We start from the raw sequence: 115,343 nt of genomic DNA on the forward strand, positions 1-115,343 counted from the left end.
TCGGTTGCAAATCGCCAAAAAATGGTTGCGGGAAACGGATATGACGATCAAGGAAATCGCCGCTAACCTTCAATATACTAACTCTCAAAACTTCATCCGCTTTTTCAAAAAGAAAGAACAGATGACGCCCGGAGAGTATCGCAAACGTTCCAAAGAATAAAAGAAAAACGCGCTTTTTGATTAACGATCAAAAAGCGCGTTTTTCTTGGCTGCCTGTTGGTTACCCTTTGACGGAACCAACCATTGCCCCTTTCACGAAATACTTCTGAACAAATGGATAGGCGATCAACATTGGCAGCGTCGCAACGACGATCACGGCCATTTTTACGGATTGTGCTGGGGGGACAACATCGACACTCGCGGCATCGGCGTTCATCCCGCTGGAGACGATCACGATTTGTCGAAGGAGCACTTGGATCGGCCATTTCGCTGAATCATTGATGTACAAAATTGCTGATTGATAAGTATTCCAATAACTAACAGCGTAGAACAAAGAGATCGTCGCAATCGATGGTAAGGAAAGGGGTAAGATGATACGGAAAAAGACGCCCCAATCAGAGCAACCATCCATTTTTGCTGATTCTTCTAAACTATCAGGAATTCCTTGGAAAAAGTTTCTCATAATGATCATATTATATGCACTGATCGCACTCGGTAAGATCAGTGCCCAGAGAGAATCGATCAAGCCGAGGCTTTGTACCAAAATAAAACTTGGGATCATCCCACCGCTAAACAACATGGTAAATACGACAATAAAGTTGAAGATGCCGCGTCCATGCAAATATTTTCTTGAAAGAGCATAGGCCATAAAAGAGGTCAAGATCATTGAAAGAACTGTTCCGACGATGGTCACAAAAAGGGAAACACCAATACTGGTAAAAATCGTGGGTGTCGAGAGAATATACCGGTAAGCATTTAAGCTAAATTCACGAGGGATAATGATAAATGTTCGTGTTGCGATCTCAGAAGAAGAAGCAAAGGAGCTTCCGAGAATGTTTAGAAAAGGTAAGAGACACGTTAAGGTGAAGAGTAGTAGAAAGCCAATAATAAATCCTTGAACGACCCGTTCACTTTTCGGGCGGTTCGTTTTTTTCAGGGTTTGTTGCATAGAAAAAACCTCCATCTTTTTTTACTTAAATAGGTACTTCCAACGTATCATGAGGCGGGGACAACGTATATAATCACTTTTACATGTTAAAAAAATCACAATCATGACAAACGTTGATAAATAAAGGATTATCCAATTCGACTGCGAGATAATCCTAAAAAATGTATGCCTTTTCAAAGCTGAGAAAATGATTATATACGTTATCTTTTTTTCACGCTACCATGGGACTATCAAATCAAAAAAATTCGGAGGAACAAGTATGGAAACAAAAGTTGATAATTACTTCTCACCACTAAATGAAGAAGAACAGCGGCTGCGGCTGAAAAAGAAAAAATGGGCGCAAATCAGAAAAAATCGTGCCCTCTATATTATGGTATTGCCGGGGATTTTATATTTTCTTATTTTCCGTTACATACCGATGGGCGGGTTAGTCATCGCTTTTCAAGACTACCAACCATTCTTGGGGATCCTAGGAAGCCCCTTTGTTGGCTTCACCCATTTTATTCGGCTCTTTACCGAAGATACCTTCGTGATGTTGATGCGCAATACATTGATCATGTTCTTCTTAAATATCACGATTTCCTTCCCTTTTCCTATAGTATTGGCACTTATGCTAAATGAAGTAAACAATCGCCGTTTGAAAAAAGGGATTCAAACCATCATTTATTTGCCTCATTTTATGTCGTGGGTCATCGTTGTTTCCATCTTCTATGTTTTATTAACGACAGAAGGTGGTGTGATCAATAACATGATCGAAAGTCTTGGTGGCGAACGTATCCCGTTTCTAACAAGTCGCACGTGGTTGCGTCCAATGTACATTTTCCAAGATCTTTGGAAAGGTGCCGGTTGGGGGACGATCGTTTATCTAGCCGCTATTACCAATGTTGATGAACAGCTTTATGAAGCGGCGGATATGGATGGGGCTGGCAAGCTACGAAAAATGTGGCATATCACATTGCCTTGTATTCGTCCGACGATCGTAACCTTATTGATTTTAAAGATCGGTTCGATCTTAGATATGGGATTTGAGCATATGTTCTTGTTGATGAACTCAATGAACCGTGAGGTTGCCCAAATCTTTGATACCTTTGTCTATACCGCCGGGATTCAAAATGGTCAATTGAGTTACTCGACAGCTGTTGGGCTGTTTAAAGGACTTGTTGGCTTGATTCTTGTCATCTTTGCCAATCGTTTGGCGAAAAAAATTGGCGAAGATGGGATTTATTAAGAAAGAAGGGATCACATGACGATCGAAAAGATCACGAAAATCAACGAAGGATTACTCGCATTTTTGACGCTGATCGCCCTTCACTTTCTTTGGCTAAGTGTGACTCTCCTGGGAGGCATCCTCTTTGGTATTGGCCCTGCGTCGTATGCCATGATGAAATATTATGATCGCTGGCTTCGTCTTCATGAACGACCGCCTTTGATCAAAAGTTTTTTCTACTATAGTAAAGAACGGTTCCGGCAATCGGTGCTAATCAGTTGGTTGTTTTTGATTATCGCAGCAATCGTGATCACCAATATATTTGCGACCTTTCCATGGTTTATCCAAGTGGCGAATGTCCTCTTTTTGATTGCGTTCCTCTTTCTATTCATGCACGTGTATACCGTCATGGCGGCTACCAACTTTGCGACCGTGCTTGAGATCCTGCGGGGGAGTGCCTTGTTAGGTTTAGGCTATCTGCATTATTCGATCATTAGTTGGACGATTTTGATCCTTGGCTATTTAGTCCTTGGCAGTTATTTCTTGATCGGTCTCTTTTTGATGGGGAGTAGCTTAGTTGGTGGTGTTTTTGCCCTTGCTGGCAAAAAAATTCTTCAAGATATCCACCCAATTGAAACAGATCAGGTGGTTTCAAAAGCGGCATCGACTACGGAGCAAACCGTTGCCAGTAAAGGAGATGAGGTCATTATCTAAAGAAAACGGCTCAAAGACTTTTACTGGTTCGTGAACAAAACGGTCACTAGAGAACACCTGGAAATAGCAAAACAAGCTGAACCCTCATGAAATACAGCCAGTAAAACAGATTCATTGAAACAGCTCTATGAATTGAGGAGACTACAATAAAAGGAAGTATCGTACATGAAGAACTATTCGGAAATTGCTTTGAACACGTTATTTGAGCGCTATGACTACTTATGCAAAGAAAAAATTTATCACGGAAAATGGTCCTATGACATCGGGGTTGTTTTACAAGGCGTGAAAGAAGCCTATGAACAGACTGGTGACAAACGTTATTTCGACTATATCCAAAACACGATGGATTTTTATATTGACGAAGACGGTCGTATCAAAAATTATCAGATGGACGCGATGAATATCGATTACATCAATAATGGCAAATGTTTATTCTTACTATACAAAGAAACAGGTGTTTCAAAATACAAGATCGCCTTGGACACGCTGTATCAACAATTACAGCAGATGCCAAGAACAAGCGAAGGCGGGTTCTGGCATAAAAAAATCTATCCATATCAAATGTGGTTAGATGGCTTATATATGGGGGCCCCATTTCTAACAGAATACGCACTGAAATTTGAGAAAGCAGAAGCATTGGAAGATGTCATCAAGCAATTCACCTTATGCTTTACGCATACCCTAGATCCAAAAACGGGTCTTTTGTATCACGCGTGGGATGAACAAAAAGTCCAGCCGTGGGCAGATCCTGAGACTGGTTGTTCAAAAAATTTCTGGGGACGGTCAATGGGATGGTTCATGATGGCACTCGCAGATACGATGGTGCTATTAGGGGAATCAGAGCAGAAGAATTCGTTAGAAAACATGTTTGTCTCCTGTCTAGAAGCTCTTGCTAAAGTAAGAGATCCCCAGAAAAAAGTGTGGTATCAAGTCTTAGATAAAGGCAGTGAGCGTGGGAATTATTTAGAAGCATCCGCTTCTTCAATGATTTGTTACGCAACAGCGAAAGCAGTCAAAGCAGGGATCATCGATCAAAAATGGCAAGTGTTTGCCCAAGAGACCTATCAAGGATTGCTGGATGAGTTTGTCTTTTTAACAAAAGAAGGCTGGTTGAATCTGATCAGAAACTGTGAAGTTGCTGGTCTTGGTGGACCAGATAATCGGGATGGTACGTTTGTTTACTATATCAGTGAACCCGTTATCACGAATGATTTCAAAGGATACGGTGCCTTTTTACAAGCGAGTTTACTGCTGCAACCACTAACGGAGGAAGGAAGCAAGAAATGAATATCCAATTAACTACAGCTGATTTACAAGGAAAAGAAGGTCTGTTGACAGAAGCGATTCAAGAAAAAATTGATGAATTGCATCAACAAGGAGGAGGCAGAATCACTTTTTCTGCAGGACGCTATCCGACAGGTGCGCTATTTTTAAAAAGTAACATTGAACTGCACCTACTATTGGGGGCGACCTTAGTATTTTCTGATGATCCCAAAGACTATCCCGTCGTCGTGTCTCGCTGGGAAGGGGTCAAACGGGAAGTTTATGCCTCTTGTTTATATGCCGAGAATGCTGAAAATATCGCTGTCACAGGATTAGGAATGCTTGATGGACAAGGGCAAAGATGGTGGAAGACCTTTCGGCAAAACCGTGAAGAGCTTGCTTATCCACGACCAAAATTAATCAGTTTTGACTCTTGCCAGCAAATTACGTTGAAAGATATCCGTCTTGTCAATTCACCAAGTTGGACCGTCAATCCGATTCTTTGCCAAGATCTAACGATCGATAATCTTCGCATCAAAAATCCAGCGGATTCGCCAAATACGGATGGGATCGATCCTGAATCTTGTAAAAATGTCCGCATCAGTAACTGTCATATCGATGTTGGCGATGATTGCATCGCCATCAAATCAGGAACGGAGGACACTAAAGAACGGGTCGCTTGTGAGAATATCACGATCGTAAATTGCCATATGCTTCATGGGCATGGGGCAGTCGTTCTAGGGAGTGAGATGAGCGGCGATATTCGTAATGTCACCATCAGTAATTGTATTTTTCAAGATACCGATCGTGGGATTCGTTTGAAATCCCGTCGTGGACGTGGCGGAACGATCGAAGATATTCGAGTGAATAACATTGTGATGGATAATGTCATCTGTCCATTCACTTTAAATCTTTACTATTTCTGTGGACCGAAAGGCAAAGAGAAGTATGTTTGGGATAAAAATCCGTACCCAATCACCGAGGAAACCCCTCATTTCCGGAGAATCCATTTTGCAAATATCTCGGCTCGGAATGTCCATGCGGCCGCTGGGTTTGTTTATGGCTTGGCTGAACAATTTATTTCAGATATCACTTTCCAAGATATTGCCATCTCTATGGCTGAACATCCAATTCCAGGAAAGCCTGCAATGATGACAGGTATCGAAGAGATGACAAAACAAGGCTTTTATATTGGCTGTGGACGGAATATTCAGTTTGATCGTATCAATTTGGAAGGCGTAACTGAAGCGTTCCATATCGAGAATAGTCGGGAAATCACCGTCACACAGTCATTTGAGAATCGTCAGCCTCTGGCATTTCAAGGAGATTTTTTGTGAGGGATCCTCAGTTACTTCAGCTGCTAGGTCCTGATATGAAAGTTGCACCACAAGTGGTTCAGCAAACAAAAGAGCAGGTGCAAAATTATACCTTGGAACATTTACTTCTACGATTAAATCAAGAAGAAGATGTCCCTGCTTACTTTGCTTATCCTAGCTCTCAGCAACCTGTTCCACTCGTTTTGTTCAATCATTCTCATGGCGGTGACTTCACGATAGGGAAAGAAGAACTTCGGCAAAGTCCGCCTTATATGCAAAAGGAAAGCCTATTCGCTGCATTTATGAAGCTGGGCGTCGCTGTTGGGGTGATCGACATGTGGGGCTTTGGCGAACGAAAAAATGGTGAAAATGATAGCTACAAGCGATTTCTCTTGCAAGGCAAAACGTTATGGGGGCAGCGAATCTATGACAATCAACAGTTTTTGACCTATCTTGCTTCCCGCAAAGAAGTGAAACATTCCGCTATCGCCACATTGGGACTTTCCATGGGCGGCTTGATGAGTTGGTGGTTGGCAGCGCTTGATGAACGGATATCAGTGGTGGTGGACATGGCAGCACAAGTGGACTATCAAGCATTGATCGAAGAGGACCGTCTAAGCAAACATGGGTTTTACTATTATGTTCCTAATGTGTTGAAAGACTTTACGACTGCGGCGATCCAAAAACAGATTGTACCACGCCCGCGTTTGAGTTTGGTTGGCAAAAAAGATCGTGGATGCCCCTCAAGCGGCGTCGCTCGTTTGGATCAACAGGTCGGGCAGCATTATGAAGCAATGGGCTACAAGGAGCATTGGCAGGCGCGCAGCTTGCCAGGTGGTCATGAAGAAACCAAGGAGATGAGAGCGCAGTGGATCGAATTTCTAAAACAGCACCTCCTATCAAGCTAAAGGTTAGTAAAGACCCGCAAAAGGGTGATTTTACGAGTATCCAAGCAGCTGTGATGGCTGCTGAAGCCTTAAACGCACCTTGTGAGATCACGATCGCCTCTGGCGTGTACCAAGAACAGGTGAAAATCTATAAAAACCAGCTTACGTTGATCGCAGAACCCAACACGTTCTTATGCTACCACTTGGCTGCCGAGCAAACCGATGAGAATGGGCAAAAAAGAGGAACCTTTCAAACAGCGACGCTCTTTATCAATGGCCGAGAAGTCTTTGTAAAAAACCTGACCATCATCAATGACGCAGGGTATGGGCAAGCAGTCGGGCAAGCAGTTGCTGTCTATATCGAAGGGGATGACATTCGCTTCGAACACTGTCATCTCGATGCTTTTCAAGATACCTTGTGCCTGGGACCATTGCCAAAATATACCAAAGAGGGCGAACCGATGAACAGTCCTTGGCGAAAAACAATCTTTGACCAACAACAGAGTTGGTTTTTGCATTGCAGGATCAGTGGAACAGTCGATTTTATTTTTGGCGGTGGTTCCGCCATCTTTGAAGAGTGTCGCTTGCATTGTAAAAATACACTACAAACGAACTACATTACTGCTGCCTCAACTAGCAAACAAGCAAGCGGGTTAACCTTCGATCGGTGTCGGGTGACAGGGGACAAAGTCTATTATTTAGGTCGCCCTTGGCGTAATGACGCCAAAGTAACCTTTTTATCCTGCTGCTTTGATCAACAGCTCGTCCCTTGCGGCTGGTCTGATTGGGGAAAAGCAGCAAGCCACCAAACGGTCGCGTTCACGGAGCGAATGTGTTGTTACCAAAGAAGTCCCCAACGTCCTGAATGGGTGACTATCGAAGGAGTGATAGAAAAATGAGCAAGGCAAAATGGTCTGGCTGGATCGGGATGGTTCTCGCTCTGGTGTTTATGGGCGGCTTTTCCTTGGTGATCAATCAAATGACTGTCCAGCAGTTCGAAGAGATCTTTCAAAGTGCGTTTCCTACTGTACTGAAGCAAATGACAACAGAAGCAGCATTGGCGCAATTTCAAACACTCGGTGCTTGGTTTGGCTTCACGCTGTTGGCACTCCTGATATTGGTTTCAGTGGCGACGATGCTTGTTCGCTATCGTAATTATCGAAAACAAGCGTGTGTTCTTTATTTTTTGACTGGTGTCGTGACATTGATTGGTAGTCAAATGATCGCTTTTCCGATTGCCTTTTGTTTCTTTTTAGCGGCGGGTTTTTGTTTTCTCCATCGTGATGACCGACACAAGAAAAAAACCACGGACACAGTCAGCAAACAAGGAGGGGTTGCATGAAGGCAATGATCAATAATCCGATTTTAAGAGGGTTTCATCCTGATCCGAGTATTTTTAAAGTCGAGGATACTTATTATTTAGCGGTTTCTTCCTTTGAATGGTTGCCAGGAATTCGGGTCTACTGTTCTCAAGATCTAGTCAATTGGTCCCATGAAACAGATATTCTGACGAATCAAGTGGATTTATTAGGCAACGCAGCAAATGGCAGCATTTGGGCACCGCAAATCAGTTACGCAAACGGACAATACTATTGTGTCTATACAAATGTTCGCAACACGACACGTCCCTTCAAAGACTGTCGAAACTATCTCATCACGGCTCCTACGATTCATGGGCCATGGAGTGAGCCCATTTACTTAAATGGTAGTGGCTTTGATCCGTCCTTGTTTCATGATCAAGAGGGGCGTATCTGGTTATTGAATGCGCTTTGGGATTATCGTAAGGATACGCCAAATAAATCGGTGGGGATCGTGCTTCAAGAATACTCTGAAGCACAAGGCCGCTTGATCGGTGACAGAGTGCCAATTTTCTCTGGAACCCAGCTGGCGAAGACCGAAGCACCGCATCTTTATTACCACAATGAGTGTTATTACTTACTGACGGCAGAAGGAGGAACGGGTGCAGGTCATGCGGTAACGGTTTGTCGTAGTAAGACCATCACTGGACCTTATGAAGTAGATCCGCATTTTCCCATGATGCGTGCCTATCAGCGCGAAGATTCCCCTTTTCAATGTACAGGTCATGGCAGTTTGACGATTGCGCCATCAGGAGAATGGGTCATGAGCTATTTGATGACTCGGCCAGTAGCAGGGGCAGCGATCCTTGGACGAGAGACGGCACTCCAAACCGTCTATTGGGATCACGAAGGATGGCTGCGTCTTAGCAATGATGATACGATCCCAGATCAAACCATCAGGCTCGCTAGCGAGGCTCAGAAGCAAGAGACATCACCTGCTGTTTTTGTTGATGATTTTCAAGGATCGTTGCAAAAAGCATGGAACGGTAGACGATTGCTGCCCAATGAACAGTGGTGCAATCTGACTGAGCGACCAGGGTATTTGCGATTGATCGGTGGAGAATCGATGCAATCGAACTTTCATAAGCACTTATTAGCGATTCGCCAACAAGACTTTTGTTTTGAAGCTGAAACAGTGATGGAATACCACCCCCAAACGTTTAACCAGATGGCTGGATTGTCGCTTTTCTTAAACGAAGAAAACTATTTGTTTTTCTATGTGACCTACGATGAAGAAGCAGGCAAGGTCCTTCGGTTGCTGCGCTGTTGTGAAGGAGAATTTCACTTGTTCCCAGATAAATTGCCCCTCGCTGCTGCAAGTGAGCCGATCGGATTAAAAGTAGTCGGTTCTTATCTAGAAGCCCAATGGTTTTATCGGCAATCACAAACGTGGCATCCCTTTAAAAAGCAAAACATTCAGTTCTTGTCTGGTGGTTTTACGGGTAATTTCATAGGAATCAGTGCCCATGATTTAGATCACTTTGCCGGAAGCTATGCCGATTTTGAATATTTTACGTATCAAGGGAAAGATCAGCGCGATGATGGCTCCCTAAAAATAGAGAAAGAAGGTTAACAAATGAAAAAGTTGAAAGTTGCAAGTTTATTATTATGTGCCGGACTGTTTTTAGCAGGCTGCGGCGATGGCGGAGGTTCATCTGAAGGTACAGAAGGTGAAACAAAATCAAGCATTTCTTGGATGGCGATGTTGCATACCGCTTCGCCTCCGTCTGGGGATGTGACGCAAAAATTAGAAGAATATACAGGGATCGAAATCGATTTCACTTGGGTGCCGGACGCATCAAAAACAGAACGCTTGAATGCAGCATTAGCATCAAATTCTTTAGCAGATATCGTTAGTCTGACAGAAATCAATAACACGACCGTCCGGAGCTCGCTAGCGTCCGGGATGTTCTGGGATGTGGAACCGTATTTAGAAGAGTTTCCAAATTTGGCAGAAATTTCTGAGGATCGCTTAGAGTCCTCGCGGATCGATGGTCATATCTATGGTGTTCCGTTTTTAAAACCGATCGCTCGTTATGGCGTCCTTGTCAGAAAAGATTGGTTGGATAATTTAGGCTTGGACGTGCCATCGACATTAGAAGAATTAGCGGCTGTCGCTCAGGCCTTTACGGAAGGTGATCCAGATGGCAACGGTGCAGATGATACGGTTGGTTTCGTAGAGCGTGATGAGTCCTTTAACGTTGGTTTCCGTTCACTTTCTGGTTACTTTGGCGCAGACAATTGGTTTACGATCACGGATGATGATGAAGTGATGCCATCCTTTATGCAACCTGAGTACAAAGAAGCGATGGAATGGTTCCGTAATATCTATGATAACGGCTGGATGAATTCTGATTTTGCGGTAATGGCGAAAAATGACCAGAAGAACTATATCGTTCAAGGTCGTGGTGGGATCGTATTGAGTGGTTTGCAAGAAGTACGTAACTACATTGATGATGCTGCTGGAACTGCCGAAGAGCATATGGAATGGGTCTTGATTAATGATATGGTCTATGGCGACGTGGAACGGCGCATCCTTTCTGATACCAATGGCGGTATGGGTGGCTGGTTAGCCATTCCGAAAAACAATGTTGAAACCGAAGAAGACTTGCGGGTTGTTTTGAAATTTATCAATGATTTGATGGACGAAGAGCCGTTTACCTTGATGACACAAGGGATCGAAGGGGTCCATTATGAAATTGATGATGAGGGTGTTTATGTCCGTTTAGATGATACGAAGTGGCAACAAGAAGTACAACCATTTTCTTCGTCTCGTCCATCAGAATTAGTAACAGTTTTCCCTTCAAGTAATCCCTATGTCAACTTAGCCAATGAAAAGATTCAGGAAAACGAAGAGTTTGCGGTGATCAATCCTGCGCAATCGCTGACCTCTGAAACCTATGATCGTTCATGGTCAAGCTTGATTGAAGGAATCTCAGACGCTTACTACCAATATATGACTGGGGAAATCGAGATCGATGGGTTTGATACAGCAATCGAAACCTTCTTAAGAAATGGTGGACAGCAAATCATTGACGAGTTCACGGAAGACTATCGTTCACAACAATAAAGGTCACAAAAGGTTCTGATCATCTATTGAGAAGAAATAGATGAAGTGAGGAGCCGCTACTGCTGAATGATTTGAAGACCAAGACCAGTTGAAGTGATTCGCTGCTTGGTCTTCTTTTTGCTTCAAAAGCAGTGAAGAAAGGAGAAGCTATGTTTCAACTAACTGTTCGGGGGCATGATTTAAAGAATTATGGGTCCCCAGAAGAATTAGCGCAAAGAATTGCCGCCCAAAACATTCATAACATTCAATTTGCATTAAATAAATCCTTCCCGCAATGGGCAGAGCCAGAGCAATTAAGCCCTGGTTTAGGCCGCTTTTTCAAACGAGTTTTTGGTCAATCTCACGTTCAGGTCGCTTTATTAAGTTGTTATTGTAATCTGATCCATCCTGATCTGGAAAAACGGGAAGCGATTTTATCCAGATTCGAGACCTATCTCGCACATGCCAAATATTTTGATGCAGCTATGGTCGCAAGTGAAACTGGTTCGGTTTTGCCAAATATGGGGTATACCGAGGAAAATTTTAGTGACGTCGTTTTCGATGATTTGGTTCAGGTGATCAAGCGTTTGGTCCAAGTGGCTAAGAGACATCAAGTGATGCTAGGAATTGAAGCGGGCTTGAATCATCCACTCTCATCGATCGACCGAATCGAAGAATTGCAGGAACGGGTACCCTCTGACTATTTAGGGATCATCTTTGATCCAACCAATCTGATTACTGCGAAGAACTATCAAGAGCAAGTCGCTTTGACAAGGGAAGCTTTTTCCCGCTTTGGCGATGCCATCGTTTGCTTGCACTTGAAAGATTATCAAGTAATCGATGGTAAAATCAAGGTAGTCCCATTGGGAGAAGGAAGGATTGATTATCAACAACTATTGGCCATCACCGCTGAATACAAGCCGTATTGTTATGTTGTGTTAGAAGGGACGACCGAAGAAGCGATGCAGCCGGCCATTTCCTTGATTGAAACAATGCAAAACTAATTGGTTCTTCATTGCTTGCGACTGTTGAAGACACGATTTATGAAGCAACGAGCAGTCGATTGCTCCGGCGCTAAACAAGCAGATTTGTTTACTTACTAAAAGTTAGTGTTATACTTAAAGTAACAAGTGAACGTAACTGTTTAGAAAAGAGGAAATAGCGATGACCATGAGTCAATCAACTTATCAAATCGATGCAACTGCCGCAATTGGCAAAGTCGTTTTAAAAGTAGCAAACATAGAAAAAATGAGCCAGTTTTATTCGGACGTGATCGGTCTGACTTTATTGGAGCAAAGTGTAGATCATGCGCGATTAGGCGTGGGATCGCAAGAGCTTTTAGTTCTAGAGAAGGTAAGTGCTCCGTTGCCTTTGACACGGAAAACAGGCCTTTTCCATACGGCATTTCTTTTGCCTAGCCGTAAAGACCTAGGAAATATGCTGATTCATTATTTGGAGGCCAAAGCCCCCCTCGATGGTGCCAGCGACCATGGGTATAGTGAAGCGTTATACCTGACTGATCCAGAAGGAAACGGGATCGAAGTGTATCGTGACAAACCAAAGAGTGAATGGGATATTCGAGCAGACGGTGAGATCGTAGGCGTTACTGTCGAAATGGACGCACAAGGCGTGCTGGGAGCCGCTGACCGATCTCAAACGACCTTTCCAGTTGGCACCACGGTAGGGCATGTCCATTTGAAAGTGGCGGACTTGGCAAAAACAGAAGAATTCTACACAGAAGTTTTAGGCATGCGTTTGACTTCAGATTTTGGTAGCCAAGCAAAGTTTTTTGCTGCTGGTGCGTATCATCACCATATCGGATCGAATATTTGGATGGGAAGAAATGTTCCAGCTATGGAAGAAAAGGATCTAGGCTTAGCGTACTTTACGATCGTTTTGCCAGCTTTGGCTTTTTCTACATTACGAAGTCATCTCAAGGCAAGTGGCGTTTCTTATGGGTTAGAAACAGAAAGCCGCTTGCATTTGACTGATCCGAATGGGATCAATCTGATCATCGAAAGAAAGAATCAGCCTTAAGATGGAGGTTTTTTCATTCATGAAATGAGAGAATAACCTATAATCAAGTAAAAGGAGAGCAAGCATGAAAAAAAACGGGGCGGGACAATCACTATTTCTAGCATTATTGATCAGCATGGGCTTATTTTTCTTTGTCCAAGGGAAACAATTAATAGAAAGTGGGGCGTCTCCTGTGATTTTTATTGCTTTTTCGGCTTTTGCAGGAATTATCGGAGTTGGGGTCTATGGTCTTCAAGCAATAATGAAGCAGCATCGGCGCAAAACCATGGTACCAATCAAAACCAAAAAATAAAGAAACCGGCCAATCTTAAACAGGAAGATTGGTCGGTTTTTGTTTACGCTAAGACAAAATGGAGAATTGGGATTCGTCCACTACATACTAATTGTCCATGTTTTTGATCGCAAATTCGATCTCATCAGGTAAGAAGCCGTTCCCTTCAAGATGAGCAGCCATATTTCTTTGGCGGATCCCTAACACCCGACGGGATTGATTGGCGCGTCCTAAAGCATGACGATACCAGTCTACATCGAGGGTTTCTAGTGCCCATTGTGTTTCCTCCGCAGTAAAACCTTCTGTTTCTAACAGTTCTGCCATCTCTTGTTTTGAATAAAAGCGACGATTTCCTTGCGCTCTAACGAGGAAAAAGGCTTCACGTTCTCGTTCTGTCGCATTGTTTTCGCGCTCATAGCGTGCTGCTACAGTCGGGGCGCGATGAAACCCTGCTAAAATCGTTTCCTCGGTCACTTCGTTATCAAACACGTAGGTTCTGAAGTGAAAACGATTGTCGTTCTCCAGTTCAAGCCATAGTGATTCAACCAGAAATAGATAGCCAGATGGAATCGTTTCATAAACAGCAGCGGCTATTTCGTTAAAATAAGCGGAAACGGCTTCGTATGGAGTCCTTATCTCGGGAACGATTTCCGTCGTTTGGCCATTAAACAAAGTGATTGCGGAAGGATAGGTCTCGCCAGCATTCGTAAATGTGAGAATCTCCACTGGCTCATGTTTTGTTGAAAAGACATTCATGGTCACACCGTTCGCCAAATCAATAGCGGTCTGCCACTCGATTTCTTGGTCTTCGCTTTGTTGGTGTAAGTGTTCAAGTGTATCAGGCGTCAAACCAAGCTTTTCTCGTGAATCTTCATTGATCGCTTCTTCATCGGCAAGTGGATTGTTTGCCCCAACTGTCACTAGTGCCAAATCCTCTTCGTATTCGTTGAATAATTCTTGCAATTTTGCTCGTCTACTGACGATGATCGGGCTTTCCTCATGGAGGGCAAGTAAGGCTTCGATCCGGCCATTCCGAGCGGTAACCCAACGCGGCATATCCAGATAGCGAGCTTCGATCGCTTCTTGAGCGAGTGCGATCATTGTTTCCGTGTTTTCAATGAATGCTGCCTTGTGTTTTGAGTTGCTATTGACCTGGTCTAGAAAGGCCAATTCTGCTTCTTTGCCTCGAATCATCAGTTCGAGATTTTCAATACTTAACTCATAAGTAAGAGTTTCTGCATGATAGGTATGTTCCCAACCGGCATCTAAAGCGGCACCGATGCGCTCAGAAAGTTCCTCAGGACTTGCTGAATTTCTCGTCCCACATCCTGAAATCAGGCATAATAGCAGCAATAAGGGCAGCAAAACTTGTTTTTTCATTTTTCTCCTCCTCGTGAGTCTCTGGTAAACTTCACTTTTTTGTTCGAATGAACGCATCAAATCGAGACTTTTCTTGGGTATAAAAAATAGCAACAATATAAGGGGCAACATAAGGGCATCGCGATGCTCCTTTTTTTGTTAGTTTGTAATTATCCATGGTTGTCATCGCAGAGTCGATTTGTTCTGCTGAAAAGACTTCTGAAGCCAATAAACGACGGATATTGGCATGAGGTAGATTCATCCTGAGACGGTAGCTGTTTGCTTTTTGCAACGCTTGTTCGTTCCAGTCGATAGTGAGGTGGTCCACTGCCCATTGCGCATCATCATGGGAAAGGCCCTCAAATTCTAGTTGTCGTATCATGCGAGTACGGGAAAAGTCATCCGTCTAGTATAGGCTTTGGCACGGGCTATCCCTCGTCTTTGTTCTGAAGATTTCTTACTCTCGGTCTGAGTTTGTTCATCATTGTTTTGCTGGCTTTGCGTTTGGCGCTAGCTTATTGAAGCTGCTGATAAACGGTAGCGACCATGTCTTGGTCAATGTCATGATCAAAGCCATAGGTCATCACCGCCAACTGATGTTCATCAGAAGATTGATCGGATCGATTCATAAACATCAAGGATTCACGAGGAATATTTATGACCAGCGCTCGTAAAATCGTTTCATAGAAGGCAGCTTTTTGCTCGTCGGCAGTTTCCCGATTAAGAACAGTAAAGCCAGATGCGTACTCCTCATCGGACTTCGCAAAAACCAAGACGTCAACATTCGTTTCACTTGTGTGGTAAACAGTGGCAGTGAGTCCATCGTCAAGTTCGATTGTGTGATGAAGAGTAAGCGTATCTTCTGTGAGCTGTTGAAGCTGTTCGATATCGTCTGCTAAAAGCCCCAGCTTTTCCCGTGGGTCGGCTTCAGGAATCGTTTCGTTTGCTACCTCCAGTAGACTGTTGAGGTTGTCTTGATTACTGAGAATGATAGGGCTCCGTTCATGAATCGCAGCCAGAGCCTGGCTATAACCAATGCGGGCAGCAAACCAAGCAGGGACATCGATCCGACGCTCCACTAGCGCTCGTTCAGCGGTTGCCATCAAATCACTCGTGTGGCTGATCAATTGCTGAAGATCTTCGTCGGAAGAATCAAGTTCTTCCAAAATAGCCAATTCGGCTTGGCTGCCGGCAATCAACAACTCTAAGGTTGCTGGTTGATAATAGCTCCAGCCCGTTCCAGACTGATTTGTATATTCCAGTCGTGCCTCGATGCCAAGTGCAACGGTCTCTGACAGTTCTTCATCTGCCTTACCGCAGCCGATAAGCAGAATAACGAATGACAATAGGGCGATCAGTATTCTTTTTTTCATTAGGCTCCTTCTTTCTATCGAAAGTAACTGAGAAAACGGTCGGAAGAGGTTTGTTGTTTGGTCATCGGGGGGAAGGAAGAAGTCAGGTGAATGGAATAAATGCTGAAAAGATTTTCCATCACTCGTTCATTCAAGAAACTGTTTCTGATACGCTAATAAGAAATGACGGAACATCGAACTAGTTTTCATCAATAATCGTTATATTGTTCATTTTATATGGAAAATATCTATGAATGCAATGAAAAAAGAATTTTTATTGGACTTTTTGTGTTTGGGGAAAGGAGGGTTACTATTAACTTTTTAGGAGTAGGTGCTCAAGATCAAGCGATCGAGAGAATTCATTGAAGGATCGCCAGGGGGGAATTTTTTGTGTAAACAAAAAAACAGCTTCCCCAAAGGGGAAACTGTACTGATGCGGAAAATGGGATTTGAACCCACACGAGCGATTGCTCACAAGACCCTCAATCTTGCACGTCTGCCATTCCGTCATTTCCGCAGATACTATAGAAGGTAACGCAGGCTGAAGTAGTTCTGTCACACCGCGTCTAAAAAATATCTTACCTGATTTTTGACAGGTTTGTCAATAACTTTTCCTAGAGCTATTTAAAAGAATATTCAGACAATGGATTGCAATTTTTGTCATAAACGGTATGCTTAAAGAATGAATGATTTTTTGAGAGGAGAGCAAATGAATTACTTTAGAAACCAATTAGCCAAATCTGCGAAACAAAGAATATTTATCTTCCTACTCATGGGTGCCTTTAGTTTAGGCTGCTGTTTTTCCGTTTATTTGAAACTAATGGAACCCATCAACTTGCCCGCTACGATCACTGCAGAAAAAGCCGAAGCCTCAAGGCTTGTTGATCGCTACCAAGCCAATCAGTCGGGCTCGCCTGATGAGCAAGAGGTGTATCAACTTTTGCTTGAAAATAATACACTGACCTCACGGCAGTTATCCAACTTGATTATGGAGGAATACGAACGATTTAATCAAACGAGTATTCAAATTGCAGAACTAAAAAAGCAGATTTGGGTGTCTGAAGTTGATGACAAAGCCTTTTTACCGCCTATGTGGACGATCGAACAAGAGCGAACGGTCTATCAAGCCTTAGCCGAGCAAGAAAAAGAGCCGGTCCTCACGGCTGCCAATACCCAGACCGCTGTCGCTTTGGCAATAACGCTTTTGCTGAATTTTGGGTTCTTCTTTTGGGCTTTTTTTGCCAGTGACAATTTGATAGAAGAAAGAGAACACTTCTCTTTGATTCGCTCGTACCCACAGATTTTTCCGATTCGGATGTTAAGTAAAATTGTGGTCAAAGGGATTACAAATTTAGGCGTTTTGGTTGTGTTTTTCTTAGGTGTCTTTCTTTCAATGAGCCTTTTGGGGGAGTTCGGGGATTGGCAGTATCCAGTAGCCGTCTATCTCAGTGGGGATTGGGTCGCCGTACCTTTTTGGCAAAGCGTTTTATATAGTATGGTTTCTTTTGCCTTGCTGATTGGTTTGATCGAATGCTTAGGTTTTGTTATGAATATGATCGCAGCCAATCGATATGTCTCTTTCTTTTTGCTAGTGCTTTTTTATGGGTTAGGCTTGATTCCGATGCTGCAAAAGATCCCACTGTTACCAGTTCATCTAGCTGCTATGGATAAATTTTATTCGGGCGCCTTTGCTTTGGGTTCTGGTACTTCTTGGGGAGTCTATGCTAGTTGGCTTCTCACGGTGGTGTGGATCTTCCTTTGTTTAAGCATCATGCTCGTTGCGGATAAACAGAATCGCTTGTTGAAAGGAGGCAAAGGATGAAAGACTATTTTTTCTTTGAATTACGTCAACTCTTAAAGAGCAAGAAAACCATTGGTCTTTTTTGCTTGCTTCTTATCTACAGCGGCGTTTACAGTTTTTGGCAAAGAGACTTTCGCCCGATTGAACGAGTAGATGAAACGGAAATGCAACAACGCTATACTGTGCGACAAGATTTTCTTGATCAACAAGCAGCCAATCCTTCTGACCATTGGTCGGCAAGCTTAGCAGTTGAAATGTTTACCCCATGGAACGAAGCGGAAAAACAACGATTAGATGCACTAGCTGGTGAAGACTGGCAAGCTTATGCACAAGGAACAAGTACGTGGTACCAATTGGCGTTGCAGTTTACCGATGAACGAAATGTTTTTTATACACCGGATTATTATACGTTTCAAAATTACTACGCTGCCTATGACGGTCGCTTTGGTTATGCTTCAACCGCTAAGCTTATGGAAGCCTTCAGCCAGTTGCCGAATAAGAAACTCTCTCAAGCAGTCATGGAGCAAAAAACGGGGATACAGGCATTGCAGCGAAGTTTTACTGGATATTTACCGATTCTATTGCTTGCTGTTTCTTTATTTTTGGCGATTGATTGTTTACCAAAAGAACGAAGACATAAATCCCTGTTTCTTTCACTGCCATTATCGGCAGAAGAGATTCTTTGGAGCAAAACGGCAGTATTGATGGTCGGTTCTGCAATTTCAACACTTGGGACTATGTTCTTTCTCTGGTTGGGTTCTGGTATACAATTCGGCTTTGGTTCCCTGGAACTGCCGGTCACGATTTTATCATCGACCTTTGATGCCCGCTACCCGATCACCGATTTCAACGCTTTTGAAACACAAGCCATCGGTCTTTTTATAGGCCAATGTTTTCTTGCGACGCTTTTCTTGCAGTTTATTTATTGTCGCGGCATCTTGTTGTTCAGTGCCCTGTTTCGCTCAGAACTGGTTAATTTGCTTGTGGCTGGTTTTTGCTTGCTTTCACCCTATATTTTCCAAAGACGTTGGTTCAGTGCTTACCTTGATAAAACGCTGTATGTCTATCTGTATCAAAATGTGGGACAAGTCCTTTCAGGCTGGACACGTTTTTATTTTGGTTCTGCAGGGTTTACGATGGAAAAAGGGTTGCTTTTATTAGGAGGCGTTTGGCTTCTGATCGAAATATGTTTCTTCGTGACGATCCAACGCAAAAAATTTCATTTGGCATAGGAGGAACGATATGTTAGAACTGAAAAATGTGACGGTCACGTATACGAGAAATGTATTGGATCAACTTTCCATCGCCTTTTCTCCCGGTGAGATCGTCGGATTAGTCGCCCCAAACGGTACTGGGAAATCCACGCTATTAAATGTGGCGATGAATTTCATCCAGCCGAATGAAGGCGCAGTATTTTTGAATGGCAGTCAAGTATATGTGACCAAAAAATCAGAAGTGGCAGCGCATCAACAAATTTCGTTTTTTCCTGACCAAAATGATTTGTACAATGATTTGAGTGGTTTCGAGCATCTCAAGCTGTATCAGCGAATGTGGCGTTCAGAGGAACACTTAGTGGACGAAACGATTGAGCGCTTGCGGATGAGTGACTATATCAAACGCCCCGTGGGCACCTATTCACTTGGGATGCGGCAACGTCTTTGTTTTGCGATGCAGATCGTGACGGATACGCCATATATGCTGATGGATGAAGTCATGAATGGCTTGGATCCAACCAATGTCGAATTGATCTCCAACGTGTTGAAAGCCTTGCGAGCGCAAAAGAAAGCGATCGTGATTGCTTCGCATATTTTGACGAATTTGGATTCCTACGCGGATCGGGTCTTGTTTTTAAAAGACGGCAAGATCATTCACGAATACTTTGGGCGCAAGTCGTTAGTCAATGAACCGTTATACTTAAAAACGGACTCAGCGGATTTCTTGGTGGCTTTTCCAGAATTAACGACGGTGACCATCGATCTGCAAGGACGGATCTATCTGGTAGAAATTAGCGATCCTCAGCTACCGCAACGGTTTATTGCTGCAGGGATCACTGATTTTTCTGTGGGGCACTTGGCACTAAATGAATTGTATTTGACGTATTTTCCTGAAAATCACTGACTGTCGCACTATTTACGAGATGAGAGTGGGACAAGCACAGATGAAGGAGAAGCAAAAAAATTTCGCCATAGGTAAAAGTTTTTTGCTATAATAGGTTCAATCTGAAAAGAGATCAACGACGAGAACCAATAACCTGACGTTGACCTATGGTTAAAGGAGAAATGGAATATGAAGAAATTTTCGAAGTCGTCAAAACTTGAAGGGGTCAGTTATGATGTACGCGGCCCAGTTTTAGAAGAAGCCGATCGGATGCAAGAAGAAGGCATCAGTATCTTGAAATTAAATACGGGGAATCCAGCGCCTTTCGGGTTCGAAGCCCCAAATGAGATCGTTAGAGACCTGATTATGAACGTGCGAGAATCGGAAGGCTATTCTGATTCGAAAGGGATTTTTTCTGCCCGTAAAGCGATCGAACAATATTATCAATTACAGAAATTTCCTGATGTGACCATCAATGATATTTATACCGGTAACGGCGTTTCTGAGCTGATCACGATGTGCATGCAAGGTCTTTGCAACAATGGGGATGAAGTGTTAGTGCCGATGCCTGACTATCCCTTATGGACAGCGTCGATCTCGTTAGCTGGCGGAAAGCCCGTCCATTATATTTGTGATGAGCAAGCAGATTGGAATCCTGATATCGAGGACATCAAAGCTAAGGTCACCAGCAAAACCAAGGCGATCGTTATTATTAATCCAAATAATCCCACCGGCGCCGTTTATCCAAAAGAAGTTTTGCAACAAATCGTCGAGGTTGCCCGTGAGCATGACTTGATCATTTTTTCTGATGAGATCTACGACCGTTTAGTCATGGATGATTATGTCCATGTGCCGATTGCTACATTAGCGCCAGATCGATTCGTTGTGACGTTAGGTGGCTTGTCTAAGTCTCATCGAGTGGCAGGTTTCCGTGTGGGCTGGATGGTCCTCAGTGGCGACAAGTCCAATGTGAAAGACTATATCGAAGGCTTGAATATGTTGTCTTCAATGCGGCTGTGTTCCAATGTTTTATCGCAACAAATCGTCCAGACCGCACTTGGCGGCTATCAAAGCTCCGATGAGTTGCTACTACCAGGTGGTCGAATCTATGAACAAAGAGAGTTTATCTACAAGGCAATCAATGACATTCCGGGATTGTCAGCGGTGAAACCGAAAGCCGCCTTTTATATTTTCCCTAAAATTGATATTCAACGCTTTAATATCACCAATGATGAACAATTTGTTTTAGACTTTTTACACGAGCACCACATCTTGCTGGTTCACGGCGGTGGGTTCAACTGGCAACAGCCAGATCATTTCCGAATCGTTTATCTTCCTAATATGGAAGACTTAAAAACGACTGCTGAAAAAATGACAGAATTTTTGGCGTCCTATCGTCAGAAATAAAAATATAAAAAAGCACCGCTCCTTCAACAACCGTGAGGGAGCGGTGCTTATGTTTTTATTCGGCAACTGGTTGACAAATTTTTTTGCTGACAATCATTCGATTGGTAAACTTATCCAGCATTTCAGCACTAGGATCGGTGACTTGAACGAGGACCGAATTTTCATATTCCCGTTCGATGATCCCTTGGTATTTTTTGCCTTCCCATGTAAAAAAGATCGTACTGTCGATCGTCATCTTAACACCTCATTTGAAATTGTGGAAAAATAACAAGACATTCTTGAAATTGCTTTCCTTTTTGTCATTATGTGCTAAAATAAAGAAAATTAAAAATGCGAATTCGCATTTTTGACAAGAAACGTTCGGTTCTTATAAGAATTTCCCATGGAGGACGATCATGAAGAAAAAAGAAGAATCTTTTGGTCAAATCATCCGTACTATTCGTCTAAAACGAAAGATGACACAGAAGATGTTAGCGGAAGATATTTGTTCGCAAAGTGTTTTAAGCCGTATTGAAAACAATGAAGAGCTGCCCAATGTCTGGGTGATGTATCAAATCTGTCAACGTTTAGGTGTCACCTTGGATCAAGTGATGATGCTTCATTCGGAAGAGATCAACAAAACCAATCAAATTTTTGCGGAAATCGAATCGCATTTTGTCCATAAACAGTTTCGAGAAATGCGGGAAAAAATGGAAGACAAGGCAATCAAAGAGTATCTGTATTTAGATTCGGATATGCAAATGTATTACTACTACTTAGGAAGTTGCGATTATTTTCTCGATCAAAACTATGATACCGCCCTCGAGGCATTAAAAAAAGGATTGGCCTATTCCTATCAACAGGATAAAACCAATGTTTCCGTGATGGAAATTCGCATTCTTAGCTGCATGGGGCGCGTCTACAGTGACTTGCTGCAATTGGGTGAAGCACGCTTTTATCTAGAAAAAGCTTATGATGCCATGCATGCTTTGCCACCGGAACGTCTTTCTACGGCGTTGACCAAAATTTATTACAATTATGCGGTCTTTCTGAAGGAACAACAGGAAGACTGTCTCGCACTAAAAGTAACCAACGAAGGCATTGCCCTAGCGAGAGAGAAAAATAGCTTGTATTTTCTAGAAGAATTGTTTGAACTAAAAGGACAATTGCTTCAAAGACTAAAAGAAGAAAAAGCAGCTGAAAAAAGTTTTCAACTGTATCGTGCCGTCATGGATATTCGCCAATCTGACAAAGTGGTGTAGACCTTTCTTGACTTCTCCCGCAAATAAGAGTACTTTTAAGGAAGAAAAGAAATAGAGGAGCGATCAAGATGAATAAATATATTTACGCAGACAAATTCTTTCTGAAATCAGCGGTTCATGGCCCTGGTTACTTGGAGGTCAAGGAGGGAAAATTCGGCGCAATCGTTGATGAAGTCCCTGCTGGTGCAGACGTAGAAGATTATTCAGGCAAATGGCTAGCACCGGGTCTTGTGGATACTCATATCCACGGGTTTATGAACCATGATGTAATGGACAACGATGCAGAGGGCATCAAAGCCATGTCAGAAGGTCTCTTGTCTTGCGGTGTGACATCTTTCTTACCAACAACCTTAACATCAAGCAAAGAACGGTTGCGTGATGTAGCAGAAACCGTTGGGAAAGTCAAAGACGAAGTTACAGGAGCAAAAATCCAAGGAATCTATTTTGAAGGCCCATTCTTTACTGAGGAACACAAAGGTGCACAAAATCCGATTTATTTTGGTGATCCTGATATCGATACCTTCCATGAATGGCAAGAAGCTTCTGGTGGAATTATCAAGAAAATCGCCTTGGCTCCTGAGCGCGAAGGTGTGAAGGAATTTGTTTCGCAAGTGACGGAAGAAGGCGTAGTGGTTGCTCTAGGCCATAGTAACGGTACATTACAAGAAGCGCAAACAGCAGTTGAAGCGGGGGCTAGCGTTTTTGTTCATGCCTTCAACGGAATGCGCGGATTAAACCATCGCGAGCCTGGAATGGTTGGTGCCCTACTTTCATTAAAAGAAGTTTTTTCAGAGTTGATTTGTGATGGCCACCATGTGCATCCTCAAGCAGCTGAGATTTTGATGGAAAAAGCTGGTCACGACCATGTTGCCTTGATCACTGACTGTATGATGGCTGGCGGCATGCCAGACGGTGATTACATTTTAGGTGAATTTCCAGTAGTGGTGAAAGATGGAACGGCTCGGATGGAAACTGGCAATCTTGCCGGCAGCATTTTGAAACTAAAAGAAGCTGTGAAAAATGTAGTAGACTGGGGAATCGCTACCCCTCAAGAAGCGGTTATGATGGCCAGCTTGATTCCAGCAATTAGTTGCAAAATTGACCATGCTTGCGGCATGATCAAAGAAGGTCGCCCAGCTGACTTTATCGTTTTGGATCAAGAAATGAATGTAACAGCCACCTATTTAGATGGTGTCTGCCGCTACCAAGCGTAAAATGAAACAATCTGCTTAAAGAAACAAGAAGAGAGCTTCTCTTGATCTGTTTTTTAAGCAGATTTTTTTGTTTTCAGTTATGATGAAAGAAAACGACATCCTATGAAGGAGATGATTGGGATTTGAAGACGATTTTAGTAACCGGCGCCAATGCCGGCATGGGCTTTGCAACAGCCAAACAGTTAGCAAAAGCAGGGATGCATGTGATTTTGTATTGCCGTTCTGCCGAACGAGGACGGGCAGCACAGCAACGTTTGAAGGAAGAGACAGGAAATTCAGCGATCGATCTAGTGATTGGTGATCTGGGGTCACTGGCTAGTGTGCGCAAGTCAGCCGCCGAAATCAACGCCCGCTTTAAGAAATTGGATGTACTGATCAATAATGCAGGCATCGTGAACCTAAAAAAAGAACAAACGACCGATGGATTCGAGCAAATGCTGGGAGTGAATTACGTGGGTCACTTTGAACTGACCCGCCAGTTACTACCTCTATTGAAGCGTGCCGATGCCGGCAGGATCGTCAATGTGGCATCCGGTGCCTACAAATTTGTAAAGAAAAAGGATCAGCGCTTTTTCGATGTACCGGATTTTTTCCCTTGGCGGGAATATGGCCGCTCAAAAAAAGCCCTGATTTTATTTACAGATGCGCTTGCGTTTCAGCTACGCAACACGACCGTTACTGCCAATGCCTTGCATCCGGGAGCTGTGGCGACGAGCTTAGGGGTCAGCCGACAAACAGGATTTGGTCAATCTATTTATAAAATGTTGACGCCTTTTTTTAAAACAGCCGAAGAAGGGGCAGATACAGCGATTTACTTAGCGCTAAGTCCAGACGTTGCGGGGATCAGTGGCCACTACTTTGTTGATCGTCAAGCAGTCCCAACCGAGATCCCGAAGGAGCAGCAACAAGCACAGAAACTTTGGCAAGAAACGCAACAAAGAATTGCGGACCACACAAAATGATTTGTTTTGCTTTTGCCAATCTGGATCACTTTGAATAAATGACTTGTTTTTAGCAGCACGACCTTGTGCTGCTTTTTTGCGGTTTCTTTCAAGGGAAAAAATGTGATACACTGATAAGCGAGAAAGCGCATGCGGCGCTGGAATTCTTGGAGGAATAAAATGAGTTATATTGATGTAGTGAAAGAAGTGAAGAAATACACAATGGGCGATACGGTGATTGCTGCCAATGATGGCGTTTCTTTTTCCGTAGAGAAAGGCGAGATCGCGCTGATCCTTGGACCTAGTGGTGCCGGTAAATCCACCGTATTGAACATACTAGGCGGGATGGATCAATGCGACAGCGGCCAAGTGATTGTCGATGGAACCGATATTGCTAGCTTTGATGCTAAACAACTAACGACCTATCGTCGCAAAGACGTCGGATTTGTCTTTCAATTTTATAATTTGGTGCCGAATTTGACGGCTAGAGAAAATGTGGAACTATCGGCACAAATCGTACCCGAAGCACTTGATGCAGCTGAGATTTTGACCCAAGTTGGATTAGGTGATCGCTTGGATCACTTTCCTGCACAATTGTCTGGCGGTGAACAGCAAAGGGTCACGATCGCTCGTGCCATAGCCAAGAAGCCCAAACTGCTGCTTTGTGATGAACCAACTGGGGCACTTGACTATGAAACAGGAAAACAGATTTTGGCTATTTTAGAAAAAACAGCTCGCGAGACCGGGACGACCGTTTTGATCATTACACATAACAGTGCATTGGCTCCCATGGCGGATCGCGTGATCCATATCAATGACGCAAAGGTTCGCAAGATGGAAAAAAATACTCATCCGATTCCAATTGCCTCTATTTCTTGGTAAATGCCTATGAAAAAAACATTATTACGTTCCAGTTTACGTGAAATTAGACAAGCACCCGGGCGGTTTCTGTCCATTTTAGGCATTATCTTTTTAGGAGTCGCTTTTTTTGTCGGGATCAGCGCCACCGGCCCTAATATGAAACAAGCTGCTGAAGATTACTTTTCTCGCCAACAATTAGCCGACCTCACGATTGCTTCAACTTTGGGGTTGTCGGATACGGATCGCCAAATCATTGAGGAAATGCCTGGTGTTAAGGCGGTTGAGGCGGAGCAGATCGCCGATATCAATTCCGAAAATCATCGCGCTGTGATTCGTGTCTTCTCTCTTTCAACTGAACGACCTGTCAATCAATATGAGGTGACTTCTGGTCGATTGCCACAAAAATCAGGGGAAATCGCCTTAGATCAAGCGGCGCAAAATAGTGGTAGTTTCGAATTAGATGAATCCTTTGAGTTACCAGAAAGTGGCGAAAATCAATTAAAAACCCATACCTTCACGATCGTGGGCTTTGTCAATAGTCCTGAATATATTGAGAACTTTCATCGGGGGAACAGTACCGTTGGTAATGGAACCGTGGATTACTTTGCGGTGATTCCTGAGGAGGATTTTAAAGAAAGTGCGTACGCCCGATTTTTAGTTCGCTTTGATGACTTATCTCAAATGGAAAGCTATTCAGTAGCGTATCAGACGAAAAGAGATCAAATAAGTGATGAAGTTGAGAAAAAGTTGGCTCCTCGGGCGCAAGGACGCAGGCAAGAGCTGATCGATGAAGCGCAACCAGCCATTGACGAAGCCAAAGAACAGATCCGCGACGGAGAAAAGGCTCTGCAAGAAGCACAAAGGGAACTCGACGACGCACAAGAAAAACTAGCACAGGCGCACCGGGAACTGACGGAACAAGAAGCAGCCTTCCAGGAAAAAATTCAAGCTGCCCAAGAGCAGTTGACTAGTGAAGCACAAAAAATAGCTGAGGGCAAGCAAGCATTGGCGGAAAACCAACGACTGCTGGATCAAAGCGAACAAGCGTTGCTTCAGCAAGAAGCCCAAATAAAATCGGCCCAAGACCAATTAGCGCCTATTTCGGCACAAAAAACCGAACTACAAAATGGCGTCCAACAAGTGGAGGAGCAACTTGCTCTGGCATACCAAGGTATGGATCAAATCAAAAGTGTGGGTCAACTTTCTGCAGAGGAGCAAATGGCCCAGCTGCCTACCGTCTATGCACAAGTAACGGCCGCTCTGGCACAGTTGAACCTGCCGACAGATGTCATTGGTCCGATTCCTGATCTGGAGGAAATCGATGAAACGATGATTGCTACTATGCTGACGGCAGCTGAAGATGTATTAAATCCACTCATTACCGAAGGTGAGCAACAACGTGCCCAATTACTCGGGCAATTGGCTACAATCAATGACCAAGAAGCGCAACTTCAGCAGGCACAGCAGCAAGTCAACGCTGGTTGGGGCCAAATCAGTGCCGGACGCCAAGAATTGGCACAGGCACAGACCCAGATCACACAAGGAGAATCGCAGCTGAGTGTTGCTCGTGAGACTTTAGCTTCTGAGCAAGCCAATGGTCGGTCTTTGCTAGACAAGGGCTGGCTGGAATACCAAGAAAACGAAGCAACCCTTCAAGAAAAGCTTGCTGAATTTAAAGAAAGAGCGCCCAAAGAACGCGAAAAACTTGAAGATGCCAAAAAAGAAGTTGCGGAAAAAGAGCAAGAATTGTTGGAGCTAAAACCGGCAGTTTATCGTGTAGCAAATCGGGATGCCAATCCTGGTTATTCAGAGTATCAAGACAATGCGGAACGCGTTTCGTCTTTAGCCACGATTTTTCCTGTCATTTTCTTTTTGATCGCAGCCTTAGTGAGTCTAACCACTATGACGCGGATGATCGATGAAAAACGCAGTGAGATCGGAACGTTGAAAGCACTAGGCTATCGTAACTGGGAAATTGGCCAGAAGTTCTTACTATATTCCTCTGCAGCAGGCATCACAGGTGCTGTATTGGGTCTAGCAGTAGGCTTTTCCTTTTTTCCAGCAATCATCATTCAAGCTTATGGACCGCTATACAATCTCACGGAGTATGACACCCCATGGTATTTGCGGCTTTCATTGATTGCTGTGGGAGTCAGCTTGCTTTGTACCATCGGTATCGCGCTACTGGTTTTACGTTTTGATTTAAGACAGTCATCGGCATCCTTGCTAAGACCAAAGGCGCCAAAAACAGGGAAACGAATTCTCTTAGAAAGAATCACCGTTATATGGCGTCACTTAAGTTTTATTCAAAAAGTTACAATGCGAAACTTGTTTCGCTACAAGTCAAGAATGCTCATGACCATCTTAGGGATCGCCGGATGTACGTCCATGATCTTGACTGGATTTGGCTTAAGAGATTCCATCAGCAATATCATTCCTTTACAGTTTGAGAAGATCTGGCAATATCAGGCAGTGATCACCTTTGATGACGAGGACTCCCAGGCAATGAATGAAACAAAAGCTGCTGCAGAAGAAATCGACGGTTTTGACGAAGGATTGTTCTTGCATACCGAAAGCCTGACGTTGGCTCAACCGGGGGTGACGCAGCAAGAAGTGACCGTAACCGTGCCAGAAGATCCTGCGGCTCTATCGAGATTTGTCCACTTGAATGATCGGGTTTCAGGAGAAGCTTACGAACTAGGAAAAGATGGTGCGATCATCAATGAAAAACTTGCTAAGTTGTTTGGTTTATCAGTGGGGGACACCCTGACGTTAACGAATGAAAGCGGCGAAGAATTTCAACTAGAGGTAGCTGCCATTGCAGAAAACTACACGGGGCATTTTGCTTATTTGACACCTGAAATGTACGAAAAAGTTTTTCAGGAAACGCCTTCTTACAACAGTGAATTATTGAAATTCAATCAGCACTTAAGTAAAACGGAAGAAGAAGCGATCGCAGCTGACCTGATGGCACAAGACAATATCATCAATGTTTCCTTCCTTTCAGCTTCAGCAGATGCCTTGGATGACACGACAGCAACCTTGAACATCGTTATTTGGATCTTGATCTCGTCAGCAGGAGCATTAGCCTTTATCGTATTGTACAACTTAAACAATATCAATATAGCGGAACGCATTCGAGAGTTGTCGACCATCAAAGTGTTAGGCTTCTATGATCGGGAAGTGACGATGTACGTCTTTCGAGAAAATATCTTCTTAACGATCTTCGGTATTGGATTTGGCTTGTTGTTAGGGGTGCTTCAGCATCAATTTGTCCTACAGACCATTGAAGTCGATATCGCCATGTTTTCACCGACAGTCGAACCAATGAGCTATGTGTATGCAGCTGGATTGACCAGCTTGTTTTCAGGCGTGGTAGGGATCGCGATGTATTTCAAGTTGAAACATGTCAATATGATTGATGCCTTGAAAGCCAATGAGTAACAAAAACAGCCTTTTTTCAGAAGCATTCTGGAAAAAGGCTGTTTTTATTTGTCTTGTTTTTCTTGTTCAGAGATTTCCCCTTGGACTTCTTCTAGCATGGCTTTTAGTTCAAGTTCTTTTTGCCTTAGAACGACCAGATCTTCTTGGATCTCATCCTTTTTCTCTTCCTCAGGCGGTCGAATAACGAAATTGATCGACAAGGCTACTAAGGTGCCAATAAAAGTATCAAGTACACGGTCCAATGCAAAGATGATCGATTCCCCTTGAGGGACACTGGAAGTGATCAAAAGCATCGTTGCAATGGCAGAGATAATGCCAGAATTGTTATTGATGCCATCTGAAAAAACGATAACAAAGATGACCAGTGCGGGCAGGACAAACAATTCAATCAGAAAGTCATTTTGAAAATATTGCTTGGTTAAAAAATAAAAAATAGCTGTACCGCCACCGATCGTATTTCCTAACACCCGTGATTTCCCAAAAGAGATCGTTGTGGTCAGGTCTTGCCGCAATGAAAAGACAGCAGATAAGGCAGCAATCAAAGGCTGGCCGCGATCAAGGAAATGAAAGAGCAGGATACAAAGCATGACAGCGATGGCTGTTTTTATCGTTCGCATACCTAAGCGAAAACGCCCCAGTTTCATGGTAGAATGCCCCCTTTACTTAATCATACCCAAAGCGGTTGAGAAATTCTAGTCTTATTCCTCACAATTTAGTATACTTTTCAAAGGAGGTGACAAAAATGAAAATTGGATTGAGAACAGTCAAGACGGCAATTGCTGCGGGTTTGTCCATGTTTCTGGCACAGCAGATCGGTCTATTGTATGCACCAGCAGCAGGAATCATCGCAATTTTGAGTGTAGGGAATACAAAGAAAACCTCGCTCTTTACAGGGATCGGTCGTTTGGTCTCCTTGGCGATCGCGACGCTCTTAGCTTTTGTCAGCTTCCATCTTTTAGGCTTTGGTCCGCTGGGCTTTGTTCTTTTTCTCTTCCTATTTATTCCGACGGCAGTCTCTTTCAAATTAACCGATGGGATCGTGGTCAATTCGGTCTTGGTGACCCATTATATGATGGAACGTTCTTTTGCTTGGCCACTGATTGGAAATGCTTTTTTGTTGATGAGTATTGGCATCGGCTTTGCACTTTTATTTAATTTGTATATGCCAGACGGCGAACGGGCATTGAAAGAAAAACAGCAGTTGGTGGAAGAAACGTTTAAAAGTCTTTTAAAAGACATGTCGATCGCGTTAACAGAAAAAGAGAAAGCGACGCTTCCCCATGTCTGTCAAGCACTGTTAGGAGAGATCAAACAGGGCAAGCAGCAAGCAATGGTTCATAGCGAAAATCAATGGCGAGGAGAAGGCTCCTATTATGAAGAGTACTTTACTATGCGGCAAAGCCAAGCCCGCTTACTCTTGGAAATGGTTGATCTTTTACAATTATTTTGGGTAGAAGAAGCCTATACAAATGCGTTTCAAGAGCTACTATCTTTTACTGCTGAGTCCTTTCATGAAAACAACAATGGCAAAGAAATCTTGGCAAAAATCGCTGCGCTTTATGAAGATTATCGACAAAAGCCATTGCCCCAAACAAGAGCAGAATTTGAAAATCGCGCCCAGCTGTTTCAGTTTCTGCAAACTTTTAAAAGTTTTATTGAAATCAAAGCCGACTTTTCTGAACAGATTGAAACTATGGAACGTTAAAAAAGACTCCCGCAAAGGAGTCTTTTCATTTTTACTGCTGTTCCCAAAAAGCTTGCATTTGATCCAAAACATCAATGACATCGGTGGTCAAGTGGATCGATCCTTTGATTTCGCCGTCGATGGCTTTGATCATATTCGCAATTTCATAATTAAGGGCTTGACTGCTGTCGCCCGCTTCAATCACTTCATTTGTTCCATCGCGGAAATGAATCACGGCTTTGTCCGCACGAGGGTATTCATCTACGGTAATGTATCCTTCTTCGAAAGCGACGATACCGGTTTTAGGCATTTTCGCTTGGAAAGTCAGCGTGACACTAGCCATTTCATCGGCTGGATTTTGTAGGATCGTGACTGATTGTTCATCCACCCCTGTAGAGAAGGGTTTCATGCTGCTAAACGTCACTTCTGGTGTATCCGTCATGAAAAAGCGGGCAAATGAAACAGCATACGTACCAATATCCAACAAAGCACCGCCGCCTAAATCTGGATTAAAGAAACGATTGCTTGGGTCTGGATCTTTGTAGCTGCCAAATGGCGCTTGGATCATTTTTAATTTTCCTAAGCGTCCGGCATCGATCTCTTCTTTCAACCGGGCGTAAACCGGCATATTGAAAATCGTCATTGCTTCTTCTAAGACTAGATTTTTTTCTTTGGCTAAGGCTAGTTCTTCCGCCAGCTCATCGGCACTGGTGGTGATGGCTTTTTCGCAGAGGACATGTTTTCCTGCCATTAGAGCTTTCATAATAAATTCATGATGAAGATCATTAGGTACAGCAATATAAACAATGTCGATCTGTGGATCTTCCAACATAGCATCTGTGCTTTCATAAGCATGGGGAATAGCATATTTTTCGGCAAAGGCTTGGACTTTAGCGAGACTGCGGGCACTGACCCCATACAGTTCACTTGCTTCATTAGAAAAGCCAGCAGCAAATTGCGTTGCGATATCTCCAAGGCCAATCATTCCCCAACGGTATTTTTTCATCATTGATCATCTCCTTCGTATTTAGTATAACAAAAGAAATCAATTCTTTAAAATAATCAAAAACAATCGCAAAAAGTTTCCATTATGACAGACTTTCAGTAAAATATAGAAGAGGAGGGATAACATATGCATAATGTATCAATTGCCATTATTTTAAATACGATCATTGAGCAATACACATCAGAAAAACAGTTTTATGAGACGCATTTAGGTATTACTGAGGAACAGTGGGAAGCATGGAAAAACGGCACAATGAGTCTGTCACCTGCTGAAAATCAGAAAGTAAAGCTGTTGTTTTCGGATTATGAATGGATGCTGATCCAAAAAATCATTCGACAGACTGTGATTTATCCAGAAAAACGCAATCAAGCGGTCGTCGAGTTCAAAAAAATGAAGACGCAAATCGCCAGAACGTGGTTAGCTAGTGATTTAGCGAAAGTCGAATTGTTAACAGAATCTGAAGAAACAGCCCAATACCTTGATTTGAGAGTCAGTATTACGTATGATGAATGGGGTTATGATGATATATTAAACTTCCGTTTGCCAGCTATTGTTCAACAGCAAATTCGCAATGAAAAAATCGAACTGTTAGAGTGGGTCAAAGAGAATTTGGAAGAAACTTATAATTAAAGGTAGGGGTTTTTTGAAAAAGTATTATGGAATGGCTGCGGCGGCGGGCTTCTTGTTCTTGGTTCTTTTAACCATTCAAGTGAACCGGGTGACCGCAGTCACCCCAACTAAGAATGGAAACATCGCTCGTTCTACCGATCAAACGGTGACGAGCGCAACAACAGAATCCAGCAGTCAAGCTTCTATGGGAAGCGCAGAAGATGCCCAAGAGCAGGCAGCTGTTAGTGATGAAGTGAACGAAGAGAATTTCCCAACCGTTTCATTGGATGATTGGTCATTGGTTTTGGTAGGACCAAACAATAAAATCGAAAAGGAAATTGCCCAAAAAGATTTGGGGAAGTTGTCGAATGGCTATCTCGTCGATCAACGCATCGTATCAGCATATGAAAAGCTGGCAGACGCTGCAAAAGCTGCAGGACATCCTTTGGCGATGGTCTCTGCCTACCGTTCAGTAGCGTATCAAGAGGAGATATTCAATGCCAATGTCCACACCCTTATGAGTCAAGGTCATACAAAAGAAGAAGCAATTCGTATCACGAAACTGACCTTTACTGAACCCGGGTATAGCGAACACCATACTGGGCTTGCTGTTGATGTTGTCGATCAGGACTGGTATCAAAATCATACAGGTGAACTGCTCAATGAGGGGTTCGGTGATACTGATGGGGGAAAATGGTTACAAGCTCATGCAAGGGAGTATGGGTTTATCATCCGTTATCCGAAAGGAAAACATGGTATAACCCAAATCGATTATGAGCCATGGCATCTAAGATATGTAGGAGTCGAAGTGGCGACATACATTGAGGAACATGCGTTGACCTTTGAAGAGTTTCTCGAAGAAGCAAAAGAACACATCGCTAAAAAAGAAGCAGAACTGTCATACTATGAATTGGAAAATCCTTTGGAAGAAAACTGGATCTATGAGGATTCTCTTGCTAAAAGCCAGAAAAGTAGTGATCGTCCACAAGATGAGTTGTTGATGAATGGAGGCAATTTATTCGCCAAGAATGCGTTTAGTCAGACAAAGGAAGTGAAAAAATGAGTGCAAGACGAAAAAAACAGAAGACCCGCTTCCCGCTAGTTTTTCTAGGGCTATTCTTAATTGGGATTGCCTTTATTTTTTCCTTGAATAGTTTGGCAGACCCTCTTCCAAAAGAGGAGGAAACAAACACGGAAGCACTGTCTCACGAAGAATTTATTGATCGCATCGCTCCTTACGCACAAGAATTGCAAAAGGGCTATGGGATTTTACCGAGTATCATAATCGGGCAGGCGATCCTTGAATCAGATTGGGGTCAGAGTTCTCTAGCCAGCGAATACAATAATTTATTTGGCATCAAGTCGTTTGGTCATTCAAAAAAGGTGACATTAGATACCCAAGAGTTTTATAATGGAGAATGGGTCACGATTCAGGGAGATTTTCGTGTCTATGACACTTGGGAAGAATCAATGGATGATCATACGATGTTATTTGTAAATGGTGTGGATTGGAATCCTGCACTTTATGTAAATGTCTTGACAGCAAACGACTACCGCAGTGCCGCACAAGCCTTACAAGATGCAGGGTATGCAACGGATCCAGATTATGCCAGCAAAATCATTCAAGTCATTGAAACCTACCAATTGAATCGATTTGATCAATAAGAAAAGAGAGTTGGCTGCTTATGGAAGAAAAATATATGCCAAAAATCACCACTGATTTACGCAAAGATATCGTGAAAGTGCCTAAAGTTATTCGAGAGGCTAGCGGTATTCAAATATTTGGCAAACAAATCCGCTCCATTATTTTCACTACGGATATTGCGATCATCCGTAATACAAATGCGGATGCTGTGATTGCGGTCTATCCCTTTACACCACACCCAGCAATTACGAAAGCAATCATCGAAGCAGCAGACATTCCAGTGTTTTCTGGTGTCGGCGGCGGCTTGACCCAAGGATTTCGCTCGTCTTATATGAGCATGTTTGCTGAAGCCCAAGGATCGATCGGGGTCGTTTTAAACGGACCGACGCCACTGAAAACTGTGGAGCAAGTCTGTAAAGTTGTAGATATTCCCGTTATCAGTACCGTAACGAGTAAGTATACCGAAATTGATGCCAAGCTTGAAGCTGGTGTGAAGGTCATCAATATCAGTGCTGGCAAGGACACAGCAGATACCGTGGCTTTCTTCCGTAAAAAATATCCGAAGCTGCCGATTATTGCAACCGGCGGACCAACCGATGAAAGCATCGTAGAAACGATTGAAGCAGGCGCAAATGCCATCACCTACACGCCACCTTCCAATGGGGAGCTTTTCAGTAAAAAGATGGAGCACTATCGTGACATGGAGAAACCAGAGTAGGAAATGATCCACAAATGAGAATATTTTTATTTATAAAGGGCATTCCATGCTTGTGTTTTTAATCAAAGACAGGCATAATCGAATCTATCATTTAAAAATTACTTGTATATCGTCGAAATATGGTCGACAGTCTCTACCCGATACCGTAAATATCGGACTATAAGTAAAAATCGTGCCTGTTAGACACTTTTTTTGCTTTGGCAAAAAGAGTGTCTTTTTTTTCAGGATGGAATAGAAAGGAACGAGGAGAGCTAGGATGGAAAAATTAGTTGAGCGTATCAAAACACACGGAAATGTGCTGGGCGAAGGGGTTCTTAAAGTGGACCAATTTTTGACCCACCAAGTGGATTATGAGTTGATGAAAGAAATCGGTACAGTCTTTGCGCAACGATTTCAAGGAAGTGGCATCACAAAAGTAGTGACCATCGAAGCTTCAGGGATCGCACCAGCACTCTATACTGCAGAACAGTTACAAGTACCAATGATCTTTGCCCGTAAAGCAAAGAGTCTGACGATGGATGAAGAGCTACTGACTGCATCTGTCTATTCCTTTACCAAGCAAGTGACCAGCCAAGTGTCGATTTCAAAGAAATTCTTATCTTCAGATGATACGGTCTTGATTATTGATGATTTTTTAGCAAACGGACAAGCAGCAAAAGGGTTGATTGAACTGTGTCAACAAGCAGGAGCGAACGTCGTCGGTATCGGTATCGTGATTGAAAAATCATTCCAAAGTGGTCGACAATTACTTGAAGAAATGGGGATTCCTGTTGTTTCACTAGCACGGATCGCCTCATTGTCTGAGGGACAAGTCAGCTTTTTGGAAGGAGATGCCTAATGAAAGAAACGAATAGCCGTTCAGCAGTTTTAGGCTTGCAGCATTTGCTAGCGATGTATGCAGGAGCTGTTGCCGTTCCTTTGTTGATTGGAACGGGTCTGGGCTTCAATGAAGAACAAATGACGTATTTGATCTCGATCGATATTTTCATGTGCGGAATCGCTACGCTTTTGCAACTAGTCGTTACCCGCTTTTTCGGGATCGGCCTACCAGTCGTTTTAGGCTGTGCCATCCAAGCTGTCTCCCCATTGATTTTGATCGGCACCAAATCGGGGATCAGTGCGATTTACGGAGCGATCATTGCCGCTGGGATTTTCATTGTTCTAATCGCTGGCATTTTTTCGAAAATCAAAGTCTTGTTTCCCCCATTGGTGACGGGAACGGTGATTACCGTCATTGGCTTGACCTTGATTCCAGTCGCCATCACTAAAATCGGTGGAGGGGATGCCGCAGCTGTTAACTTTGGTGATCCCACGAATTTATTGTTAGGTTTTGTGACGATTGCCTTGATCATTGGCGTGCAGGTGTTTGGCAAAGGCTTTATTCGCTCGATTGCCGTTTTGATCGGTTTGATCGGTGGGACTATTCTAGCAGCGCTCTTAGGATTAGTGGATCTTTCTGCCATTGCCCATGCGCCTGTCTTTCATTTGCCTCAGCCTTTTTATTTCGGTTTACCAACCTTTGATCTGTGGTCGATCGTCTTGATGATCATTATTTCTATCGTTAGCTTGGTAGAATCAACCGGCGTTTATTTTGCATTGGGAGATATTACTGAAAAACCGATTACAGGCAATGACTTAAAGCGCGGCTATCGTGCGGAAGGCTTGGCAGTGATTCTTGGTGGGATTTTCAATACGTTTCCTTATACTGGGTTTTCACAAAACGTAGGGTTGGTTCAACTTTCTGGTATTAAGACGCGACGCCCGATTTTCTTTTCAGCAATCTTTTTGATCGTATTAGGGTTATTTCCAAAAGTCGGTGCCATTGCGCAAATCATTCCAGAAGCAGTACTGGGGGGCGGCATGTTAGTGATGTTTGGCATGGTCGCTGTCCAAGGGATGCGAATGCTGAGCAAAGTTGATTTTATGAATGACAAGAACTTGTTAGTGATTGCAGTATCGATCGGTTTTGGTTTAGGGTTCAATATGATGCCCACTTTATTCAGTCAGATGCCTGAAACCGTCCAAATGTTTACAGGCAATGGGATCGTCATGAGTAGTTTGACTGCCATTGTTTTGAATCTGTTCTTCAATGGATTGCCGAAAGAAACAGACGAAGTGACGGAATTGAGCTTGCAACAGTAAGTTGATTTGATCCAGACGAGGATTCGTCTGGATTTTTTGCATTGTTCCTTTATTTTTCTTATTATCGGTTATCTGACTTGATGAATACGGATCATTGAGAAAAAAACGAACAATGGGAAGTAAATTTCGTTGATAGTTCGAAAATATTTTGACAATGCACGGGCTACTCGTTACTATTTAGAGGTGAAAGTGATTGTTAGCAGAGCCGTGTGGCTTCGGGATATCTCAGACGCAGCGACAAAAGGTTGCTAACAAAAGGATTTTCGTAAAAATACTTCTGAGGTTTATTCAGAAGAAAATAGTAAAAAATCGTTGGAGGGAAAATCGAATGAAACCAGCAGTTGCAGTGATTATGGGGAGCCAATCAGATTGGGAAACAATGAAGGAGTGCTGCTTGATTTTAGATGAGTTAGCGATACCTTATCAGAAAAAAGTCGTTTCGGCACATCGTACACCAGATTTGATGTTCGAATTTGCCGAAACAGCCCGTGCAGAAGGAATCAAAGTCATTGTTGCAGGAGCAGGGGGAGCAGCCCATTTGCCGGGAATGGTGGCAGCTAAAACAACATTGCCGGTCATTGGTGTACCCGTGCAATCCCGCGCGTTAAATGGTTTGGATTCCCTTTTATCGATCGTGCAAATGCCAGGTGGTGTACCAGTAGCGACAACGGCGATCGGAAAAGCTGGCGCAACTAACGCAGGACTACTTGCAGCCCAGATGCTTTCCATGTATGATTTAGAGATAGCGGAGAAATTAGACGCACGAAGAAATACATTAAAAGAAATCGTATTGGAAAGTAGTGATCAACTTGATTAAACCTTTAATGCCCAACGCAACGATCGGAATCGTTGGCGGAGGACAGCTAGGTCGTATGATGGCAATGAGTGCCAAAGAAATGGGCTTTCGGGTTGGCGTTTTAGACCCTACTGCCAATTGTCCAACAGCCCAAGTCGCTGATTGGCATATTGTTGCTGCGTATGATGATGTGTTTGCTTTAGAAGAAATGGCTCGACGTGCCGATGTAATCACCTATGAATTCGAAAATGTCAGCGTTGAAGCATTGAACTCTATTTTGCCTTACTCCCATATCCCTCAAGGCACCGATCTGTTAGCAATCACCCAAGATCGTTTATTAGAGAAGTCCTTTTTAGAGGCAAACAATATCGTGATTGCACCTTATGCCACCATCATCAGCCCGACAGACATCCAAGATGCCATCGACAGCATTGGTTACCCTTGTGTATTAAAAACCACCAGAGGCGGCTATGACGGAAAAGGACAGCACGTGCTTTACAGTACGGCTGATTTGGCGCCTTCCATGAATTTGCTTCGCGAAGGAACTTGCGAATTAGAAGCATGGATTCCTTTTGAAAAAGAATTATCGATTTTAGTTGCCGGTAATGGAGAAACCTTTACCACTTTCCCAGTGGTAGAAAACATCCATCGCAACAATATTTTGCATCAAACGATCGCTCCTGCGCACATTGATCCAGAAGTCGCGGAAGAAGCCAAACGGATCGCTCACATTATTGCAAAAGCTTTGGATCTACAAGGCGTTTTAGCCATCGAAATGTTCCTAACCAAAAGCGGCGGCTTGTATGTCAATGAATTGGCGCCACGCCCGCACAATTCGGGTCACTATTCGATCGAAGCTTGTTCCATGAGTCAGTTTGACGCTCATATCCGCGGTATCTGTGGCTGGCCGTTGCCGGAAGTTTCTTTGCTTTCACCTGCAGTCATGGTCAATGTCTTAGGCGATGAATTGACAGAAACCTATGAGTTGATTGCCACAAAACCAGCTTGGCAATTTCATTACTATGGCAAAGAAGAAGCAAAAACCGGTCGCAAAATGGGACATATCACTATTTTGACGGAAGACATTGCAGAAACCACTGAAGAAATCTATCAAACCAATATTTGGGATTAAAGGAGATAAAAACATGTTAGAGCGTTATACAAGACCAGAAATGGGTGCTATTTGGACCGATCAAAATCGCTACCAAGCGTGGCTAGAAGTCGAGATTTTAGCTGACGAAGCTTGGGCGGAATTAGGAGAGATACCGAAAGAGGATGTTGCATTGATTCGTGAAAAAGCATCCTTTGATATCGACCGTATCTTAGAGATCGAAGCGCAAACGCGACATGATGTGGTTGCTTTTACCCGAGCAGTCTCTGAATCTTTGGGTGATGAAAGTAAGTGGGTCCACTACGGCTTGACGTCGACGGATGTTGTTGATACGGCGTATGGCTACTTGATGAAACAAGCCAACGATTTGATTCGGGAAGATTTGAACCGTTTCGTGACGATCATTGGTGAAAAAGCCAAAGAATACAAGCATACCGTGATGATGGGACGTACCCATGGTGTTCATGCGGAACCAACGACCTTCGGCTTGAAATTAGCCTTGTGGTATTCAGAAATGAAACGCAATGTCGAACGTTTTGAGTGTGCTGCAAAAGGGGTCGAAGCGGGCAAGATCAGTGGTGCCGTTGGAACCTTTGCAAATATCCCTCCGTTTGTCGAAGAGTATGTCTGTGAAAAACTAGGGATTCGTGCGCAAGATATTTCCACGCAAGTATTACCTCGTGACCTACATGCAGAATATTTTTCAGCAATGGCATTGATCGCAACCAGCATTGAGAAATTTGCCACCGAGATCCGTGGACTACAAAAATCAGAAACGCGGGAAGTCGAAGAATTCTTCGCCAAAGGACAAAAAGGTTCTTCTGCTATGCCCCATAAGCGTAATCCAATCGGTTCTGAAAATATGGCCGGACTTGCAAGAGTCGTTCGCGGTCATATGGTGACGGCTTATGAAAATGTCTCCCTTTGGCATGAACGGGATATCTCACATTCATCGGCAGAACGGATCATTATTCCGGATACGACGATTTTGATCGATTACATGCTGAATCGCTTTGGCAATATCGTCAAAAATCTGACCGTTTTCCCAGAGAATATGAAGCGCAATATGAATGCGACCTTTGGATTGATCTACAGCCAACGAGTGATGTTGAAATTGATCGATCACGGAATGACAAGAGAGCAAGCCTATGACTTGGTTCAGCCAAAAACAGCGCAAGCTTGGGATGAACAAATGGATTTCCGTCCATTGTTAGAAGCTGATCCAGCAATCACGGATGTTTTGACCAAAGCCGACTTGGACGATGCGTTTGATTACAACCATCATTTAAAACAAGTTGACACGATTTTTGAACGTGTCGGTTTAGCCGAATAAAAAAAGCCGCAACCTTGAGACATACGTCTTAAGGTTGCGGCTTTTTTTTTAATAATGTTCAGCTAAATAGGTCAATAGATCAGGGGCTAAACCAGTTGCTGATTGGTTATCCTGGCGATCTTCTAACATGGAAACCATCAGAAATCCTTGATCTTGCGAATCGAAGGCGAATAAGAAGCTGTTTTCTTGGCCTTTTTCATCTTGCTTTTCTTTGATTTCAGCAGTTCCTGTTTTGGCAGCTAGTGGAATGTTCAGCGCTGCCAAAGAGTGTGCCGTTCCGTTGGCATCTGAGACAACCGCCGTCAAATCTTGATTGATTTGCTCAATCGTCTCTGCTTTAAAGACTTCTTTGTCCTTTTGTTCTGTCTCTTTCAATAAACGAGGATAAACCAGTTTTCCTTGATTGGCAAAGACCGAATAAGCAGCAGCTTGCTGAATGGGATTCAGTAACAGTTCTCCTTGTCCATAGCCGGTATCTGCCAGTAAAATCTCTGAGTTGAAGGAGTCTTCATTGGAAATTTGAGCAGGATTCATCGCAATCGGTAAATCCAACGTTTCACCAAAAATCAATTTCGACAAACCGTTACGAAAAGCATCTTCACCCATAGCTAAGGTTTGTTGTGCCATATAGATGTTATCAGAGTAAACCAGTGCATCTTTTAGATTGACAGAAGCTACGTCGCTGACTCTGGTGACAAAATAGTCCCCCCATGAGCTGTCTTTTTGCCACTTCAATCCATCGATCGCAATACTTTGGGTAGGGTCGATCGTACCGTTTTCTAAGCCAATCGCTGCCGTGATGGTCTTAAAGGTCGAACCTGGCGCATAGGCCGTAGCAAAGCGGCTGATGAAAGGCAAGTCTTCGTTTTGTTCATACGCATCGTAGTCTTCTTGGGAGATCCCTTGGGTCATTTTATTGGGATCATAACTCGGTGAGCTGGCTAATACCAGCAGATCACCGGTTTTTGGTTCTGTGACGACCGTGGACCCCGCCTGATTTTGTAAGGCGTCAAAAGCTGTCTTTTGGGCTTGTGCGTCAATGGTCAGTTGGATATCTTTACCATCTGCGCGTTCTTTTTCTAAAAGAACCGATTTTTCAGCACCGTCTTCATCTGTGATGGCGATTTTTCCGCCATTTTCGCCCCGCAACTCTTTGTCAAAGGCAGCTTCCAGACCACTACGACCAATTTGTCCGTTGCTTGCTAGCGTTTCATCCTTTTCGATATCTTCTGCAGTCACGTTCCCTAGATAACCAATCAACTGGGCAGCGGCTTCTCCAAGAGGATAAGTCCGTCCCGTCGTTTCTTTTAAGCTTGTTCCAGTTGGCATTTCATCGGTTGGTTCGATAATCTTTAAGGGAACGAACAACTCATCTTGGACCCACGATTGAGCCAATGCTTGATCGATCGCATCTTCTGTTAGGTCAAAACGCTCCGCGATTGCTTTGATATTGGCGGTTTTTTCGTCTCCCGTACCCAGCTGCCCCGGAATGACGCCTAGTTGATAGAGCGTGCCATTTTCTGCTAGCGGTTCATTATTTCGGTCGAGGATTTCTCCGCGTGTGGCATTATCTACCGAGATACTGATTTTGTCTTGTCCTTCCATTCCCGGAAAAATCAATTGAGGCGACCAATCGATCTTGGCTTGATCATCATTCAGAGTAATCGTGCCACTATAAGACAGCTCTGTTAATTCACCTAAGGAGGTGGTTAAGGAACCGTTGTATTGGAAATTGAATTGATCGGAATCCTTATCATCGGGCGTTACCTCAATTCCTGAAGCTTTAAATGATTCGGCACCGATACCAGTGAAAATCGCTTCGTATTTTGCTGAGACTTCGTCTGCGGTAAAGCCGTTTGATTCCAAACTTTCTTCGGTCAGTAAAGCAGATAGATCGCTGTACTTCTGATCAGATATAGCATCGATAAAGGAATTGAGGACTTTTTTTGCTGCTGCTTCTTCTTGTCGATTTTGATAGACTGTATAGCCATAATAACCGCCACCAAGTACTAATAAGGCGGCAGGGAGTGCCAGCCAGACGAAACGCTTAGGTTTTTTCGCTGGTTTTTCGTTGCGAGAGCGCCGGTTTTCTGACATATTATTGTTCCTCCTTTAGTGCCGACAAACGGGCGTGATAAAGCGGCAACAGCGTTTGATAAACTGCTAAAATATCCGCCATATCAACGTCTTCGATCATTTCTTTTGGAAAGATCTTACCAATCTGAAGTTCACTTTTTTTGACTTTCTGTAATCGTTCTAAGTAGGTTGGCCACATAGCGATAGGGAAGTGATCGTATTTGGTATGATCAGGAGATAGCGTAAAGTCTGCTGGCAATTGATCAAATAACTCTTTTTGAGCCAGCCAAGATTCCGCGATCGTTGCTTGATTTTTCGGTTGATCGATCACACTGAGCCAAACAAAGACATACGCTTGATTGATCCCAATTTGAAAGTGGGCATCCATTTTATAACCACGCTTGTTAGGGCCGATCCCCGCCCACGTTTCGGCAGGAGGGTAGACGGTTCTACGCCGATGCTGAGCAATATGCAAATAAAAAGGTTCGTGACAGCTTTCTTCAAATAATGGGATCGCTGCCTCGCCGATGGTTTGGAAAATTGGCTGGATCTCTGAACGGATTTTTTTCATTCTTTCTTCTAATGTTTCTAAAGCAAAAACATCAAATGACTGTTTTGTAAATAGCATAATCGTGTCCTTTCTTTTGTCTGAAAACAGTATAACAAAAAAAGCCCGTAAAATTTCGGGCTTTTGTTTTTTTTATCTTTTTTTTATTTAGTGATCACTAGCTAATTCGCAGCGGGACTTAAGTTAAAGGTAGGGGCTAGGCTTTGTTCCTTCAAAAGATGCAGAAGATCATCCAAGAAAGAAAAATCCATTTCTTCTAAGTTAAAATAAATACGGAAAGAATACGTATGTTTAAATAAGCTTTGACGATGAATCTGGTGAATGATCAATTCGTCATTGCGGCCATTTTGAAATTGTAAGACTCTTTTTTGTTCTTCCGCATAGTGAGGACGTGCCCCTTTTTTGAAGGGACTGAATACATAGAAACTTGTTTGTTGGTTGATGGAAAGGATTTGCTGCACGGCCAATAATTCGTTATGGAGCTGTTGTTTTTCTTTGTCTGATAAATGAGCTAAAAAAAGTTCAGCACGATTCTTTAGCGACCACATATAGTACTCCTCCTTGAATGTAGCTACAATACGACCTAAATATAGCATGAAAAAAGAATATTGTAAACGCTTTATAAAATCCTTCGCCAGTCAAACGGGAGAGGTAAACTTGTTTGACGGGATAAAAAACGAACATTCGTGTTTATTGATGTGTAAATGTACAGATAATCGTTGACCTGCTTTTTCAGCGTTGTTAGAATAATAAGCAAATAAAGATGTGTGTCATCGCTATGTGAAAAATAATACTTAACTGAGGTGGAATATGGAATCAGAAGTGCTTCTTTATGAAGGAAAAGCCAAGAAATTGTTTAAAACCAACGAAGAAGATGTGTTGAGAGTCCTTTATCTGGACCAAGCAACTGCGCTGAACGGTTTAAAGAAAGATGCCGTTGTAGGAAAGGGTGCCTTGAACAATCAGATCACTGCGCATCTTTTTCAGCGCTTAGCGGATAAAAATGTCCCAAGTCACTTTCTTCAATTAGTGTCTAAACACGAACAATTAATTCGAGCTGTCACCATGATTCCTTTAGAAGTCGTTGTTCGCAATACGGCTGCTGGTAGTTTTTCAAAGCGCTTGGGCATCGAAGAAGGAACCAAACTGCCAAAGCCGATCGTGGAGTTTTACTACAAAGAGGATCGCTTAGATGATCCGTTTATCAATGATGATCATGTGTTCTATCTGGGTCTTGCCACAAAAGAGGAACTGGACCAGATCAAAAAACTGGCGATACAAGTCAACGCTGCGTTACTGGAAATCTTTGCAAGTATCAACATTCGATTGATCGATTTTAAAATCGAGATCGGCAAAACCAAGAAGGGCGAGTTGCTCCTGGCTGATGAGATTTCACCAGATACTTGCCGCTTATGGGATATGGGTACAAATGAACATCTTGATAAAGATGTCTATCGTCGTGATTTAGGGGATATCGTTCCTGTTTATGAAGAAGTTTTAAATCGTTTAGAAAAGGAGAATTCAACATGTATTTAGTCAAAGTTTACGTCACTTATAAGGAATCTGTTTTGGACCCTCAAGGAGAAGCCGTTAAAGGAGCTGTTCATCGCTTAGGGTATCAAGATGTCAGTGATATTCGCATCGGGAAATACTTTGAAATCAAAGTGACACCTTCCAACAATCAAACACAAGCAGCAGTAGCAGAGGAGATTGAAGCGATCTGTGACAAACTTTTAGCAAACGTCAATATGGAAACCTACCGTTATGAAATGGTTCAAATGGAGGAAGCAGCCCTATGAAATTTGCAGTGATCGTCTTTCCTGGATCAAATTGTGATGTTGATTTGATGTGGGCAATCAAAGATATTATGGGTGCAGAAGCAGAATATGTGCGCCATGATGCAGAAAGCTTAGCCGGTTTTGACGGTGTTTTGCTCCCAGGAGGATTTTCCTATGGTGACTATTTGAGATGCGGTGCAATCGCTCGTTTTTCAGCGATCATGTCAGAAGTCATTCGTTTAGCAAATGAAGGCAAACCTGTCTTTGGTACCTGCAATGGGTTCCAAATTTTAACGGAAGCGGGCTTGTTACCGGGAGTTTTACAAAGAAATGAATCATTGCATTTTATTTGCAAGCCGGTCCGTCTACAAGTGAATAATCAAACAGCTTTTACTTCTGAATATGAAACAGATCAAGTCATTACGCTTCCTGTCGCTCATGGTGAGGGCAATTATTATTGTGATGAAACGACTTATCAAGAATTGGTTGCCAACAATCAAATCGTTTTCCGTTATGAAGATAACGTCAACGGCAGTCTACACAGTATCGCTGGTATCTGCAACAAAGCAGGCAATGTTCTAGGCATGATGCCTCATCCAGAACGAGCGATGGAAAGTTTATTAGGCTCAGAAGATGGCAAGAAGTTTTTTGCTTCATTATTGAAAAATTTTGGGAAGGTGCCGGTAAATGGATAAAATGATCGTAAAAGAACCTACACCACAAGAAATCAAAGACACGAAATTATACGAGCAATGGGGATTGACCCAAGAAGAATATCGGATGATCTCAGAAGATATTTTGGGACGTTTACCAAACTATACCGAAACTGGACTCTTTTCAGTGATGTGGAGTGAACATTGTTCTTACAAAAATTCCAAACCTGTTTTGCGGAAATTCCCGACAGAAGGGCCGCAAGTGCTGCAAGGACCAGGAGAAGGTGCGGGTATCGTGGATATCGGCGATGATCTAGCCGTCGTTTTCAAAGCGGAAAGCCATAATCATCCTTCTGCGGTGGAACCTTATGAAGGAGCAGCAACTGGTGTTGGTGGGATCATCCGTGACATCTTCAGTATGGGAGCAAGACCGATTGCTGTTTTAGACTCCTTACGATTTGGTGAGTTAGACAATCCAAGAACGAAATATCTTTTGGAAGAAGTCGTTGCTGGGATCAGTGGCTATGGCAACTGTATCGGGATTCCGACCGTCGGTGGTGAAGTGGCATTTGATCCTTGTTATGAAGGCAATCCATTAGTCAATGCCATGTGTGTAGGGATCATTGCCCACAAGGATATTCAAAAAGGGCAAGCCAAAGGTGTTGGGAACACCATCATGTATGTCGGCGCAAAAACAGGACGCGACGGGATACATGGGGCGACTTTTGCATCGGAAGAATTTGTCGAAGGAGAAGAACAACAACGTTCCGCCGTACAAGTCGGTGATCCTTTTATGGAAAAACTCTTGTTGGAAGCTTGTTTGGAATTGATCGTGGATCATTCGGACATTTTAGTCGGGATTCAAGATATGGGCGCTGCTGGATTGGTTTCTTCGAGTGCCGAGATGGCATCAAAAGCCGGATCAGGTTTGCGCTTAACGTTAGATGATGTCCCACAGCGAGAAACCAATATGACGCCTTATGAAATGATGTTGTCAGAATCCCAAGAGCGGATGCTGATCTGTGTCAAAAAAGGGCATGAAGCTGAAGTGGAAGCCCTCTTTAAGAAATACGATCTAGAAGCAGTCGTGATTGGTAAAGTGACGGATGATGGCAACTATCGTTTGTTCCATCATGGACAGGAAGTCGCTAATTTACCAGTGGATGCTTTAGCTGAAGATGCACCGACTTACTACAAAGAGATGGCAGAACCAGCACGGATCAAAGTGTTTAAGGAAACACCGGACTTTGTTCCAGTGATTCATTCAGCAACGTCTGTATTTGCGGATTTGCTGCAGCAGCCGACGATCGCTTCGAAACGCTCGATTTTTGAAACCTACGATTCGCAAGTTCGTACCAATACCGTGGTAGGCCCCGGCAGTGATGCCGCTGTTTTACGAATCAAGGGAACCAATAAAGCCTTGGCGATGACGACTGACTGTAATGCTCGTTACCTCTACTTAGATCCAGAAGTCGGCGGACAGATCGCAGTTGCAGAAGCAGCTCGAAATATCGTCGCTTCCGGTGGGCGTCCATTGGCGATCACTGACTGCCTTAACTTCGGCTCGCCAGATAAACCAGAAGGATTCTGGGAGTTATCTACGGCTGCTGACGGGATCTCAGAAGCTTGTCGTGTGTTAGAGACGCCAGTCATTTCCGGAAACGTCTCGTTATACAACGAAACAGACGGACAATCGGTCTATCCAACGCCTGTTATTGGGATGGTCGGATTGATCGAAGAGCTGGCGCATATCACGACGCAGCATTTCCAAGCAGCAGGGGATGTGATCTATGTCCTAGGGGAAACCCATGCTGATTTCAATGGGTCTGAATTGCAAAAACTGCAGACAGGAAAAATCGCTGGGCGTTTAATGTCCTTTGATCTTGAAACAGAAAAAACGAACCAACATTTGGTTACCGCAGCGATCCAAGCAGGTCTTGTTCAAAGTGCCCATGACTGTGCCGAAGGTGGTTTAGCGATCGCTTTAGCCGAATCCGCCTTTGACAAGGGCTTTGGTCTAAATGTGACCGTATCATTGCCAGCGGCACAATTGTTTTCAGAAACCCAATCCCGTTTTGTGCTTTCAGTCGCACCTGATAAGCAAGCGGATTTTGAAGCGCTGGTAGGCGCTGCGGCAACAGCGATCGGCGAAGTGACTGCTGATGGCCAGATTCGCATGCAGGCACAAGATGATGCGATCGAGATGCCCCTTGCTGAGGCGAAATTGAAATGGGAGGAAGCCATTCCATGTTTAATGAAGTAAAGAGCCTCAACGAGGAATGTGGGGTTTTTGGTGTTTGGGGTCATCCAGATGCCGCTCGTGTCACCTACTTCGGACTACACAGTTTGCAACATCGCGGCCAAGAAGGTGCAGGGATCGTCACGAATGATGCCGGGAAACTCAATGGCCACCGTGATTTAGGGTTACTAGCGGAAGTGTTTTCGGATGAACGTGTCCTCCAGCGTCTGACAGGAGATGCTGCCATTGGTCATGTTCGCTACGCAACTGCTGGTAATGGTAGCGTTGATAATATTCAACCATTTTTATTCAAATTTTTTGATCAGCAGATTGGCTTAGCTCATAACGGCAACTTGACGAATGCGAAAAGTCTACGGAAATCCTTAGAAAAGGCTGGTGCGATTTTCCACTCGAATTCCGATACAGAGATTCTCATGCACTTGATCCGCCGCAGTGAAGAACCGCTTTTTATGGATCGGGTCAAGGAGGCATTGAATCAAGTTAAAGGTGGATTTGCGTACCTTTTACTGACCGAAAATGCCATGATCGCAGCACTAGACCCCAATGGCTTTCGGCCATTGTCAATCGGGAAAATGGTCAATGGTGCCTATGTGGTAGCTTCAGAAACCTGTGCGTTGGAAGTCATCGGTGCGGAATTTATTCGTGATGTCCGACCGGGCGAAGTCGTGATCATTGATGATGCAGGCATTCAAATCGAGCAGTATACCCAAGAAGTACAGCCGGCGATTTGCTCGATGGAGTTTATTTATTTTGCCCGTCCTGATTCCAACATCGCTGGCGTCAATGTCCATCGTGCCCGTAAAAATATGGGCCGTCGCTTAGCACAAGAGGCGCCGATCGAAGCGGATATGGTCATTGGTGTACCGAATTCATCCTTATCTGCTGCCAGCGGCTATGCCGAAGCTTCAGGTATTCCTTATGAATTGGGCTTAGTAAAAAATCAATACATTGCACGAACGTTTATTCAACCGACGCAGGAGTTAAGGGAACAAGGCGTGCGGATGAAGCTCTCAGCTGTTCGTGGCGTAGTCGAAGGCAAACGAGTGATTCTAGTCGACGATTCGATCGTCCGAGGAACCACCAGCCGCCGTATCGTCCAGCTGCTAAAAGAGGCAGGTGCCAAAGAAGTTCATGTGCGTATCGGTTCGCCGCCTTTGCGCTATCCATGTTTTTACGGGATCGACATTCAAACGAGAAAAGAATTGATCGCAGCCAAATATACGGAAGCTGAGATTTGTAAAAAAATCGAAGCAGATTCTTTGGCCTTTTTAAGTGAAGACGGGTTGATCGAAGCGATCGGTTTAGATTTTGACGCACCTTACTCAGGCTTGTGTATGGCCTATTTCAATGGCGATTATCCAACCCCTTTGTATGATTATGAAGAAAACTATCTCGCGTCTTTAGCTGAATAAAAAGTAGGCAAGAATGGTTTTTCAAGCGAAGCATTGAAGGACTGATGGTTTGCTTACGTTAACGACGAGTGAGCTGATGAAGAAAAGCGGATGAATGATTGAGGAGGAACGAACGTGGCAAATGCATATGCAAAAGCCGGTGTCGATGTCGAAGCCGGTTATGAAGTAGTCGAACGGATCAAAAAGCATGTGAAACGAACAGAACGACTAGGCGTGATGGGGGCAATCGGGGGCTTTGGTGGCTGTTTTGACTTATCATCGTACCAATTAAAAGAACCGGTACTTGTTTCTGGGACTGATGGTGTAGGAACCAAGCTTTTGTTGGCGATCCAACAAGAACAGCACGCAACGATCGGCATTGATTGCGTCGCGATGTGCGTGAATGATATCGTCGCTCAAGGGGCAGAACCTATCTACTTCCTTGACTATGTTGCAGTTGGTAAAAACGATCCGGCAAAGATCGAACAAATCATTGCTGGTGTCGCAGAGGGCTGTGTGCAAGCGGGTGCTGCTCTGATTGGTGGGGAAACCGCTGAGATGCCGGGGATGTATCAGCCAGAAGAATATGATCTTGCTGGTTTTGCCGTAGGGATCGTCGAAAAAAGTCGCTTGATCACTGGAGAAACCATCAAAGAAGGCGATGAGCTGATTGGTTTGCCTTCATCAGGCATTCACTCCAATGGGTACTCTTTAGTCAGAAAAGTCTTTTTTGAAAAGCATGGCTATACAGGAGCAGAAACGTTTGCGGAACTTGGCAACCAAACACTTGCAGAAAGTTTATTGACGCCAACGAGAATTTACGTTGATGCACTGAAACCTTTATTGACAGAAGGATTGCTCGCTGGAATTTCTCATATCACTGGTGGCGGCTTTGTTGAAAATATCCCACGGATGCTGCCGGAAGGTCTGGCGGCAGAAATCGCCTTAGGCACTTGGCCGCAGTTGCCGATATTTGATCTGATCGCTGCTCATGGCGCGATTCCTCACCAAGAAATGTTCGAGATTTTCAATATGGGTATCGGTATGGTCTTAGCCGTTGCGCCAGAAAATGTTGCGGCAGTGATGGCACTTCTATCCGCCAATGAAGAACAAGCATACCGGATCGGGAAAGTGACCAAACGTAACAACGAAGCCGTTTGCTTCAAAGAGGCAGTCCGATGAGGATCGCCGTCTTTGCTTCTGGAACGGGCAGCAATTTTACCGCGATCGCCGATGCGATCCAAGCAAATAAAATCAAAGGAGCGCAGATCGGGTTGGTCTTTTCCGATAAACCTACAGCGCCAGTAATAGAAAAAGCCCGCGCGAGAGACTATGAAACGCTTGTCTTGGAGCCAGCGGCATTTGCGTCAAAAGCAGCTTTTGAAAGTAAATTGATCGAAGAATTGCAAGATCATGCCATCGATTTTATTGTTTTAGCAGGGTACATGCGGATCATCGGCAACACCCTATTATCCGCTTATGAAGGCAGAGTCATCAATATCCATCCCTCCTTGTTGCCAAGCTTCCCAGGTAAGTCTGGGATTGCCGATGCCTTCGCTTATGGCGTGAAAGTGACGGGGGTGACGGTTCATTATGTCGATGCTGGCATTGACACAGGGCCAATCATTGCCCAAGAAATCGTTCGGATCGACATCGACGATACATTAACAAGTGTGACAGAGAAAATTCATCAAGTGGAACACCAAATCTATCCAGCTGTTTTAGCTGAAATTGTGGAAAAGGGGCTATCAAATCGTGAATAAACGTGCATTAATCAGTGTGTCTGACAAAGAAGGACTGGTACCATTTGTCCAAGAATTGACCAATTTAGGATTTGAGATCATTTCAACTGGCGGGACCAAAACTGTCTTAGAGAAAGCAGGGCTTCAACCGATCGGCATCGAAGCGATCACAGAATTTCCTGAAATGATGGACGGTAGGGTCAAGACGCTACATCCGCGGGTGCATGGGGGTCTGTTAGGGCGACGTGATCTGCCTTCTCATATGGAGGCAATGGCTGAGCACGGTATTTTACCAATCGACCTCGTTGTCGTCAATCTTTATCCATTTAAAGAAACCATCAGCAAGCCTGATGTCACTGAAGCCGACGCAATCGAAAATATCGACATCGGCGGACCAAGCATGCTGCGTTCTGCGGCGAAAAACCATGCCTCAGTAACTGTTGTCGTTGATCCCAAGGATTACGACTGGGTATTAGCTGAGCTGAAGGAAGGCAATACGACGTTGGCATCAAGAAAGAAATTAGCTGCCAAAGTCTTCCGCCATACCGCAGCCTACGATGCCTTGATTGGTGAATACTTGACCAAAGCGGTGGCTGAAACAGAAACGGAGACCTTGACGAAAACCTATGTTTTGAAACAAACATTGCGTTATGGTGAAAATAGCCATCAGAAAGCTTCCTTCTATCAAGACGCACTACCCGTGCCATATTCGATTGCCAGCGCAAAACAAATCCACGGCAAAGAATTGTCTTATAACAACATTAAAGATGCTGATGCTGCCTTGCGGATCGCAGAAGAATTTACAGAGCCAACTGCGGTAGCCCTCAAGCACATGAATCCATGTGGGATTGGAAGTGGAGAAACGATTGCTGAAGCTTTCCAAGAAGCTTACGAAGCAGACCCAGTGTCGATTTTTGGCGGGATCATCGTCTTGAATCGTCCAGTTGATGTGGCAACTGCGGAGCAACTGCAGCGGATTTTTCTTGAGATCATTATTGCACCTGCATTTGAAGAAGAAGCACAAGAAATTTTAACGAAGAAAAAAAATCTGCGCCTGCTGGTTGTTGATTTCCAGAAAGCAGCCAAACAGCCAGAAGTTGTCTCTGTCCTTGGGGGCTTATTGGTGCAAGAACCAGATGATCAAATAGAAACACCAGAAGATTGGACCGTGGTGACCAAAAGAAAGCCGACACCAGAAGAAATCGCAGCTTTGGCATTTGCTTGGAAAGCGGTGAAACACGTGAAGTCTAATGCTATCGTTTTAGCCAATCAACAGCAAACCGTTGGGATCGGCGCTGGTCAAATGAACCGCGTGGGTTCAGTGAAAATCGCTGTGGAACAAGCCCGTGAAAACAATAAATTGGCTGGTTCAGTGCTGGCAAGCGACGCCTTTTTCCCAATGGATGACAGTGTTGAATATGCAGCGAAACAAGGAATCAAAGCGATTATTCAACCTGGTGGCAGTATCAAAGATCAAGAGTCGATCGACATGGCAGATAAATACGGTGTGGCGATGGTCTTTACTGGTGTTCGTCATTTTAAACACTAAGAAATAGGAGAAGACGATGAAAATACTTGTTATTGGTAGTGGCGGTAGAGAACATGCCGTCGCAAAAAAGTTTCTGCAGGATCCTCAAGTGGAAACAGTCTTTTGTGCGAAGGGTAATCCCGGTATGCGAAAAGACGGGATCCTGACAGTCGCAATTGAAGAGTCCGATCATGAAAGCCTAATTGCTTTTGCTCAAGAGCAGGAGGTTGATTGGACCTTCGTTGGTCCGGAAGTTCCGTTACTAAATGGCATCGTAGATGATTTTCAGGCGGCGGGCTTGGCAATTTTTGGCCCTAATCGACAAGCAGCGATGATTGAAGGATCAAAAGAGTTTGCCAAAGAATTGATGCGGGACAATCAGATTCCGACAGCAGACTACCAAAGTTTTACAGATAGTGCGCAAGCAAAAGCATATATCCAGCTTAAAGGTGCACCAATCGTTATCAAAGCGGATGGCTTAGCGGCGGGCAAAGGCGTAGTCGTCGCTGAAACCGTTGATGAGGCGAATGCGGCTGTCGAAGCGATGCTAGAGCAAAATGCTTTCGGTGAAAGTGGTGCAAAAGTGGTGATCGAAGAGTTTTTGGCTGGCGAAGAGTTTTCGCTCTTGGCGTTTGTTAAGGACGAAGCCGTCTATCCAATGGTCATTGCTCAAGACCATAAACGTGCCTTTGATGGCGATTTAGGGCCGAATACAGGAGGTATGGGGGCATACACACCGGTACCGCAGATTCCGCAAGAAATGGTCGATCAAGCAGTAGCAGAAGTTTTACTTCCTGCAGCAAAAGGGATGATTCGTAATAAGACACCGTTTACGGGGATTCTCTATGCAGGTCTGATTGCTACCAATGATGGACCGAAAGTCATCGAATTCAATGCGCGTTTCGGCGATCCAGAAACACAAGTCGTGTTAAGTCGTTTAGATAGCAGTTTAGCCCAAATCATTGATGATCTATTGCAGGATCGAGTGCCCGCGATCCGATGGAATCAAGCGGCTTCGATCGGTGTCGTGATTGCATCGCAAGGATATCCAGGCAAGTATCAGCAAGGAATGCCTGTCCCAAGCCCTCAAGGAGAAGGAACGCAATTCTTTTATGCAGGAGTGGAGGAAGCTGCCGACCAAGATGGTTTGACGGCAGCTGGTGGGCGCGTTTTTCTTGTGGAAGCATCAGCTGAGGATTTAGCTACTGCACAGAAGAACGTCTATGAAGCAATCAGCAAGTTGTCGTTATCTGGCTTGTATTATCGAAACGATATCGGCGATAAAGCCTTGCAATATAGCAACTCATCAAAGGCGATGAAGTAAAGAACCTTTCTGTGTGTAACGCAAACTGTAATGATAGGAGGACTGCCAGTAGAACCGATCGGTTGTGCTGGTGGTTTTCGTTTTATGGGAGGTTTTTTTGACGTTGGTATAGCGTTTTCATCTTGTTGTGCTAAAATAGGAGTGTAGTTTAAATAAGGAGGAACTTTACGTGAAAAATATTAAATTCGGTCCTACTGATTTAGAAGTATCTAGTGTGATTTTAGGCTTGATGCGAATCAACAATGCCAAAGATCCTGTGAAGGTCTTGACGACTGCGATTGAAAATGACATTACCTTCTTTGACCATGCGGATATTTATGGTCGCGGGGAGTGTGAAACGATTTTTGCGGAAGCGTTAGCAAAAACGGATGCCAAAAGAGAAGATTTGTTCATTCAATCAAAATGTGGCATCGTTCCAGGTGAAATGTTTGATTTTTCGAAAGAGCATATCATTTCTTCTGTGGAAGGTAGTTTGCAACGATTGAAAACCGATCATTTGGATGCGCTATTGCTGCATCGTCCTGATACTTTGTTTGAACCAGAAGAAGTGGCAGCTGCCTTTGATCAATTAGAAAAAGACGGCAAAGTGAAATACTTCGGTGTCAGCAATCAAAAACCTGGTCAAATCGAGCTATTGAAAAAATATGTTTCCCAACCTTTAGTAGCGAATCAACTGCAATTCGGGATCATGCATACAGGGATGATCGATCAAGGGATTCATGTCAACATGACGGATGCTGGTAGTGTCGATCATGATGGAGAAATTCTTGAATATTCTCGCTTGCATGAGATGACGATCCAAGCTTGGTCTCCGTATCAGTATGGTTTCTTCGAAGGGGTCTTTATCGGTAACGAGAAATTCCCCGAGTTAAACGAAAAATTGACGGAACTAGCGGACAAGTATCAAACGACACCGACAGGTATTGCCTCTGCGTGGATCTTACGTCATCCAGCAAATATGCAAGTGATTGCCGGAACAATGACCCCGCATCGAATCGAAGAAATCGCGCAAGCTTCTTCAATCGTATTGACCCGCCATGAATGGTATGAAGTGTATAAAGCAGCAGGGAACATCTTGCCTTAATTTATCCGTAAACTCCGTTTTATTCAGTAGTTATAAGGATGAATGTTCGTCAAAGACGAACATTCATCCTTTTTTTTGGAAAAGTATTTCTAAAAAGCTTGTATTTCATTTCCAGGTGGTTTAAATTGTTGTGGGCGTTAAAAATAGGCTGATGCCATTTGATGCTTGCTTCACTCTTAGTAAGATTTGGAGGATATTTTTATGTTTGACATGAAAGTTTTTGATTACGAAGATATACAACTGATTCCTAATAAGTGTATCGTGAACAGCCGTTCAGAATGTGATACCACGGTGACATTAGGCGGACACTCGTTTAAAATGCCTGTTGTTCCTGCAAATATGCAAACAATTATTGATGATTCAATCGCAGAATTTTTAGCTGAAAATGGCTATTTTTATATTATGCACCGCTTTGATGAAGAAGCACGGATTCCATTTATCAAAAAAATGAAAAGCCGCGGCTTGATTGCTTCTATCAGTGTGGGTGTCAAAGAAAATGAATATGCCTTTGTGGAAGAACTAGCTGACAAAGAGCTTGTTCCTGATTTTATTACGATCGATATTGCTCATGGCCACTCAAACGCCGTGATCAATATGATTCAACACATCAAGAAGCATTTGCCAGCAACGTTTGTGATCGCTGGAAATGTTGGAACGCCAGAAGCAGTTCGTGAATTGGAAAACGCTGGTGCAGATGCAACGAAAGTCGGCATTGGACCTGGGAAAGTTTGTATCACAAAAATCAAAACTGGTTTCGGAACTGGCGGATGGCAATTGGCAGCATTACGCTGGTGTGCCAAAGCTGCTCGCAAACCAATCATTGCAGATGGTGGCATTCGGACACACGGCGATATCGCTAAATCTGTCCGCTTTGGTGCAACCATGGTCATGATCGGTTCATTGTTTGCTGGGCATGAAGAATCACCAGGAGAAACCAAGGTAGAAAATGGTGTTGTGATGAAAGAATACTTTGGTTCTGCATCAGAATTTCAAAAAGGTGAAAAGAAAAACGTAGAAGGAAAGAAAATTTGGATTCAATACAAAGGTTCTTTAAAAGATACGTTAGTTGAAATGCAGCAAGACTTGCAGTCATCGATCTCTTATGCAGGTGGAAAAGATTTAGAATCGATTCGTAAAGTGGATTACGTAATCGTGAAGAATTCGATTTTCAATGGAGATACTATTTAAGCTGGATACTGAAGAAACGGCCTTTTAGCGGTCGTTTCTTTTTTTGTTGGAAGAACCATTTTGTTTTTCTGTTTTCTTCGTTATAATAGAAGCAATGAAGAGTAGAGGAGCGGGTGACCAAATGACAATCAAAGTGATGTCAGTGTTCGGTACCAGACCGGAAGCCATCAAAATGGCGCCACTAGTAAAGGAATTGGAAAACGACCCGCGTTTTGAATCGATCGTTGTGGTGACGGCGCAGCATCGAGAAATGTTGGATCAAGTTTTAACGGTTTTTGAAATCATACCAGATTATGATCTGGATATTATGACTTTAGGGCAAACTTTGACAGGAATCACCACCAAAGTTTTGCTGGATCTGGAACCAATCTTGCAAAAAGAAACCCCTGATATCGTACTCGTTCACGGGGATACAACCACAGCATACGCCGCCGCGACGGCTGCCTTCTATCAGCAGATTCCTGTGGGGCATGTGGAAGCCGGTTTGCGTACATGGAACAAAAAATCTCCTTATCCGGAGGAAGCCAATCGTCAGCTGATCGATGTTTTAGCCGATTTTTATTTTGCGCCAACTGCCCAAAGTAAAGAAAATTTATTAGCGGAAAATCGCAATAAAGATGCAATTTTTGTAACGGGGAATACCGCCATTGATGCGATGCGTTATACGATCTCGGAGGATTATCAGCATCCAGAACTTTCTGCAGCAGATCAAACCATAATTCTTCTGACAATGCACCGTCGAGAAAACTTAGGTGTTCCGATGCAGCAAGTCTTCCGCGCTTTAGCGAAAATCGCTAAGGAGAAACCAACCATCAAAGTGGTTTTTCCTATGCACAAGAATCCTCAAGTCCGAGGGATTGCTATGGAGATACTTGGGGAACTAGAAAATGTCACGCTGATTGAGCCTTTAGACGTCATTGATTTTCACAATGTTGCCAATCAAAGTACCTTGATTTTAACGGATTCTGGCGGTGTCCAAGAAGAAGCACCGTCGTTAGGCGTTCCTGTTTTGGTCCTGAGAGATACAACAGAGCGTCCGGAAGGAATTGCTGCAGGTACGTTAAAACTGATCGGTACGTCTGAAGCTGCAGTTTATCAAGAAACGAAGCGACTACTAGAGGATCCAGAAGCTTACAATTCCATGGCACATGCAGAAAATCCCTATGGCGATGGGAAAGCAAGCCAGCGAATCCTGCAGATTTTAGTTGAACATTTTTCGTGAGAGTTAGAAAGAACAATCTCTCAGTATGAAAAACAATAGATGATTAGACAGCTATTTGATAAATGGCTGTCTATTTTTTTGTGCAAGTTTAAGGAATGTACTGTATTATCTTTTTCATTTTTTCGTTCAAGGGGATAGACGAACGGCTTGTTGTGCTATGGCTTTTGTTAGGAGAAACTTTCTATCTATTCATGAAAAAAGTTTTATCACGTATAAAATCACAGCAGTTCTTTAACGTTGTTATTTTATTGTAAGACCTTTCATTTAAAAACGAACGAAAATCTAAGAAAAAAGGGTGCTTTTTTCCATTGTTGCGGTTGACATTGGCTAGGATAGCAGTTATTATGTGGGTAGTTGGAAGGAAGACTTCCGACGAACTGACATTTTATACAAATAATTGTTAGGTGAGGCTCCTATATGGACACAAGCTGCTGCCGCAAAAGTATCGAGAGATACTTAGTTGGTAGGACAGGTCTAATCGTGAAGGTTAAACCCAAAGTAGCTGATAGCAGATTTGCTATCTACGCCCTATAGTGCTAAAGCTCTACAATGATCATGAGTTTTTTACGCATGCTTATTGGGAGCGTGCGTTTTTTTGTGTCTTTTACGCGCGTTCCACAGTGACTTACCTAATAAAAAGAAAGGAAGATTCACATGGAATACCCCAGTCCCCAGATGAAACAGCGGAGTAATTATCGAATCGCTAGGGGTGGCGTAAGCAACTCCTAAGTGCTAGGAGGAAAAAAAGATGTTAAAAAAACTATCGAAAGATCAAGAATTAAAATTACTGGCAAAATTGACCGAAAGAGAATTGCTGATGGAAATGCGGACATCTTTCCAAGGGTTATCGGAAGAAGATGCTGCAGAACGTTTGGCAGAGTATGGTCCAAACAAAGTGGATGCGCAAAAACCAACACCTGCTTGGTTGATGATCCTAGGTGCTTTCAAAGATCCTTTTGTGTTAGTTTTGGCATTATTAATGGTTATTTCTTTTGTAACAGGCGATATTGAAGCAGTGATCGTGATGGGAATCATGATTTTGGCAAGTGTCATGATTACTTTCGTCCAAGAATACCGTTCCCAAAAAGCAAGCTTAGCGTTAAAAGAACTTATTGAAAATACTTGTTCCGTCACTCGAGATGGTATCACGAGAGAAATTCCAATGGATGAAGTCGTTCCAGGAGACATCGTCACCTTAGCAACCGGCGATATGATCCCTGCTGATGCCATCTTGATTTGGACCAAAGATTTATTTATCAATCAATCATCATTAACTGGCGAGTCAATGCCAGTTGAAAAATTTGTGGATGCTGGGATCAAAGAAAGTGATGAACAAATTTCTGCACTAGATATGCAAGATCTTGTTTTCATGGGTACCGATGTCTTAAGTGGTCAAGGAAAAGCCATTATATTGAAAACCGGTCAAAGTACATTCTTTGGCGATATAGCTAAAAATGCGACCACGAAACGCGGCAAAACAACTTTTGAAGATGGCTTAACGAAAGTCAGCAAACTATTGTTGCGAATGGTCATGGTTCTTTTCCCAATCGTTTTACTGATCAATGGTTTGACCAAGGGCGATTGGGGCGAAGCGTTGTTCTTCGCGATTGCAGTAGCAGTTGGTTTGACGCCAGAAATGCTACCAATGATCGTCACCAGTAACTTAGCCAAAGGGGCGATCTCTTTATCAAAAGAAAAAGTGATCGTCAAAGAGTTGCCTTCTATACAAAACTTAGGCGCAATGGATGTTTTATGTACCGATAAAACGGGTACGATCACCGAAGATCGTGTTGTACTGGTACAGCATTTAAACCCATTTGGCGTAGAAGATAAACAAGTCCTTGATATGACGTATTTAAATTCTTACTATCAAACAGGGTGGAAAAACCTGATGGATATTGCTGTCTTAAACTACTATGAAGAAGAAGGCTTGTCAGCGCCATTTAACGATGTGACAAAAATCGATGAGATTCCGTTTGACTTCTCACGTCGCCGCTTGACGGTTGTGGTCAATGCAGATGGTCATCAACTGATGGTCACTAAAGGGGCAGCCGAGGAAATGGAACAAGTCTGCAAGTATGTAGAAGTTGATGGCAAAGTGATGGAATTGACTCCTCAATTGAGAGAACAATTGCGTCAAGTGAATTTGCGCTTGAACAAACAAGGAATGCGCGTGTTGACTGTTGCTGTAAAACGTGATGCTCACGCAGATGCCGTTTATTCTGTAGAAGATGAACAAGACATGATCATGATTGGCTTTATGGGCTTCTTAGATCCAGCAAAAGAAACAGCAAAAACAGCGATTGCTTCTTTACACGGTCATGGCATCAATGTCAAAGTGTTGACGGGAGATAATGCGATCGTTGCGCAAAAAGTTTGTCGAGATGTTGGGATCGATGCTGATGAATACTTATTAGGAACCGATATAGATCATCTGTCAGATGAAGAGTTAGCAGAGAAAGCTGCAAAAACCAATCTGTTTGCAAAATTAAATCCAATGCAAAAATCCCGAATCATTGAAACCATTCAAGCGGCAGGCCATACGGTCGGCTTTATGGGAGATGGCATTAACGATGCGCCTGCTTTACGCACGGCAGATGTAGGTATCTCGGTTGATACCGCAGCAGATATCACCAAAGATGCCAGCTCGATCATTTTATTAGAAAAAAGTTTGAATGTCCTTGATAAAGGGGTCATCGAAGGCCGCAAAGTATTTACCAATATGATGAAGTACATCAAAATGACTTTGAGTTCGAATTTCGGGAATGTGTTCTCGATTTTAGTTGCTAGTGCCTTTTTACCTTTCTTACCAATGTTGTCCATTCAACTGTTGGTTCAAAACTTGGTGTACGATATGGCTCAATTGACGATTCCATGGGACAACGTAGATAAAGAAGAGTTAGAAAAACCAGTTAAATGGCAAGTGGGTGGACTATTGAAGTTTACCGTCGGCATTGGACCTGTTAGCAGCATCTTCGATATTTTGACCTTCTTTATGATGTGGCATGTCTTTAGTGCAAATACCATCCAAGAGCAAGCCTTGTTCCAAGCAGGATGGTTTATGATTGGCTTAACGACACAAACCTTAGTCGTTCACATGATCAGAACGAGAAAATTACCATTTATCAAAAGTATGGCATCACCTGCAGTTTTGATTTCAAGTGTTCTAGCGATTGCAGTTGGCTTCTTGGTCATCTTGACGCCATTGCATACCGTCTTTGATTTTGCAGCACTGCCATCAAGTTACTGGCCATGGTATGTCGGTATCAATCTAGCTTATTTAGTAACAGTTGAGTTTGCGAAACGCATTTACATTCATGTCACGAGAGAATGGATTTAAAAAAACAGGTCGGCGTTCTTCCTAACAAGGGGAGAACGGCCGATCTGTTTCTTTTTATCCGTTCTCTGTATTATTTTTTTCTCATATTAAGAAATTTCTCTTAGATCCAAGTCGAATCTTTCACAAGTGATAATAAAAGGATTATGCTTAATCTGTTTTGTATAATGATGATTGCTGTACTATTCTTAAATAAAAAAAAGAATCTGAAAAGAAAAAATCGAAGAAAGCGATTGCTTTAATGTGATTAATTTCACTAATGTTTTCTTAAGAGTTGCTACAGTGGGAATTCTTTTATTAAAAAAAATACCCTTTTCACTTGTCATTTTCGAAGTTAAATGATAATTTATAAGAGTAAATGAAATTTCGATAGTACAGATTTAAACCCTGTTACATACGAAAGTGAATTTTTATATCAGAGAGGAAAGTGTGTCAAGATGGCAAAAAAACAAAAAGCACTTGATTTCCAAGCGATTTTGGAGCAAGTCAATGCGGATTTTCCAACTTACCAAGCTTTGGACAAAGACGGGAAAATTGTAAATCAAGAGTTAGTACCAGATTTAAGTGACGACGAATTAGTTGAATTGATGACTCGTATGGTATGGTCTCGTGTATTAGACCAACGCTCAACTGCGTTAAACCGTCAAGGTCGTCTAGGTTTCTTCGCGCCAACTGCTGGACAAGAAGCAAGCCAATTAGCAAGTCAATTTGCTTTTGAAAAAGAAGACGTTTTATTACCTGGTTACCGTGATGTACCACAATTGATCCAACACGGCCTGCCATTGAAAGAAGCTTTCTTATGGTCACGTGGTCACGTTGCTGGGAACCTTTACCCAGAAGATTTAAAAGCATTGCCACCACAAATCATCATTGGTGCACAATACGTCCAAGCAGCCGGTGTTGCTTTAGGATTGAAAAAACGTAACAAGAAAAATGTAGTATTTACTTATACAGGTGATGGCGGTTCTTCACAAGGGGACTTCTATGAAGCAATCAACTTTGCAGGGGCTTACCATGCAAACGCTGTATTCTACATCCAAAACAATGGTTTTGCGATCTCTACACCTCGTGAAGTACAAAGTGCGGCACCAACCTTGGCACAAAAAGCTGCAGCAGCTGGGATCCCTGGTATCCAAGTTGACGGTATGGATCCATTGGCAGTGTACTATGTTTCTAAAGCAGCTCGTGAATGGGCAGCAAACGGCAACGGTCCTGTATTGATTGAAACCTTGACTTACCGTTACGGTCCACATACATTGTCTGGTGATGATCCAACCCGTTACCGTTCAAAAGACATGGACAGCGAATGGCAACAAAAAGATCCATTGGTACGTTTCCGTACTTACTTAACTGAAAAAGGACTTTGGTCTGAAGAAAAAGAAGAACAAGTCATTGAACAAACAAAAGAAGAAATCAAAGCAGCGATCGCTGAAGCTGACCGCGTGCCAAAACAAAAAGTTTCAGATTTCTTGAAAAACATGTTTGAAGTTCAACCACAAAACATTAAAGAACAAATTGCAACTTACGAAGCGAAGGAGTCGAAATAGTCATGGCACAAAAAACAATGATTCAAGCAATTACAGATGCCTTAGCTGTTGAAATGGAAAATGACAAAGAGATTTTAGTCTTTGGTGAAGATGTCGGTAAAAACGGCGGGGTTTTCCGTGCAACAGAAGGTTTACAAGAAAAATTCGGTGAAGATCGTGTCTTCGATACCCCTCTTGCTGAATCTGGTATCGGCGGCTTGGCTTTCGGTTTAGCATTAGAAGGTTTCCGTCCAGTTCCAGAAATCCAATTCTTTGGTTTCGTATTTGAAACCTTTGACGAAATCGTTGGTCAAATGGCGCGTACTCGTTACCGTATGGGTGGTACACGTAATTTACCAATCACTATTCGCTCACCATTTGGTGGCGGTGTGCACACACCAGAATTACACTCAGATAACTTGGAAGGATTGATCGCTCAATCACCTGGTATCCGTGTCGTTATTCCATCAAACCCATATGATGCAAAAGGATTATTGATTGCTTCTATCCGCAGCAATGACCCAGTTGTTTTCTTAGAGCACATGAAACTTTACCGTTCATTCCGTGAAGAAGTGCCAGAAGAAGCATACGAAGTTCCTTTAGACAAAGCAGCAGTCACTCGTGAAGGTTCTGATGTTTCAATCATCACTTATGGTGCGATGGTTCGTGAAGCAATCAAAGCTGCTGACAACTTAGCAAAAGAAAACATCAACGCTGAAATCATCGACTTGCGTACAGTTGCTCCTCTTGATGTTGAAACGATCATCAAATCAGTTGAAAAAACTGGTCGTGTAGTTGTCGTTCAAGAAGCACAAAAACAAGCAGGTGTTGGCGCTCAAGTCGTTTCTGAAATTTCTGAACGTGCGGTTCTATCACTAGAAGCTCCAATCGGACGCGTGTCTGCACCAGATACGATCTTCCCATTCGGTCAAGCTGAAAACATTTGGTTGCCAAATGCAAAAGACATCGAAGACAAAGTGAAAGAAATCGTGAACTTTTAATAGTTGAAGAAGGGAAGAATAGAAAATGGCATTTCAATTTAAATTACCGGATATCGGTGAAGGAATTGCAGAAGGCGAAATCGTAAAATGGTTCGTCAAAGCAGGGGATACCATCAATGAAGATGATACCTTACTAGAAGTTCAAAATGATAAATCAGTGGAAGAAATTCCATCTCCAGTAACAGGAACAGTGAAAAACATCGTTGTCCCTGAAGGTACAGTCGCAAACGTTGGAGATGTCCTTGTTGAGATCGATGCACCAGGACATGAAGACAACGAAGGCGATGCAGGTGTAGCAGCAGAGTCTCAAACACCAGCAAAACCAGCGGCAGAACCTACAACGGAAACGGCTGAAGCATCAGCTGGTTCTTCTGAAGGCGCAGGCGTTTTCCAATTCAAATTACCAGATATCGGTGAAGGAATTGCAGAAGGCGAAATCGTAAAATGGTTCGTTAAAGCAGGAGATACCATCAATGAAGATGATACGTTGCTTGAAGTTCAAAACGACAAATCAGTGGAAGAAATCCCATCTCCAGTAACAGGAACAGTGAAAAACATCGTTGTTGCTGAAGGAACAGTCGCAAATGTTGGAGATGTTTTAGTTGAAATCGACGCACCTGGTCACAACAGTGCGCCTGCTTCATCAAGCGCACCTGCAGAAGCACCAAAAGAAAAAGTGGAAACTTCTGGTTCAGCAAGTGTTGTTGAAGCAGCAGATCCTAACAAACGTGTCTTGGCTATGCCTTCTGTCCGTCAATTTGCTCGCGAAAAAGATGTTGATATTTCTCAAGTATCAGCAACAGGTAAAGGCGGCCGTGTAACAAAAGAAGATATCGAAAACTTCCTATCAGGTGGCGGACAAGCTGCAAAAGCTGAAACTCAAGCTCCTGCGAAAGAAGAAACAAAAGCTGCAGCAACTGAAAGCAAACCAGCAGCTCCAGCAAAAGCCTTCAAATCAAACTTAGGTGATTTAGAAGAACGTGTGGCCTTAACACCTACCCGTAAAGCAATCGCTAAAGCGATGGTAAACAGCAAACAAACAGCACCTCATGTAACCTTGCATGATGAAGTTGAAGTAACAAACCTATGGGATAACCGTAAGAAATTCAAAGAAGTTGCTGCTGCAAACGGCACAAAACTTACTTTCTTACCATATGTTGTAAAAGCATTGACTGCAACAGTGAAAAAATTCCCTATCCTGAATGCGTCAATCGATGATGCAAAACAAGAGATCGTATACAAAAACTATTACAACATCGGTATCGCAACAGATACTGACCATGGGTTGTATGTACCAAACGTAAAAGATGCAGATCGTAAAGGCATGTTTGCTATCGCTGATGAAATCAACGAAAAAGCAAAACTTGCTCATGACGGCAAATTGGCTGCAGATGATATGCGTAATGGTACCATCACAATCAGTAACATCGGTTCAGTTGGTGGCGGCTGGTTCACTCCAGTAATCAACTACCCTGAAGTAGCTATTTTGGGTGTAGGTACGATCGCGCAACAACCAATCGTAAACGCTGAAGGCGAAATCGTTGTCGGACGTGTGATGAAACTTTCATTAAGCTTCGACCACCGTATCGTTGATGGCGCAACAGCGCAACAAGCAATGAATAATATCAAACGTCTATTAGCTGATCCAGAGCTATTAATGATGGAAGGATGATTAACAAATGGTAGTTGGAGATTTTGCTGTTGAATTAGATACAGTTGTAATCGGTGCGGGACCTGGCGGCTATGTAGCTGCCATCCGCGCTGCTGAAATGGGACAAAAAGTAGCAATCATTGAAAGAGAATATATCGGCGGCGTTTGTTTGAACGTTGGTTGTATCCCTTCAAAAGCCTTGATCGCTGCAGGTCATCATTACCAAGAATCTTTGGATTCAACAATGTTTGGTGTAACAAGTGAAAATGTTTCCCTTGATTTTACCAAAACTCAAGAATGGAAAGACAACAAAGTCGTTAAAACATTAACTTCAGGTGTTGGTTTCCTATTGAAAAAACACAAAGTAGAAACGATTGAAGGAGAAGCTTTCTTCGTTGATGATCACACATTGCGTGTCATCCACCCAGATTCAGCACAAACATACTCTTTCAACAATGCAATCATCGCAACAGGTTCTCGTCCAATTGAAATCCCTGGTTTCAAATTCGGCGGACGTGTTCTTGATTCAACTGGCGGATTGGCATTAAAAGAAGTTCCTAAAAAATTCGTTGTTATCGGTGGCGGTGTCATCGGTTCTGAACTAGGTGCAGCTTATGCAAACCTAGGGGCAGAAGTAACGATCCTTGAAGGCTCTCCTCAAATCTTGCCAACCTATGAAAAAGACATGGTCAAATTGGTTGAAGAAGACTTTGCGAAAAAAGGTGTAACAGTCGTTACCAACGCAATGGCGAAAGAAGCAATTGACAATGGCGATAGCGTAACTGTGAAATATGCCGTAGATGGTAAAGAAGAATCAGTTACTGCTGATTACGTAATGGTTACTGTTGGTCGTCGTCCAAATACTGATGACATGGGCTTAGAACAAGCAGGTGTTGAAGTAGGCGAACGCGGATTGATCACGGTTGACAAACAAGGCCGTACCAACGTATCAAACATTTACGCAATTGGTGATATCGTACCTGGTGCTGCATTAGCACATAAAGCTAGCTACGAAGCAAAAATCGCTGCTGAAGCAATCTCTGGTAAAAAAGTTGCCGTTGATTACAAAGCGATGCCAGCAGTTGCCTTTACTGACCCAGAATTGGCTTCTGTCGGTATGACGATCAAAGATGCCAAAGATGCTGGAATTGAAGCAAAAGCATTCAAATTCCCATTCTCAGGTAACGGTCGTGCGTTATCTCTAGGAAAAACTGAAGGATTCATCCGCTTAGTAACAACGGTTGAAGACAATGTGATCATCGGTGCGCAAATTGCTGGTCTAGGAGCAAGCGATATGGTTTCAGAACTTGCTCTTGCTATTGAATCTGGCATGAACGCAGAAGATATCGCGTTAACGATCCATCCACATCCATCTCTAGGTGAGATCACAATGGATGCTGCTGAGTTAGCTCTAGGATTACCAATCCACATTTAAGCTTTGTGAAACTCGTTCATCATTTGGTGAACGAGTTTTTTTATCACCAGAAATAAAGCGATCCTATGCTATTGACAGAATCTTCTGGAAATGATACGATGCTCTTAATATTTCAACCGTTGATGAGGAAAGTAAATTGATTTGGCAAGCCTAGAGAGTCTTCGTAAGGTGCAAGAAGAACTTGTAGGATCAATCGAAAATGGCCTCTAAGGTGATCTTCTGAACTTGTACGAAAGATAAGGAGATCCGGGTGCGCCCGCTATCGCGTCAAAGTATAACGACGTTTATTTGTCGCGTACTTGCTGAGAAGCATGCTGAAAAGTCTGCTTGAATAAAGGTGGTAACACGTAAACACGTCCTTTGATATTTCGATATCAGAGGGCTTTTTTATTTGCATTATTAAGGAGGAATAGTATGACAGAAAGATTTGAGACGATTCAATTACACGGAGGACAAACACCAGATCCTACCACAGGGAGTCGCGCCGTACCCATTTATCAAACCACATCGTATGTGTTTGAGGACGCAGATCAAGCGGCAGCGAGATTTAGTCTTAGTGAAAATGGCAATATCTATACCCGTATTACCAATCCGACGACCGCGGTTCTAGAAGAACGATTAGCCCTTTTAGAAGGTGGTGTCGGTGCGTTAGCTACGGCTTCTGGCTCAGCAGCGATCACCTATGCAATTTTAAATCTCGCGCAAGCAGGAGATCATATCGTTTCTGCTGCTTCAATTTATGGCGGTACCTATAATTTGTTCGCCCATACAATGCCAGATTTTGGCATCACCACAAGCTTTGTTGATAGTGAAGATCTGGCAGCACTAAAAGCAGCCATCCAAGAAAATACCAAAGCAGTTTTTCTAGAGTCTTTAGGCAATCCAGATATTGATATTGCCGACTTTAAAAAGATTGCAGCGATCGCTCATGAAGCAGGGATTCCCCTCATCATTGACAATACCTTTGCGACTCCCTATCTGTTTCGAGGATTTGAGCATGGGGCGGACATCGTCGTTTATTCCACGACAAAATACCTCGGTGGTCACGGTGCTGCTTTGGGAGGGGCCATTATCGACAGCGGCAACTTTGATTGGACAAATGGCAAATTTCCCAAGCTGGTCGATCCCGATCATAGCTACCATGGAATCTCATGGGTAGAAGCCGCTGGTAACGCTGCCTATATCACTCGGGCACGAACGATTCTTTTACGGGATACAGGCGCTGCGATTTCTCCCTTCAATTCATGGGTGTTGCTGTTAGGCATCGAGACGCTTTCGTTGCGGATGGAACGTCATGTAGAAAATGCGCAACAAGTTGCTGAATTTTTAGCCAAGCACTCGGAAGTTTCTTGGGTTCATTTCCCAACCCTGCCGGACAGCCCCTATTTTGAACGGGCGCAGGAGTATTTCCCCAAAGGAACCAGTTCGGTCTTTTCCTTCGGATTAAAGGGTGGGGCAGAAGCAAGCAAAACCTTTTGTAGCGCAACTAAGCTCTTCTCTTTGCTGGCAAATGTCGGGGATGCAAAGTCCTTGATCATCCATCCAGCTTCGACGACCCATTCACAGCTTAGCGTAGAAGAACTTGCAGCAGCCAAAATTCGTCCAGAGACGATTCGCTTATCCATTGGATTGGAAAACATCGATGATCTATTGGAAGATCTCACACAAGCTTTTCAACAGCTCTAAATAGTTGGATAAGTAGGAAAAGCGCAGGATACTATGCTGCGCTTTTTTGTTGTGGGTTAGTGTTTCAAATAAAACTGCGGTTTCTGTTGATAGAAGGATAGTAAATCCATCGGTTCTATGCTATATTTAGTTGCTAAGGAATATGGATAAGGTGGGGGATGTATGCGTAATCATGCAAGTGACAAGAGGAATCGGTTTTACTACATAAGTTTGCAATTTCTTTATTGGATGATGTTTTGCTCAATCTATGGCTTTGCGACACTCTTTTTGATTTATTTCAAGGTCGATCCGGCAAAAATTGGCGGTATTTTAGCCCTAGTCAATATTGCGTCTACGATTTTGCAGCCCTTCATCAGTCAAGTCATTATCAAAAAAAGCAAAGTACCGCTGATCGTTGTCTTGAAAACGATGACAATCGGCGTGGTCACGGTGCTCTTAGCAGGTGTGATTTTCCCTGCATTATCAATACTGACCTATGTTTTAGGAGGGATTTTGCTCGTTTCCATGCAGTCCTTTCTCAACGCCTTGGCGTTTGAATACACGAATAGCGGCAACAAAATCAATTTTGGCTTTTCCCGTGCCGGTGGGTCACTAGGATTTGCGGGTACTTCCTTTTTACTGGGGCAGCTCTTGGAGGAGTTTTCGGCAGCCCTTTTGCCTATGATCGCTATCGGGCAGGCCGTTTTGTTTCTCATTATTTTGCTTTTGCTGCCAGCGATCAAGAAGCCAGAAATGCCCGTGATGCTTACAGAACAAAGGCATTCAGGTGCCTTTTTGAAAAAATATCCTTTTTTACTCTTTCTCTTTGTCGGGTTTAGCTTTCTCTTCAGCTTCCACACGATGATCAACAGTTTTTTGGCACAAATTTTTGCCGATATTGGCGGTGGCAGTAAGGAAGTTGGCATCGCCCTGATGGTTGCGGCGTTATGCGAATTGCCAGGCATGATTTTCTTTGAACAGTTAGTGAGGATACGGTCTAGCCGTTTTTGGCTGTTGTTTTCCAGTGTTGCCTTTGCAATTCGTGGGGTGCTGATGCTGTTGATCAGCTCCATCATCCTGATGGAAATGAGCCATTTGATGCAAGGGGTTAGTTTTGCTTTGTTTATTCCAGCTTCGGCTTATTTGTTCAACCATAGTTTGGCAGATGAAGACCGGGTTTTTGGACAAACGATCATCATTATTGCTACCACGATCGGTGGCGTGATCGGCAATCTTTTAGGGGGGATGCTGATCCAAAGCTTCGGTGTTTGGGAAATGCTTTTGATTGGGACTGGGTTTGCCGTTTTGGGTGCTGCATTGACCTTTATCGGTGTGAAAAAAATCCCTAAAAGTAACAAGAAACTAGCGATCGTAAGCGAATGATCGATAGGTAGAAAAAAGAGTTGCGGCCGTATTTGCTTCGGTCGCAACTCTTTTGAATCTGATCAACGGGTACTATTTCTTTTCTAAAACAGCAATAAATTCCCGCATATAGTCTGGTAGATCTGGGGGACGGCGGCTGGAAACGATATGTCCATCCGTAACCACAGGTGTATCGACCCATGTGGCTCCAGCATTTGTCATATCATCTTTGATGCCTGGCGTACTGGTGACTGTCTTGCCTTGCAGGATATTCGCAGAAATCAAGACCCAGCCTGCATGACAGATTTGACCAATGATTTTTTGGTCTTTGTCCATCGTTTGCACGAAAGAGATGACCTCTGGGAAACGTCGTAATTTATCAGGCGCCCAACCACCTGGAACTAAGATGGCATCGTAGTCATCGGCATGAATATCAGAAAAAGCAAAGGCCGATTCTGCGGGTACGCCGTATTTGCCAATATACGTTTTATGCGCTTCTTCACCGACTAAATCGACTTGTGCGCCTTCTTCCCGTAACCGATGGACCGGATACCACAGTTCTAAATCTTCGAAATCATTGTCGACTAAGGCAATGATTTTTTTGTTTTCTAAACGCAAGAGAATTCCTCCTTTAGGTTGCTAACACAAGTGTAACAAATGCCTAGAAAAACAACAAAATATCCGCTTTGCTGTCGGTGATTAAACGAGCAGAGTGATTCTTTGTTAGTTTTTTTAAGAAAATTACCTATAAAAAAATGCTTGTACCAAAGAACCTCTTTTCGACAATAAGAGGTTTTATGGTACACTGGAAGAGAAAGAAACTAGAGGTGAAAACTATGCGGGATTATCAATATCCTCTTGACTTAGATTGGTCGACAGATGAAATGGTCGTCGTCATGAAGATGTGGGAACGGTTAGAACAAGCCTATGAAAAAGGCCTTCCTAGCAGCACGTTTCTTGAGGCGTATCAAGCCTTTAAAAAAGTCGTTCCTAGCATTGGCGAGGAACGCCGTTTAGGTAGAGAATTTGAAGAACTATCAGGCTATTCGCTATACCATACTGTGCAGGCAGCGAAAAAGACTGAGGGAAAACTAAAAATGAAAGGGTAGATCAACGAATGCATGAAATCGTTAATGAAGTTCGCCAGTGGATGATCGCTGCAGGCGAAACGATCAAAGACAATTTAAATAAAGAAGACTTGGTGGTCGAGACAAAATCAGGACGGAAAGACTTAGTGACAGAATTGGATAAAGCCACGCAAGATTTTCTGATTGGTAAGATCCAATCCTATGATCCGAATGCCAAAATTTTAGGTGAAGAAAACGGACTGGACACACTTGCTGACATGAGTGGGCGGGTCTTCATCATTGATCCGATCGATGGAACGATGAATTTCGTGTTGGAAAAAGAAAACTTTTGTATCATGATTGCGATCTACGAAGAGGGCAAAGGGCGCTTTGGCTTTGTCTATAATGTCATGAAAGATGAATTCTTATGGGGTGGTCCAGAGATTGGTGTCTATAACAATGGCAAGAAGATGGAACCGCCGAAAGATATTGCCTTATCCGAAGGTCTCGTTGGCTTGAATTCACCCATGTTGATCCATAACCGCCACCATGAAACTGAGGTCAGTGACAAAGCATTAGGCATTCGTATGACTGGATGTGCTGGAGTAGAGCTGATCGCCCTCGCTAAAGGACAAAGAGCAGGCTATCTTTCTCATCTTGCGCCATGGGATTATGCGCCAGGGGGCGTTTTGTTAGAAACCCTTGGATTAAAAATGGCAAACATCAAAGGTGAGCCATTATCCCTGAATGGACGGGAATTGTTTGTCGGCGGTACACCGAAAGCTTTTGAAGAATTATTGGCGATCGTCAATCAATAAGAAAAAACCAGATATTTTTTTAATATCTGGTTTTTTCTGTAAAAATGAAAACTTTGCACTATATTTCAGAAAGAAATTCTGGTATAATGGCTTGTCGAGTGCAATGTCACCAAAAAAGGAGTTTATAAATTGAATATTAGAAATGATATCCGCAACGTCGCTATTATTGCCCACGTTGACCACGGAAAAACTACATTAGTTGATGAATTATTGAAACAATCCCAAACGTTAGATAGCCATACCCAATTACAAGAACGGGCGATGGATTCAAATGCGATCGAAAAAGAACGTGGTATCACGATCTTAGCGAAAAATACAGCGGTTGAATACAACGGAACCAAAATCAATATCATGGATACCCCAGGACACGCGGACTTCGGTGGTGAAGTAGAGCGGATCATGAAAATGGTCGATGGTGTTGTTTTAGTTGTTGATGCTTATGAAGGAACGATGCCTCAAACACGTTTCGTATTGAAAAAAGCATTGGAACAACATTTAGTCCCAATCGTTGTTGTTAACAAAATCGACAAACCATCTGCTCGTCCTGAGCACGTGGTAGATGAAGTATTAGAACTATTTATCGAATTAGGTGCCGATGATGACCAATTGGACTTCCCAGTGATCTACGCTTCAGCGATCAACGGAACCTCAAGTGAATCAGATGATCCTGCCGACCAACAAAAAACGATGGCACCATTGTTTGATACGATCGTAAAACATATTCCAGCGCCAATCGACAACAGCGATGAGCCATTGCAATTCCAAGTATCTTTACTTGATTACAATGACTACGTTGGACGTATCGGAATCGGACGTGTCTTCCGTGGAACGATCAAAGTTGGTGACCAAGTTGCTTTGATGAAACTTGATGGCCAAGTGAAGAAATTCCGTGTCACAAAATTATTCGGTTTCTTCGGTTTGAAACGTTTAGAGATCCAAGAAGCGAAAGCTGGCGATTTGATCGCTGTTTCTGGGATGGAAGACATCTTCGTTGGTGAAACAGTCACACCGATCGATCACCAAGATTCATTGCCTGTTTTACACATTGATGAGCCAACGTTACAAATGACCTTTGTCGTGAACAACTCACCATTTGCAGGTCGTGAAGGGAAATTCGTAACCGCTCGTAAAATTGAAGAACGCTTGATGGCGCAACTACAAACAGACGTGTCTCTACGTGTTGAACCAATCGGACCAGATTCTTGGACTGTTTCAGGACGTGGCGAACTTCATTTGTCGATCTTGATTGAAAACATGCGTCGTGAAGGTTTTGAATTGCAAGTTTCTCGTCCAGAAGTTATCGAACGCGAAATTGATGGCGTGAAATGCGAACCATTTGAACGGGTGCAAATCGACACACCAGAAGAATACATGGGTTCAGTGATTGAATCACTAGGGATTCGTAAAGCAGAAATGCAAGATATGATCAATACAGGAAATGGACAAGTACGGATTATTTTCTTAGCACCAGCTCGTGGATTGATCGGCTATACGACAGAATTCCTATCAATGACTCGCGGCTACGGTATCATGCACCACACCTTCGACCAGTACTTGCCAATGATTCAAGGGCAAATCGGCGGACGCCACCACGGCGCACTTGTATCGATCGATACAGGAAAAGCAACGACTTACTCAATCATGAGTATTGAAGAACGTGGAACGGTCTTCGTTGAACCAGGTACTGAAGTATATGAAGGAATGATCGTCGGCGAAAACTCTCGTGACAATGACTTAACGGTCAATATCACGAAAGCAAAACAAATGACCAACGTTCGTTCAGCGACGAAAGACCAAACATCTGTCATCAAGAAACCAAGAATCCTTTCACTAGAAGAATCATTGGAGTTCTTGAACGATGACGAATACTGTGAAGTAACACCAGAAAGCATTCGTTTGAGAAAACAAATCTTAAACAAGAGCGAACGGGAAAAATCACAGAAAAAGAAAAAAACAGCTGACAAATAAACAATGATCGAGGTTTTTACCAACTTTTGATCTGTTCGATTTTCCGAAGGATGGAAAAGGGATTGCTCCTGTGGTGCAGCGGCTCTTCGCCGCAACCCCTAGAAAAGCAATCAGCCGATTTCCCTCCTTCGGTTCTTTTTTGCACGTCTACCCGATCTGTTGAACCGTTAAAATAAGCAGCGCTTGCAATTTCGACCATTCCTTTTTAAAATGGAGAAAGTAAGCACAAAGGAGAAATCTATGAAAAATTATCCTGTTAAAAAGAATCAGGAACTTGAAGTCGATATTTTGGACCTTTCCCATGAAGGAAATGGGATCGCCAAAGTCGATGGGTACTTATTATTTATTGAAAACACCCTGCCAAATGAACGTGCCTTAGTCAAAGTGTTGAAAGTCGGCAACAAATTTGGTTTTGCGAAAGTGATGAAACTGTTGCAAGCGAGTCCTGATCGGCAAGAATTACCGAATGAAGCATTGTTGCGCACCGGGATTGCCCCATTGAGTCATTTGAGCTATGACAAACAATTAGCCTTCAAACAGCAACAAGTAGAGAATGTTTTGGCTAAAATCGCCAAACTACCTGAAATTAAGGTCAATGCACCAATCGGAATGGAAAAACCATTTGGTTACCGCAACAAAGCGCAAATCCCTGTGCAAAAGATTCATGGAAAATTAACGACTGGATTTTACCGCAAAAACAGCCATACTCTGGTACCGATCGAAGATTTTTATATTCAAGATCCAAACATCGATCAAGCAATCATCAAAGTCAGAGATATTTTGCAGCGCTTCAATGTCAAAGCCTACAATGAAGAAGCCCATGAAGGGTTCTTACGCCACATTGTCGTTCGTCGTGGGCATCACTCAGGTGAAATGATGGTCGTATTAGTGACACGTAAACCGAAATTCTTCAAGGGAGAAGAGATCGCGGAAGTGATCCACGAAGAGATTCCAGAAGTTGTTTCTGTCATTCAAAACATCAATGAAGAAAAAACTAATGTGATCATGGGGGAATTCGAGCGTGTGTTGTATGGCAAGTCATCGATCGATGATCAATTATTAGGCAAAACCTTCCAAATCTCAGCCAAATCTTTCTACCAAGTCAACACAGCGCAAACAGAAGTCTTGTACCAAACCGCCTTCGAGATGGCACAACTGTCTGAAAATGATGTTGTTGTGGATGCCTATGCAGGAATCGGAACTATCGGGATCAGTTTGGCTGATCGCGTGAAAGAAGTGTTAGGGATGGAAGTGATTCCTGAAGCAGTGAACGATGCCAAAGCCAATGCCAAAAGAAATGGTGTCGAAAACGTGCATTACTTTATCGGTAAAGCCGAAAAAATCATGCCGCAATGGCTACGCGAAGGCATTCAACCGACAGTCGTCTTCGTTGATCCACCTCGCAAAGGTTTAGATGCCAGCTTTATTGAAACGACCGCTGCGGTTAAACCAGAGCGCATCGTCTACATTTCCTGCAATCCAGCAACCTTGGCTCGTGACCTCGCGTTGTTTGAAGAAGAAGGATATGTGACAAAAGAAGTCCAACCTGTTGATTTGTTCCCACAAACGACCCATGTGGAGTGTGTCGTATTGTTAGAACGTCGTTAAGAAAAAACGAGTTCTTTTCAGTGATTTTGACCGTGAGTTCTTTTTATGGTAATTGTCATAAAGTCTTACGATAACAAAGTTACTAGAGAAAGCGAGTCAACTGAGAAATAAGCAACTATAACCCATTTGTCTCTCTAATTACGTCGATTGTGACGTTTAGAATGGATGAAAGATAAAACCAAAAACTGGAACTGAAAGACACTCTTTCTGTTCCAGTTTTTTTGTTCTTTCTCACTATTGATGAGCGGGGAAAAATCAATGCAAAAAGCAGTGAAGCTTAAAATATGCAGACATCCAAATCCCTCAACATAAAGTTTGGTCGGCCATTAATATGTAAGCGTATAAAAAAATATGGCATGTGGTGATTAGAAAGTATTATAATAAACGTAGTGAATAGAAAATTTTTGTTAGGAGGGATTGCACATGGCAACGATTCGTGCATTTTCACACAAAGAGATTACACCGCAGAATGCGCATTTGTCGAGTTTTAAAGTGTTGATAGAGTCAGCTTTTTATGGGAACAATGTCACTTGGATTCATGATCTAGCCACTGCCTATCACTTAGCAAAAGAATCTTCTGGCGCTATTCTTACGGATATGCCGGTCACCCACACCAAGGAGTTAGGCTTACCAGAGGATGCAAAAGTCATCGTGTTCAATGACGGAAAAGTAGTCGGACGGACAGCAGCAGCTCGACGCATCATCGAACATCCCGGGATTGATCGAAAATTGTATGAAGGGATTTTAAGAGATGCTTTATTTCAAGGGACACGTAAAAAATTTTATGGCAGTGAAGTTGTTGTAGGATTAGACGAAGCATTTATGGTCAAAGCACACCTGTTGTTACCAGAGCACTATGAAACCAATTTTTACTCTTATTTGTTGAATTTTCAATTGATGACGAAATCATGGGAGGAAAGGTATCAACGTTCCAAAGAATATCCAGAGACGGACATTTTTTTGTACGCTGATCCAGATTGGTCTCATCCTGATTTTCCTTATGGGCTGTCTCTCTTTGATCCTGAACACAATGTTGCGGCAGTCTTAGGCTTAAACTATTTTGGTGAATTGAAAAAAGCGACATTAACTTTGGCTTGGGCTACCGCGCATCGCAATGGCTTTGTGGCGTGTCATGGGGGAATGAAGCAATATCAGTTGCCGAATCGAACATTTACGATGGCTGCTTTTGGTCTTTCAGGATCAGGAAAATCGACTATCACATTGGCGGAACATGATGGCAAATATGAGATCAAGGTTCTGCATGACGATGCGTTTGTGATTAATCAAACAAATGGTGCATCCACTGCTCTGGAGCCTTCTTATTTTGATAAAACGCAAGACTATCCACTAACCAACCCAAATGTCCGCTACTTTATCACCTGTCAAAATGTTGGGGTTACTTTGGACGAGGGAGGAAAAAAGGTCCTCGTGACCCAAGATATTCGTAACGGGAATGGCCGAACCGTCAAATCACGGTATGTCACACCTAATCGGGTGGATCATTTAGATTCGCCAATCGATGCAGTATTTTGGATCATGAAAGATGACACGCTGCCTCCTGTAGTAAAAATTGACGATCCGATTTTAGCCGCTGTTTTTGGTTTGACCTTAGCTACGAAGCGTACGACAGCTGAACATGTTGTCGAGACCACGGATATAGATAAACTGGTCATCGAACCTTATGCCAATCCATTTAGAGTTTATCCTTTAGGAGAAGATTTTGCTCATTTCATGCACTTATTCAAAGAAAACCAAACGGCTTGTTATATTCTAAATACAGGCTTTTTCAAAGACAAGAAGGTCACACCTGAGGTCACGCTGACATCGATTGAAAAAATCGTAGAAGATGAGGCTGAATTTAAAAATTTTGGCGGGATCACAGAGATGAGTTTCCTGCCAGTAACAGGCTTTGATGTTGATTTTCAAGATGCTTCTTATGTTGCTCATTTAAGAGAGCGGATGCAAGGACGGCTGGACTTTATTTTGGCTCAGGAGACAGAAAATGATGGCTATAATAAGTTGCCTAAAGAAGTAGCAAAGGCAATGGAAAAGGTGATTTCTAAATTAAGTGAGCTTCCTAGTTAATTCAATTGAATCAAACTTTCGCAAGCGGCTTTTCTTCCTGAAACACTTATTTGGTTAGCCAGAAAGGAGCGATTATGAGCATTCAGTTTCACCATATCCAAATCACAGTCAATGATGTAAAAAAAGCAGAAGGCTTTTATGACCAATTATTTGCACTATTAGGTTTCGACCTTCAGAAGAAATATTCTGGGTATTTAGAACATGCCGAGATGGAAGTAGTAGAATATATAGGGGATTCATTTGATTTCGGCATTTGTTCCCCAAGAAAAGAATGGAAGAACGAGAAAATCGATTCAAGAAAACCTGGCTCTGTTCAGCACATAGCGTTTAGGGCGGAAAGCCGCGAAGTAGTAGATGCGGTCTTTCCCAAAATAAAAGCTTTAGGGGTAAAGATCCTTCACGATCGACCAATGGAGTACAAAGAGCGCATCGCCCCTAACTACTATGCCTTATTCTTTGAAAGCGCAGAAGGCATTCGTTTTGAACTATTTCATTATGCCTGATTCCTTAAACTAAAAGAGCGTGGCATGAACTTGTTGCATGAGCGTGTTCTTATTCAGGTGATCTTTCATTATAGGTTCGGATGACCATGCGATATCAGAGACAAACTTTTTTCGAACCGGTTATCAGGAAAACTAGAACACTCTTTTTTTAAAGTACGTCCGTTTGGAAAAAACTATTTGATTTCTAAAATTCATTTGGACAATTCGAAGATGAAAATCTAACTCATGTGTTGAAAAACGTCGATTTTATCATTCTAGAAGCTGTTGCACTGTGGGTCAATAAGGATTGTTGCGTTGATCGCAGGACACTTAAGAGATGGAGGAAGATGAATATGGATCAGAGGGTTCAGCAAGACATCGAAGCAATCATTTCCCATCAATATGATCATGGTGCCGATTTATGGTCGACGCCAGACCATAAATTACTAAAAGGAGCACCCTTTACAACCTTAGAGTGTCCTCATTATTTACTGGAACTTGGTATGTCACATGAGGAAAACTTATTAAAAGAGACAGCTGCATTGATCTTTCAAGGATGGAGAGAAGATGGCAGATTTAAAATTTCGCCATCAGGGGGTATCTATCCTTGTCATACAGCGCTGGCTTTGCGAACGCTGTGTGCTCTTGGTTACGCAAGGGACCAGCGGCTGCAACAGACCTTTCACTATTTTCTTGCTACTCAGGAAGCAGATGGCGGCTGGAAGTGTAATAAGTATAGTTTTGGTCGCGGACCGGAGACCCACTTTTCTACTCCAATGACGACGTTAACGGTCCTTGATGCCTTTCGATATACTCATGATCGTGAGCAGATGGAAACGCTTAAGCAAGCAATCGAATTTTTGCTTGCTCATTGGGAGATCCGGCAGCCAATCAGTCCTTGTCATTATGGGATGGGCACATTATTTATGCAGACAGAATATCCCTTTAGAGGGTACAATCTTTTTTATTATCTGTATGTCTTGTCTTTTTATCCTGCTGCCAGAAAAGACGCACGGTTTTTGGAGGCTTTGCAGCAGTTTGAATCAAAAGTTCAAAATGGCAATGTCATCGTAGAACGGGTCGTACCAAAACTGGGGAAACTGAATTTTTGTAAAAAAGGACAAATCAGTCCCTTTGCTACACAGCGTTACCAAGAAATCCTTGCTCGATTGGCAGAGGATTGAGGAAAAAACAGCCCTTTGAAAGTTTTCCCCCCATCTAGACGATTCTTTTTCTTTTCTGGTACACTGTCTGTAAAGAAGCAGTTGATTAAACAACAGAGGGGAGAAAGACATGCAAAAAATATATCTTGTTGAAGATGATGCAACGATCGTCTCTGTTTTAGCAGAATATTTGCAGCAGTGGGGGTACGAATGTGTTTCGGCGAAGAATTTTGCTAGTATCTTGCAAGAATTTCATGAGATCAAACCGGATCTCGTTCTTTTAGATATTTCGCTGCCTTATTACAACGGGTATCATTGGTGCCAAGAAATTCGCAAGACGTCAGAAGTGCCGATCATTTTCCTTTCGTCGATGGATCAACAGATGAATCAGATCATGGCAATGAACATGGGGGCGGATGATTATTTAACAAAACCCTTTGATTTAGCCTTCGTTTTGGCAAAAATCCAAGCATTGCTGCGGCGCAGCTATCAGTATAGCCACCAACAAGCGCTGACCTTTGAGATAGGGCAAGTAACCTTTTATCCCACAGAAAATGTATTAAAAAAACAGGGGGAACAGTTGCCGCTGTCTCCAAATGAAGCTCGGATTCTTTCCTTGCTTTTGCAGCATCGAGGGAAGATCGTAGCCAAAGAGACCATCATTGAAATGCTCTGGAATAGTGAAGAATTCATCGATAATAACACATTAGCGGTCAATATGACCCGCTTGCGAAAAAAATTAAGCCAGATCGAACTATCCGATTTGATCCAGACGGTAAAGAATAAAGGGTATTTGATCGAAAAGGAACAGGCCTATGACTAACGTGAAAGAATATTTCGTCCTTTATGGAAAGTTTTATCTCGTTTACCTGCTGTTTAGTGCGGGCCTATTTGGGCTATTCTTTCTCCACAGCCTTTCGTTGGAGCCCTTCATTGACTATGTGGTCTTTTCAGGGGTGATCTTAGGGGGACTTTCCCTTTTTCATTATTTTCGTTACGCACAAAAAAGAAAGCAGCTGCAGCATTTATTAAGAAAAGAACGTATGACGGAAGCGGCGTTGGCGTTCTTGCCTGCCACTCGAAATCGCTTAGAAGACGAATACCAAGCCCTTCTTAAACAATTGGCAAGAGAAAAAACCACTTCTGATTACAAGGCAGCGTTAAAAAATGAAGAAATTTATGAAGATTTCGGCTTGTGGCTTCATCAAATCAAAACGCCTCTAGCTGCGCTGGATCTTTTGGTCCAAAGCGATTCGTTGTCACCGACGGAGGTCAAAGCGGAATTATTTAAGGTGAATGATTACTTGCAAATGATGTTGAATTATTTGCGACAAAATTTAGCGAATGAAGATTTTGTCTTTGAGTCGATTGCTTTAGCGCCCCTCGTTCGTCAAACGATCAAAAAGTATGCCTTGTTTTTCTCGAAAAAGAATCTGCAACTGGACATGGCGGTGGATTTGACGGTGACATCTGATCGAAAGTGGCTCGTTTTTATTTTTGAACAGGTTCTTTTCAACAGCTTGAAGTATACCGAAACCGGTGGCATCACTGTTTTCACTAAAGACAATGCCTTGGTGATTCAAGATAGCGGCATTGGTATTCGTAAGGAAGACTTGCCAAGGGTTTTTGAGAAAGGATATACGGGACAAAATGGTCGCTTTCAGCAACGAGCGAGCGGGCTAGGCTTATATATGAGTCAACAAGCGGCTGAAAAAATCGGCTGCCGTTTAGCGATTGATTCTGAAGTAGGACAGGGAACCATCGTCACGCTTCATTTTCCCACCACAAATAACCGATAGCCGCAAACTTTCAACACTGTAAGTTTGCGGTTTTTATTGTAAGTCGCTTTTTTCTGCCAGTCAGCTTATTCTAAAAAGGAAGGAGGGAACAAGATGACACTTTTAAACATTCAACAAGTAAAAAAAATCTATCAAAGTCAGCTGAACGGACAACCCGTTGAAGCGTTGAAAAATATTACCTTTATGGTAGAAGAGGGGGAATATGTCGCTATCATGGGGGAATCAGGTTCGGGAAAGAGTACGCTGCTGAACTTGATGGCAACGTTAGACCAACCGACAGCGGGTGAAATGCAGCTGGATGGCATCGATTTGACCACGATCAAAGAAAAAGACGCAGCGAGTTTTCGACGGGATCACTTAGGCTTTGTTTTTCAAGACTTTAATTTGTTGGACACCTTTTCGGTAAAGGACAATATTTTGTTGCCATTAGTTTTATCGAAAGTTTCCGTCAAACAAATGGAAAAGCAGCTTCAGCCCATCGTACAAACTTTAGGGATCGCCGATTTATTGCAGCACTATCCGTATGAATTGTCTGGCGGACAAAAGCAACGGGTCGCCGTCGCACGAGCGATCATCACAAAACCAGAACTGCTTTTAGCAGATGAGCCAACCGGAGCGCTGGATTCGAAAACCTCTGATCAACTGCTGACATTATTTCAACAGATCAATCAAAATGGACAGACGATCGTGATGGTCACTCACAGTTCGATCGCAGCCAGTCGCGCACAACGCGTCTTGTTTATCAAAGACGGGTATGTGTTTCACCAGCTGTATCGAGGGGATCGCAGCAATACCGCTTTTCTAGAAGCAATCGCCGAAACAATGACTGCTGTCTTTGCAAAGGAGGAGTAACGATGTTCTTTCAAAAAATCGCCTTCTCCAATTTGCGTAAAAATGCCAAAGCTTACACACCCTTTTTATTGTCCATGAGTTTCTTGGTGGCTGTTTTGATGATGACGCAAATCATCGTAAACAATCCGGGAATGAGAGAACTTCCTAGTAGTCAAAGCGCCATCTTCATGTTTCGTTTAGGAAATATCATCCTCATGATTTTTGCGGCGATCTTTTCCTTTTACACCAATAACTTTTTGATCAAGCAGCGAAAAAAAGAATTTGGTCTCTACAATGTTTTGGGGCTAGGAAAACGCGAGATAGCCTTCGTGGTTTTTTGGGAACTCTTTTACAGTTTTCTCATTAGCCTTGCCGCCGGATTGATCAGTGGCTTATTGTTTGCACGATTAGGATTTTTGATTTTGAAGAAAATATTAGCCGTAGGCGAGTTCTTTGTCTTCAAACTGTCATTTGAGAGTATTGGCTTGGTGATCCTGTATTTTATATTCATCTTTGGGTGTTTATTTTTATTTGACCTGTTGCAAGTACGCAAAACCAACCCACTTCAACTGCTACAGGGAAGCAAACGTAATGAAAAAGAGCCTCGTGCGAAAGGCATTTTAGCACTTTTGGGTGTCCTTTGTTTAGTGGCAGGATATACGATTTCTGTGACAATCAAGTCGCCCATCAGTGCCTTAGGCCTCTTCTTTGTCGCAGTTATCCTCGTGATTTTAGCCACCTATCTGTTGTTTATTTCTGGCAGTATCAAAGCATTGCAGTTTTTAAGAAAACGAACGACCTATTATTATCAAACGAACCATTTTATCAATGTCTCTACCATGTTGTATCGGATGAAACAAAATGCGGCTGGTTTAGCGAGTATCTGTATCTTATCAACGATGGTGTTAGTGACCGTTGCTACGACCGCCAGTCTTTATTTTGGACAAAAGAATGTGATCGAAACCCGTTATCCGTACGATGTTCAAATTGAATCAGCAGCTGATTCCCAGCAAATCAACACAGCGATTGATGGACTTGAAGAGAAGCTAACGATCAAAGAGCGCCAACAAGTCACTACAACAAGACCGTTGCTTTTTACCTTTGAGGAACCAAATTTTGTTCCCTCAACCACTTTTGAAGAAAATAGCGGTAGCTTAGATAAAGTTGTGTATCTTATTTTTCTTACCAGTTCTGAATACCATGAAATCACCGGGAAAACAGGACCTGCTGAAGATGAATTATTCGTTTTTCCCGCAACCTGGACCCAACAAGCATTACCAGAAAAGGCCACAATCGATGATCGTCAATTTCGCTTGCGGGAATTGAAAGAACTGCCAACATTCACGAAAACAGAAAACCCCGTTCAGCATCTTGTTCTCGTGGCGGATGATCAGTGGCTTGCCGAAAAGCTAAGCTCTTGGTATCAAAACGAAGATTTCCAGCTTTACCAGCAACCAGTAACAACAACAGTCTTCAATTTTCAAACAGCAGAAGCAAGCGATCGTGAAATCATCGCAAAAGAGATTCGCAGCGAACTTCTGGCAGCAGATGCTCATGCGAGCGTTCAGTCAAAAGATCTTTTTGAAGATGAGACAAAAACCTTTACTGGTGGTTTTTTCTTCTTAGGCTTGATTTTTGGTGTGATCTTTATTTTAGCTGCCGCGTTGATCATTTATTATAAACAAGTCTCCGAAGGAATGGAGGACAAAGAACGTTTCGAGATCTTGCAAAAAGTTGGCTTAAGCCATAAGGAAGTCAAACAAGTGATCCAGCAGCAAGTCTTGATGATCTTCTCGTTTCCTTTGGCTGCTGCGATCATCCATTTGGCGTTTGCTTTTCCGATGATTCAGAAGTTGTTGCTTCTTTTTGGTCTAACAGATCGCAACTTATTGATTACGGTATCGATTATTTCTGTCCTATTGTTTACAATGATTTATCTGCTGGTGTATTTCATCACCGCAAGGGTCTACTATCGATTGGTGGAGCGCAAACAGTAGAAGATGGACAAACGCTATTTTGTCAGATGATAGCTGGATGGATTAGCCGTCACCGACAGGAGCTACAAAAATAAAATGTAAGAACACCTCATTCGTGAAGCGACGCTCAAAAGTTAGAATTTTTGGTCTAACATTTTGGAATTGCTACATGATTGAGGTGTTTTTTTGATAACACACCCGTTAGCCCACTTTTTTAGAGTTGAAAAAAAGCCTTAGGTGACCTATAGTGAAAAGGAGTAAAGCGCAGGTGTAGAGTGCCGTGCGGATGATAGTCATTTCCAAATAAAAGGGATCATGTGATCCAAAAAGGAGAAAGCCCTATGAAAGAGCAGCCGATAACCATTGGATTCCCCTTAAGAGGTGAGTGGCTTGCGCCGACTACACCAGCCGAAAAGATTCCTAGCCATGGTACCGATCGAATGGGGTTGCGTTATGCCTTTGATTTTTTACAAGTTAATTTTGAGGGGAAAACCAAGGCTTTTCATGATCGAAGCTTTCTGCGCTATTTCTTCTTAGGGGTTCCGCTGGAGAGCTGTTATTGTTGGGGCGAAAAAATCTATGCACCTTGTGATGGCGAAGTAATTGTTGCAAGAGATGGCTATCGGGAACGGAAAATCGTTCACTGGATCAGAGACTTTTCGATCGCTGTAAAAAATGGTTTGTTTTATAATGAACACAAAGATGATTATCAACAAATAGCTGGCAACTACATTGTGATAAAAGCTTCTGAGGGCGTTTATATGGCATTTGTCCATCTGCAAAAAGGATCTGTCACTGTTTCCGTAGGACAAAACATCACCAAAGGGATGGTGATCGGAAACGTCGGCCATTCAGGAAATTCGACTTCGCCTCATCTGCATTTTCAAGTGATGGACACCAGTGATATCGCTCATGCAAAAGGGCTTCCTTGTTGTTTCGAAGAATACGAGGTTTACCGAGAAGGACGATGGATAAAGGTTTGGAATCAGATGCCAGATAGTACAGAACGGATAAGATTTTTGCAGGAGCATTAGGGACAAGCTGTGAAACATTCATAGGGGGCATCGCCGAAATGATTAGAAGAAAGAACATGTAAACGTTTCTGAGCTTCTTTAAAAAATTTGCAACAATCTTAGGTATTCAGAAAATGTATCTCTGGGGGAAACAAATGAAGCAATTACCCAATATTCTTACCACTTCTCGACTGATTCTAGCACCATTTTTACTATTCCTTCAGCCAATGTCTGGCTGGTTTTGGCTGCTTTATTCTTATTGTTTTTTAAGTGACCTCGTCGATGGGCTACTTGCAAGAAGGATGAAGCTCACCAGTGAGGTCGGTGCCTTACTAGACAGTTTCGCAGATGTCAGCTTTTTTCTCGCCGTTTTTCTTTCTTTACTACCACGGCTTCTGGAAACCCAAGCAATCATGGTTTGGATCTTGATGATCGCTATCATCCGTTTCGTCAGTTATCTGATTGGCTATGTAAAATATCGGTCTTTTAGCAGTCTGCATACATGGCTCAACAAAGTAGTCGGATTTCTTTTATGTATTTTCCCGTTGTTGCTCATCATGTTCCATGAAAAAATTGTTGTCTTGATTTTGGGGATCATCGCCACTATTTCTGCATTAGAAGAATTGCTGATAACGATCCTCTCAAAAAATCTGGATAGAAATCAAAAATCGATATTCGAAAGCTTTAAGTAAGGTACCTCTATCATTGAGGGCCTTTTTTTGCTTATTCAAAGCTAACAGTCTTTTAAAAGATTCGTTAAAAACAATTTTAAAAATAACATTGAAAACCATTTTTAATGGCCTTATGCTTATCTTTGAAGGAGGCTTACAAATGAATAGACAAGAACTGCATGCATGTATCAGTAAAAACCAGCCCAATATTTGCCAAATTTCTGCCTACCAAAATGGAAAGGAAGTTTACTCGGATGAATGGCATGAGTATAAGCCAGAGGACACTTGCCATCTTATGTCCGCTACGAAAAGTATCGTTTCTCTACTAGTCGGGATAGCGATCGATCAAGGCCTCATCAGGAGTGTCAATGACAAAGTACTCGATTATTTTCTAGACTATCAAGTAAAACGGGGCGAAAAAACGATTTACGATATTACCATCAAACACCTATTAACGATGCAAGCCCCGTATAAATGCAAAGGTGATCCATGGACAAAGGTTTGCTCGAGTGACGACTGGACCAGCGCCTCGCTTGATTTATTGGGAGGAAGAAAAGGAGTGACAAATGAATTCAATTATCAAACCGTTTGTCTGCAGATCCTCACTGGTTTGTTAGCGAAAGCTTCTGGAATGACGACTGTTGATTATGCGAACCATTATTTATTTCGACCTCTTGGTGTAGGCGAAATGACCAGTTATTATGCGGAAACGGCAGAGGAGCATAAGCACTTTACGATGGACAAGGCACCAAAAAAACCAGTTTGGTTTTGCGATCCTTTAAATATTGGCACTGCAGGTTACGGGCTTTGTCTTTCAGCAAAAGATTTAGCCAAAATCGGTGAGCTATGCTTGAACCATGGCATCCATCAAGGAAAACAAGTGATTTCCTCACAATGGATCACTGAAATGGTCAATCCGCTAGAGACAAACATCGAGAAATTTCAAAACATGAGTTATGGATATTTGTGGTGGATTTTGGATACTGAGAAAAGCACCTATGCCGCCATCGGCAATAGTGGAAATGTCCTTTACATCGATCCCAAATCAGAGATTGTTATCGCCATTACGGCTTATTTTAAGCCAACTGTCTTTGATCGAATCGACTTTATCGAGACAGATCTTAAACCATTTCTATTTCAATAACGAGCAATAAGTAAAAGCAGTCCGCTGTCATAAGCCGACTGCTTTTGTAGGTAACAGTTTTAAGAATCCTTTCTTGATCGCGACAAGCAGAGACCTATTGAGAAAAATTGGCTACTCGTTTTATGAATTTATAATCTAGCAATTTGGTACCACATATAGGTGGCTAAATGAATAATAAACGGAAGATAAATAAGAAATGAATAAAATGACCAAACAATCACCGTCGTAAACTTGGTATACTATAATTGAGAAGAAAATCACAAGCGAAAGGAGCGGTAGGAGTGTTTTCAGAAATCAGTATCTATCAAGTGAAACCAAGTGAAGTCGATACCTTTGAAGCAATCATGCAAGAAGCAACAGAGGCAATGAAGGTCATGGAGGGAGCTATGTTCTTTCGATTAATGAAACGAACCCACTACATTAAAGAAATGAGCACCATCAAGGAAGGGCGCCTGCCTGATCCATTGACAAGAGTCATAAAATGTGTGAAATATGCCCACTATTGGGAATTTGATACCGAAGAAAACTATGGCAAAGCTCAAAAAAGGTTGTATGAAAGTTATTGGAAAGCAATGGAGAAATGTTTGATCGTTCCCCACGACAAGCTATTGGGGGAAGTTGTTGGGTGATCGATTCAGTATCGAAGGCTCTCCAATTGAACGGACTTTTTGTTGCAACTGTCTAGAGATTACAAGTGGAAATACAACAGGACGTTAAAAAGTCATTTGAAGGTTGAATCGACAACTATTCGTTTTTTAAGCGCTCTATTTCTTGAGGGAATCAGAAAGGAGGGGAACACGATGGCACAGGTTGCTTTTCATAACTCATACAAATTAAAAAAGGGTGTTTCAACAGCAGAATTTGTTCGAGTCGTTGAACAATTAAACCGTGAATATATTTCCAAACAAAGAGGGTACCTTTCTTTTGAATTATTCGTAGATGGAGAAATTTGGGCGGACATCACCAAGTTCGAAACGAAAGAAGATGCGGAAGCATTTGCCCGATGCGACACGCCAAATGCCTTTGCACAAAAGTTTTATTCGTTCATCAATTTAAATAGTTGCCGCTCTCACCTATATACGATTGAAAAAACGTTCAAATAACTTAGCCACCATGGAATAAACAGCGCAAAAAACAATTCATATGAAAAGAGGAACTTCTTATGACAAAGACAGCAGAATGGTATCAAGGAAAAGCCGGTCGGGCAGAACATTTGGTCTATTTAAATAAGGAAGCCAAAGAGCTTGAGAAACTGATTCAAGGTGACAAAACAATGATCATTCGGGGGGCAGCTGGAAGAAAATCACCATTAGGAGGAAGAGCCAAAATCAACGATCTTGTTTATTTTGTGAAGACCGGCGGCGATTTGACCATCACTCATCGGGGCATCATTGCCAACGTGATTGAATCTGAAAAGATGACGAAAGAAGAATCCATAGATTTTGTAAAACGCTATGAAAAAGAGTTGAATTTATCGAAAAAACAAGTCGATCGTTGGGCAGGGAAAAAGTATCTAGCGGTCTATGAAATCGCTGAATTAGAAGAAATAACACCATTTCAGTACAATCGTGAAAAAAATATGGATGATTGGATCATCACTGATGATATCAATAAGATTAAATTGTAACGTAGCGAAAACCTTAAAAAACGAAGCGCAAAGGAGTTGAGTAGAAGGATGGAAGGCAAAAAGCAATTGTTTCGAGACAAAAACGTGAAACCAACAGAGCAGCTGATTGCTGAAGCACTGAGTGAAGGATATACTATTTATCAACGTTTTGTCGAAACTATTAAAAACGAGGGCATCTCTCTTATGGATTGGCGCTATTACCAAGATGGAAAAGCGTGGTTATCCAAAGGCGAATACAAATGGACAACGACTCGTGGGACGAATAAAGTGAAACCGATTTTTTGGCTCTCGTTGTGGGAGGGTTTTTTCAAAGTTTCCTTTCACTTTAGCGAGAAAGTCCGAACACAGTTATTGTCTTTACCAATCAGTGAAGAGACAAAAGAAGCCATTTATAAGGCGCCGACCAATGGCACGAAAATGAAGTTTTTTTCTGTGATTTTTCATGTAGCTAGTGATAGTCCTTTGAATGATATTTACCAAATCGCTGAGTTTCGAAAGCATTCTATTTAGGCAATTTTCATTCGAGAAAATAAAATTCTTATATTTGTCGTTCTTAAAAACTAAGGAATTTTGTATATTTTTTACCCATAGCTATCGGAAAGTGCAATAACTTTTGGGGAATCCGTGATAAGCAACTGTGATTTAAAGGGCGTAGACTATTTTTTATCTATTTCTGCAGATGGAAAAAGACGTCCAAGTTCAAGAGAGAAAATGCCTTAACTGATTTTAACTAATAAATCATCTCATTTAATAAAGAAAAACTAGGTGTTTCATGTCAAAAGATGAAGCACCTAGTTTTTTATTTTTCAATAACTGTCCTCGGAAAACTGTTCCTTCATCCGCTCCAAGAAAAGTCCAGAAGCCTTTGAAAAAACTTGGGTGTTTTTCCAGATGACATCAAGGTTTGATTCCAATGTAGGACTCAATTTTCTAAAACATAAAGGACTGTCAGGGGCGAAGTTGACTAATTTATCCAGGGTCAAGCCGTAGCCGACACCTTCTTCTACCAGCTTTGATGCATTGTAAACAAGGTTATATGTGGCGACGACCGTCAATTTTTTCAGGTCTTTTTTCAACCATTTAGAAAGTTCACTGCTGACCAGACTTTGTCGAGAAGTAATTAGGGGAACGTCCCAGAGATCTTTTGGAGTAATGACTTCTTTGACAGCTAGCGGACTGTCTTTTCGCATCAACACGCCCCAAATATCTTTGGCAGGCAAGCGCAAGGAATCGTATTTTTTGACGTCGACGGGGCTGATTACGACGCCAAAATCCAACAATCCTTTATCCAATCGTTCTTTGACCTCATCGGCGTTGCCGCTATAAAAGTGAAATTTGATGTTAGGGTATTCAACTTGAATCTCCTTGATGATTTTTCCCAATAGCTGGATCACGTAGGTTTCTCCAGCACCGATCGACACGTTGCCCGCAATCGTATCTCGAGGCGACAAAAATTCTGAGCGGGTCTTTTCTAATAATTCTACGATTTCTTCCGCCCGTTTACGAAACAACAGTCCGTCTTCTGTTAGTGTGATTTTGCGATTGCCTCGGGTGAACAACGTCACGCCTAATTCTTTTTCTAAGTCCATTAACTGTCGTGACAGGGATGGTTGAGAGAGATGCAGATGTTTTGCGGCAGCCGAAATTGTCTCTTTTTCTGCAACTGCTAGAAAGGTGGTTAAATTTTTTAATTCCATAGGTCTATACTCCTTTTTCTATGCTTTATATGAATAGTTAGGTATTTGATATTAGTATTTTACATAGAAAGATGCTGCAAGTACAATAGGTTTATCCAAAAATAGCTCAATCAAGAAAAAGTGATAATTCACACCTTGATCAGTTGAGGAAAATTGGAGGATCGCCCTAAGGTACAGGATAGTTGACCGAGAAAGAAGGCGAATGAAATGAAAAAATGGCAAAAGAAGGCCCTTGTGTCTTTAGTTGTGCTGGCACCGTTGGTTTTAGGTGCTTGTAGCAGCAATAATGAGGAGACGAATGAAGAGCCGCAAGCCAGTTCAGGAGGAGAAACGATGACAGAAAATGTATCATTTACAGATGAATGGGATAAAGTCTTCCCGGAAAGTGATACGGTGAATCACCGAAAAGTAACTTTCCAGAATCGCTACGGCATCACTTTAGTTGCTGATCTTTATGAACCAATTGATGCACAAGGACCACTTCCAGCAATCGCCGTTAGCGGACCTTTTGGAGCAGTCAAAGAGCAGGCATCTGGTCTATATGCTCAAATGATGGCAGAGCGTGGTTTTGTTACGATCGCTTTTGATCCGTCCTATACAGGTGAAAGCAGTGGCGAACCACGCTATGTGGCTTCCCCAGACATTAATACAGAAGACTTCCAAGCAGCAGTCGATTTTCTATCGGTCCAAGAAAATGTAGATGAAGAAAGAATTGGTTTGATTGGAATTTGTGGTTGGGGCGGGATGGCATTGAATACCGCAGCCATCGATACCCGTGTGAAAGCGACGGTTTCGGCCACCATGTATGATATGTCGAGAGTCAATGCTCAAGGGTATTTTGATGAAATGGGAGCTGAAGGGCGCCATGAATTGCGCCAGCAGCTGAACGCCCAGCGGACAGTCGATTTTGCCAATGGCAGCTACGAACGAGCAGGTGGGGTACCAGATACACTGCCAGAAGATGCGCCTGTCTTTATGCAGGATTACTTTGATTATTACAAAACAGAACGAGGCTATCATGAACGTTCGTTAAATTCCAATGACGGTTGGAACGTGATATCATCACTGTCGTTCTTAAATATGCCGCTCTTGTCGTATATCGATGAGATCCAAAGCGCCGTTTTATTGCTTCATGGAGAAGAAGCCCACTCACTTTACTTCAGTCAAGACGCCTTTGAGCAATTACAAGGCGATAACAAAGAGCTGACGGTCATTCCTAATGCTTCGCATGTTGATCTATATGACCAAACAGATGTGATTCCTTTTGACCAAATGACCGAATTCTTCCAAGAACATTTGAACTAAATAGTCACAACGGTCTTCACGACTGTTCGCTCATCTTTCTTCTGCTGAGCAGTCGTGTTTTTTTGAAACTACGCATTCAGTTGCTCGTTTCTACATCGAATCATCAGCAGAAAGGAGCGAAGCCATGCTGATAAAACTCATCCCTGCTGTCTTGCTGCTCCTACTAAGTGCCTGTGGGTCAAGTGGAATAGAGGAAAGGCATGCGCTGTCTGCCAGCGAAACTTCCTCTGAGGCAAGTCAGGATCAGGAACAACCGATTATTGAATCAGCAACAGCTGTCGTCATTACGGTTGGACAACAGGATTTTATAGCGAAGTTCTATGAAAATGAGGCGTCTGAACACCTCATGAATCAAATGCCCTTCACGTTGACAATGAGTGACTTGAACAACAACGAGAAATATTATCGTTTTTCTGAGAATTTGCCAGAAATGACTACAGAACGGCCGGAGATCATTCACGAAGGAGAAATCATGAGCTGGAATAGTCATACGTTGGTGCTGTTTTATCAGACCTTCACCAATTCTTATGGTGGCTATAGTCGTATCGGTGTCATTGAGGATCCGGTGGGGCTAAACGAAGCACTGGGAGCGGAAGACGTAGAGGTTATGTTTTCGTTAAGAAATCCTCGTGGATAACGAATGAATAGGAGTAAAACACATGACGATCGATCAATTAAACAAACTCATGGCAAGTGGCGAACCCTTACTTGCCGGTTCGCAAGCTTCAAAACAAATGGTGACTTTGAGTGGTGAGGCGAGAAAACTCACGATGAAAATCAATACAGTCTACCATGATTCTGATGAGTTACAAGAACTTTTTGCCCAATTGACAGGAAAACCAGTTGAGCCGACATTTTCGCTGTTTCCACCCTTTTATACAGATTATGGCAAGAATATCAGCATTGGCAAAGATGTATTTATCAATGCGGGTTGTCATTTTCAAGACCAAGGAGGGATCACGATCGGTGATGGTACCCTAATTGGGCATAACGTTGTTCTAGCTACCTTGAATCATGGACTTCACCCTGAAGATCGTAGCACGCTTTATCCAGCACCCATTACGATTGGGAAGAATGTCTGGATTGGTTCAAATACAACGATCGTTGCCGGTGTGACGATCGGTGACCATGCGGTTATTGCTGCTGGGGCAGTGGTGACCAAAGATGTCGCTGAGCGCACGATCGTGGCTGGTGTACCTGCAAAATATGTCAAAGAGGTTACTGAGTAAGCATAATAGCAATGAGTAAGAAAAAAACTGCTGTTCGCCTTGTCGCTTTTGAAGCGATGAAGACTAACAGCAGTTTTCTTATTCTTGAGGTGGCTCGCCCGTATTGGAACCGGCGAAGTTTTCGATCAACGATTTCACATCAAGACCGAGGGTTTCTTTCAATGTTTCTTGTGTGGTCGACAAGAGATTGGTGGCGTAATTGGTGACACGATTGGCACCGCCGCCTTCACCTGATCCTGTATCAACGACTGAAATTTTATCGATATTGCCTAATGGTGCGGCAGCTTCTTTGACTAATTGCGGCATGATCTCAACGATCATGCTAAGGATTGCTGCTTCATCATATTTCTTGAAGGCTTCGGCGATTTTTTCTTTCGTTTCGGCTTCTGCCGTTCCTTTCGCCAAAGTGGTCTCGGCTTCTACCAAACCAATCAAACGAATTTTATCGGCTTCGGCTTTTGCCAGGGACTCTGTTCGGAATTGCTCGGCTTCAGTGGTTGCTAACGCAGACGCTTTTTTCGCTAATGCTTCTTGCTCAAGCGCATAACGATCCGCATCAGCTTTTTTCTTGATCTCAGAATCAAATTGCTTCTCACGACGTAAGATTTCTTTTTCTTCCAATTCGATTTGCTTTTGTCGTTCAACGACTTCGACTTCAATCTCTTGTTCTCGGACTTTTTGTTTCATGATGGCACTTTGTAGATGGTAGGCTTGATCGGCATCGGCTTTGGCGATGTCTTGTTCTTTCTTATAAAGCGCCAGTTTCAATTCTTTTTCCTTCAACGCTTCAGCAATTTCCGTCATGCGTTTTGATTCCGCTGTTTGCGATTCTTGTTCCGATTGGGCTTTTTTGATGCGGGTTTCTTTCAGTGCTTCAGCTTCCGCAATTTCAGCATCCCGTTTGACTTGGGCGATTCTAGGTTTTCCAAGAGAATCCAAATAGCCGTTTTTATCGCGGACTTCTTTGATCGTAAAGGAGACAATGATCAAGCCCATTTTTGCTAAATCGACAGAGGCAACTTCTTGCACACTTTGACTGAACTTGTCACGATTTTGATAGATTTCTTCTACAGTCATGGAACCAAGGATCGAACGCAGATGACCTTCTAGGACTTCTCGCGCTTCATTTTCCAATTCTTCCCGGGTTTTTCCGAGAAACTGTTCTGCTGCTGTTGCGATTTCTTCCACGGATGAGCCAATCTTAATAATGGAAGTCCCGTCACACATCACGGGAACCCCTTGTTCTGTGTAAACTTCCGGTGTGGAGACATCCAGCTTGCTGGAGAGCAAACTGATTCGATTCGATCGTTGAAATACTGGCAAAACAAAGGCTCCGCCACCACGCACGATTTTGATTTTGTTATTGCTCTCATCGGCGTGTACATTTTTGCTACCTAGATAGCTTCCGCTGATGATCAACGCTTCATCGGGCTTGGCTGTTTGATATTTCGTGACAAAGACGATCAAAAGCATTAGCAAAATAAATGCCACGATCGCGATTGGGAAAACAATTGGTGATAATATAATATTCATAGATACACCTCTTTTGTGATTTTGTTTAGTGATTCAAAAATTTTTCTGTGTAAGGAACGACGTAGCAAATGCGTTCTTTGACTTCAATAATCAAAACCTTCGATCCTACTGCTAATGGCTCATCGATCGGCTGGAAAGCCGTAGCTGGTCGATTACTTGAACCAGTGACACTTGTAAGTTGAATTTCGCCCATTCCTTTACAAGGGATAGGCGTCAGCACCGTTGCGATGCGACCTTCAAAGTCTTTCTCAGAACTCGAAAGTGTTGCTTCGGCATTCCGCATGGGAATCAGCACGTAAAAATTTAAGAGAAAAACGAGCCCTGTCGAAAGACAGCCACTAATGACGAAAAGCAGGAGCGAATAGCCAGGCAGAAAAGTTTCTCCTAAGTAACCGAAGAGGCTTGTAAAGGCAAACCATGGGATGATCAACATTGGATCTACTGGACCATCGAAATCGAAGATATCGCCAAACAGAAGCAGCAAAAAAGCCAAAATGGCACAGCCAATCAAAACATACAAATAAATTTGCTCAGGTGCATAAGTGTGCAGCACATATCCACCTCCTTTCAAATAAAGTGATTTGTAAGAACAATGAAAGCTAAGAGACAGTCGGAAGAAGAACGAGGGAAGGAAAAGAACGGAATAGGTATTCTATTATAATTATACCAATAAATAAGAAAAATATTTCATATATTTAGATAATTTGATTAAATAATATAATAATGGTGGGTTTGTTATGATAGGAGAGGCCACAAATACACATGATTTTTTCAACAACCATTGACAAACAATGAAAATCAAAGTAGATTAAATCAGGGTAGTAAAAAGGTCAAAATTAACTGCTGATTGTAGACACATCAAGAGGCAGATTTTGTTCTCTAACCCAATCGAAATAAAGTAGTTGTTCGCAAACATAAAAGAAGTCAGGGACACTTCTTTTCAACCGACAGATCGTATTGCTAAGAAATAGAGGTGGAATCGATGGATCAAAAAGAAAAAATGTTAGAACTAATCAAGAAAAAACAAGGCGGCGGCCGTTCAAAAAAGATGGAATCCCCAAAAAACGATCGGAAAAACATGCGTAAAGGCCCGAAAATTTATAATAAGTAGGGCGATAGATTATTAATACGAAATGATCGATAAAAAAGAGAGAAGGACAGGGTTGCTGTCTTTCTCTCTTTTTTTTATTCTTCAGAATCCACGTACAACTCACTCAAAGCTGGCAAATCATGGACTTGGTATTTTGCTTTAAACGCTGCGATTTCTTCAGCACTGAAGCGCTTAGGATCCAGTTTCAGTTCTTCGACAGGAAGAGGTCGTTCGTTGGCGATCTTGACATCGATCACGACGGGTCCGTGGCTTTCTTTTGCTTGTGTGAAGACGGACGCTAATTCTTCTTCCTTCGTTACCGTAAAGCCTTTCGCACCTAATGCTTCCCCAACTTTACCAAAATCAACACCGGCTAGTTGCACACCGAACTTGGTTTGCTCGGTATCTTCTTGTTCCGCTTCAATGAAGCCAAATGAGTCATTGGAAAAGACCACATTGATGATCGGCAAATTGTATTTTACTTGAGTAATGATGTCTTGCATTTGCATCGCGAAACCGCCATCCCCACTAAAGGTGAATACTTGACGATCCGGATAGCTCAATTGAGCGGCGATCCCACCAGGTACGCCATTGCCCATCGTCGCAAACCAGCCAGACGTTGTGAAACGCTGTTCACCTGTCATTTCTAAATGACGGATACTGTGAATGGTCACATTACCGACATCTGTGACAAACAGGGCATCAGGAGCTGCGATACGGTTGATTTCTCGATAGACAGGTTCGGGACGCAATGGTTCTTGCGAATCATGGTCAAAACTATGACGCCATGCATGCCAATTCCGAGCGTTTTCTTGATTGGCTTTTATCCAAGCATCTGCAGGACGAGGGGCAGCCATCTCTGTCCATTTTCTAAGAGCGGTTGCACCATCTCCTAAAACAGAGACATCTGTCTGATGTCGACGACCAAATTTCGAGGCGTCGATATCAACTTGGACAAAGTTGGCATCAGGATTGAAAAAGCGGCGTCCGAAAGGGAAGTCACTGCCGACAAACACGATGAGATCAGCTTCTGCTAAAGCTTCATTGGCAGGTTTTGTCGCAACCCGGCCGGCAAATCCAAGAAAGTTTTCATAAAGATCAGGCACGATGCCTTTGGCTAAGACAGAAGCTGCGATAGGCATTGAGAAGTGCTTAGAAAAAGCATCGATGGCATCAAAATGACCAAAGAGACCTTGTCCGATATATAGGACAGGTTTTTTTGCTTGTTCAAAATAAGGAAGAGCAGCTCGTAAATCGTCTTCATCCGGCTGGAGAACACCTGTCTTATGATTTTTTGCGGTTGAAATCTCCTGTTCGTCGATTTCTGCAAACCCGTAATCGACCGGGATCGTTACCACAGCGACTCCTCTAAATTTGTAGGCGGCTTTAATGGCTTCGTCCACCACATGGGGCAAACTTTCAGGGGACATGACCGTGCGATTGTAGATACTGACATCTGCGAACATCGGATTTTCATTCATTTCTTGAAAATCATTGTAGTTCATCGAGCTCGAAGCTACTTGTCCTAACAAGGCAACGACGGGCACGTTATCCATTTGAGCATCATATAAGCCATTGATCAAGTGGGTGGCACCGGGACCAGCAGAACCAAAAACCGTACCGACTTTTCCCGTTAGCTTAGCATCAGCCGCTGCTGCCAGCGCACCCGCTTCTTCATGACGTACTTGGACATATTTGACTGATTGCCGTTCATGGTACAAAGCATCCATCGTTGAGTTGAAAGATCCACCGGGGATTCCATAGATATGGTCGATGCCCCACGCTTCAAAAACCTTGATCATTGCTGTACCAGCATTGATTTTTGTCATTTTCTTCACTCGCTTTCTCTGTTGTCATTCGTTCTCTTTTAAGTATAAACGTTTCTCAAAAAGACAACAAAGAATGCGCCTTCTGTCACAAGGCGCATAGAAAAGCTTATTTTAGGAAATGAACGACTCAGTTGCGCAGCTCTTGCACGAATCGACTGGCGATCTCTTTTGGTCGGGTGATGGCACCACCAACCACGATACCCGTCACACCCATTTCGTGGATTTTCTTTGCTTGCTCTGGCGTATGAATCTTGCCTTCGGCTATCACCGGAACCTTCGCCGCAACCAATTGCTGGATCAACTGATAATCCGGTTCCTCATTGGTAGGACTATTCGCCGTATAGCCGGACAAAGTTGTACCAACAAAATCAACACCCGCTTCAAAGGCATTGATGCCTTCCTCATAGGTGGCGATATCTGCCATGAGTAGTTGATGGGGGTAAAGAGCTTTGATTTGCTTGATAAAGGCATTGATCGTCAAGCCATCATGACGTTTGCGCAAGGTGCAGTCCAAAGCGATCACCGCAATATGTAAAGCGGCTAATTCATGCACCTCTTTGATGGTTGCTGTGATAAATGGTTCTTCCGGTGGATAGTCTTTTTTGATGATTCCGATGATCGGCAGATCAACAGCGGCTTGGATCTCACGAATATCGCGAACGGAATTGGCACGAATGCCAACAGCACCGGCTTCTTGAGCCGCTTTTGCCAATAGGGGCATGACTCCGCCGTTTTCAGTATATAAGGGTTCTCCAGGTAAGGCTTGACACGAAACAATTACTCCGTCCTTGATTTGTTGGATAAAAGCTTCTTTTTCCATATATATGACACTTCCCATTCTTGTAAAGGTTCGTTTCTCCCTTCGACTATATCATGAGGCTTTTTCCTTGTAAATGAAAGGACACCTTCTTTAAAAGGAAAGCGAACACCAAAAAGAAGCAAGCACTGTCACAAGGCTGCTTGCTTCATTAGGAGGTGAGGATAGGGAATCCTTTATTCCGCTTGTTTTGATGTGCATTGCTTGAACTTTTCAAAATCGATCGTTTGATTAGCAGGCAACACTTCATATTGCAATCGTTCTGTTTCTTCATCGTGAATGATATGGAGGATTTTTCCGTCTTCGTCTACTGGTCCCAGACTGATGATCGTAAACCGTTCATTGATGACTTCTAAATTCTGTAAAACCCCAGAAAACACTTTGCGAATATGATGGGCGGTCTTGATTTTTTTGTCGGCTTTTTCTACAGCCTTGGCTAACGTAAAGCCTTCATCTAAAAACGTTTTGATCATTTCCACTTTGACGACCGTGGGCAGTCGGTATTTTCGTGGGGCATTTTCTTCTTGTGGGACCGATTGAATAAATCCTTTTTGTTCCCAATAACGCAATTGGCGAGGGGAGATAGCACACATTTGACTAAGTTCGCTGATGCCGACCAACAAGTTTTCATTATCAACGAGTTTTCGAAAAAGATGAGACATACGGACTCCATTCTTGTAAAGGTATTTGTTAATATTGTAACTTGTTTTACTTTTATGTCAAGTAGGTTGACAAATGTTAGGGAAAGATTTAAAGTAAAGAAGGTTTTATGAAAAATATACTGAAAAGAGTGTGAAATATGTCAACGAGTCGTCCTTTAGATATCTATGGCAAACCTTACAACCGTTCCTTACTGGTTATGGTTTTGCTGATCGGTACGTTTTGTACTGTTTTGAACCAAACATTGTTAACAACGGCTTTTCCAACCTTGATGGATGCCTTTGACATCTCAGCATCTGATGTCCAATGGCTAACCACCGGTTTCTTGCTGGTCAATGGGATCATGATCCCGATCACCGCATGGCTGATCAATAAGTTCAGCTCAAGAAATCTTTACTTAACGGCAATGAGCATCTTCCTGGCTGGAACGATCGCTTGTTTTGCTGCACCAAACTTTTCTACATTATTGATTGGTCGCTTAGTGCAAGCTGCTGGTGTAGGGATCTCTATGCCGCTTTTGCAAAATATCATGTTGTCGATCTTCCCACCAGAAAAACGCGGTTCAGCCATGGGTATGTCCGGAATCGTTATCGGGTTGGCACCAGCCTTAGGCCCAACGTTATCTGGTTGGATCATTGATCATTATGACTGGCGTTATTTGTTCGGAATGGTCATTCCGATCGTCGTTTTAGTCTTAGTCTTAGCGCTCTTTCTAATGAAGAGTGTGATTGAATTGTCGCATCCGAAAATCGATCTGTTCTCAGCGATTTTATCAACGCTTGGTTTTGGTACATTGCTCTATGGCTTTTCAAGCGTCGGTGACAAAGGGTGGGGCAGTATTGAAGTAATCGGTTTTCTTGCAGCCGGTGTCTTTTTCATTGCTTTCTTTGCATGGCGTCAATTGCACATTGAGCATCCGTTCTTAGAGTTGCGCGTGTTCAAATCAACGACCTTTACCTTGGCATCGATCCTTTCAGGGGTCACGAATATGGCGATGATCGGTGCTGAAATGGTTCTCCCATTGTATATCCAAAACATTCGTGGTGAATCAGCGTTCCATTCAGGATTGATGTTATTACCAGGTGCGCTGATCATGGGGATCATGATGCCGATCACTGGTGCGATCTTTGATAAGTATGGTGCAAAACGTTTAGCCATCACCGGGATGTTTATCTTGACCGCTGCAACCTTACCATTTGCTTTCCTAACAAAAGATACACCGATTTTGCATATCATTATTCTTTATGGGATTCGGATGTTCGGGATCTCAATGGTGATGATGCCAGTAACGACTTCAGGAATGAATGCCTTACCTGGTCATTTGATCAGTCACGGTACCGCGGTAAACAATACGTTCCGTCAAGTAGCCAGCTCAATTGGTACGGCTATCTTGATCAGTGTCTTGACAAACGTGACTAAAGGCAATTTGCCAAGTGATTCTTTGTTGGATAAAACGCCTTTGGCCTACAAAGACCAAGCAATCGAAGCGACTTTATCCGGCTACCATGCCGCCTTTTATGTGGCAGCGGTCTTTAGTTTCTTAGGTTTCTTGATCGCCTTCTCCTTAAAGAAAAAAGAACCACGATTGACGGTTCTTGAAGGAGGTGCGGACAAATGATCTTGCTTTTGATCGTTCTTAGCGTGTTAGGATTTGCGGTATTGAATGTCTTTGCCAAAAACAAGCGGCAAACAGGTTTATCATTGGTCTTAGGTCTCGTCTTCGTAGCTAGTGTCGTCGCATTGATGGCCAATTTGACTTACCATTTTGGAATGGAAAAAGAAACGACTGCTAAAACAACCCCACTGGTTTCTAGTGCCGATAACGAGAATTTTGATTTGCTATTGTATCAGCCATTAGGAGATGGTACGGAAAAAATCTACCTGTATAAAACGGATGCTGATCAAGAGGAACCAAAACAAACCGGTACTGATAAAGTGACCAATGTCGTGGAAACAGGGGCTGATTCAGCTCAATTGGAAATAAAAACGACCCGCTGGGTTTATAAAAGTGACCTATCACGCTTCTTGTTCGGAATCGCTGATAACGATGGCCAATATGTCAGCCGTACCAATACGTTCTCATTGCCAGATTCATGGGAAGTCTTGAGTGTGGATCAAGCAAAAAAACTGGCTTCTTTAGCGAAAGAACAAGCGGACACCATGAAAACACAAGGACAAGCGTATGTCCAAGAAAAAATGCAAGCTGCATTAATGGCTGATCCAACTATGGATGAGGCAGCCCAAAAAGCAAAAATCGCTGAATTGACAGAAGCTTATCAAAAAGAAGCGATGGCAAAATTGCTTGAAGAAGCAAAAAAGTAAAAGCGAGTAGATAGTCATGGGATGGAAGAATCAAATCGGATTCTTCTGTCCCTTTTTTATATGGAACGTGATACTTTTGAAAAACGGCTGCCACCAAAAAAAATCCCACACACTAGAAGTGAGTGGGATTTTCTTTAGTCAAATGAGCACGCGGCAATCCGGTCGAAAGCTTCTTTTAACAAGTCCAACGATTGGGTGGCAGCTAAGCGAACATAGCCATCGCCGGTCGTTTCTCCAAAGGCTTTCCCAGGAATCATCAGCACACTGGTTTCCTTTAATAATTTCTCGACAAAGCTGACAGAGTCCAACCCCGTTTGTTCAATGTTGATGAAGGCATACATGCTTCCTTTGACTGGAGATAAGGAAAGGAAGGGGATCTCAGCAACCCGTTGTTCAATGTAAGTCAGTCGTTCCTTAAAGACAGCAACCACTTGCGGCACGAGGGTATCATAGTGATTCAATGCGTAGATACCTGCCCGTTGTGAAGGGGTTGGTGCCGAATAGGCGATCGCCTCATTGATCAGTTTTGCCGTAAGATTGATCGATTCAGGTGCAATCATGTAGCCGATCCGCCAGCCAGTCATGGCAAAGGCTTTTGAGAAACTGCTGAAAGTGATGGTGTTCTCAGGTGCGAAGGCTGCCATCGGTACAAAGGTATCATCAAAGCAAAAGGCTTCATAGACTTCATCTGAGAGGATCAGCAAGTCATGTTCAATGGCAACTGCTGCGATTTTTTCAAAAGTTTCTGGAGAAAAAACAGCACCAGTAGGATTGTTTGGTGAATTGATAATGATCGCCCGAGTTTTCTCAGTGATGGCGGATTTTAAGACTTCGACATCGATTTGAAAGCCATCTTTTTCAAAGGTCGGAATAAAGACTGGCACACCACCGACTAGTTCCACTTGTTGTTTGTAAGGCGAAAAGTACGGTTCATGAATAATCACTTCATCACCAGGATCAATGATGGCAGCCAAAGCTAAGTACATGCCATGCAATGCACCGACAGTTCCTCGTACTTGACTAGGAGAAAAAGTAAGCTGGTATTGCTTTTGATAAAAATCAACGACAGTTTGGATAAAATCAGCACTGCCGTCTGAAGCGGTGTATTTTGTATGACCCGCTTTGACGTCAGCAAAAGCTGCTTCAATGATTGTCGCATCTGTAATCAAATCAGGATCACCAATCGACAAATCAATCAAATTTGGGGTTTTCTTCGCAAGAGTGGCGATCTCCATTAAAAGATTTTCTTCTGGTTGTAAAAAACGTTCTGCAATCAACGGACGGTTCATTTTGTCATCTCCAATTTCTATAAAACTTTGCTTAAAAAATCCTGTGTCCGCGCATTTTGCGGATGCTCAAAGATCTGTTCTGGTGTTCCTTGTTCTTGAATGATACCGTCAGCCATAAAGATGACACGATCGGCAACTTCTTTGGCGAAGCCCATTTCGTGGGTAACGACCACCATCGTCATGCCTTTTTCTGCTAAAGCTTGCATAACCGTCAACACTTCTCCGACCATTTCTGGGTCTAATGCTGAGGTTGGTTCGTCAAAGAGCATTACATCAGGATCCATTGCCAACGCTCTAGCAATAGCGACCCGTTGCTGCTGCCCGCCAGAAAGGCTAGAGGGGTAACTATCTGCTTTTTCAGCTAAGCCAACTTGTTCCAGCAATCCTTTCGCTGTCTCTTCGGCAGCGGCTTGCTCTTGCTGTTTGACTTTGATCGGGCTGATAGTCAGATTTTCTAAGACCGTTTTATGAGGGAATAGATTAAAGCTTTGAAAGACCATTCCCATTTTTTGACGAATCTGATCGATTTTCACCCCTTTTGCTAATAAATCATTGCCTTCGAAGGTGATTTTCCCACCAGTCGGCTGTTCAAGAAGGTTCAAGCAGCGTAAGAAAGTACTTTTCCCACTTCCTGAGGGTCCGATGATCACAACGACTTCACCAGGTGTCACTTCAAGATCGATTTCTTTTAAGACGGTATTCTCGCCAAATGTTTTCACTAATTTTTCAACTTTAATCACTAGTTTTCATTCTCCTTTCAGCAACACCCAATAGACGTGAGAGGGCGAAGGTCAATACAAAGTAGATCAATGATACGATAACGTATGGTAAAAATGGTTTGAAGCTGGCCCCTTGAACGACGCCTGTTTGGAAAATCAGTTCAGACACGCCGATCACCGATACGACCGAAGACTCTTTGATGACCGTGACAAATTCATTTCCTAGAGCAGGCAAGATGTTTTTGATGGCTTGCGGGAAAATGATGAAGCGCATCGCTTGGATCTGATTCATTCCTAGTGAACGAGCGGCTTCCAGCTGTCCTTTATTGACGGCATTGATCCCGGCACGAATGATTTCTGCCACATAGGCGGCACTGTTTAGTGCTAAGGCAATACAGCCGGCAGCTAATTTCGAAAGCTCTAAGCCTAACACGCCTGTTCCAAAGTATACAATAAATATTTGTACTAACAAAGGTGTTCCCCGAACATATTCAATATAGACAGCGGCAATGACTTTCAATGCTTTTGACTTAGAAAGCTTCATAAAGGCTAACAAGCTGCCACCGATAGAGCCGAATAATACCCCAACCAAGGCTAGGAAGATCGTATAGCCAGTTCCAGTGATGTAAAAAGGCAGATATTTTTCCCAAAAGCTTTGCTCTTCATCGATCGTGCCTTCTTCGGTAAACATCAATCGATAGGCATCTTCTTTGTATTGGCTTAAAAGATCATTACTAATGATAGTTTCAATGGAGGAATTGAGTTTTTCCAGTAAAACTGGCGCTTCTTTCGAGATGGCGATCGCGGTCTCCTTCACGCCGTTTTCAAACGTGACATTTTCGGCTAATGCCAAGGTATCATTCGCCGTCACATAAGCTTCGGCGACGGGACCTTCCATCACGATCGCATCGATCTTGCGTGATTTTAGATTGGTGATCAAATCAGGCACCCTTTGCAAAGAGGTGACGGTGGAGCCAGTCAATTCTGTATTTGCCAGCTCTTCTTGAGTGGTTTGACGTTGTGCACCGACAGCCACACCATCAAAATCAGCCGTCGATTGGAAACGATCCGCGTCTTCTGCTCGAACTAAAACGGTCTGTTGGACTTCCATATAAGTGTCAGTGAAATTGACTTCTTTGCGGCGCTCATCCGTAGCAGCCATTCCAGAGATGACGACATCGATTTTGCCCGTTTTTAACGCTCCTAACAACGCATCAAACCCAAGTTCCTCAATTTTCAGGTCGACCCCTAAGTCATCTGCAATTTTTTGGGCAATGGAAATATCGATCCCGACGATTTCATTTTTTCCGTCAACATTGGCACGGAATTCATAAGGTGCATAATCGGCAGATAAACCCACGACCAATACACCATTTTCTTTGACTTTTTTATAGATTGGATCGGTTTCTTCTGCATGTGCTTGTCCGACAAAGAAAAACGGCAGCAACGCTGTGATGATCCCTAATAAAACAGTTCCCTTACTAAACCTTTTCATGTAAACGCCCCTTTAACTTTTTCTACGCATCTATTAAAAATGCAAATAATAACTAATAAATGTATAAAAATACATATAAGTGATAGAAACTATCATAGCATAACATCAGTTGAAGTCAATAAGTCAGAGAAAAAAAGTCAAAAATTGTTTTAGAGCGTCAAACCATTTATTCAAATTATTTGCAATCCAAGCAAGAAGAAAGTGGTGAAGGAGCAGCAGCCATTTTCTAAATACGTCTATTTGAAAGGATGCTTAGAAAATAACGGATAATGAAGAAAGGAAACATCTTCGCTTAAACGAGAACCAGGATCTGCAATGACAAAATGAGAAGTGGGTTGAAACAAAGCGACAAAAACGAAACATAAGACATTTTCTAGATTTCTTGAGATAATAAAAGAGAAGAGGAGGCGATAGAATGAAGGTCGTATTGATTCGACATGGCGAAAGTGAAGCAAATTTCGAAAATTATTGGACAGGGTGGCTGGATGTTTCTCTGACCGAAAAAGGCCGACAACAAGCTTGGGCTGCGGGTGAACAGATCAAAACCTTAGGGATTACTTTTGATTTTGCCTTTGCATCTGTGCTTCAACGAACGATCATCACCTGCGATGCCGTTTTGGAAGCCAGCAATCAACTTTGGGTTCCTGTGATAAAAACATGGCGCCTAAATGAACGTCATTATGGCCAATTAGTAGGGGTCAATAAAGGTGAGATGGTGGCAAAGTATGGAAAAGAACAGGTGCAAAAATGGCGACGTGGATATGATGAACCGCCTTTATATGTGGAGGAAAATGATTTAGACCGCCGCTATGATTCTTTAGACCCCCGCTTGATACCTAAGGGCGAAAATCTGGGGATGGTGGTGGCGCGAGTAGTCCCATTTTGGCAAGACCAGGTGGTTCCGTTACTTAAAGATCATAAGAATATTCTCATTACTGGTCATGGGAACAGCTTGCGGGCGTTAGTCAAGTACTTGGAGAACGTGCCCAAAGATGCCATGGATACGATCGATATTCCTAACGCACAGCCGATCATTTATGAGTTTGATAGCCAGGCAAACTTGATTAAACGGGCGTAATAACGAACATTTATAGAAGAAACCGCATTTTCGTTTGATGTTACATCGAAAATGTGGTTTTGTTGTGCTATAATAAGAAAAATTTAATGAAAGGCGGGAGGATATGAAAGCCGTATTAACCGTTATTGGAAAAGACAAGGTTGGGATCATTGCTGGTGTCAGCCAGAAATTAGCAGAATTAGAAATCAATATTTTAGATGTGTCCCAAACGATCATGGAAGATTACTTCACGATGATGATGCTTTTAAACATGGATGCCAATCAGGATTTTGACGGTATTCGTGAGGAGCTTCACCAAGTAGGTCAGACATTAGGTGTGAAAATCAGCATTCAAAATCAAGAAATTTTTGATACCATGCACAAATTATAGGAGGCACTATGGAGACAAATCAAATACTTGAAACCATTCGCATGGTGGAAGAAGAAAATTTAGATATTCGTACGATCACGATGGGGATCTCATTATTGGATTGTATTGACGCCGATATTGATCGTACCTGTGAGAAAATTTTTCAAAAAATTACAACAAAAGCTAAAGACCTTGTCAAAGTCGGCGAAGAGATCGAAAGTGAATATGGTATTCCAATCATTAACAAGCGGATTTCGGTTACCCCTGTAGCGATCGTAGTGGCCGCTTGCCAGCCGACGCCAGCCGACTGTATCAAAGTTGCGCAGACCTTGGATCGAGCGGCGCAAGAAGTTGGGGTCAATTTCATCGGCGGCTATAGTGCGCTAGTAGAAAAAGGCTATCAAGGCGGCGACCTTGCATTGATCGAATCGATTCCAGAAGCCTTGGCACAAACCAATTTTGTCTGTTCGTCGGTCAATATTGGATCAACGAAAGCCGGAATCAACATGGATGCAGTGCGTTTGATGGGAGAAACAGTCAAGAAGACTGCTGAAGCATCAGATATGGGCTGTGCAAAGCTGGTTGTTTTTGCCAATGCAGTGGAAGACAATCCCTTTATGGCGGGGGCTTTTCATGGGGTCGGTGAAGCTGATGTGGAAATCAACGTCGGTGTCAGCGGACCTGGTGTCGTCAAACGTGCCTTGGAAAAAGTCAAAGGGGAGTCCTTTGATGTCGTGGCGGAAACCGTTAAAAAAACTGCCTTCAAGATCACACGGATGGGGCAGTTAGTCGGGCGCGTTGCTTCAGAGCGCTTAGGCGTTCCATTTGGGATCGTCGATCTTTCGCTGGCACCGACTCCTGCAGTCGGCGATAGCGTGGCATTGATTTTAGAAGAAATGGGCTTAGAATCTGTCGGTACCCACGGAACGACAGCTGCTTTGGCCTTGTTAAATGATGCAGTCAAAAAAGGCGGCGTAATGGCCTGCAACCATGTTGGTGGTCTGTCGGGTGCCTTTATCCCCGTTTCTGAAGACGCAGGGATGATCAAAGCAGTAGAAGCTGGTTTATTGAATTTAGAAAAACTTGAAGCCATGACGGCAATCTGCTCTGTCGGTTTAGATATGATTGCGATTCCGGGAGATACTTCGGCTGAGACGATCGCCGCAATGATCGCGGATGAAGCAGCGATCGGTGTCATCAACCACAAGACGACAGCGGTTCGAATCATTCCAGCGAAAGACAAAGAAATCGGCGATCGCATCGAGTTTGGTGGTTTATTAGGGACGGCGCCAGTGATGAAAACCAATCCTGCGCAGTCTACCGATTTCATTTTGCGTGGCGGCCGTATTCCCGCACCGATCCATTCATTTAAAAACTAGCTCGTGTTCATTTTGTAAGAAAATATGATGAAGTGACCTTTAAAAGACTAATCAGAATGCTGTCTTTTAAAGGTTTTTTGGTCCTGTTACTATTTTTTTCATTCCTAAGACGGATGTTTTTTTGTTTGGAATCGAATACAATGAAAGATAACACGATAAAAAGGGGTGGTAAAATGAAGAAAATCTTCCAACTTGGGATGTTGGTTTTTATTGGTTTGATGGGATTTTTTGTCCTTCAACCATCAATTGCCTTTGGACAGACATTTGTTCGTGATGATGCCGGGGTCCTTTCACAAGAGACGATCGAACAGATCGATGCCTTGAATAAAGAGGGGTTCCAATCATTGACCGGAGCGCCAGAATATGCTGTGATCACAATCCCTTCCTTAGATGGGCAATCGATTGAAGAGCGTAATTTGGAACTGTTCAATGAGTATGGTTTAGGAAATCCAGAGGACAATAATGGACTATTGTTTCTCTTTGCTATTGATGATCGTGAATTTCGTCTGGGTTATGGCGATGGACTATCCTATGTCTTCAGTGAGCTATCGGAAGATGATTTAGTGGATGAAGATGCCAAAGACGCATTACGAGATGAAGATTATGATACAGCGATATTGGCAGCTTCTAATGAAGTCTATCAGCGCATGAAAGAAGCGGATGAAACGATTGGTTTAGGGACGATCTATCAAGATGGCAAGCAAATGTTAGCAGAAAAACAGGCACAAGAAGCAGAAGCCAACAAGCAGATGTGGTTCACTATTGGAAAAATCGTTAGTGGTGTTGTAGCGGCAGCAGCTGCAGGCCTTGTAGGGTTCATTAGTTTTCGTCATCTTAAAACCAAACAGCGTTTTGCAGAGCACCTGCCGTTGCCGAAACATCTCTTAGAAGATAGTCACTTCCAACAGAAAGATTTCTTGAAATGGGCTAGCAATAGAAAGAACTATCAGCGTTACCATCAGTATCAGACAGCCAAAGATTGTCAACAAGCATTTACGCAGTATGTGACGAGTACTTACGTGCCAGCGAAATTGAGTTCGGTCACTGGATTGTCGACAGCAGATAAACGAGTCATCCAACATGCCTTGACGAATCCGGCAATTGGGGCCTATTTTTCAAATCTGCTGATGAAGAAAAAAACCACGGTCAAACATTTCGGTCAGGTGATCCTTACACAACATGACACCTTAAAAACCTATGAAGCCCAATTAGGCAGGGAAGTGTCTGAACGGATGGCAGACTACGATTTAACTGATGCGGTGTTACCCGAAAATCTGCCTTTAGCAGATGCTTATCGAGCAGAAATAGCCAAGCAAGCCAAAGAAGAGATCAGAAGACGCAATGAGCAAGGGCGATACTTAGCGCAACTTGTGACGGAAAAAGCGACCTATCCTGAGATGGTACAAGCCATTCCAAAAGAAGTTTCTAATGTTCTAGCGGAAGTGAAAACAGATGCCTTGTTCCAAGTTGACTTGAAACAGGTTTATCAAAATCACCCAGATTTAGCGAACAAATTATCCTCATTTGATGCTTCTGATCGAGCAGCCGTTTTGAATAATGCTCGCCAAGAGTATGACCCCCATGGTATGAATATGGCGTTGTTCTTTGTAATGATGAATAATCATGTGACCCATCAAGAACAAGTCATTGCCGATACGCAAAGTTCTTCGAATGATTTTGGCGGCTTTAGCGGAGGAAGCAGCAGCGGTGGCGGTGTTTCTGGTAGCTGGTAATTTTTCGTAGTGAGGAACGTTCATTGTTCTGCAATGCATTCGCTTGCATGTAGGTTTGTGCAAGCGGAAGGATTGTATGGTCAATGGCGTTTTTTCTTGTAGAGGAAATCCCTTGATAAATAAGACAAACCAAACAAAGTGTGGTAAACTTTTTAGAGTTACTGAAAATGAATGGAACTTTCATTCATTTGAAAAAGGGAGAAAACGAGGGATATCATGTACCAATCTTACATATGGGATTTTGACGGAACACTTTACGACAGCTACCCAATCATGTTAAAAGCTTTTATCAAGACATTGAAGGAGTATGGCTTTGATCCAGATCCAGCGGAGATTTATTATATACTGAAAGATTCATCTTCCAAAAAAGTTGCTGAAAAATACAACTTAGATTTTCAAGAGTTCACTAAAGCATTCAAAGCAAATGAAGCGCTGGATGATCGTTTGCCGCTTTCTTTTGCAGGAACCAAAGAAACATTAGAAGCCGTGGTTGCTGCTGGGGGCAAGAACTACATTTTGACCCACCGCGATGTCGTCTCAACGAAAGAGTTGTTAGAAAAAGAACAGATGGCAGACCTGATCGTTGAGATCGTTGGCCCAGAAAACAACTTCCCCCGCAAACCGGATCCAACTTCCCTGATTTATCTTGTTGAAAAGTATCAACTAGACAAAGATCAGACTGTCATGATCGGTGATCGCACGATGGATGTTTTTGCAGGACAAGGAGCAGGGGTCAAGACGATATTTTATGATATAGAAGGTCTCTTAAAAGATGTATCTGCCGACCATACCGTCCAATCAATGGCTGAAATACAAGAAATCATTAAGTCTTGAGAAATCAAGGCTTTTTTTGTGCATAGAAAGTAAGTCATTCAGTACTCATGATGAACGGTACAAACGTAGTTCTCATTGATCTTCTAGTCTCGGCACAACAAACCAAAAACAAGTCACGCCATTTTTCGACTCAGCACCATATTCGAAGGCATGAGAAGTCAAAATGGTTTTTACGATCGCTAAGCCGATGCCGGTTCCTTCTTTATGTCCTGCTTGATGTTGGACGCGTTGGTATCTTTCCCAAATAAGTTCGAGTTGTTCTGGAGGGATATCTTTTCCAGGGTTGATGATAGCAACTTTTGTTCCTGCAGCTGTATTCGTCAATTTGATCAAGAGTCGTTCATTTTTTGGTGTATGGTTGATGCCATTGTTTATTAAATTACGCAAGACTTGTTCCATTTTGATGCGATCAAAAAGAGCATTTCCATTCGTACTATCTGCTTCAAAATCGACAGTGATGTCATATTGATTGGCGATCCCTCTTGCGTAAGCAACGACGGAGGAAACCACCTCGTATGTATTCCAAACTTCATTTTTTAGTTGTGTATAGCCTGCTTGCATAATAGAGAAATCCATGATGTCATCGACCATGGCACTCATACGGTGGGCTTCGCTGATAATTAGGTCCATATGTTCTTTTCGAAGTCGTTCATCGCTTCCAGATACATCACGTACCATCTCCCCATAACCAGTGATTAACGCAAGGGGGGAGCGTAGTTCATGAGAAACGTTGGCAATCACTTCTTTTCGCAACACGTCTACTCGCTGAAGTTCTGTGCTTAAATCCGCAACTGATTCAGAAAGTGTTCCTAATTCATCTCCACGGTTGAGTTTTGGCACTGAATAAAGTTCACCCTTCGTTAGGCGAACAATAGCTTCTTTGATCGTTTTGATTGGACGAATAAAATGTTGTGCCAAAAAAAAGGAGATTGTTGACGCAAAAATAGTTAATATGATGGTGAATAGAAAGAGCTGTTGACGATTCAACCTCTGAAGCGCTTCGATTTGAGTGATGGTATTTGAAAGCAAAAGGGCAGCTGGACGTTGGAAAAGAGTCATAGGGACGCCAATAAGAATGGCAGAAGATTTTTCAAAGTTTTCTACGGTACTAAGACTCTCCCCATTGAGGACAGTTGGCGCATGTGATAATAACCAGTTGTATTCGTTTTTCAACCCGTCTATGTTCAGTTTCTGTCCATTATTATATGCAGAAAGGATTTCACCGGAATCATCGATTAAGAAGAGAGTTCCAACAATTGTTTTACTGAGGAAAAGTAATGGCTCATCTGGTAAACCAGTAGGATCTACTGCCATATCTTCAAGAGAAGTAGCTGTTTCTTGAACGGTTTCCAGAAGTGATTCTTTCGTTGTGTTGATATAATTTGGTTCAAAGAGTAAAATTTGAACGGTCCATAAAAAAGCGATACCAATGATGACCAGCAACATATTGGCGGACCAAAGTCGAATAAGTAATTTGCTTTTGAAATAATTGAATCCTAACCGACTAGTCTTCATAATCAAATTTATACCCTACCCCCCAAACCGTCTGGATTAATTCTCGATAATCGCCTAGACGCTCTCTTAACGATTTGATGTGTGTGTCCACTGTCCTGGTATCACCAAAATAATCAAAGCCCCAGACACCTTCCAAAATAGATTCTCGGCTCAATGCGATATGATTGTTTTTCGTTAGATAGACCAGCAGGTCAAATTCTTTCGGTGTTAGCGGCAAAGGTTCCCCTTTGATCGTCACGGTATGTGAAAAAACATTGACCTCGAGATCACCAAAAACGATCTTTTCGAACTGAAACTGAATGCTCCGTTTCAACACAGCTTTGATGCGAGCCATTAACTCTTTAGGACTAAATGGCTTAGCGATGTAATCATCGGCACCAAGATTGAAGCCAAAGAGTTTATCGTACTCTTCTTTTCGAGCGGTAATCATGATGACTGGCGTGTTACAGCTCCCTCTGATTTCCGAAAGCGTCTGAAAGCCATCTTTTCCCGGCATCATGACATCTAAGAGGATCAAATCAAATGAACGATTGGCTAGTTTTTCCAGTGTTTCATTTCCATCTGATGCTTCAAAACAAAGGTAGCCTTCGATCTCCGCATAGGTTTTCACTAAGGCACGCATATGGGTGTCATCATCAACAATCAATAATTTTTGCAATTTTGGTCACATCCTAACAATTAAATTATATTTTTTAAATTATATCACAGCGTGCTGGTTAGTTTGACAGGGAAATGCCCTTTTGAAAAATAATTGTTCTTTCCCTCACAGGATTATCACAAATACCCAATACTATAGAGATATATTCGATCGAAAGGGGCGCTTTTACGATGCATGACTCTCGCATGCTAAATAAGAATAAAGCGAAAAAAAATCGTAAGCTAGTCGGTCATTGGTTGTACATCATCAGTTTTGTACTTTTTATGGGGTTCTCTGCACGTCTGATTTACATTGTTCAAGTTGGCGTCATCGCAGGCGTCTCTTTGTCTGAAAGAATAGAACATTTGTATTATCGTTCCAGACCGATTGAAACAAGGCGAGGCTCAATCTTTGATCGACAAGGGTCTGTGATTGCACAAGACGTTCTTTCTTATACTGTTCGAGCAATTCTTTCTGAAGATTACATTGATAATGGACGACCTATGTATCTAGGCAGAGAGAATTTTGAGGAAACAGCAACGATTCTTTCAGAGTATTTACCTATTTCAAACGATCAAGTTTTGACTATTTTGACAAACGGTGTGAATCAAACGGAACCACCTGCATATCAAGTGGAATTTGGCAGTGTGGGGAGTGGTCTAAGTGTGACTATTAGAAATCAAATTCAATCGGCCCTTGATGCAGCTGGAATCAATGGCATTTATTTCGAGGCTCGTACAAGTCGCAGCTATCCGAATGGCATCTTTTCTTCACATTTGATAGGCACGACCTCAGATGATGAAGAGATTCGTGTCGGTGTATCTGGGTTAGAATATGTAATGAACCATTTCCTGAGCAATCAAAACGGGCGAGAGTCCTTTCAAGTCAATGCTTCAGGGAATCCTGTTCCTGCAACCAATCAAACGGTTGAAGAAGGCATTGACGGACAAGATGTTTGGACGACATTAGATGCGCATTTGCAGTTATTCACTGAATCTCTGATGGATGAAGTTTTGGAAGAAACGCGGCCAGAAAATTTAACTGCTTTATTAATGGATGCCAAAACGGGTGAAATTTTAACGATGGCTCAAAGACCGACTTTTCATCCAGAGACCCAAGAGGGGATTGATGATGCGCATTTTATATGGCGCAACCTTTTCACAGAAGAGATGTATGAACCTGGTTCGACCTTGAAGCTGGCAACCGTTGCGACAGCAATTGATGAAGGAGTGTTTGATCCCACGGAACGTTATAATCCAGTGAGTATGCAGATTGAAGATCGACTCATCAGTGACCACGACTCAGGGGCAAATGGTGAGCTGACGATGCGGCAAGCGTTAGCTTGGTCTAGCAACACAGGGATGGTTCGTCTTCAGCAGCGGATCGGCGGTGAAATATGGGCGCAGTATTTAGCTGATTTTGGACTAGGGAAAGTTACTGGAAGTGAGCTTTTCGGTGAGGTACCAGGTATCTTACCTTCAAGAAATCGGGTTGATCAAGCTATGAATTCATATGGTCATGCGATTGGTGTTAATCAGATGCAGATGATGCAGTTATTTAGTGCATTTGCCAATGGTGGCGAGATGATTCGTCCCCAATTGATTCGGCAAGTGGGGGAAGAGACCCAAGTTTTTCCAGAAGTCGTTTCCCAGCCTATTTCACAAACAGCGGCTGATGCTGTATTGGAATACATGACCGATGTAGTGACGGATGAACGTTATGGCACCGCTTATGATGTATACCAACTAACGAACCATGAGATTTCTGTCAAAACTGGGACAGCTCAGATTGCCAATGAGAATGGTCAAGGCTACCTGACAGGAGAGTTTGATTATATTTATTCGGCGGTCTCGATCTATCCAACGGATGATCCACAGTTTATTCTTTACCTCACCATCAAACGTCCAGAAAAGTACGATCGTCATACATTGGCTAAAATCGCCAATCCTTTGATGGAGCGTTCGATGGCACTGCAAAATTTTCGTGAGTAAAAAAAATTTCTTAACAGGAGCTTAAAAAGACATAGACCATCTAAGAAATTTCATGCTGCAACTGGTCAACTTCCCACAGGAATGATAGTCTTTAGAAAAGACAAGAAGGCTTCTTCAGCGATCTAAACTAAGGATGAGTGAAGTGGATCACCGATCGCCTTACAGCTAGCAGATAAAAAAATCATTGACGGAGGAGTCGTATGAAAAAACTAAAATTCTTATTCAAAAGCATTTTTCTCATCGGGCTTCTTTATTTTGCAAGCCAGATGATCACATGGCATGACGGTCGTTTGGCCTTTCGGGATGCCCGCCTCAACGAGATCACTCAAACTATCTCTTCCCGATTTTCTCTTTCACAAGATGCTTCAGACAGACAAGTGGAAGAAACGCCTGCTCAGACACATTTATACAATGAATCACGACAAGTGATTGAAGAAACCTTTGGAGAAGCAATCAATGAATCAGCGAATCGGTATGGATTAACGTGGACATCCTACCACGATGATTTTCGTAACTTCATGATGGTGATGTATGATGAGAATGATATCGCGCAAGGAATCTATACGAACCAAGATACCCTGCATATCGATGACACGCTAGGAATCGGGTCTTCAAAAGCCAGCGTTCGTAATCAGATGGGCACGCGTCAAGAAAGTTTTCAACGAGGATCACGACGGTATCGAATCCAGCCAGATGCGAACTATGATCTCTTCTTACATGATGATCAATTGATTACTTTTTTCTATGATGTTCATGCCGAAGACACAGTGACCGCGATCCAAATCATCAATCAAGAGCTAGAGGTCTTGCATGCAGATGATTTTAGGCAAAATCAGACAGCGGTATTAAGCGGTCTGCGTACGCAGCTGTTTGAACTTACGAATGCGACTCGAGTAAAATTTGGATTGGAGCCATTAGAATTTAGTGCTGCAACAAGTGAGACTGCCCGTAAGCATAGCCAAGATATGGCTGAAAATCGGTATTTTGATCATATTGCTTTGGATGGGTCAAGCCCCTTTGATCGGATGCAAGAAGACGGGATCAGCTTCACCGCCGCAGGAGAAAACTTAGCATTTGGCCAAGCCAGCAGCATTTACGCTCACCAAGGCTTAATGAATTCAGAAGGACATCGGGCAACGATCTTAACTGAAGGGTATGACTACCTGGGGATCGGTATTGCGATCGATACCAGCGAACAGCCTTATTATACAACGTTGTATCATCGAGGCTCGGCGTCGTGAATTCCTGAATTGCGTGAAACAGAAACTCTTAACTAGTGAAAAAGTCGACACGTGGAAAGTGTTGACTTTTTTTCTGTCCTTGATTACTTTTTGCGTATTTCATCTATGAGGTGGTGAAAATGGATCGATGGAAAATGCTTAAAGATTACTGGCGGATTGCACTTGTAGGTGCGGTGCTGGTGGTTTTGTTGATTATCTGGTTTGTGCCGTTTTCGCAGAACAAAGAAACAAACTGGCATTCAATGGCAGATGCAGCAGGGCAAACGTCTGAAATGGGAGAAGGTGGAACCCTTCAAGAAGATAGTCCTCATGATGAAGAATCTGAGATCGTCATAGATATCAAAGGGGAAGTGCACCAACCGGGCATTTATCGCTTAAAATCAGGTGCGCGGATGTATGAACTGATCGAACAAGCAGGTGGTCTGACAGAAGAGGCGTTAGAAACAGCGATAAACTTAGCACAAGTGTTGCAAGATCAACAGATGGTGATCGTTCTCCATCAAGAGGATGAAGGGTTTATGGAGATAAATGCTTCAGGAGTAAGTAGCAGCCAGACAGTAGTGACACAAATCAATCTGAATCAAGCCAATGCGCAGCAACTGCAAGAACTGCCGGGTGTGGGTGCCAAAAAAGCAGAAGCAATCATCGCTTACCGCGAAGAATATGGTTTTTTTAAACAGATTGATGACCTAAAAAAGATCACAGGCATCGGAGAGAAGACCTTTGAGTCCTTGAAAGAGATGATTACAGTGACGGACTGAACCAAATAAAAGTAAGCAATACTAAGAAATGACGGTTGAAAATTCAAGAAATTCGATTAGAATAGAACTAATCAATCGCAAAGGAGCAAATGAATGAGCAATACGAGAATCCCTTGGGACCAGTATTTTATGGCGCAAGCTGTTTTACTGTCTTTACGCAGTACGTGTTCCCGACTTGAAGTCGGCGCTACATTAGTCAAAGATCGCCGAATCATCGCTGGAGGCTACAATGGGTCAGTCAGTGGCGATGTACACTGCATCGACGATGGCTGTTATGTTGTCGATGACCATTGTATTCGGACGATTCATGCTGAAATGAATGCTTTACTGCAATGTGCAAAATTAGGGGTATCGACAGAGAATGCTGAAATCTATGTAACACATTTTCCTTGTCTTCCTTGTACGAAAGCCATTTTGCAAGCAGGTGTTAAAAAGATCCATTATTTGAATGATTATCGTAACAACCAGTATGCACTAGAATTGATTCAACAAGTAGGTGCTTCCGTCCACCAAGTTGAACTCGATCCTGTGTACTTCGAAAAACTATCCTTTGGTGTGCTGAATGATGCACAACCAACAAAAGAGAACTGATTCATTTCTATTTCTTAGTATTATTTTCGCTTGTTCGGTGACTGCATACTATGTGCAGTCTATCCTACTTGGATTCATTGCACTTTATTATTTCGCGATGCTTGTCTTAAAACGACAGGCATTTTTGTGCATGGTTTGTTTTGTCGGACTGTTGCTGTTAAGTGTCCGCGTCTCTCTATTTCGGACTGGGGACATACAAGAAGGTGAGTATCGAGGGGTAGTCAATGTGCTGCCA

General features: G+C 42.9%; 107 protein-coding genes, 1 tRNA gene, 2 riboswitches and 1 other annotated feature (2 of these 111 cut by a window edge). Of the genes, 85 read left to right on the forward strand and 23 right to left on the reverse strand.

The genetic code is table 11. The features are described 5' to 3' along the window. Positions 1 to 160, forward strand: the 3' portion of a protein-coding gene (locus tag IGI78_RS06925) for an AraC family transcriptional regulator (protein ID WP_195265790.1). 2,054 nt of this gene lie to the left of the window's left edge; 160 of the gene's 2,214 nt are visible here — the last part of the coding sequence; its start codon lies off the left edge, out of view; the stop codon is at positions 158 to 160. A 60-nt stretch (positions 161 to 220) separates the two neighbouring features. Here IGI78_RS06925 and IGI78_RS06930 read toward each other — a convergent pair whose 3' ends face one another. Further along, on the reverse strand, positions 221 to 1,108 hold the full coding sequence (locus IGI78_RS06930) for a carbohydrate ABC transporter permease (RefSeq protein WP_015509917.1): 888 nt from the start codon (positions 1,106 to 1,108) through the stop codon (positions 221 to 223). Between the two features lie 259 nt (positions 1,109 to 1,367). Here IGI78_RS06930 and IGI78_RS06935 point away from each other — a divergent pair, with 259 nt between their 5' ends. From IGI78_RS06935 to IGI78_RS06990, 12 genes are all read left to right on the forward strand, one after another. Then, entirely contained in the window at positions 1,368 to 2,336 is a 969-nt protein-coding gene (locus tag IGI78_RS06935; RefSeq protein WP_077453828.1) for an ABC transporter permease, read from the forward strand. Positions 2,337 to 2,351: 15 nt separating this feature from the next. After that, positions 2,352 to 3,029 (forward strand): YesL family protein, encoded by a 678-nt coding sequence (locus tag IGI78_RS06940; protein ID WP_081118511.1) that lies wholly within the window; start codon positions 2,352 to 2,354, stop codon positions 3,027 to 3,029. A gap of 165 nt (positions 3,030 to 3,194) precedes the next feature. Next, positions 3,195 to 4,316 carry a glycoside hydrolase family 88/105 protein gene (locus tag IGI78_RS06945; protein WP_077453826.1) on the forward strand — a complete coding sequence of 374 codons (1,122 nt, stop codon included), beginning with the start codon at positions 3,195 to 3,197 and terminating at the stop codon, positions 4,314 to 4,316. Then, positions 4,313 to 5,629 (forward strand): glycoside hydrolase family 28 protein, encoded by a 1,317-nt coding sequence (locus IGI78_RS06950; RefSeq protein WP_077453825.1) that lies wholly within the window; start codon positions 4,313 to 4,315, stop codon positions 5,627 to 5,629. Before IGI78_RS06945 ends, IGI78_RS06950 begins: the two co-directional genes overlap by 4 nt. Continuing rightward, a complete protein-coding gene (locus IGI78_RS06955; RefSeq protein ID WP_140966348.1) occupies positions 5,626 to 6,516 on the forward strand; it encodes a dienelactone hydrolase family protein in 891 nt (296 codons plus the stop codon). Before IGI78_RS06950 ends, IGI78_RS06955 begins: the two co-directional genes overlap by 4 nt. Beyond that, positions 6,477 to 7,394 carry a pectinesterase family protein gene (locus IGI78_RS06960; RefSeq protein ID WP_140966347.1) on the forward strand — a complete coding sequence of 306 codons (918 nt, stop codon included), beginning with the start codon at positions 6,477 to 6,479 and terminating at the stop codon, positions 7,392 to 7,394. The genes IGI78_RS06955 and IGI78_RS06960 overlap by 40 nt, the downstream gene beginning before the upstream one ends. Then, positions 7,391 to 7,837 carry a DUF4064 domain-containing protein gene (locus IGI78_RS06965; protein ID WP_195265792.1) on the forward strand — a complete coding sequence of 149 codons (447 nt, stop codon included), beginning with the start codon at positions 7,391 to 7,393 and terminating at the stop codon, positions 7,835 to 7,837. Before IGI78_RS06960 ends, IGI78_RS06965 begins: the two co-directional genes overlap by 4 nt. Next, positions 7,834 to 9,426, forward strand: a complete 1,593-nt coding sequence (locus IGI78_RS06970) for a glycoside hydrolase family 43 protein (RefSeq protein ID WP_195265794.1) — start codon at positions 7,834 to 7,836, stop codon at positions 9,424 to 9,426. The genes IGI78_RS06965 and IGI78_RS06970 overlap by 4 nt, the downstream gene beginning before the upstream one ends. 3 nt (positions 9,427 to 9,429) lie before the next feature. Beyond that, entirely contained in the window at positions 9,430 to 10,923 is a 1,494-nt protein-coding gene (locus IGI78_RS06975) for an extracellular solute-binding protein (protein WP_140966344.1), read from the forward strand. Between the two features lie 149 nt (positions 10,924 to 11,072). Then, complete coding sequence (locus IGI78_RS06980; RefSeq protein ID WP_189372353.1) at positions 11,073 to 11,906, forward strand: sugar phosphate isomerase/epimerase family protein; 834 nt, start codon at positions 11,073 to 11,075, stop codon at positions 11,904 to 11,906. Positions 11,907 to 12,066: 160 nt separating this feature from the next. Further along, the gene (locus IGI78_RS06985; protein ID WP_140966342.1) at positions 12,067 to 12,939 is read left to right on the forward strand and encodes a VOC family protein; all 873 of its coding nucleotides are present in this window, start codon (positions 12,067 to 12,069) and stop codon (positions 12,937 to 12,939) included. 64 nt (positions 12,940 to 13,003) lie between these two features. After that, positions 13,004 to 13,231 carry a hypothetical protein gene (locus IGI78_RS06990; protein ID WP_086292574.1) on the forward strand — a complete coding sequence of 76 codons (228 nt, stop codon included), beginning with the start codon at positions 13,004 to 13,006 and terminating at the stop codon, positions 13,229 to 13,231. Positions 13,232 to 13,318: 87 nt separating this feature from the next. On the opposite strand, the gene IGI78_RS06995 is transcribed toward IGI78_RS06990, so the two are convergent. The 4 genes from IGI78_RS06995 to IGI78_RS07010 all read right to left on the reverse strand — a co-directional run bounded on the left by IGI78_RS06995 (position 13,319) and on the right by IGI78_RS07010 (position 16,438). Then, positions 13,319 to 14,590, reverse strand: a complete 1,272-nt coding sequence (locus IGI78_RS06995) for a hypothetical protein (RefSeq protein ID WP_140966341.1) — start codon at positions 14,588 to 14,590, stop codon at positions 13,319 to 13,321. Positions 14,591 to 14,621: 31 nt separating this feature from the next. Beyond that, the gene (locus IGI78_RS07000; protein WP_229045592.1) at positions 14,622 to 14,951 is read right to left on the reverse strand and encodes an Ltp family lipoprotein; all 330 of its coding nucleotides are present in this window, start codon (positions 14,949 to 14,951) and stop codon (positions 14,622 to 14,624) included. Between the two features lie 133 nt (positions 14,952 to 15,084). Then, positions 15,085 to 15,942, reverse strand: coding sequence for a hypothetical protein (locus IGI78_RS07005; protein WP_229045593.1), 858 nt, complete (start codon positions 15,940 to 15,942; stop codon positions 15,085 to 15,087). 413 nt (positions 15,943 to 16,355) lie between these two features. Further along, a tRNA-Leu gene (locus IGI78_RS07010) sits at positions 16,356 to 16,438 on the reverse strand. A gap of 192 nt (positions 16,439 to 16,630) precedes the next feature. Between IGI78_RS07010 and IGI78_RS07015 the strand changes: the two genes are divergently transcribed. The 4 genes from IGI78_RS07015 (at position 16,631) to IGI78_RS07030 (ending at position 21,226) form a co-directional block, all read left to right on the forward strand. Beyond that, positions 16,631 to 17,743, forward strand: coding sequence for a hypothetical protein (locus IGI78_RS07015; protein ID WP_195265796.1), 1,113 nt, complete (start codon positions 16,631 to 16,633; stop codon positions 17,741 to 17,743). Then, positions 17,740 to 18,954, forward strand: coding sequence for an ABC transporter permease (locus tag IGI78_RS07020; protein ID WP_195265798.1), 1,215 nt, complete (start codon positions 17,740 to 17,742; stop codon positions 18,952 to 18,954). Before IGI78_RS07015 ends, IGI78_RS07020 begins: the two co-directional genes overlap by 4 nt. Positions 18,955 to 18,964: 10 nt before the next feature. Beyond that, a complete protein-coding gene (locus IGI78_RS07025; protein WP_081118522.1) occupies positions 18,965 to 19,840 on the forward strand; it encodes an ABC transporter ATP-binding protein in 876 nt (291 codons plus the stop codon). A gap of 168 nt (positions 19,841 to 20,008) precedes the next feature. Next, positions 20,009 to 21,226, forward strand: coding sequence for a pyridoxal phosphate-dependent aminotransferase (locus IGI78_RS07030; protein WP_081118523.1), 1,218 nt, complete (start codon positions 20,009 to 20,011; stop codon positions 21,224 to 21,226). Between the two features lie 55 nt (positions 21,227 to 21,281). Here IGI78_RS07030 and IGI78_RS07035 read toward each other — a convergent pair whose 3' ends face one another. After that, positions 21,282 to 21,461 (reverse strand): DUF2187 domain-containing protein, encoded by a 180-nt coding sequence (locus IGI78_RS07035; protein WP_077453812.1) that lies wholly within the window; start codon positions 21,459 to 21,461, stop codon positions 21,282 to 21,284. Positions 21,462 to 21,621: 160 nt separating this feature from the next. On the opposite strand from IGI78_RS07035, the gene IGI78_RS07040 reads away from it, so the two are divergent. The 5 genes from IGI78_RS07040 to IGI78_RS07060 all read left to right on the forward strand — a co-directional run bounded on the left by IGI78_RS07040 (position 21,622) and on the right by IGI78_RS07060 (position 28,927). Then, on the forward strand, positions 21,622 to 22,467 hold the full coding sequence (locus tag IGI78_RS07040; protein WP_086292566.1) for a helix-turn-helix domain-containing protein: 846 nt from the start codon (positions 21,622 to 21,624) through the stop codon (positions 22,465 to 22,467). 68 nt (positions 22,468 to 22,535) lie between these two features. Continuing rightward, the gene (nagA, locus tag IGI78_RS07045) at positions 22,536 to 23,681 is read left to right on the forward strand and encodes an N-acetylglucosamine-6-phosphate deacetylase (protein WP_195265800.1); all 1,146 of its coding nucleotides are present in this window, start codon (positions 22,536 to 22,538) and stop codon (positions 23,679 to 23,681) included. 122 nt (positions 23,682 to 23,803) lie between these two features. Continuing rightward, on the forward strand, positions 23,804 to 24,643 hold the full coding sequence (locus IGI78_RS07050) for an SDR family oxidoreductase (protein ID WP_195265802.1): 840 nt from the start codon (positions 23,804 to 23,806) through the stop codon (positions 24,641 to 24,643). Between the two features lie 159 nt (positions 24,644 to 24,802). Beyond that, on the forward strand, positions 24,803 to 25,504 hold the full coding sequence (locus tag IGI78_RS07055; RefSeq protein WP_081118527.1) for an ABC transporter ATP-binding protein: 702 nt from the start codon (positions 24,803 to 24,805) through the stop codon (positions 25,502 to 25,504). Continuing rightward, the gene (locus IGI78_RS07060; RefSeq protein ID WP_195265803.1) at positions 25,505 to 28,927 is read left to right on the forward strand and encodes an FtsX-like permease family protein; all 3,423 of its coding nucleotides are present in this window, start codon (positions 25,505 to 25,507) and stop codon (positions 28,925 to 28,927) included. Positions 28,928 to 28,971: 44 nt separating this feature from the next. Here IGI78_RS07060 and IGI78_RS07065 read toward each other — a convergent pair whose 3' ends face one another. After that, complete coding sequence (locus IGI78_RS07065; protein WP_077453807.1) at positions 28,972 to 29,571, reverse strand: FUSC family protein; 600 nt, start codon at positions 29,569 to 29,571, stop codon at positions 28,972 to 28,974. A 98-nt stretch (positions 29,572 to 29,669) separates the two neighbouring features. Between IGI78_RS07065 and IGI78_RS07070 the strand changes: the two genes are divergently transcribed. Next, positions 29,670 to 30,632: an aromatic acid exporter family protein gene (locus tag IGI78_RS07070; protein WP_077453806.1), complete on the forward strand. Its 963-nt coding sequence runs from the start codon at positions 29,670 to 29,672 to the stop codon at positions 30,630 to 30,632. Positions 30,633 to 30,663: 31 nt separating this feature from the next. Here the strand turns inward: IGI78_RS07070 and IGI78_RS07075 are convergent, their stop codons facing one another. Then, entirely contained in the window at positions 30,664 to 31,620 is a 957-nt protein-coding gene (locus tag IGI78_RS07075; RefSeq protein ID WP_081118529.1) for a Gfo/Idh/MocA family protein, read from the reverse strand. 123 nt (positions 31,621 to 31,743) lie between these two features. Between IGI78_RS07075 and IGI78_RS07080 the strand changes: the two genes are divergently transcribed. The 9 genes from IGI78_RS07080 (at position 31,744) to purB (ending at position 39,971) form a co-directional block, all read left to right on the forward strand. Beyond that, the gene (locus tag IGI78_RS07080) at positions 31,744 to 32,247 is read left to right on the forward strand and encodes a hypothetical protein (protein WP_077453804.1); all 504 of its coding nucleotides are present in this window, start codon (positions 31,744 to 31,746) and stop codon (positions 32,245 to 32,247) included. Between the two features lie 31 nt (positions 32,248 to 32,278). Further along, entirely contained in the window at positions 32,279 to 33,289 is a 1,011-nt protein-coding gene (locus IGI78_RS07085) for a M15 family metallopeptidase (RefSeq protein ID WP_142962676.1), read from the forward strand. Beyond that, on the forward strand, positions 33,286 to 33,891 hold the full coding sequence (locus IGI78_RS07090) for a glycoside hydrolase family 73 protein (RefSeq protein ID WP_077453803.1): 606 nt from the start codon (positions 33,286 to 33,288) through the stop codon (positions 33,889 to 33,891). Before IGI78_RS07085 ends, IGI78_RS07090 begins: the two co-directional genes overlap by 4 nt. Positions 33,892 to 33,911: 20 nt before the next feature. Then, a complete protein-coding gene (locus tag IGI78_RS07095; RefSeq protein ID WP_077453802.1) occupies positions 33,912 to 34,589 on the forward strand; it encodes a hydrolase in 678 nt (225 codons plus the stop codon). 82 nt (positions 34,590 to 34,671) lie between these two features. Next, a riboswitch (purine riboswitch) is annotated at positions 34,672 to 34,769 on the forward strand. A gap of 76 nt (positions 34,770 to 34,845) precedes the next feature. Beyond that, positions 34,846 to 35,427: a xanthine phosphoribosyltransferase gene (locus tag IGI78_RS07100; RefSeq protein WP_081118531.1), complete on the forward strand. Its 582-nt coding sequence runs from the start codon at positions 34,846 to 34,848 to the stop codon at positions 35,425 to 35,427. Next, a complete protein-coding gene (locus tag IGI78_RS07105; protein WP_430618557.1) occupies positions 35,427 to 36,731 on the forward strand; it encodes a nucleobase:cation symporter-2 family protein in 1,305 nt (434 codons plus the stop codon). Before IGI78_RS07100 ends, IGI78_RS07105 begins: the two co-directional genes overlap by 1 nt. Positions 36,732 to 37,059: 328 nt before the next feature. Further along, a complete protein-coding gene (purE, locus tag IGI78_RS07110) occupies positions 37,060 to 37,548 on the forward strand; it encodes a 5-(carboxyamino)imidazole ribonucleotide mutase (protein ID WP_081118533.1) in 489 nt (162 codons plus the stop codon). Further along, positions 37,541 to 38,659 carry a 5-(carboxyamino)imidazole ribonucleotide synthase gene (gene purK / locus IGI78_RS07115; protein ID WP_216682734.1) on the forward strand — a complete coding sequence of 373 codons (1,119 nt, stop codon included), beginning with the start codon at positions 37,541 to 37,543 and terminating at the stop codon, positions 38,657 to 38,659. The genes purE and purK overlap by 8 nt, the downstream gene beginning before the upstream one ends. A gap of 13 nt (positions 38,660 to 38,672) precedes the next feature. After that, positions 38,673 to 39,971 (forward strand): adenylosuccinate lyase, encoded by a 1,299-nt coding sequence (gene purB / locus IGI78_RS07120; RefSeq protein WP_194195428.1) that lies wholly within the window; start codon positions 38,673 to 38,675, stop codon positions 39,969 to 39,971. 48 nt (positions 39,972 to 40,019) lie between these two features. Here purB and IGI78_RS07125 read toward each other — a convergent pair whose 3' ends face one another. The 3 genes from IGI78_RS07125 to IGI78_RS07135 form a co-directional block, all read right to left on the reverse strand. Further along, positions 40,020 to 42,068: a penicillin-binding transpeptidase domain-containing protein gene (locus IGI78_RS07125; protein WP_430618559.1), complete on the reverse strand. Its 2,049-nt coding sequence runs from the start codon at positions 42,066 to 42,068 to the stop codon at positions 40,020 to 40,022. A gap of 1 nt (position 42,069) precedes the next feature. Further along, positions 42,070 to 42,675, reverse strand: a complete 606-nt coding sequence (locus IGI78_RS07130; RefSeq protein WP_430618560.1) for a DUF1054 domain-containing protein — start codon at positions 42,673 to 42,675, stop codon at positions 42,070 to 42,072. Positions 42,676 to 42,776: 101 nt separating this feature from the next. Further along, positions 42,777 to 43,211: a hypothetical protein gene (locus tag IGI78_RS07135; protein WP_081118538.1), complete on the reverse strand. Its 435-nt coding sequence runs from the start codon at positions 43,209 to 43,211 to the stop codon at positions 42,777 to 42,779. 214 nt (positions 43,212 to 43,425) lie between these two features. On the opposite strand from IGI78_RS07135, the gene purC reads away from it, so the two are divergent. From purC to IGI78_RS07230, 19 genes are all read left to right on the forward strand, one after another. Next, positions 43,426 to 44,151: a phosphoribosylaminoimidazolesuccinocarboxamide synthase gene (purC, locus tag IGI78_RS07140; RefSeq protein ID WP_081118539.1), complete on the forward strand. Its 726-nt coding sequence runs from the start codon at positions 43,426 to 43,428 to the stop codon at positions 44,149 to 44,151. After that, positions 44,142 to 44,414, forward strand: a complete 273-nt coding sequence (gene purS, locus IGI78_RS07145) for a phosphoribosylformylglycinamidine synthase subunit PurS (protein ID WP_010749587.1) — start codon at positions 44,142 to 44,144, stop codon at positions 44,412 to 44,414. The genes purC and purS overlap by 10 nt, the downstream gene beginning before the upstream one ends. Further along, positions 44,411 to 45,088, forward strand: coding sequence for a phosphoribosylformylglycinamidine synthase subunit PurQ (purQ, locus tag IGI78_RS07150; RefSeq protein WP_312730617.1), 678 nt, complete (start codon positions 44,411 to 44,413; stop codon positions 45,086 to 45,088). The genes purS and purQ overlap by 4 nt, the downstream gene beginning before the upstream one ends. Continuing rightward, positions 45,081 to 47,309: a phosphoribosylformylglycinamidine synthase subunit PurL gene (gene purL / locus IGI78_RS07155; protein WP_186366381.1), complete on the forward strand. Its 2,229-nt coding sequence runs from the start codon at positions 45,081 to 45,083 to the stop codon at positions 47,307 to 47,309. Before purQ ends, purL begins: the two co-directional genes overlap by 8 nt. After that, entirely contained in the window at positions 47,294 to 48,718 is a 1,425-nt protein-coding gene (purF, locus tag IGI78_RS07160; protein ID WP_194195433.1) for an amidophosphoribosyltransferase, read from the forward strand. Before purL ends, purF begins: the two co-directional genes overlap by 16 nt. A gap of 114 nt (positions 48,719 to 48,832) precedes the next feature. Then, entirely contained in the window at positions 48,833 to 49,879 is a 1,047-nt protein-coding gene (purM, locus tag IGI78_RS07165) for a phosphoribosylformylglycinamidine cyclo-ligase (RefSeq protein WP_349708020.1), read from the forward strand. After that, on the forward strand, positions 49,876 to 50,460 hold the full coding sequence (purN, locus tag IGI78_RS07170) for a phosphoribosylglycinamide formyltransferase (RefSeq protein ID WP_349708018.1): 585 nt from the start codon (positions 49,876 to 49,878) through the stop codon (positions 50,458 to 50,460). Before purM ends, purN begins: the two co-directional genes overlap by 4 nt. Next, a complete protein-coding gene (purH, locus tag IGI78_RS07175; protein WP_086292536.1) occupies positions 50,453 to 51,988 on the forward strand; it encodes a bifunctional phosphoribosylaminoimidazolecarboxamide formyltransferase/IMP cyclohydrolase in 1,536 nt (511 codons plus the stop codon). The genes purN and purH overlap by 8 nt, the downstream gene beginning before the upstream one ends. 16 nt (positions 51,989 to 52,004) lie before the next feature. Continuing rightward, on the forward strand, positions 52,005 to 53,291 hold the full coding sequence (gene purD / locus IGI78_RS07180; RefSeq protein WP_430618561.1) for a phosphoribosylamine--glycine ligase: 1,287 nt from the start codon (positions 52,005 to 52,007) through the stop codon (positions 53,289 to 53,291). A gap of 169 nt (positions 53,292 to 53,460) precedes the next feature. Then, positions 53,461 to 54,375: an aldo/keto reductase gene (locus tag IGI78_RS07185; RefSeq protein WP_081118545.1), complete on the forward strand. Its 915-nt coding sequence runs from the start codon at positions 53,461 to 53,463 to the stop codon at positions 54,373 to 54,375. A 210-nt stretch (positions 54,376 to 54,585) separates the two neighbouring features. Then, positions 54,586 to 55,563, forward strand: coding sequence for a GMP reductase (gene guaC, locus IGI78_RS07190; RefSeq protein ID WP_005230038.1), 978 nt, complete (start codon positions 54,586 to 54,588; stop codon positions 55,561 to 55,563). Positions 55,564 to 55,684: 121 nt separating this feature from the next. After that, positions 55,685 to 56,785, forward strand: a complete 1,101-nt coding sequence (wecB, locus tag IGI78_RS07195) for a non-hydrolyzing UDP-N-acetylglucosamine 2-epimerase (RefSeq protein ID WP_195265819.1) — start codon at positions 55,685 to 55,687, stop codon at positions 56,783 to 56,785. A 389-nt stretch (positions 56,786 to 57,174) separates the two neighbouring features. Continuing rightward, positions 57,175 to 57,346: riboswitch (M-box (ykoK) riboswitch) on the forward strand. A 187-nt stretch (positions 57,347 to 57,533) separates the two neighbouring features. Continuing rightward, positions 57,534 to 60,125: a magnesium-translocating P-type ATPase gene (gene mgtA / locus IGI78_RS07200; RefSeq protein WP_077453788.1), complete on the forward strand. Its 2,592-nt coding sequence runs from the start codon at positions 57,534 to 57,536 to the stop codon at positions 60,123 to 60,125. Between the two features lie 434 nt (positions 60,126 to 60,559). Next, positions 60,560 to 61,669 carry a pyruvate dehydrogenase (acetyl-transferring) E1 component subunit alpha gene (gene pdhA / locus IGI78_RS07205; RefSeq protein ID WP_005231936.1) on the forward strand — a complete coding sequence of 370 codons (1,110 nt, stop codon included), beginning with the start codon at positions 60,560 to 60,562 and terminating at the stop codon, positions 61,667 to 61,669. A 2-nt stretch (positions 61,670 to 61,671) separates the two neighbouring features. Beyond that, a complete protein-coding gene (locus tag IGI78_RS07210; protein ID WP_005230047.1) occupies positions 61,672 to 62,649 on the forward strand; it encodes an alpha-ketoacid dehydrogenase subunit beta in 978 nt (325 codons plus the stop codon). Between the two features lie 25 nt (positions 62,650 to 62,674). Then, a complete protein-coding gene (locus IGI78_RS07215; RefSeq protein ID WP_005236379.1) occupies positions 62,675 to 64,321 on the forward strand; it encodes a dihydrolipoyllysine-residue acetyltransferase in 1,647 nt (548 codons plus the stop codon). Positions 64,322 to 64,328: 7 nt separating this feature from the next. Further along, complete coding sequence (lpdA, locus tag IGI78_RS07220; RefSeq protein ID WP_005230052.1) at positions 64,329 to 65,735, forward strand: dihydrolipoyl dehydrogenase; 1,407 nt, start codon at positions 64,329 to 64,331, stop codon at positions 65,733 to 65,735. Between the two features lie 110 nt (positions 65,736 to 65,845). Further along, positions 65,846 to 66,099: a binding site (T-box leader), on the forward strand. A 50-nt stretch (positions 66,100 to 66,149) separates the two neighbouring features. Beyond that, complete coding sequence (locus IGI78_RS07225; RefSeq protein ID WP_195265821.1) at positions 66,150 to 67,421, forward strand: O-acetylhomoserine aminocarboxypropyltransferase/cysteine synthase family protein; 1,272 nt, start codon at positions 66,150 to 66,152, stop codon at positions 67,419 to 67,421. 162 nt (positions 67,422 to 67,583) lie between these two features. Beyond that, positions 67,584 to 68,783 (forward strand): MFS transporter, encoded by a 1,200-nt coding sequence (locus IGI78_RS07230; protein ID WP_288362186.1) that lies wholly within the window; start codon positions 67,584 to 67,586, stop codon positions 68,781 to 68,783. Between the two features lie 72 nt (positions 68,784 to 68,855). Here IGI78_RS07230 and IGI78_RS07235 read toward each other — a convergent pair whose 3' ends face one another. Further along, positions 68,856 to 69,380 carry a type 1 glutamine amidotransferase domain-containing protein gene (locus IGI78_RS07235; RefSeq protein ID WP_077453782.1) on the reverse strand — a complete coding sequence of 175 codons (525 nt, stop codon included), beginning with the start codon at positions 69,378 to 69,380 and terminating at the stop codon, positions 68,856 to 68,858. A gap of 218 nt (positions 69,381 to 69,598) precedes the next feature. Between IGI78_RS07235 and IGI78_RS07240 the strand changes: the two genes are divergently transcribed. From IGI78_RS07240 to IGI78_RS07325, 18 genes are all read left to right on the forward strand, one after another. Next, complete coding sequence (locus IGI78_RS07240; protein WP_140966325.1) at positions 69,599 to 69,871, forward strand: UPF0223 family protein; 273 nt, start codon at positions 69,599 to 69,601, stop codon at positions 69,869 to 69,871. Positions 69,872 to 69,879: 8 nt separating this feature from the next. Next, positions 69,880 to 70,647, forward strand: coding sequence for an inositol monophosphatase family protein (locus tag IGI78_RS07245; RefSeq protein WP_194195442.1), 768 nt, complete (start codon positions 69,880 to 69,882; stop codon positions 70,645 to 70,647). A gap of 129 nt (positions 70,648 to 70,776) precedes the next feature. Then, complete coding sequence (gene typA, locus IGI78_RS07250) at positions 70,777 to 72,615, forward strand: translational GTPase TypA (protein WP_005230064.1); 1,839 nt, start codon at positions 70,777 to 70,779, stop codon at positions 72,613 to 72,615. Positions 72,616 to 72,855: 240 nt separating this feature from the next. Then, entirely contained in the window at positions 72,856 to 74,223 is a 1,368-nt protein-coding gene (gene rlmD / locus IGI78_RS07255; RefSeq protein ID WP_128432674.1) for a 23S rRNA (uracil(1939)-C(5))-methyltransferase RlmD, read from the forward strand. A gap of 423 nt (positions 74,224 to 74,646) precedes the next feature. Further along, positions 74,647 to 76,308 carry a phosphoenolpyruvate carboxykinase (ATP) gene (locus IGI78_RS07260; RefSeq protein WP_195265825.1) on the forward strand — a complete coding sequence of 554 codons (1,662 nt, stop codon included), beginning with the start codon at positions 74,647 to 74,649 and terminating at the stop codon, positions 76,306 to 76,308. A gap of 74 nt (positions 76,309 to 76,382) precedes the next feature. Further along, entirely contained in the window at positions 76,383 to 76,811 is a 429-nt protein-coding gene (locus IGI78_RS07265) for a VOC family protein (protein ID WP_195265827.1), read from the forward strand. Between the two features lie 332 nt (positions 76,812 to 77,143). Next, complete coding sequence (locus IGI78_RS07270) at positions 77,144 to 77,974, forward strand: prenyltransferase (protein WP_195265829.1); 831 nt, start codon at positions 77,144 to 77,146, stop codon at positions 77,972 to 77,974. Positions 77,975 to 78,083: 109 nt separating this feature from the next. Further along, on the forward strand, positions 78,084 to 78,776 hold the full coding sequence (locus tag IGI78_RS07275) for a response regulator transcription factor (RefSeq protein ID WP_195265831.1): 693 nt from the start codon (positions 78,084 to 78,086) through the stop codon (positions 78,774 to 78,776). Continuing rightward, positions 78,769 to 79,752, forward strand: a complete 984-nt coding sequence (locus IGI78_RS07280) for a sensor histidine kinase (protein WP_096742592.1) — start codon at positions 78,769 to 78,771, stop codon at positions 79,750 to 79,752. Before IGI78_RS07275 ends, IGI78_RS07280 begins: the two co-directional genes overlap by 8 nt. Positions 79,753 to 79,845: 93 nt before the next feature. Further along, positions 79,846 to 80,604, forward strand: a complete 759-nt coding sequence (locus IGI78_RS07285) for an ABC transporter ATP-binding protein (protein ID WP_096742593.1) — start codon at positions 79,846 to 79,848, stop codon at positions 80,602 to 80,604. A gap of 2 nt (positions 80,605 to 80,606) precedes the next feature. After that, the gene (locus tag IGI78_RS07290; RefSeq protein ID WP_195265833.1) at positions 80,607 to 82,580 is read left to right on the forward strand and encodes an ABC transporter permease; all 1,974 of its coding nucleotides are present in this window, start codon (positions 80,607 to 80,609) and stop codon (positions 82,578 to 82,580) included. A 320-nt stretch (positions 82,581 to 82,900) separates the two neighbouring features. After that, positions 82,901 to 83,593 (forward strand): M23 family metallopeptidase, encoded by a 693-nt coding sequence (locus IGI78_RS07295; RefSeq protein WP_086292506.1) that lies wholly within the window; start codon positions 82,901 to 82,903, stop codon positions 83,591 to 83,593. Between the two features lie 134 nt (positions 83,594 to 83,727). Then, a complete protein-coding gene (locus IGI78_RS07300; protein ID WP_195265834.1) occupies positions 83,728 to 84,264 on the forward strand; it encodes a CDP-alcohol phosphatidyltransferase family protein in 537 nt (178 codons plus the stop codon). A 139-nt stretch (positions 84,265 to 84,403) separates the two neighbouring features. Next, positions 84,404 to 85,387: a serine hydrolase domain-containing protein gene (locus IGI78_RS07305; protein ID WP_430618562.1), complete on the forward strand. Its 984-nt coding sequence runs from the start codon at positions 84,404 to 84,406 to the stop codon at positions 85,385 to 85,387. Positions 85,388 to 85,668: 281 nt separating this feature from the next. Next, the gene (locus tag IGI78_RS07310) at positions 85,669 to 86,016 is read left to right on the forward strand and encodes a hypothetical protein (protein WP_170924087.1); all 348 of its coding nucleotides are present in this window, start codon (positions 85,669 to 85,671) and stop codon (positions 86,014 to 86,016) included. Between the two features lie 171 nt (positions 86,017 to 86,187). After that, entirely contained in the window at positions 86,188 to 86,490 is a 303-nt protein-coding gene (locus IGI78_RS07315) for an antibiotic biosynthesis monooxygenase family protein (RefSeq protein WP_195265836.1), read from the forward strand. A 59-nt stretch (positions 86,491 to 86,549) separates the two neighbouring features. After that, entirely contained in the window at positions 86,550 to 87,014 is a 465-nt protein-coding gene (locus IGI78_RS07320; RefSeq protein ID WP_086292496.1) for a hypothetical protein, read from the forward strand. A gap of 48 nt (positions 87,015 to 87,062) precedes the next feature. Next, positions 87,063 to 87,524 (forward strand): DUF3788 family protein, encoded by a 462-nt coding sequence (locus tag IGI78_RS07325; RefSeq protein ID WP_195265837.1) that lies wholly within the window; start codon positions 87,063 to 87,065, stop codon positions 87,522 to 87,524. A gap of 296 nt (positions 87,525 to 87,820) precedes the next feature. On the opposite strand, the gene IGI78_RS07330 is transcribed toward IGI78_RS07325, so the two are convergent. Continuing rightward, entirely contained in the window at positions 87,821 to 88,711 is an 891-nt protein-coding gene (locus IGI78_RS07330) for a LysR family transcriptional regulator (protein ID WP_086292492.1), read from the reverse strand. Between the two features lie 207 nt (positions 88,712 to 88,918). On the opposite strand from IGI78_RS07330, the gene IGI78_RS07335 reads away from it, so the two are divergent. The 3 genes from IGI78_RS07335 to IGI78_RS07345 all read left to right on the forward strand — a co-directional run bounded on the left by IGI78_RS07335 (position 88,919) and on the right by IGI78_RS07345 (position 91,245). Continuing rightward, positions 88,919 to 90,016: an alpha/beta hydrolase gene (locus tag IGI78_RS07335; protein ID WP_195265838.1), complete on the forward strand. Its 1,098-nt coding sequence runs from the start codon at positions 88,919 to 88,921 to the stop codon at positions 90,014 to 90,016. 124 nt (positions 90,017 to 90,140) lie between these two features. Further along, positions 90,141 to 90,653, forward strand: coding sequence for a cyclophilin-like fold protein (locus IGI78_RS07340; protein WP_195265839.1), 513 nt, complete (start codon positions 90,141 to 90,143; stop codon positions 90,651 to 90,653). Between the two features lie 22 nt (positions 90,654 to 90,675). Next, positions 90,676 to 91,245, forward strand: a complete 570-nt coding sequence (locus IGI78_RS07345) for a sugar O-acetyltransferase (RefSeq protein ID WP_195265840.1) — start codon at positions 90,676 to 90,678, stop codon at positions 91,243 to 91,245. 78 nt (positions 91,246 to 91,323) lie between these two features. Here the strand turns inward: IGI78_RS07345 and IGI78_RS07350 are convergent, their stop codons facing one another. After that, positions 91,324 to 92,778, reverse strand: a complete 1,455-nt coding sequence (locus tag IGI78_RS07350; protein WP_430618564.1) for a flotillin family protein — start codon at positions 92,776 to 92,778, stop codon at positions 91,324 to 91,326. Positions 92,779 to 92,803: 25 nt separating this feature from the next. Next, positions 92,804 to 93,349, reverse strand: coding sequence for an NfeD family protein (locus tag IGI78_RS07355; RefSeq protein ID WP_195265843.1), 546 nt, complete (start codon positions 93,347 to 93,349; stop codon positions 92,804 to 92,806). 411 nt (positions 93,350 to 93,760) lie between these two features. Here IGI78_RS07355 and IGI78_RS07360 point away from each other — a divergent pair, with 411 nt between their 5' ends. Then, on the forward strand, positions 93,761 to 93,889 hold the full coding sequence (locus tag IGI78_RS07360) for a hypothetical protein (RefSeq protein ID WP_005236316.1): 129 nt from the start codon (positions 93,761 to 93,763) through the stop codon (positions 93,887 to 93,889). 74 nt (positions 93,890 to 93,963) lie between these two features. On the opposite strand, the gene spxB is transcribed toward IGI78_RS07360, so the two are convergent. The 3 genes from spxB to IGI78_RS07375 all read right to left on the reverse strand — a co-directional run bounded on the left by spxB (position 93,964) and on the right by IGI78_RS07375 (position 97,176). Beyond that, on the reverse strand, positions 93,964 to 95,697 hold the full coding sequence (spxB, locus tag IGI78_RS07365) for a pyruvate oxidase (RefSeq protein WP_140966305.1): 1,734 nt from the start codon (positions 95,695 to 95,697) through the stop codon (positions 93,964 to 93,966). 127 nt (positions 95,698 to 95,824) lie between these two features. Continuing rightward, positions 95,825 to 96,517 (reverse strand): N-acetylmannosamine-6-phosphate 2-epimerase, encoded by a 693-nt coding sequence (locus IGI78_RS07370; RefSeq protein WP_140966304.1) that lies wholly within the window; start codon positions 96,515 to 96,517, stop codon positions 95,825 to 95,827. Between the two features lie 173 nt (positions 96,518 to 96,690). Next, positions 96,691 to 97,176 carry a MerR family transcriptional regulator gene (locus IGI78_RS07375; RefSeq protein ID WP_081118958.1) on the reverse strand — a complete coding sequence of 162 codons (486 nt, stop codon included), beginning with the start codon at positions 97,174 to 97,176 and terminating at the stop codon, positions 96,691 to 96,693. A gap of 137 nt (positions 97,177 to 97,313) precedes the next feature. Here IGI78_RS07375 and IGI78_RS07380 point away from each other — a divergent pair, with 137 nt between their 5' ends. Beyond that, on the forward strand, positions 97,314 to 98,792 hold the full coding sequence (locus IGI78_RS07380; RefSeq protein ID WP_081118959.1) for an MDR family MFS transporter: 1,479 nt from the start codon (positions 97,314 to 97,316) through the stop codon (positions 98,790 to 98,792). After that, a complete protein-coding gene (locus tag IGI78_RS07385) occupies positions 98,789 to 99,496 on the forward strand; it encodes a DUF4811 domain-containing protein (protein ID WP_081118960.1) in 708 nt (235 codons plus the stop codon). Before IGI78_RS07380 ends, IGI78_RS07385 begins: the two co-directional genes overlap by 4 nt. A gap of 134 nt (positions 99,497 to 99,630) precedes the next feature. Here IGI78_RS07385 and IGI78_RS07390 read toward each other — a convergent pair whose 3' ends face one another. The 3 genes from IGI78_RS07390 to IGI78_RS07400 are packed head-to-tail and all read right to left on the reverse strand — an operon-like array spanning position 99,631 to position 102,999. Beyond that, positions 99,631 to 100,785: a pyridoxal phosphate-dependent aminotransferase gene (locus IGI78_RS07390; RefSeq protein ID WP_077453746.1), complete on the reverse strand. Its 1,155-nt coding sequence runs from the start codon at positions 100,783 to 100,785 to the stop codon at positions 99,631 to 99,633. A 17-nt stretch (positions 100,786 to 100,802) separates the two neighbouring features. After that, a complete protein-coding gene (locus tag IGI78_RS07395) occupies positions 100,803 to 101,525 on the reverse strand; it encodes an amino acid ABC transporter ATP-binding protein (protein WP_005230134.1) in 723 nt (240 codons plus the stop codon). After that, complete coding sequence (locus IGI78_RS07400) at positions 101,518 to 102,999, reverse strand: ABC transporter permease subunit (protein ID WP_140966303.1); 1,482 nt, start codon at positions 102,997 to 102,999, stop codon at positions 101,518 to 101,520. The genes IGI78_RS07395 and IGI78_RS07400 overlap by 8 nt, the downstream gene beginning before the upstream one ends. A gap of 415 nt (positions 103,000 to 103,414) precedes the next feature. Here IGI78_RS07400 and IGI78_RS07405 point away from each other — a divergent pair, with 415 nt between their 5' ends. From IGI78_RS07405 to IGI78_RS07425, 5 genes are all read left to right on the forward strand, one after another. Beyond that, entirely contained in the window at positions 103,415 to 104,077 is a 663-nt protein-coding gene (locus IGI78_RS07405; protein ID WP_140966301.1) for a 2,3-bisphosphoglycerate-dependent phosphoglycerate mutase, read from the forward strand. A 103-nt stretch (positions 104,078 to 104,180) separates the two neighbouring features. Further along, on the forward strand, positions 104,181 to 104,447 hold the full coding sequence (locus IGI78_RS07410; protein WP_081118964.1) for an ACT domain-containing protein: 267 nt from the start codon (positions 104,181 to 104,183) through the stop codon (positions 104,445 to 104,447). A gap of 8 nt (positions 104,448 to 104,455) precedes the next feature. Next, complete coding sequence (locus tag IGI78_RS07415) at positions 104,456 to 105,805, forward strand: PFL family protein (protein ID WP_140966300.1); 1,350 nt, start codon at positions 104,456 to 104,458, stop codon at positions 105,803 to 105,805. A gap of 140 nt (positions 105,806 to 105,945) precedes the next feature. After that, positions 105,946 to 107,538 carry a TPM domain-containing protein gene (locus IGI78_RS07420; protein ID WP_140966299.1) on the forward strand — a complete coding sequence of 531 codons (1,593 nt, stop codon included), beginning with the start codon at positions 105,946 to 105,948 and terminating at the stop codon, positions 107,536 to 107,538. 216 nt (positions 107,539 to 107,754) lie between these two features. Further along, entirely contained in the window at positions 107,755 to 108,372 is a 618-nt protein-coding gene (locus IGI78_RS07425) for an HAD-IA family hydrolase (RefSeq protein ID WP_005230151.1), read from the forward strand. Positions 108,373 to 108,444: 72 nt separating this feature from the next. On the opposite strand, the gene IGI78_RS07430 is transcribed toward IGI78_RS07425, so the two are convergent. Together IGI78_RS07430 and IGI78_RS07435 are read right to left on the reverse strand one after the other, a co-directional pair. After that, positions 108,445 to 109,887 (reverse strand): sensor histidine kinase, encoded by a 1,443-nt coding sequence (locus IGI78_RS07430; RefSeq protein ID WP_195265846.1) that lies wholly within the window; start codon positions 109,885 to 109,887, stop codon positions 108,445 to 108,447. Beyond that, positions 109,877 to 110,545, reverse strand: coding sequence for a response regulator transcription factor (locus IGI78_RS07435; RefSeq protein ID WP_140966298.1), 669 nt, complete (start codon positions 110,543 to 110,545; stop codon positions 109,877 to 109,879). The genes IGI78_RS07430 and IGI78_RS07435 overlap by 11 nt, the downstream gene beginning before the upstream one ends. Positions 110,546 to 110,730: 185 nt before the next feature. Here IGI78_RS07435 and IGI78_RS07440 point away from each other — a divergent pair, with 185 nt between their 5' ends. The 5 genes from IGI78_RS07440 to IGI78_RS07460 all read left to right on the forward strand — a co-directional run. Continuing rightward, a complete protein-coding gene (locus IGI78_RS07440; RefSeq protein ID WP_229045598.1) occupies positions 110,731 to 112,515 on the forward strand; it encodes a penicillin-binding transpeptidase domain-containing protein in 1,785 nt (594 codons plus the stop codon). A gap of 200 nt (positions 112,516 to 112,715) precedes the next feature. Next, positions 112,716 to 113,756, forward strand: coding sequence for a CAP domain-containing protein (locus IGI78_RS07445; RefSeq protein WP_140966296.1), 1,041 nt, complete (start codon positions 112,716 to 112,718; stop codon positions 113,754 to 113,756). A gap of 119 nt (positions 113,757 to 113,875) precedes the next feature. After that, a complete protein-coding gene (locus IGI78_RS07450; protein WP_140966295.1) occupies positions 113,876 to 114,517 on the forward strand; it encodes a ComEA family DNA-binding protein in 642 nt (213 codons plus the stop codon). 93 nt (positions 114,518 to 114,610) lie between these two features. Beyond that, on the forward strand, positions 114,611 to 115,108 hold the full coding sequence (locus IGI78_RS07455) for a ComE operon protein 2 (RefSeq protein WP_140966294.1): 498 nt from the start codon (positions 114,611 to 114,613) through the stop codon (positions 115,106 to 115,108). Beyond that, positions 115,080 to 115,343: the 5' end (the start) of a DNA internalization-related competence protein ComEC/Rec2 gene (locus tag IGI78_RS07460; RefSeq protein ID WP_140966293.1), read on the forward strand. 1,980 nt of this gene lie beyond the right edge of the window; 264 of the gene's 2,244 nt are visible here — the first part of the coding sequence; it begins with the start codon at positions 115,080 to 115,082; its stop codon lies beyond the right edge, outside the window. Before IGI78_RS07455 ends, IGI78_RS07460 begins: the two co-directional genes overlap by 29 nt.

This window comes from Enterococcus sp. DIV1767 (assembly GCF_050542585.1).
GTDB classification, from domain to species: Bacteria; Bacillota; Bacilli; order Lactobacillales; family Enterococcaceae; genus Enterococcus_D; species Enterococcus_D innesii.

Coding starts and splice junctions, on each gene's coding strand:
- IGI78_RS06930 (WP_015509917.1), bottom strand. CDS start 1,108: ATGCAACAAACCCTGAAAAAAACGAACCGCCCGAAAAGTGAACGGGTC.
- IGI78_RS06935 (WP_077453828.1), top strand. CDS start 1,368: ATGGAAACAAAAGTTGATAATTACTTCTCACCACTAAATGAAGAAGAA.
- IGI78_RS06940 (WP_081118511.1), top strand. CDS start 2,352: ATGACGATCGAAAAGATCACGAAAATCAACGAAGGATTACTCGCATTT.
- IGI78_RS06945 (WP_077453826.1), top strand. CDS start 3,195: ATGAAGAACTATTCGGAAATTGCTTTGAACACGTTATTTGAGCGCTAT.
- IGI78_RS06950 (WP_077453825.1), top strand. CDS start 4,313: ATGAATATCCAATTAACTACAGCTGATTTACAAGGAAAAGAAGGTCTG.
- IGI78_RS06965 (WP_195265792.1), top strand. CDS start 7,391: ATGAGCAAGGCAAAATGGTCTGGCTGGATCGGGATGGTTCTCGCTCTG.
- IGI78_RS06970 (WP_195265794.1), top strand. CDS start 7,834: ATGAAGGCAATGATCAATAATCCGATTTTAAGAGGGTTTCATCCTGAT.
- IGI78_RS06975 (WP_140966344.1), top strand. CDS start 9,430: ATGAAAAAGTTGAAAGTTGCAAGTTTATTATTATGTGCCGGACTGTTT.
- IGI78_RS06980 (WP_189372353.1), top strand. CDS start 11,073: ATGTTTCAACTAACTGTTCGGGGGCATGATTTAAAGAATTATGGGTCC.
- IGI78_RS06985 (WP_140966342.1), top strand. CDS start 12,067: ATGACCATGAGTCAATCAACTTATCAAATCGATGCAACTGCCGCAATT.
- IGI78_RS06990 (WP_086292574.1), top strand. CDS start 13,004: ATGAAAAAAAACGGGGCGGGACAATCACTATTTCTAGCATTATTGATC.
- IGI78_RS06995 (WP_140966341.1), bottom strand. CDS start 14,590: ATGAAAAAACAAGTTTTGCTGCCCTTATTGCTGCTATTATGCCTGATT.
- IGI78_RS07000 (WP_229045592.1), bottom strand. CDS start 14,951: ATGATACGACAACTAGAATTTGAGGGCCTTTCCCATGATGATGCGCAA.
- IGI78_RS07005 (WP_229045593.1), bottom strand. CDS start 15,942: ATGAAAAAAAGAATACTGATCGCCCTATTGTCATTCGTTATTCTGCTT.
- IGI78_RS07015 (WP_195265796.1), top strand. CDS start 16,631: ATGAATTACTTTAGAAACCAATTAGCCAAATCTGCGAAACAAAGAATA.
- IGI78_RS07020 (WP_195265798.1), top strand. CDS start 17,740: ATGAAAGACTATTTTTTCTTTGAATTACGTCAACTCTTAAAGAGCAAG.
- IGI78_RS07025 (WP_081118522.1), top strand. CDS start 18,965: ATGTTAGAACTGAAAAATGTGACGGTCACGTATACGAGAAATGTATTG.
- IGI78_RS07030 (WP_081118523.1), top strand. CDS start 20,009: ATGAAGAAATTTTCGAAGTCGTCAAAACTTGAAGGGGTCAGTTATGAT.
- IGI78_RS07035 (WP_077453812.1), bottom strand. CDS start 21,461: ATGACGATCGACAGTACGATCTTTTTTACATGGGAAGGCAAAAAATAC.
- IGI78_RS07040 (WP_086292566.1), top strand. CDS start 21,622: ATGAAGAAAAAAGAAGAATCTTTTGGTCAAATCATCCGTACTATTCGT.
- nagA (WP_195265800.1), top strand. CDS start 22,536: ATGAATAAATATATTTACGCAGACAAATTCTTTCTGAAATCAGCGGTT.
- IGI78_RS07055 (WP_081118527.1), top strand. CDS start 24,803: ATGAGTTATATTGATGTAGTGAAAGAAGTGAAGAAATACACAATGGGC.
- IGI78_RS07060 (WP_195265803.1), top strand. CDS start 25,505: ATGCCTATGAAAAAAACATTATTACGTTCCAGTTTACGTGAAATTAGA.
- IGI78_RS07065 (WP_077453807.1), bottom strand. CDS start 29,571: ATGAAACTGGGGCGTTTTCGCTTAGGTATGCGAACGATAAAAACAGCC.
- IGI78_RS07070 (WP_077453806.1), top strand. CDS start 29,670: ATGAAAATTGGATTGAGAACAGTCAAGACGGCAATTGCTGCGGGTTTG.
- IGI78_RS07075 (WP_081118529.1), bottom strand. CDS start 31,620: ATGATGAAAAAATACCGTTGGGGAATGATTGGCCTTGGAGATATCGCA.
- IGI78_RS07080 (WP_077453804.1), top strand. CDS start 31,744: ATGCATAATGTATCAATTGCCATTATTTTAAATACGATCATTGAGCAA.
- IGI78_RS07085 (WP_142962676.1), top strand. CDS start 32,279: ATGGCTGCGGCGGCGGGCTTCTTGTTCTTGGTTCTTTTAACCATTCAA.
- IGI78_RS07090 (WP_077453803.1), top strand. CDS start 33,286: ATGAGTGCAAGACGAAAAAAACAGAAGACCCGCTTCCCGCTAGTTTTT.
- IGI78_RS07095 (WP_077453802.1), top strand. CDS start 33,912: ATGGAAGAAAAATATATGCCAAAAATCACCACTGATTTACGCAAAGAT.
- IGI78_RS07100 (WP_081118531.1), top strand. CDS start 34,846: ATGGAAAAATTAGTTGAGCGTATCAAAACACACGGAAATGTGCTGGGC.
- IGI78_RS07105 (WP_430618557.1), top strand. CDS start 35,427: ATGAAAGAAACGAATAGCCGTTCAGCAGTTTTAGGCTTGCAGCATTTG.
- purE (WP_081118533.1), top strand. CDS start 37,060: ATGAAACCAGCAGTTGCAGTGATTATGGGGAGCCAATCAGATTGGGAA.
- purB (WP_194195428.1), top strand. CDS start 38,673: ATGTTAGAGCGTTATACAAGACCAGAAATGGGTGCTATTTGGACCGAT.
- IGI78_RS07125 (WP_430618559.1), bottom strand. CDS start 42,068: ATGTCAGAAAACCGGCGCTCTCGCAACGAAAAACCAGCGAAAAAACCT.
- IGI78_RS07130 (WP_430618560.1), bottom strand. CDS start 42,675: ATGCTATTTACAAAACAGTCATTTGATGTTTTTGCTTTAGAAACATTA.
- IGI78_RS07135 (WP_081118538.1), bottom strand. CDS start 43,211: ATGCTATATTTAGGTCGTATTGTAGCTACATTCAAGGAGGAGTACTAT.
- purC (WP_081118539.1), top strand. CDS start 43,426: ATGGAATCAGAAGTGCTTCTTTATGAAGGAAAAGCCAAGAAATTGTTT.
- purS (WP_010749587.1), top strand. CDS start 44,142: ATGTATTTAGTCAAAGTTTACGTCACTTATAAGGAATCTGTTTTGGAC.
- purQ (WP_312730617.1), top strand. CDS start 44,411: ATGAAATTTGCAGTGATCGTCTTTCCTGGATCAAATTGTGATGTTGAT.
- purL (WP_186366381.1), top strand. CDS start 45,081: ATGGATAAAATGATCGTAAAAGAACCTACACCACAAGAAATCAAAGAC.
- purF (WP_194195433.1), top strand. CDS start 47,294: ATGTTTAATGAAGTAAAGAGCCTCAACGAGGAATGTGGGGTTTTTGGT.
- purN (WP_349708018.1), top strand. CDS start 49,876: ATGAGGATCGCCGTCTTTGCTTCTGGAACGGGCAGCAATTTTACCGCG.
- purD (WP_430618561.1), top strand. CDS start 52,005: ATGAAAATACTTGTTATTGGTAGTGGCGGTAGAGAACATGCCGTCGCA.
- guaC (WP_005230038.1), top strand. CDS start 54,586: ATGAAAGTTTTTGATTACGAAGATATACAACTGATTCCTAATAAGTGT.
- wecB (WP_195265819.1), top strand. CDS start 55,685: ATGACAATCAAAGTGATGTCAGTGTTCGGTACCAGACCGGAAGCCATC.
- mgtA (WP_077453788.1), top strand. CDS start 57,534: ATGTTAAAAAAACTATCGAAAGATCAAGAATTAAAATTACTGGCAAAA.
- pdhA (WP_005231936.1), top strand. CDS start 60,560: ATGGCAAAAAAACAAAAAGCACTTGATTTCCAAGCGATTTTGGAGCAA.
- IGI78_RS07210 (WP_005230047.1), top strand. CDS start 61,672: ATGGCACAAAAAACAATGATTCAAGCAATTACAGATGCCTTAGCTGTT.
- IGI78_RS07215 (WP_005236379.1), top strand. CDS start 62,675: ATGGCATTTCAATTTAAATTACCGGATATCGGTGAAGGAATTGCAGAA.
- lpdA (WP_005230052.1), top strand. CDS start 64,329: ATGGTAGTTGGAGATTTTGCTGTTGAATTAGATACAGTTGTAATCGGT.
- IGI78_RS07225 (WP_195265821.1), top strand. CDS start 66,150: ATGACAGAAAGATTTGAGACGATTCAATTACACGGAGGACAAACACCA.
- IGI78_RS07230 (WP_288362186.1), top strand. CDS start 67,584: ATGCGTAATCATGCAAGTGACAAGAGGAATCGGTTTTACTACATAAGT.
- IGI78_RS07240 (WP_140966325.1), top strand. CDS start 69,599: ATGCGGGATTATCAATATCCTCTTGACTTAGATTGGTCGACAGATGAA.
- IGI78_RS07245 (WP_194195442.1), top strand. CDS start 69,880: ATGCATGAAATCGTTAATGAAGTTCGCCAGTGGATGATCGCTGCAGGC.
- rlmD (WP_128432674.1), top strand. CDS start 72,856: ATGAAAAATTATCCTGTTAAAAAGAATCAGGAACTTGAAGTCGATATT.
- IGI78_RS07260 (WP_195265825.1), top strand. CDS start 74,647: ATGGCAACGATTCGTGCATTTTCACACAAAGAGATTACACCGCAGAAT.
- IGI78_RS07265 (WP_195265827.1), top strand. CDS start 76,383: ATGAGCATTCAGTTTCACCATATCCAAATCACAGTCAATGATGTAAAA.
- IGI78_RS07270 (WP_195265829.1), top strand. CDS start 77,144: ATGGATCAGAGGGTTCAGCAAGACATCGAAGCAATCATTTCCCATCAA.
- IGI78_RS07275 (WP_195265831.1), top strand. CDS start 78,084: ATGCAAAAAATATATCTTGTTGAAGATGATGCAACGATCGTCTCTGTT.
- IGI78_RS07280 (WP_096742592.1), top strand. CDS start 78,769: ATGACTAACGTGAAAGAATATTTCGTCCTTTATGGAAAGTTTTATCTC.
- IGI78_RS07285 (WP_096742593.1), top strand. CDS start 79,846: ATGACACTTTTAAACATTCAACAAGTAAAAAAAATCTATCAAAGTCAG.
- IGI78_RS07290 (WP_195265833.1), top strand. CDS start 80,607: ATGTTCTTTCAAAAAATCGCCTTCTCCAATTTGCGTAAAAATGCCAAA.
- IGI78_RS07295 (WP_086292506.1), top strand. CDS start 82,901: ATGAAAGAGCAGCCGATAACCATTGGATTCCCCTTAAGAGGTGAGTGG.
- IGI78_RS07300 (WP_195265834.1), top strand. CDS start 83,728: ATGAAGCAATTACCCAATATTCTTACCACTTCTCGACTGATTCTAGCA.
- IGI78_RS07305 (WP_430618562.1), top strand. CDS start 84,404: ATGAATAGACAAGAACTGCATGCATGTATCAGTAAAAACCAGCCCAAT.
- IGI78_RS07315 (WP_195265836.1), top strand. CDS start 86,188: ATGGCACAGGTTGCTTTTCATAACTCATACAAATTAAAAAAGGGTGTT.
- IGI78_RS07320 (WP_086292496.1), top strand. CDS start 86,550: ATGACAAAGACAGCAGAATGGTATCAAGGAAAAGCCGGTCGGGCAGAA.
- IGI78_RS07325 (WP_195265837.1), top strand. CDS start 87,063: ATGGAAGGCAAAAAGCAATTGTTTCGAGACAAAAACGTGAAACCAACA.
- IGI78_RS07330 (WP_086292492.1), bottom strand. CDS start 88,711: ATGGAATTAAAAAATTTAACCACCTTTCTAGCAGTTGCAGAAAAAGAG.
- IGI78_RS07335 (WP_195265838.1), top strand. CDS start 88,919: ATGAAAAAATGGCAAAAGAAGGCCCTTGTGTCTTTAGTTGTGCTGGCA.
- IGI78_RS07340 (WP_195265839.1), top strand. CDS start 90,141: ATGCTGATAAAACTCATCCCTGCTGTCTTGCTGCTCCTACTAAGTGCC.
- IGI78_RS07345 (WP_195265840.1), top strand. CDS start 90,676: ATGACGATCGATCAATTAAACAAACTCATGGCAAGTGGCGAACCCTTA.
- IGI78_RS07350 (WP_430618564.1), bottom strand. CDS start 92,778: ATGAATATTATATTATCACCAATTGTTTTCCCAATCGCGATCGTGGCA.
- IGI78_RS07360 (WP_005236316.1), top strand. CDS start 93,761: ATGGATCAAAAAGAAAAAATGTTAGAACTAATCAAGAAAAAACAAGGC.
- spxB (WP_140966305.1), bottom strand. CDS start 95,697: ATGACAAAAATCAATGCTGGTACAGCAATGATCAAGGTTTTTGAAGCG.
- IGI78_RS07370 (WP_140966304.1), bottom strand. CDS start 96,517: ATGGAAAAAGAAGCTTTTATCCAACAAATCAAGGACGGAGTAATTGTT.
- IGI78_RS07375 (WP_081118958.1), bottom strand. CDS start 97,176: ATGTCTCATCTTTTTCGAAAACTCGTTGATAATGAAAACTTGTTGGTC.
- IGI78_RS07380 (WP_081118959.1), top strand. CDS start 97,314: ATGTCAACGAGTCGTCCTTTAGATATCTATGGCAAACCTTACAACCGT.
- IGI78_RS07385 (WP_081118960.1), top strand. CDS start 98,789: ATGATCTTGCTTTTGATCGTTCTTAGCGTGTTAGGATTTGCGGTATTG.
- IGI78_RS07390 (WP_077453746.1), bottom strand. CDS start 100,785: ATGAACCGTCCGTTGATTGCAGAACGTTTTTTACAACCAGAAGAAAAT.
- IGI78_RS07400 (WP_140966303.1), bottom strand. CDS start 102,999: ATGAAAAGGTTTAGTAAGGGAACTGTTTTATTAGGGATCATCACAGCG.
- IGI78_RS07405 (WP_140966301.1), top strand. CDS start 103,415: ATGAAGGTCGTATTGATTCGACATGGCGAAAGTGAAGCAAATTTCGAA.
- IGI78_RS07410 (WP_081118964.1), top strand. CDS start 104,181: ATGAAAGCCGTATTAACCGTTATTGGAAAAGACAAGGTTGGGATCATT.
- IGI78_RS07415 (WP_140966300.1), top strand. CDS start 104,456: ATGGAGACAAATCAAATACTTGAAACCATTCGCATGGTGGAAGAAGAA.
- IGI78_RS07420 (WP_140966299.1), top strand. CDS start 105,946: ATGAAAGATAACACGATAAAAAGGGGTGGTAAAATGAAGAAAATCTTC.
- IGI78_RS07425 (WP_005230151.1), top strand. CDS start 107,755: ATGTACCAATCTTACATATGGGATTTTGACGGAACACTTTACGACAGC.
- IGI78_RS07430 (WP_195265846.1), bottom strand. CDS start 109,887: ATGAAGACTAGTCGGTTAGGATTCAATTATTTCAAAAGCAAATTACTT.
- IGI78_RS07440 (WP_229045598.1), top strand. CDS start 110,731: ATGCTAAATAAGAATAAAGCGAAAAAAAATCGTAAGCTAGTCGGTCAT.
- IGI78_RS07445 (WP_140966296.1), top strand. CDS start 112,716: ATGAAAAAACTAAAATTCTTATTCAAAAGCATTTTTCTCATCGGGCTT.
- IGI78_RS07450 (WP_140966295.1), top strand. CDS start 113,876: ATGGATCGATGGAAAATGCTTAAAGATTACTGGCGGATTGCACTTGTA.
- IGI78_RS07455 (WP_140966294.1), top strand. CDS start 114,611: ATGAGCAATACGAGAATCCCTTGGGACCAGTATTTTATGGCGCAAGCT.